The sequence below is a fragment of the Pseudomonas sp. WC2401 genome, from assembly GCF_041200115.1.
Classification (GTDB): Bacteria; Pseudomonadota; Gammaproteobacteria; order Pseudomonadales; family Pseudomonadaceae; genus Aquipseudomonas; species Aquipseudomonas fragi.
Genome location: NZ_CP165623.1, coordinates 1517320 through 1632662, shown reverse-complemented (window position 1 = coordinate 1632662; position 115343 = coordinate 1517320). Strand labels below are relative to the sequence as shown.

The 115343-nt window shown below is 59.0% G+C and carries 105 protein-coding genes, 1 tRNA gene, 1 other RNA gene and 1 pseudogene (1 of these 108 running past the window's edge); 47 read left to right on the top strand and 61 right to left on the bottom strand.

The window, feature by feature from the left end; all coding sequences use genetic code 11:
- The 4 genes from secD to queA form a co-directional block, all read right to left on the bottom strand.
- Nucleotides 1-618 carry the 5' portion of a protein translocase subunit SecD gene (gene secD, locus AB3G35_RS07475; RefSeq protein WP_369782450.1) on the bottom strand. 1251 nt of this gene lie to the left of the window's left edge, so only the first 618 of its 1869 coding nucleotides appear in the window; its start codon is at nt 616-618; its stop codon lies beyond the left edge, outside the window.
- Between the two features lie 66 nt (nt 619-684).
- Entirely contained in the window at nt 685-1023 is a 339-nt protein-coding gene (yajC, locus tag AB3G35_RS07470; RefSeq protein WP_003443398.1) for a preprotein translocase subunit YajC, read from the bottom strand.
- A 42-nt stretch (nt 1024-1065) separates the two neighbouring features.
- Entirely contained in the window at nt 1066-2181 is a 1116-nt protein-coding gene (gene tgt, locus AB3G35_RS07465; RefSeq protein WP_083369874.1) for a tRNA guanosine(34) transglycosylase Tgt, read from the bottom strand.
- Nucleotides 2182-2192: 11 nt separating this feature from the next.
- Nucleotides 2193-3254 (bottom strand): tRNA preQ1(34) S-adenosylmethionine ribosyltransferase-isomerase QueA, encoded by a 1062-nt coding sequence (queA, locus tag AB3G35_RS07460; RefSeq protein WP_086795915.1) that lies wholly within the window; start codon nt 3252-3254, stop codon nt 2193-2195.
- A gap of 106 nt (nt 3255-3360) precedes the next feature.
- Here queA and AB3G35_RS07455 point away from each other — a divergent pair.
- The 9 genes and pseudogenes from AB3G35_RS07455 to AB3G35_RS07415 all read left to right on the top strand — a co-directional run bounded on the left by AB3G35_RS07455 (nt 3361) and on the right by AB3G35_RS07415 (nt 12144).
- Nucleotides 3361-3445 (top strand) — tRNA-Leu (locus AB3G35_RS07455).
- 167 nt (nt 3446-3612) lie between these two features.
- Nucleotides 3613-4854: a tyrosine-type recombinase/integrase gene (locus tag AB3G35_RS07450; protein WP_369782449.1), complete on the top strand. Its 1242-nt coding sequence runs from the start codon at nt 3613-3615 to the stop codon at nt 4852-4854.
- A gap of 242 nt (nt 4855-5096) precedes the next feature.
- On the top strand, nt 5097-6017 hold the full coding sequence (locus tag AB3G35_RS07445; protein WP_369782447.1) for a hypothetical protein: 921 nt from the start codon (nt 5097-5099) through the stop codon (nt 6015-6017).
- A 77-nt stretch (nt 6018-6094) separates the two neighbouring features.
- The gene (locus AB3G35_RS07440) at nt 6095-6361 is read left to right on the top strand and encodes a helix-turn-helix transcriptional regulator (protein WP_369782446.1); all 267 of its coding nucleotides are present in this window, start codon (nt 6095-6097) and stop codon (nt 6359-6361) included.
- Nucleotides 6358-6693 carry a hypothetical protein gene (locus tag AB3G35_RS07435; RefSeq protein WP_369782445.1) on the top strand — a complete coding sequence of 112 codons (336 nt, stop codon included), beginning with the start codon at nt 6358-6360 and terminating at the stop codon, nt 6691-6693. Before AB3G35_RS07440 ends, AB3G35_RS07435 begins: the two co-directional genes overlap by 4 nt.
- Nucleotides 6694-7405: 712 nt before the next feature.
- Complete coding sequence (locus tag AB3G35_RS07430; RefSeq protein ID WP_369782444.1) at nt 7406-7564, top strand: hypothetical protein; 159 nt, start codon at nt 7406-7408, stop codon at nt 7562-7564.
- Entirely contained in the window at nt 7561-7845 is a 285-nt protein-coding gene (locus AB3G35_RS07425) for a DUF3077 domain-containing protein (protein WP_369782443.1), read from the top strand. The genes AB3G35_RS07430 and AB3G35_RS07425 overlap by 4 nt, the downstream gene beginning before the upstream one ends.
- A pseudogene (locus AB3G35_RS07420) lies at nt 7842-10722 on the top strand (DUF927 domain-containing protein). The gene AB3G35_RS07425 and the pseudogene AB3G35_RS07420 overlap by 4 nt, the downstream one beginning before the upstream one ends.
- 171 nt (nt 10723-10893) lie before the next feature.
- Nucleotides 10894-12144, top strand: coding sequence for an AAA family ATPase (locus tag AB3G35_RS07415; RefSeq protein ID WP_369782442.1), 1251 nt, complete (start codon nt 10894-10896; stop codon nt 12142-12144).
- Between the two features lie 390 nt (nt 12145-12534).
- On the opposite strand, the gene AB3G35_RS07410 is transcribed toward AB3G35_RS07415, so the two are convergent.
- The 7 genes from AB3G35_RS07410 to AB3G35_RS07380 form a co-directional block, all read right to left on the bottom strand.
- Entirely contained in the window at nt 12535-13209 is a 675-nt protein-coding gene (locus AB3G35_RS07410; RefSeq protein WP_369782441.1) for a uracil-DNA glycosylase, read from the bottom strand.
- 4 nt (nt 13210-13213) lie between these two features.
- Entirely contained in the window at nt 13214-14419 is a 1206-nt protein-coding gene (locus AB3G35_RS07405) for a hypothetical protein (RefSeq protein WP_369782440.1), read from the bottom strand.
- 69 nt (nt 14420-14488) lie between these two features.
- Nucleotides 14489-15097, bottom strand: coding sequence for a hypothetical protein (locus AB3G35_RS07400; protein ID WP_369782439.1), 609 nt, complete (start codon nt 15095-15097; stop codon nt 14489-14491).
- A 288-nt stretch (nt 15098-15385) separates the two neighbouring features.
- Nucleotides 15386-15547: a hypothetical protein gene (locus AB3G35_RS07395; protein ID WP_369782437.1), complete on the bottom strand. Its 162-nt coding sequence runs from the start codon at nt 15545-15547 to the stop codon at nt 15386-15388.
- A gap of 1123 nt (nt 15548-16670) precedes the next feature.
- Nucleotides 16671-17882 (bottom strand): protein NO VEIN domain-containing protein, encoded by a 1212-nt coding sequence (locus tag AB3G35_RS07390; protein ID WP_369782436.1) that lies wholly within the window; start codon nt 17880-17882, stop codon nt 16671-16673.
- 15 nt (nt 17883-17897) lie between these two features.
- Nucleotides 17898-18287 (bottom strand): nucleotide pyrophosphohydrolase, encoded by a 390-nt coding sequence (locus tag AB3G35_RS07385; protein WP_369782435.1) that lies wholly within the window; start codon nt 18285-18287, stop codon nt 17898-17900.
- A 251-nt stretch (nt 18288-18538) separates the two neighbouring features.
- Complete coding sequence (locus AB3G35_RS07380; RefSeq protein WP_106117205.1) at nt 18539-19588, bottom strand: hypothetical protein; 1050 nt, start codon at nt 19586-19588, stop codon at nt 18539-18541.
- A 600-nt stretch (nt 19589-20188) separates the two neighbouring features.
- Between AB3G35_RS07380 and AB3G35_RS07375 the strand changes: the two genes are divergently transcribed.
- Nucleotides 20189-20518, top strand: coding sequence for a hypothetical protein (locus tag AB3G35_RS07375; protein WP_016779592.1), 330 nt, complete (start codon nt 20189-20191; stop codon nt 20516-20518).
- Here AB3G35_RS07375 and AB3G35_RS07370 read toward each other — a convergent pair whose 3' ends face one another.
- The 3 genes from AB3G35_RS07370 to AB3G35_RS07360 form a co-directional block, all read right to left on the bottom strand.
- Nucleotides 20519-20902 (bottom strand): cytochrome c family protein, encoded by a 384-nt coding sequence (locus AB3G35_RS07370; RefSeq protein ID WP_016779591.1) that lies wholly within the window; start codon nt 20900-20902, stop codon nt 20519-20521. It abuts the gene before it with no gap.
- A gap of 92 nt (nt 20903-20994) precedes the next feature.
- On the bottom strand, nt 20995-21555 hold the full coding sequence (locus AB3G35_RS07365; RefSeq protein WP_315245001.1) for a DUF924 family protein: 561 nt from the start codon (nt 21553-21555) through the stop codon (nt 20995-20997).
- Nucleotides 21556-21584: 29 nt separating this feature from the next.
- Entirely contained in the window at nt 21585-22202 is a 618-nt protein-coding gene (locus AB3G35_RS07360) for a LysE family translocator (RefSeq protein ID WP_016779589.1), read from the bottom strand.
- Nucleotides 22203-22372: 170 nt separating this feature from the next.
- On the opposite strand from AB3G35_RS07360, the gene AB3G35_RS07355 reads away from it, so the two are divergent.
- A complete protein-coding gene (locus AB3G35_RS07355) occupies nt 22373-22825 on the top strand; it encodes an Lrp/AsnC family transcriptional regulator (protein WP_016779588.1) in 453 nt (150 codons plus the stop codon).
- Nucleotides 22826-22947: 122 nt separating this feature from the next.
- On the opposite strand, the gene AB3G35_RS07350 is transcribed toward AB3G35_RS07355, so the two are convergent.
- Nucleotides 22948-23865, bottom strand: a complete 918-nt coding sequence (locus AB3G35_RS07350; RefSeq protein ID WP_169905368.1) for a LysR family transcriptional regulator — start codon at nt 23863-23865, stop codon at nt 22948-22950.
- A 117-nt stretch (nt 23866-23982) separates the two neighbouring features.
- On the opposite strand from AB3G35_RS07350, the gene AB3G35_RS07345 reads away from it, so the two are divergent.
- From AB3G35_RS07345 to AB3G35_RS07325, 5 genes are all read left to right on the top strand, one after another.
- Nucleotides 23983-24870 (top strand): SDR family oxidoreductase, encoded by an 888-nt coding sequence (locus AB3G35_RS07345; RefSeq protein ID WP_016779586.1) that lies wholly within the window; start codon nt 23983-23985, stop codon nt 24868-24870.
- A gap of 247 nt (nt 24871-25117) precedes the next feature.
- Entirely contained in the window at nt 25118-25624 is a 507-nt protein-coding gene (locus AB3G35_RS07340; protein ID WP_083369788.1) for a sigma-70 family RNA polymerase sigma factor, read from the top strand.
- Entirely contained in the window at nt 25621-26589 is a 969-nt protein-coding gene (locus AB3G35_RS07335; RefSeq protein WP_369782433.1) for a FecR domain-containing protein, read from the top strand. The genes AB3G35_RS07340 and AB3G35_RS07335 overlap by 4 nt, the downstream gene beginning before the upstream one ends.
- A gap of 105 nt (nt 26590-26694) precedes the next feature.
- A complete protein-coding gene (locus tag AB3G35_RS07330) occupies nt 26695-29121 on the top strand; it encodes a TonB-dependent siderophore receptor (RefSeq protein ID WP_369782432.1) in 2427 nt (808 codons plus the stop codon).
- Between the two features lie 208 nt (nt 29122-29329).
- A complete protein-coding gene (locus AB3G35_RS07325; RefSeq protein ID WP_106117212.1) occupies nt 29330-30172 on the top strand; it encodes a hypothetical protein in 843 nt (280 codons plus the stop codon).
- On the opposite strand, the gene AB3G35_RS07320 is transcribed toward AB3G35_RS07325, so the two are convergent.
- Together AB3G35_RS07320 and AB3G35_RS07315 are read right to left on the bottom strand one after the other, a co-directional pair.
- Complete coding sequence (locus AB3G35_RS07320) at nt 30108-30866, bottom strand: SDR family oxidoreductase (protein ID WP_369782431.1); 759 nt, start codon at nt 30864-30866, stop codon at nt 30108-30110. The genes AB3G35_RS07325 and AB3G35_RS07320 overlap by 65 nt on opposite strands.
- A gap of 20 nt (nt 30867-30886) precedes the next feature.
- Nucleotides 30887-31624, bottom strand: coding sequence for a sulfite exporter TauE/SafE family protein (locus AB3G35_RS07315; protein WP_106117213.1), 738 nt, complete (start codon nt 31622-31624; stop codon nt 30887-30889).
- A gap of 191 nt (nt 31625-31815) precedes the next feature.
- Here AB3G35_RS07315 and AB3G35_RS07310 point away from each other — a divergent pair, with 191 nt between their 5' ends.
- Entirely contained in the window at nt 31816-33126 is a 1311-nt protein-coding gene (locus tag AB3G35_RS07310; RefSeq protein ID WP_106117214.1) for an aminotransferase class III-fold pyridoxal phosphate-dependent enzyme, read from the top strand.
- Between the two features lie 119 nt (nt 33127-33245).
- Here the strand turns inward: AB3G35_RS07310 and AB3G35_RS07305 are convergent, their stop codons facing one another.
- A complete protein-coding gene (locus tag AB3G35_RS07305) occupies nt 33246-34730 on the bottom strand; it encodes a PLP-dependent aminotransferase family protein (protein ID WP_106117215.1) in 1485 nt (494 codons plus the stop codon).
- Between the two features lie 184 nt (nt 34731-34914).
- Between AB3G35_RS07305 and tauA the strand changes: the two genes are divergently transcribed.
- The 3 genes from tauA (at nt 34915) to AB3G35_RS07290 (ending at nt 37804) form a co-directional block, all read left to right on the top strand.
- Nucleotides 34915-35913 (top strand): taurine ABC transporter substrate-binding protein, encoded by a 999-nt coding sequence (tauA, locus tag AB3G35_RS07300; RefSeq protein ID WP_016779574.1) that lies wholly within the window; start codon nt 34915-34917, stop codon nt 35911-35913.
- 185 nt (nt 35914-36098) lie between these two features.
- Nucleotides 36099-36935, top strand: a complete 837-nt coding sequence (locus tag AB3G35_RS07295) for a taurine ABC transporter ATP-binding protein (RefSeq protein WP_016779573.1) — start codon at nt 36099-36101, stop codon at nt 36933-36935.
- Nucleotides 36935-37804 (top strand): ABC transporter permease subunit, encoded by an 870-nt coding sequence (locus tag AB3G35_RS07290; protein WP_134049337.1) that lies wholly within the window; start codon nt 36935-36937, stop codon nt 37802-37804. Before AB3G35_RS07295 ends, AB3G35_RS07290 begins: the two co-directional genes overlap by 1 nt.
- 54 nt (nt 37805-37858) lie before the next feature.
- Here AB3G35_RS07290 and AB3G35_RS07285 read toward each other — a convergent pair whose 3' ends face one another.
- Nucleotides 37859-38587 (bottom strand): CerR family C-terminal domain-containing protein, encoded by a 729-nt coding sequence (locus AB3G35_RS07285; RefSeq protein WP_016779571.1) that lies wholly within the window; start codon nt 38585-38587, stop codon nt 37859-37861.
- 107 nt (nt 38588-38694) lie between these two features.
- Here AB3G35_RS07285 and AB3G35_RS07280 point away from each other — a divergent pair, with 107 nt between their 5' ends.
- The 8 genes from AB3G35_RS07280 to AB3G35_RS07245 all read left to right on the top strand — a co-directional run bounded on the left by AB3G35_RS07280 (nt 38695) and on the right by AB3G35_RS07245 (nt 49232).
- Entirely contained in the window at nt 38695-39777 is a 1083-nt protein-coding gene (locus AB3G35_RS07280) for an HlyD family secretion protein (protein ID WP_095039923.1), read from the top strand.
- A complete protein-coding gene (locus AB3G35_RS07275; protein ID WP_369782430.1) occupies nt 39770-41359 on the top strand; it encodes an MDR family MFS transporter in 1590 nt (529 codons plus the stop codon). The genes AB3G35_RS07280 and AB3G35_RS07275 overlap by 8 nt, the downstream gene beginning before the upstream one ends.
- 2 nt (nt 41360-41361) lie before the next feature.
- Nucleotides 41362-42756 (top strand): efflux transporter outer membrane subunit, encoded by a 1395-nt coding sequence (locus AB3G35_RS07270; RefSeq protein ID WP_369782429.1) that lies wholly within the window; start codon nt 41362-41364, stop codon nt 42754-42756.
- A gap of 14 nt (nt 42757-42770) precedes the next feature.
- Entirely contained in the window at nt 42771-44282 is a 1512-nt protein-coding gene (locus tag AB3G35_RS07265; protein ID WP_196883007.1) for a PLP-dependent aminotransferase family protein, read from the top strand.
- Between the two features lie 85 nt (nt 44283-44367).
- Nucleotides 44368-44952: a hypothetical protein gene (locus AB3G35_RS07260; RefSeq protein ID WP_203304443.1), complete on the top strand. Its 585-nt coding sequence runs from the start codon at nt 44368-44370 to the stop codon at nt 44950-44952.
- A 59-nt stretch (nt 44953-45011) separates the two neighbouring features.
- Nucleotides 45012-46310 carry a carbohydrate porin gene (locus AB3G35_RS07255; protein WP_106116739.1) on the top strand — a complete coding sequence of 433 codons (1299 nt, stop codon included), beginning with the start codon at nt 45012-45014 and terminating at the stop codon, nt 46308-46310.
- Between the two features lie 77 nt (nt 46311-46387).
- Nucleotides 46388-47848, top strand: a complete 1461-nt coding sequence (locus AB3G35_RS07250; protein WP_369782428.1) for an amidase — start codon at nt 46388-46390, stop codon at nt 47846-47848.
- A 40-nt stretch (nt 47849-47888) separates the two neighbouring features.
- On the top strand, nt 47889-49232 hold the full coding sequence (locus AB3G35_RS07245; protein ID WP_106116784.1) for an MFS transporter: 1344 nt from the start codon (nt 47889-47891) through the stop codon (nt 49230-49232).
- Nucleotides 49233-49271: 39 nt separating this feature from the next.
- Here AB3G35_RS07245 and AB3G35_RS07240 read toward each other — a convergent pair whose 3' ends face one another.
- The 12 genes from AB3G35_RS07240 to hmpA all read right to left on the bottom strand — a co-directional run bounded on the left by AB3G35_RS07240 (nt 49272) and on the right by hmpA (nt 62058).
- A complete protein-coding gene (locus AB3G35_RS07240; RefSeq protein ID WP_369782426.1) occupies nt 49272-50561 on the bottom strand; it encodes an efflux RND transporter periplasmic adaptor subunit in 1290 nt (429 codons plus the stop codon).
- Entirely contained in the window at nt 50548-52029 is a 1482-nt protein-coding gene (locus tag AB3G35_RS07235; protein WP_340078939.1) for a TolC family protein, read from the bottom strand. Before AB3G35_RS07235 ends, AB3G35_RS07240 begins: the two co-directional genes overlap by 14 nt.
- Entirely contained in the window at nt 52019-53206 is a 1188-nt protein-coding gene (locus tag AB3G35_RS07230; RefSeq protein ID WP_016779560.1) for an ABC transporter permease, read from the bottom strand. The genes AB3G35_RS07235 and AB3G35_RS07230 overlap by 11 nt, the downstream gene beginning before the upstream one ends.
- On the bottom strand, nt 53206-53982 hold the full coding sequence (locus AB3G35_RS07225) for an ABC transporter ATP-binding protein (RefSeq protein WP_086795895.1): 777 nt from the start codon (nt 53980-53982) through the stop codon (nt 53206-53208). Before AB3G35_RS07225 ends, AB3G35_RS07230 begins: the two co-directional genes overlap by 1 nt.
- 24 nt (nt 53983-54006) lie before the next feature.
- On the bottom strand, nt 54007-54231 hold the full coding sequence (locus tag AB3G35_RS07220) for a hypothetical protein (RefSeq protein WP_369782425.1): 225 nt from the start codon (nt 54229-54231) through the stop codon (nt 54007-54009).
- 263 nt (nt 54232-54494) lie between these two features.
- Nucleotides 54495-55382, bottom strand: coding sequence for a heme o synthase (gene cyoE / locus AB3G35_RS07215; protein ID WP_016779557.1), 888 nt, complete (start codon nt 55380-55382; stop codon nt 54495-54497).
- An 11-nt stretch (nt 55383-55393) separates the two neighbouring features.
- Nucleotides 55394-55720 carry a cytochrome o ubiquinol oxidase subunit IV gene (cyoD, locus tag AB3G35_RS07210; protein ID WP_016779556.1) on the bottom strand — a complete coding sequence of 109 codons (327 nt, stop codon included), beginning with the start codon at nt 55718-55720 and terminating at the stop codon, nt 55394-55396.
- On the bottom strand, nt 55720-56346 hold the full coding sequence (locus AB3G35_RS07205) for a cytochrome o ubiquinol oxidase subunit III (protein WP_029611250.1): 627 nt from the start codon (nt 56344-56346) through the stop codon (nt 55720-55722). The genes cyoD and AB3G35_RS07205 overlap by 1 nt, the downstream gene beginning before the upstream one ends.
- Nucleotides 56347-56349: 3 nt before the next feature.
- Entirely contained in the window at nt 56350-58374 is a 2025-nt protein-coding gene (gene cyoB, locus AB3G35_RS07200) for a cytochrome o ubiquinol oxidase subunit I (RefSeq protein ID WP_016779554.1), read from the bottom strand.
- A 3-nt stretch (nt 58375-58377) separates the two neighbouring features.
- Nucleotides 58378-59316 carry a ubiquinol oxidase subunit II gene (gene cyoA / locus AB3G35_RS07195; RefSeq protein WP_029611249.1) on the bottom strand — a complete coding sequence of 313 codons (939 nt, stop codon included), beginning with the start codon at nt 59314-59316 and terminating at the stop codon, nt 58378-58380.
- A gap of 808 nt (nt 59317-60124) precedes the next feature.
- Nucleotides 60125-60634, bottom strand: coding sequence for a disulfide bond formation protein B (locus tag AB3G35_RS07190; RefSeq protein ID WP_169910864.1), 510 nt, complete (start codon nt 60632-60634; stop codon nt 60125-60127).
- 251 nt (nt 60635-60885) lie between these two features.
- Nucleotides 60886-62058: an NO-inducible flavohemoprotein gene (hmpA, locus tag AB3G35_RS07185; protein ID WP_086795893.1), complete on the bottom strand. Its 1173-nt coding sequence runs from the start codon at nt 62056-62058 to the stop codon at nt 60886-60888.
- 154 nt (nt 62059-62212) lie between these two features.
- On the opposite strand from hmpA, the gene norR reads away from it, so the two are divergent.
- The 3 genes from norR (at nt 62213) to AB3G35_RS07170 (ending at nt 65383) form a co-directional block, all read left to right on the top strand.
- Nucleotides 62213-63760 carry a nitric oxide reductase transcriptional regulator NorR gene (norR, locus tag AB3G35_RS07180; RefSeq protein ID WP_169910866.1) on the top strand — a complete coding sequence of 516 codons (1548 nt, stop codon included), beginning with the start codon at nt 62213-62215 and terminating at the stop codon, nt 63758-63760.
- 244 nt (nt 63761-64004) lie between these two features.
- Nucleotides 64005-64904 (top strand): chemotaxis protein, encoded by a 900-nt coding sequence (locus AB3G35_RS07175; RefSeq protein WP_029611248.1) that lies wholly within the window; start codon nt 64005-64007, stop codon nt 64902-64904.
- A 5-nt stretch (nt 64905-64909) separates the two neighbouring features.
- A complete protein-coding gene (locus tag AB3G35_RS07170) occupies nt 64910-65383 on the top strand; it encodes a GNAT family N-acetyltransferase (RefSeq protein ID WP_134049317.1) in 474 nt (157 codons plus the stop codon).
- Here the strand turns inward: AB3G35_RS07170 and AB3G35_RS07165 are convergent.
- Both AB3G35_RS07165 and AB3G35_RS07160 read right to left on the bottom strand, forming a co-directional pair.
- A complete protein-coding gene (locus tag AB3G35_RS07165) occupies nt 65380-66966 on the bottom strand; it encodes a PAS domain-containing methyl-accepting chemotaxis protein (RefSeq protein WP_086795891.1) in 1587 nt (528 codons plus the stop codon). The genes AB3G35_RS07170 and AB3G35_RS07165 overlap by 4 nt on opposite strands.
- 152 nt (nt 66967-67118) lie before the next feature.
- Nucleotides 67119-67346, bottom strand: coding sequence for a hypothetical protein (locus AB3G35_RS07160; RefSeq protein WP_029611247.1), 228 nt, complete (start codon nt 67344-67346; stop codon nt 67119-67121).
- Nucleotides 67347-67707: 361 nt separating this feature from the next.
- On the opposite strand from AB3G35_RS07160, the gene AB3G35_RS07155 reads away from it, so the two are divergent.
- The 8 genes from AB3G35_RS07155 (at nt 67708) to AB3G35_RS07120 (ending at nt 79613) form a co-directional block, all read left to right on the top strand.
- A complete protein-coding gene (locus AB3G35_RS07155) occupies nt 67708-68853 on the top strand; it encodes an efflux RND transporter periplasmic adaptor subunit (protein WP_134049313.1) in 1146 nt (381 codons plus the stop codon).
- On the top strand, nt 68850-71954 hold the full coding sequence (locus AB3G35_RS07150; RefSeq protein ID WP_369782424.1) for a multidrug efflux RND transporter permease subunit: 3105 nt from the start codon (nt 68850-68852) through the stop codon (nt 71952-71954). The genes AB3G35_RS07155 and AB3G35_RS07150 overlap by 4 nt, the downstream gene beginning before the upstream one ends.
- Nucleotides 71935-72609 carry a heavy metal response regulator transcription factor gene (locus AB3G35_RS07145; RefSeq protein WP_016779542.1) on the top strand — a complete coding sequence of 225 codons (675 nt, stop codon included), beginning with the start codon at nt 71935-71937 and terminating at the stop codon, nt 72607-72609. The genes AB3G35_RS07150 and AB3G35_RS07145 overlap by 20 nt, the downstream gene beginning before the upstream one ends.
- Nucleotides 72584-73981, top strand: coding sequence for a heavy metal sensor histidine kinase (locus AB3G35_RS07140; protein ID WP_369782423.1), 1398 nt, complete (start codon nt 72584-72586; stop codon nt 73979-73981). The genes AB3G35_RS07145 and AB3G35_RS07140 overlap by 26 nt, the downstream gene beginning before the upstream one ends.
- 737 nt (nt 73982-74718) lie before the next feature.
- Nucleotides 74719-74943 (top strand): hypothetical protein, encoded by a 225-nt coding sequence (locus AB3G35_RS07135; RefSeq protein WP_016779540.1) that lies wholly within the window; start codon nt 74719-74721, stop codon nt 74941-74943.
- A gap of 190 nt (nt 74944-75133) precedes the next feature.
- Complete coding sequence (locus tag AB3G35_RS07130; RefSeq protein WP_169845835.1) at nt 75134-76453, top strand: OprD family porin; 1320 nt, start codon at nt 75134-75136, stop codon at nt 76451-76453.
- Between the two features lie 86 nt (nt 76454-76539).
- Complete coding sequence (locus tag AB3G35_RS07125; protein WP_169882479.1) at nt 76540-78033, top strand: sensor domain-containing diguanylate cyclase; 1494 nt, start codon at nt 76540-76542, stop codon at nt 78031-78033.
- Between the two features lie 101 nt (nt 78034-78134).
- Nucleotides 78135-79613, top strand: coding sequence for a sensor domain-containing diguanylate cyclase (locus AB3G35_RS07120; protein WP_369782730.1), 1479 nt, complete (start codon nt 78135-78137; stop codon nt 79611-79613).
- A 50-nt stretch (nt 79614-79663) separates the two neighbouring features.
- On the opposite strand, the gene lpxC is transcribed toward AB3G35_RS07120, so the two are convergent.
- The 18 genes from lpxC to rsmI form a co-directional block, all read right to left on the bottom strand.
- Complete coding sequence (gene lpxC, locus AB3G35_RS07115; protein WP_016779535.1) at nt 79664-80575, bottom strand: UDP-3-O-acyl-N-acetylglucosamine deacetylase; 912 nt, start codon at nt 80573-80575, stop codon at nt 79664-79666.
- Nucleotides 80576-80687: 112 nt separating this feature from the next.
- Nucleotides 80688-81902, bottom strand: a complete 1215-nt coding sequence (ftsZ, locus tag AB3G35_RS07110; protein ID WP_016779534.1) for a cell division protein FtsZ — start codon at nt 81900-81902, stop codon at nt 80688-80690.
- Nucleotides 81903-81975: 73 nt separating this feature from the next.
- Nucleotides 81976-83235: a cell division protein FtsA gene (gene ftsA, locus AB3G35_RS07105; RefSeq protein WP_016779533.1), complete on the bottom strand. Its 1260-nt coding sequence runs from the start codon at nt 83233-83235 to the stop codon at nt 81976-81978.
- 15 nt (nt 83236-83250) lie between these two features.
- Nucleotides 83251-84117: a cell division protein FtsQ/DivIB gene (locus AB3G35_RS07100; RefSeq protein ID WP_029611245.1), complete on the bottom strand. Its 867-nt coding sequence runs from the start codon at nt 84115-84117 to the stop codon at nt 83251-83253.
- 4 nt (nt 84118-84121) lie between these two features.
- The gene (locus AB3G35_RS07095) at nt 84122-85078 is read right to left on the bottom strand and encodes a D-alanine--D-alanine ligase (protein ID WP_088379010.1); all 957 of its coding nucleotides are present in this window, start codon (nt 85076-85078) and stop codon (nt 84122-84124) included.
- Nucleotides 85075-86535: a UDP-N-acetylmuramate--L-alanine ligase gene (murC, locus tag AB3G35_RS07090; RefSeq protein ID WP_016779530.1), complete on the bottom strand. Its 1461-nt coding sequence runs from the start codon at nt 86533-86535 to the stop codon at nt 85075-85077. Before murC ends, AB3G35_RS07095 begins: the two co-directional genes overlap by 4 nt.
- Nucleotides 86528-87598, bottom strand: coding sequence for an undecaprenyldiphospho-muramoylpentapeptide beta-N-acetylglucosaminyltransferase (gene murG / locus AB3G35_RS07085; protein ID WP_106116754.1), 1071 nt, complete (start codon nt 87596-87598; stop codon nt 86528-86530). The genes murC and murG overlap by 8 nt, the downstream gene beginning before the upstream one ends.
- On the bottom strand, nt 87588-88802 hold the full coding sequence (ftsW, locus tag AB3G35_RS07080; RefSeq protein ID WP_016779528.1) for a putative lipid II flippase FtsW: 1215 nt from the start codon (nt 88800-88802) through the stop codon (nt 87588-87590). The genes murG and ftsW overlap by 11 nt, the downstream gene beginning before the upstream one ends.
- Entirely contained in the window at nt 88799-90145 is a 1347-nt protein-coding gene (murD, locus tag AB3G35_RS07075; RefSeq protein ID WP_106116755.1) for a UDP-N-acetylmuramoyl-L-alanine--D-glutamate ligase, read from the bottom strand. The genes ftsW and murD overlap by 4 nt, the downstream gene beginning before the upstream one ends.
- A gap of 5 nt (nt 90146-90150) precedes the next feature.
- Nucleotides 90151-91233, bottom strand: coding sequence for a phospho-N-acetylmuramoyl-pentapeptide-transferase (gene mraY, locus AB3G35_RS07070; RefSeq protein WP_083369779.1), 1083 nt, complete (start codon nt 91231-91233; stop codon nt 90151-90153).
- The gene (gene murF / locus AB3G35_RS07065) at nt 91233-92600 is read right to left on the bottom strand and encodes a UDP-N-acetylmuramoyl-tripeptide--D-alanyl-D-alanine ligase (protein WP_169910877.1); all 1368 of its coding nucleotides are present in this window, start codon (nt 92598-92600) and stop codon (nt 91233-91235) included. Before murF ends, mraY begins: the two co-directional genes overlap by 1 nt.
- On the bottom strand, nt 92593-94056 hold the full coding sequence (locus tag AB3G35_RS07060; protein ID WP_315245139.1) for a UDP-N-acetylmuramoyl-L-alanyl-D-glutamate--2,6-diaminopimelate ligase: 1464 nt from the start codon (nt 94054-94056) through the stop codon (nt 92593-92595). Before AB3G35_RS07060 ends, murF begins: the two co-directional genes overlap by 8 nt.
- Nucleotides 94056-95804, bottom strand: coding sequence for a penicillin-binding protein 2 (locus tag AB3G35_RS07055; protein WP_083369777.1), 1749 nt, complete (start codon nt 95802-95804; stop codon nt 94056-94058). Before AB3G35_RS07055 ends, AB3G35_RS07060 begins: the two co-directional genes overlap by 1 nt.
- Nucleotides 95801-96094, bottom strand: coding sequence for a cell division protein FtsL (gene ftsL / locus AB3G35_RS07050; RefSeq protein ID WP_019823808.1), 294 nt, complete (start codon nt 96092-96094; stop codon nt 95801-95803). The genes AB3G35_RS07055 and ftsL overlap by 4 nt, the downstream gene beginning before the upstream one ends.
- A complete protein-coding gene (gene rsmH, locus AB3G35_RS07045; protein ID WP_016779522.1) occupies nt 96091-97038 on the bottom strand; it encodes a 16S rRNA (cytosine(1402)-N(4))-methyltransferase RsmH in 948 nt (315 codons plus the stop codon). The genes ftsL and rsmH overlap by 4 nt, the downstream gene beginning before the upstream one ends.
- Nucleotides 97035-97490, bottom strand: a complete 456-nt coding sequence (gene mraZ / locus AB3G35_RS07040) for a division/cell wall cluster transcriptional repressor MraZ (protein WP_016779521.1) — start codon at nt 97488-97490, stop codon at nt 97035-97037. Before mraZ ends, rsmH begins: the two co-directional genes overlap by 4 nt.
- A gap of 355 nt (nt 97491-97845) precedes the next feature.
- Nucleotides 97846-98199, bottom strand: an RNA gene (gene rnpB / locus AB3G35_RS07035) — RNase P RNA component class A.
- A gap of 140 nt (nt 98200-98339) precedes the next feature.
- Nucleotides 98340-99194 (bottom strand): 16S rRNA (cytidine(1402)-2'-O)-methyltransferase, encoded by an 855-nt coding sequence (gene rsmI, locus AB3G35_RS07030; RefSeq protein ID WP_037000951.1) that lies wholly within the window; start codon nt 99192-99194, stop codon nt 98340-98342.
- Nucleotides 99195-99429: 235 nt separating this feature from the next.
- Between rsmI and AB3G35_RS07025 the strand changes: the two genes are divergently transcribed.
- The 4 genes from AB3G35_RS07025 to AB3G35_RS07010 all read left to right on the top strand — a co-directional run bounded on the left by AB3G35_RS07025 (nt 99430) and on the right by AB3G35_RS07010 (nt 102873).
- Complete coding sequence (locus tag AB3G35_RS07025) at nt 99430-101202, top strand: penicillin-binding protein activator (protein WP_369782421.1); 1773 nt, start codon at nt 99430-99432, stop codon at nt 101200-101202.
- The gene (locus tag AB3G35_RS07020; RefSeq protein ID WP_088379001.1) at nt 101202-101567 is read left to right on the top strand and encodes a YraN family protein; all 366 of its coding nucleotides are present in this window, start codon (nt 101202-101204) and stop codon (nt 101565-101567) included. The genes AB3G35_RS07025 and AB3G35_RS07020 overlap by 1 nt, the downstream gene beginning before the upstream one ends.
- Before the next feature lie 134 nt (nt 101568-101701).
- The gene (locus tag AB3G35_RS07015) at nt 101702-102295 is read left to right on the top strand and encodes a phosphoheptose isomerase (RefSeq protein WP_016779517.1); all 594 of its coding nucleotides are present in this window, start codon (nt 101702-101704) and stop codon (nt 102293-102295) included.
- Nucleotides 102292-102873, top strand: a complete 582-nt coding sequence (locus AB3G35_RS07010) for a BON domain-containing protein (RefSeq protein ID WP_016779516.1) — start codon at nt 102292-102294, stop codon at nt 102871-102873. Before AB3G35_RS07015 ends, AB3G35_RS07010 begins: the two co-directional genes overlap by 4 nt.
- Before the next feature lie 54 nt (nt 102874-102927).
- Here AB3G35_RS07010 and AB3G35_RS07005 read toward each other — a convergent pair whose 3' ends face one another.
- The 7 genes from AB3G35_RS07005 to rplM form a co-directional block, all read right to left on the bottom strand.
- Nucleotides 102928-103341 (bottom strand): ClpXP protease specificity-enhancing factor, encoded by a 414-nt coding sequence (locus tag AB3G35_RS07005; RefSeq protein WP_016779515.1) that lies wholly within the window; start codon nt 103339-103341, stop codon nt 102928-102930.
- Between the two features lie 16 nt (nt 103342-103357).
- Nucleotides 103358-103975: a glutathione S-transferase N-terminal domain-containing protein gene (locus AB3G35_RS07000; protein WP_016779514.1), complete on the bottom strand. Its 618-nt coding sequence runs from the start codon at nt 103973-103975 to the stop codon at nt 103358-103360.
- A gap of 186 nt (nt 103976-104161) precedes the next feature.
- A complete protein-coding gene (locus AB3G35_RS06995; protein WP_016779513.1) occupies nt 104162-104941 on the bottom strand; it encodes a cytochrome c1 in 780 nt (259 codons plus the stop codon).
- Complete coding sequence (locus AB3G35_RS06990) at nt 104941-106152, bottom strand: cytochrome bc complex cytochrome b subunit (RefSeq protein WP_016779512.1); 1212 nt, start codon at nt 106150-106152, stop codon at nt 104941-104943. Before AB3G35_RS06990 ends, AB3G35_RS06995 begins: the two co-directional genes overlap by 1 nt.
- Nucleotides 106152-106745 carry a ubiquinol-cytochrome c reductase iron-sulfur subunit gene (petA, locus tag AB3G35_RS06985; protein WP_083369776.1) on the bottom strand — a complete coding sequence of 198 codons (594 nt, stop codon included), beginning with the start codon at nt 106743-106745 and terminating at the stop codon, nt 106152-106154. Before petA ends, AB3G35_RS06990 begins: the two co-directional genes overlap by 1 nt.
- A 254-nt stretch (nt 106746-106999) precedes the next feature.
- Nucleotides 107000-107392, bottom strand: coding sequence for a 30S ribosomal protein S9 (gene rpsI, locus AB3G35_RS06980; protein ID WP_003216038.1), 393 nt, complete (start codon nt 107390-107392; stop codon nt 107000-107002).
- Between the two features lie 14 nt (nt 107393-107406).
- Nucleotides 107407-107835, bottom strand: coding sequence for a 50S ribosomal protein L13 (rplM, locus tag AB3G35_RS06975; protein WP_369782419.1), 429 nt, complete (start codon nt 107833-107835; stop codon nt 107407-107409).
- 246 nt (nt 107836-108081) lie between these two features.
- Between rplM and AB3G35_RS06970 the strand changes: the two genes are divergently transcribed.
- From AB3G35_RS06970 to AB3G35_RS06960, 3 genes are all read left to right on the top strand, one after another.
- Nucleotides 108082-109122: an NADP(H)-dependent aldo-keto reductase gene (locus AB3G35_RS06970; RefSeq protein WP_016779510.1), complete on the top strand. Its 1041-nt coding sequence runs from the start codon at nt 108082-108084 to the stop codon at nt 109120-109122.
- 268 nt (nt 109123-109390) lie between these two features.
- A complete protein-coding gene (locus AB3G35_RS06965) occupies nt 109391-110326 on the top strand; it encodes a GlxA family transcriptional regulator (RefSeq protein WP_169844891.1) in 936 nt (311 codons plus the stop codon).
- Nucleotides 110327-110464: 138 nt separating this feature from the next.
- Nucleotides 110465-111487, top strand: a complete 1023-nt coding sequence (locus AB3G35_RS06960) for an asparaginase (RefSeq protein ID WP_095039897.1) — start codon at nt 110465-110467, stop codon at nt 111485-111487.
- Nucleotides 111488-111534: 47 nt separating this feature from the next.
- On the opposite strand, the gene zapE is transcribed toward AB3G35_RS06960, so the two are convergent.
- The 3 genes from zapE to AB3G35_RS06945 all read right to left on the bottom strand — a co-directional run bounded on the left by zapE (nt 111535) and on the right by AB3G35_RS06945 (nt 114736).
- A complete protein-coding gene (gene zapE / locus AB3G35_RS06955; RefSeq protein ID WP_029611241.1) occupies nt 111535-112629 on the bottom strand; it encodes a cell division protein ZapE in 1095 nt (364 codons plus the stop codon).
- Between the two features lie 91 nt (nt 112630-112720).
- Nucleotides 112721-114076, bottom strand: a complete 1356-nt coding sequence (locus tag AB3G35_RS06950; protein WP_086795879.1) for a tryptophan--tRNA ligase — start codon at nt 114074-114076, stop codon at nt 112721-112723.
- A 24-nt stretch (nt 114077-114100) separates the two neighbouring features.
- Nucleotides 114101-114736: an alpha/beta hydrolase gene (locus AB3G35_RS06945; RefSeq protein WP_086795878.1), complete on the bottom strand. Its 636-nt coding sequence runs from the start codon at nt 114734-114736 to the stop codon at nt 114101-114103.
- 139 nt (nt 114737-114875) lie between these two features.
- On the opposite strand from AB3G35_RS06945, the gene AB3G35_RS06940 reads away from it, so the two are divergent.
- Nucleotides 114876-115310: a YhcB family protein gene (locus AB3G35_RS06940; RefSeq protein WP_016779504.1), complete on the top strand. Its 435-nt coding sequence runs from the start codon at nt 114876-114878 to the stop codon at nt 115308-115310.
- Nucleotides 115311-115343 lie beyond the last annotated feature (33 nt).

Genomic DNA, 115343 nt, shown 5'->3' with positions numbered 1-115343 from the left:
AGCGGTAATGTCGAAGTCATTGAAGCTTTTGCGGATCAGGCTGCGCGCTTGCTCACGGGCTGCTTCATCAGTGAAGCCCAACTGAATGGCACCGTTGAGTTGCGGCAGGCTGCGATAACGCACTTTTTCTTTGCGCAGCAGGCTTTTGACGTCGCTCTCGTACACTTTCATGCGTGCATCGACAGCTTTGTCCATGTCCACTTCCAGCAGGAAGTGCACACCGCCCGACAAGTCCAGACCCAGTTTCATCGGGTGAGCACCCAGACTGCGCAACCATTGTGGCGTGGTCTGTGCCAGGTTGAGCGCTACGACATAGTCGTCGCCCAGGGCCTTGCGTACTACATCCTTGGCTGGCAACTGGTCGTCTTTCTTGACCAGGCGCAACAGGCCACCTTTGCCGTTCTGGGCCACAGAGGCGCCCTTTACCGCAATGCCTGCATCCGTCAGCGCCTTGCTTGCGCGATCCAGATCAGCTTGAGTGACCTGCAGGGCCGTGCTCGCACCCGACACTTGAATGGCCGGATCATCAGGGTACAGATTGGGAGCGGAATAAATAAAACCGATCGCCAGCACTGCCAGGATCAGTATGTATTTCCACAGAGGGTATTTGTTCAGCATCAATCACGCCGCCCGCTTAAAACGCGGGGCGCCTTGCGCGCCCCGTCGATTGTTGAAAGTTGAAACTTAGATCGCTTTCAGCGTGCCTTTAGGCAACGTGGCTGCAACCGAGCCTTTCTGAATTTTCAGCTCGACAGTGTCAGACACTTCGATCACTACAAAAGCATCGGAAACCTTGACGATTTTGCCGGCGATACCGCCAGTGGTCACGATCTCGTCGCCTTTTTGCAGGTTACCCAACAGGGCTTTCTGCTCTTTGGCGCGCTTGGCCTGTGGACGCCAGATCATCAGGTAGAAGATGACCAGGAAGCCGACCAGGAAAATCCATTCAAAACCGCCGCCCATAGGGCCAGCAGCGGCAGGTGCAGCAGCGTCCGCGAAAGCGGAAGAGATGAAAAAGCTCATTAAGCACTCCAGTTGCAATGTTGTTTCTTAAAGGTCCGAAACTCAGTCCAAGGGCGGCACAGGCAGCCCGCGCTTGGCATAGAAGGCGTCGACAAAGGTGGCCAATGTACCCTGTTGAATAGCCTCGCGCAAACCAGCCATGAGCACCTGATAGTGGCGCAAATTATGGATGGTATTGAGCATGCTACCCAGCATTTCGCCGCACTTGTCCAGGTGATGCAGATAAGCGCGGGAGAAGTTCTGGCAGGTGTAGCAATCGCAGGTCGGATCCAGCGGCGAATCATCATGGCGATGGAACGCATTGCGGATCTTGATCACACCCGTGTCGATAAACAGATGCCCATTGCGGGCATTGCGGGTTGGCATCACGCAATCGAACATGTCCACACCGCGGCGCACACCCTCAACGAGATCTTCCGGCTTGCCAACCCCCATAAGGTAACGAGGTTTGTCAGCGGGCATCATCGCCGGCAGGTAATCCAGCACCTTGATCATTTCGTGCTTGGGCTCGCCCACCGACAAACCGCCGATGGCCAGGCCATCAAAGCCGATCTTGTTCAGGCCTTCGAGGGAGCGCTCGCGCAGGTTCTGGTGCATGCCGCCCTGAACAATACCGAACAGTGCCGCCGTGTTGTCGCCGTGGGCATTCTTGGAGCGCTGCGCCCAGCGCAACGACAGCTCCATGGAGACACGAGCGGTGTCTTCATCGGCCGGATACGGGGTGCATTCGTCGAAAATCATCACCACGTCAGAGCCCAGGTCGCGCTGGACCTGCATCGACTCTTCCGGGCCCATGAACACCTTGGCGCCATCGACCGGCGAGGCGAAGGTCACGCCCTCTTCTTTAATCTTGCGCATGGCGCCCAGGCTGAACACCTGGAAACCGCCGGAATCGGTGAGGATCGGGCCTTGCCACTTCATGAAGTCGTGCAGATCGCCGTGCTTCTTGATCACTTCAGTGCCCGGGCGCAGCCACAGGTGGAAGGTGTTACCCAGAATCATCTGCGCGCCGATGGCTTCGATATCACGCGGCAGCATGCCCTTGACCGTACCGTAGGTACCGACCGGCATGAACGCAGGGGTTTCAACCACACCACGGGGGAAGGTCAGGCGACCGCGACGAGCCTTGCCATCAGTGGCCAGCAGCTCGAAGGACATACGACAGTTGCTCATGCTTGATCCTCTGGGGCCGGGGCAGGAGCCGTCGGCGCAGGATTGCGGGTGATGAACATTGCATCACCGTAACTAAAGAAGCGGTACCCATGCTCAACCGCAGCCTTGTAGGCCGCCATGGTTTCGGGATAACCGGCGAACGCCGAAACCAGCATCAGCAGCGTGGATTCCGGCAGATGGAAATTGGTCACCAGCGCGTCGACCACATGAAACGGTCGGCCGGGGAAGATAAAGATATCGGTATCGCCACTGAACGGCTTGAGCACGCCATCACGCGCGGCACTCTCCAGCGAACGCACGCTGGTGGTGCCCACGGCGATTACCCGCCCGCCTCGGGCACGGCACGCGGCCACGGCATCGACCACATCCTGGCCCACTTCCAGCCATTCGGTGTGCATATGGTGATCTTCAAGACGCTCGACCCGCACTGGCTGGAACGTACCTGCGCCCACATGCAGGGTCACGAATGCGGTCTCGACGCCTTTGGCGGCGATGGCCTGCATCAGCGGCTCATCGAAATGCAGCCCGGCGGTCGGTGCCGCCACGGCGCCAAGGCGCTGGGCGTAGACCGTCTGATAGCGCTCGCGGTCCGAACCTTCGTCCGGGCGATCAATATAAGGAGGCAGCGGCATATGCCCGACACGGTCGAGCAGCGGCAACACCTCTTCGGCAAAGCCCAGCTCGAACAACGCATCGTGACGTGCCAGCATCTGGGCTTCGCCACCGCCATCAATCAGGATCTTCGAACCCGGTTTTGGCGACTTGCTGGAGCGCACATGGGCCAGCACACGGTGACTGTCGAGCACCCGCTCAACCAGAATTTCCAGCTTGCCGCCCGAGGCCTTCTGGCCAAACAGACGGGCTGGAATCACCCGGGTATTGTTAAACACCATCAAGTCGCCTGGACGCAAATGTTCAAGCAAATCAGTAAATTGACGATGTGCCAGTACGCCGCTCTCCCCGTCCAGGGTCAGCAGGCGACTGTTGCGGCGCTCCGCCAAAGGATGGCGTGCGATGAGTGAATCAGGGAGCTCGAAAGTAAAGTCAGCAACGCGCATGATAGGTTTCGTCTAGCAGGGCCGGGGAGTTTAACGGACTTGGCAAAAATAGACCAATAAGTTGTTGACCGACCTAAACCTCATCTCTATACTTCGCCGCCATTGAGCCCTGATGGCGGAATTGGTAGACGCGGCGGATTCAAAATCCGTTTTCGAAAGAAGTGGGAGTTCGATTCTCCCTCGGGGCACCATCTAGCAGTACCTGCAAGTCTCTAACAAGACTCGCAGCACAGGAAAACCGGCCACTGAGCCGGTTTTTTTGTGCCTGTCGATCTACCCTTGTCTCCCCCTATCCGTTGTATCCCTGTATCCCTCCTTGTATCCTGCGAAAAAGCCCTAACTTTGGGATACAAGAATAATGAAACGTGCCGACATCAAGCGCCGCCCCTTGGCTGACACCACACTGGCCGGGCTGGAGGCGGAATCGAAAGAATATCGAGAGCTCGATGGAAGCGGCCTCTACTTCCGAGTGAAACCGGACGGCGGCAAATCGTGGCAATTGCGCTACAAACGTCCGGCGGGCAATTGGGCATGGATGGGGCTCGGGGGTTATCCAGAAGTCAGTGGTGCCGTTGCCCGAGAAAAAGCTGCCGAACTACGCAAAGTAGTCAGTAGCGGTGCCGACCCACTGGAACAAAAACGCTCAGCCAAAGCTGCACACTCCCTCGCCAAAGCCCGCACCTTTCGCGCAGCCGCTGACGCATGGCTCAAGGCCAAAGAAGAAAAAGGCCTGGCACCCTCCACTCTCAGCAAGATCCGCACCTACCTCGACAAAGACATACTCCCGGCACTTGGCGACAAACCTCTCGACGACATCACCCGCAACGATTGCGCCGACCTGCAGGCCAGCATTGAGGCCCGTGACGCCCACAACGTTGCAGAGAAATGCCGCACCTGGGTCAATCAAATCTTTGGCCGGGCCATTGGCTTGGGACTAACAGAGAACGATCCGGGGAGCCGCTTGAGGGATATTGCAGCGAAAGCTCCCGAGACTCAGCAACACCCTCACCTCCTCGAGCACGAGCTGGGTGAGTTTCTTCAGGCACTCAAAAACACCCCCAGCAGACTCACCGCACGCACAGCGGCATGGCTTTGCCTGTGGACAGCCTCAAGACCGGGCATGGTCCGCTTTGCTGAGTGGAAAGAAATAGACCTTGAGAAAGCCCTGTGGACCACACCGGCAGAGAAAATGAAGATGCGCAGGGATTTTGTAAGCCCCCTGCCAACGCAAGCTATAGAGGTGCTGAAGGAGCTCCGGGCGCTAACAGGTCGTAGTCGATGGCTATTCCCCGGAGTCGGCGCCAAGAACCCGACCATCAGCGAAAACACCATCAACAAAGTGTTCTCCACTATTGGTTACAAAGGTCGTCTTGTAGGTCACGGCACACGACACACAGCGAGCACCCTTCTGAGGGAGCATGACTGGCCAAAAGAGCATGTGGAAGCTCAACTGGCACACAAGGAACAAGGCATCTCCGGGATTTACAACAAGGCCCAATACCTCGATAACCGCATCAAAATGATGCAGTGGTATGCCGACCACCTGGATAAGCTGGCCGCTGACAATGTGGTGCACGCTGACTTTGGCAAGGCCGTGTGAACAAGTGCCCCTATCCTCCTGAAATTCAGTGTTACGGGTGTTACGCGTGTATCGATAAAACCTAACCACCTGAAATATAAGTAATAAATTCATGTAACACGCCAAAAGCAACTCAGGTACACAGCGTGTAACGAGACCAACCTATGTAACGACTCCCGCAACCGCCAAGCTTCCGGCGGAGAAAACCAGTAACGAAAAAGCGCTGGTTAGATACAAAAGTGTCTGGGCGAGGGGCCGAGCGAATGGACGATGAGAAGATACCCTATGGCGTCTTGGAGATTGCAGGCGTCGACGTCAGCAGCCTGCTTTGGGAACAAGACGAGATAGAGCAGGCCATAAGAGAGCTAGCTTTATACCCCCAGTTTCATGAGCACTTCAAAGAAGCTTTTGGCCTGATCAACTACGCCACCTCATTTTGGCTCGAAGAACTCAGCTACGCAGCCCATGCAGGATCAGTGATCGCAACGATGTATCGGCTTCGCGATCCCATCGACGAACATGCCAGCTATGCCAAGCCGTCCTCACTACCGAATGTAATAAGGCTGTTTATCGACGTCGATACAAAGACCAACGACTCACAACTTACAGCTACTTATGCGCTGATCAGAGCCTTTGAGGGTGTAACAGCTCTTGCCAATTGGCTGTTTGAGACCGAAGTTTCTATCTATGACCTGGACGAGGATCTCGCTCTCCATCTTTACGCTAAAGCCCCAAAGCAATATGCCGCACTCGCCCAAGAAGAACGCCTCAAAGACAGGGACGTGGAAATCAAAGCCCGTGAGTTCTTCCGTGAATGCCTGGGCGATGCACAGCAGGCGCTAATGCTGGCTGACCTGTGCAAAGATATTGAGAACCTGGACATCGCCAAGAAATCATTCAACGTCTCCAGTTTTTTGCACGAACTACTGAGTAACGCTTTTTCTGCGAAGGCCTTTCAAAGAGCCTCATCCGCAGGCAAAGCCAACAGCAAACCAAATTCCGAGAAACAGCTGAATGCGGCACAGACTTTCGGAAGAGTGACCCAATCGGCGAAACGCCACATCACACTGAACCCCACGATTTCAGGGGCCGACCTGGTGAAAGCGCTGGTTGAAAAAGATGGAATCGCTACAGCCCCCACGGTCAGAAAATACCTCCGAAAAGGCCACTTCCTCCCTCGTTAACACTCAAAAAAGCAAACCGTGTTTGCTTTCCTGTCTCTCTCTAGTCTGTGCCTGTCTTTCACTGAACAGGCACCGTCATGACCGAATCTCGTAGCTCGACCCTCAACCGTTTCCCACCTCGGGACCCTGCCACCACCTTGATCCGAATCTCAGAAGTAATGGCCATCGTCGGCCTTGCACGCCCCACCATCTACAAACTCATGCAGCAGCCAGAAAGCCGCTTTCCCTCTCCCGTAAAGCTGAGTAACAGCAACGCCCGAGGCGCACCTGTTGCCTGGGTACTGGAGGAGGTCCAGAGCTGGACACGTGACCGTATCGCCTTTCGCGACAAGGTGGCGGCATGACTCCAATCTTCCTGCCACACACCACCCTCGACGCTATCGGCCTTCTAGAAGATGCCCTGCCCACGGTCGCCAAAGGCCGAAATCGATTGCGCGCACTGCGTGACCGAGCCATAGCCAAAGGCGCCCACGTTCTGATTCTGGTTTGGCCCTCACTGGACTGGTCGCTGCTCGCCGTCGACGTTCCACCAGGAGTGGTGATCAAGGATGCACAGCAGCTTATTCCCAACTTGCTGGCCAACCCAGTCGCCCTGGAGCACATGCGCACCGAGTCCCGTAAAGGCCAGCATCTGAGCTGGTTGACCCTGACACGTCCGAGCAATACCAAGCACTAACGAAAACGCCCCCGGCTGCAACCGGAGGCGTTGAGGTGAATCTATATGCCGAAACAATGTATTTGTCATAAAGAGCATGCGCAAGAGTTGCTTACGGTTGCACGTCTAATACCACAAGGCTATTTTCTGGCATTAGCTCCAACATTTATTAACGGACCTAACCAAAAACACATCGAAGCCCTACCGCTATCTCTAACGCTCGGACATAGCGCACAGGGTGAAGAAAACGGTACGAACTCTAATGTCCACGCAGCGCACTCTCAGGCTAAAAAACAACAAAGGTCGAGCGGCTGCACATCGAGCAATGGCAATGGCCGCCCTGTACGCAAATTCTTCCTTGAGCGTCCGTACAACCCGTTACAACTACCACATGGCAATTGCTCACGCCCTAGAAGCCGAGCCTTCCAAGTAGGCAAAACAGTAGGGTGGTGTGAAGACACCATTGCAGTCTTTGTGTGTAGCCGCTATTGTTTGCGCGTCGCTGCAAATTCAGCGGACGGGTTTGGTCACCCGATAAAATCAAGGCGCAATGCGCCATCTCTGACAACAGGCGCTTTTTTTTCGTCTGTCGCTCAGTGTTATGGCGGCTGTGTGCGGGATACCTTCGGGTATGCCGGGTTCCTTGATCCCTGGTTGACCAACCCGCGCACAGCTGCCACCCATTCGCTTGGTCACGAACGTGGCAGCTCCTCAATTCAAGGAGCTATGCCAGATGTACACCCTCAATCCGTCCAAAATTCGCGCCGCCGCTCATCGAGCAATGGCTCTCGCCGCCTTACACGCCAACTCCAGCCTCACCACCCGCCTCGCCCGCTACAACCTCCACATGGCCAAATCCCGCGCCCTCGTTGCAAAAAGAGGTGCCCTATGACCTCTCCAGCCTTGATCCAGACAGTCGGCGGCGCCACCTTCGCCAAGTGCAACACCGAAAACCAACGCCTGTTTACCGTCAATCCCGGAGTCTCGGGCGAAGAAGCGCTGCAGCACGCCTCGCTCCTTATGAACTGCGTGAACACACTCTCGTTCCTGGGGGCTATGGATGATGGCAACGAAGCCATGCGATGGGCTTCGCACTATCTCAGCGAAATGGCCAAAGCACTCATTGATGACGTCACCCTGGGGCTTCAATACGCCCAAGACGGTGGCCTATGAGCCCCCAAATACCCCACTCACGTCGACCGACGTTTTCCCAAGTTAAGCGCACCGCACAGCAAAACATTAATCGTGTACTCAGCCACTGGCTGCCCAACGGCAAACGTGTGGACGGCGGCAAGGAGTACACAGCACCCAACCCCACCCGCAACGACAAGCGTGCGGGATCGCTCAAAATCAACTTGAGCAAAGGCACATGGGCTGATTTCGCTACCGGTGATAAAGGTGGCGATCTGATTGATTTGGTGCGCTACCTAGATGCCTGCACGGACGTGGAGGCCTGCAACAAACTTGCGGATCTGCTTCGGCTAAGCGCTGAGGACTCTCAATCAAAACCGACACCTGCTAAAAGCTCTGCACCTGAGTGGGTAGCGATTCAGCCGATCCCGATCGAGGCCATGAACAAGTGCCCGGCCAAGCACCGGCAACACGGCACGCCATCCAAAATCTGGATCTATCGCGATACTCAGGGCCATCCCCTAATGGCGCTTTATCGCTTTGACCTTGGCCTGGACGAAGACGGCAAACCCAAGAAAGTCTTCGCTCCACTCACGTGGTGCCAGAACTCTGGCAACCAAGTAATACAGTGGCGCTGGCAAGGTTTGCCCGAGCCTCGCCCATTGCTGCGACTGCACGAACTGAGCTTGCAAGCAGATGCCACAGTAGTCCTGTGCGAAGGTGAAAAAGCTGCAGATGCGGCCGCCGAACTCTTCCCAGGCTACGTAGCCACCTGTTGGCCAAATGGCTCAAATGCTTGGCACAAAGCCGACCTGTCCCCTCTCAAAAATCGCAAGGTCGTGTTGTGGCCTGATAACGATTCCAGCGGCACCCTTTGCATGGAAGCAGTTGCTAAAAAGCTTGAAGCAGTGGGGGGCAGAGTCCGTTCGCGTCATCGCGCTGGAAAACTTCAAACGCAAACCCACCCTCAAAAATCACCAACCCGGCTTCGCCAAGGGCGGCGTATGGGAACAAGGCGATGATGCAGCGGACGCACTCACCAAAGGCTGGAAATCGAGCCACCTTGCCGAACTGGAGCGCACTGGCGAACTGTTTAGTGCTGCGCCTGCCCCGACTACAGAGCCCAAGGCCAAAACACCGGCCAAGCGTTCGACGAAACCCAAGACCGACACACTGCCCAGTGGTTTTCGCCTGACTCACGAAGGTGTTTTTTATTCGGGTGAAGATGGCGAGTCACGCCCTGTGTGCTCACCACTGGAAATCCTCGCTCGCACCCGTGATGCAAAAGGTCATAACTGGGGCTTGCTGGTCGAGTTTGACGATCCGGACGGCGCCAAAAAACGCTGGAACATACCTGCACGCACCATGACCGGCGACTTCGGAAAGGATGTTCTTGGTCCACTGGTAGATATGGGTCTACGCCTTGCAGGGACGCGCTCTAGCCGAAATACGCGTAACGATCTGCAGAGCTACTTCCAAGGCTTCGACAGCGCACAGCGCGCACGCTTGGTCACACGACTGGGCTGGCATGACAGCGCCTTTCTACTGCCAGAGCAGCAAGTCGGTTCCCACGCTGAGCACCTGCACTTCTACGAAGCAGGCGCTCAACTGCCGCCTATCAGTGAAGCTGGGACCCTGGAGCAGTGGCAAGAGCAAATCGGCGCCTTGTGCGTTGGTAATCATCGCTTGGCATTTGTGGCCAGCGTGGCGTTTGCAGGCCCACTGCTGCACATGCTTGGTCATGAATCAGGCGGCTTTCACCTGTACGGCGATAGCTCGGGCGGTAAAACCACCCACCTGCAAGTCGCGGCCTCAATCTACGGCGGGCCGCGCTTGGTGCGGTCATGGCGCTCGACCGATAACGCACTGGAGTCCATCGCTGCCGCGCACTCGGACGGCCTCCTCGTACTCGACGAAATCGGCATGTGCGACCCCCGCATCATTGGCGAAACCGTTTACATGCTCGGCAACGGCACCGGAAAAGCCCGCGCTAATGATCGCGGCCAGGCGGGCCGACAGGTTCAAGAGTGGCGCCTGCTGTTTCTATCCACAGGCGAAAAAACCTTGGCGCAACACATGGCCGAGACCAACAAAGAGCTTAAAGCTGGCATGGAAGTACGCATGCTCGCGGTGCCTGCAGATGCCAGTAAAGGGCTCGGCATGTTCGACGTATTGAATGGTTTCGAGGACGCTGCTGCGCTTTCTGACGCACTCAAAGCCCGAGTGGCCAAGTACTACGGCACACCGCTGACAGCCTTTCTAACCGAGCTATGCGAGCCCGGAAAGATGCACGGATGGGCGATCATCCTGCGCCGCACTCTGGAAGGGTTTATTGCCAAGTCCCTGCCCGCCTCAGCGAGCGGTCAGGCCCATCGTGCTGCCCTGCGCTTTGGCCTTGCGGCTGCAGCGGGCGAGCTGGCAACCGCACTGGGCATCACAGGCTGGCCAGATGGAACCGCTACCACGGCAGCCCGTATCTGCCTCAACGCATGGCTAAACGAACGTGGCGGCGCCGGTAACTATGAAGGCGACGCCATCATGGCTCGTCTGCGCCAAGTCATCGAGCGCTTTGGTGAAAGCCGCTTCACTCGCTGGGAGTCCGCCGCAGCCAAGATCGACGAGCACGGCCCGCGCACTATCGATCGGCTGGGCTTTCGCAAAACGCTGGAGCACGGCCTGGGCGACGAACTGCATACCACCAACACCTACTACGTGCTGCCCGAGGCTTGGCGATCCGAAGTATTCAAAGGCATGAACATCAATGCCGTAAACAAGGAGCTGCTGCGTCGTGGTGTGCTCGAGCCAGGAAGCGATGGTAAGGCGTCCGGCCTCGTTCGACTTCCCGGGCTAGGGACGCAACGCTGCTACATAGTCAAGACGATTCCGGGGATGGGGGAGAGCGAGGCTCGGGCTGCCTAACGGTTACTTGGTCATCTGACACCTCTATATGGCGAGCATTGCCGCCTAAATAGGTGTCCGGTTCCATTAAGCTACTACATACATCACTTAAGGGCACCGTTCTACTTTCGCCATCTATCTGAAAGAAAGGTACTATCGCATTGCCATCACCATTCCAACAGCGGGAAAAACATGAGCAGGAAAGCTATTAACCAGGTCTTTACTCCGCGGGCAAGGGAGCTTAATCCGGCAATGTACGTTGAGCGTCCAAGACTGGAGAAAGACCTAGCACGAGCATTTGGAAGGCACAGTCATACCCTGTTATTCGGCGAGAGTGGAAACGGTAAAACGTGGTTGTTTAAGGTCGCACTTGCCAAGAACAAGCTGCCTTACGTGGTGGCTAACTGTGCAAATGCGTCTCGGAACAAGTCCATCACCGAAGAGATATGCGGTGCAATAACGGAGCCTGGCACCGCGTCAAAGCTTGGGTATAGTGAAGAGAAAGCCGCAGAAGTGAGCGCTGCGTTCTTCAAAGGCGGACTGAAGCAAACTGATAGCTATTTGGTCGCACAAGAAGATCCGCTACTCAAGGCATTTCGGCTGTTCGCCGATAGCGGCACTACCGGCAGAGCGCAGAAGAAAATCATCGTTCTCGACAACCTAGAGTCTATCTTTGATACGCCTGAACGGATGTCTGAACTAGCGGATTTGATCATTCTGCTAGACGATAGTCGTTATTCAGAGTGCAACATCAATTTCCTAATTGTTGGGGTGCCGAACGGTGTCTTACAGTATTTTCGCGAGACCAAAAACTCGGATTCCGTAGCCAATCGTATTTACGAGATTAGGAAGGTCGACGGGCTTGATTCGGGGCAAGTCCAAGAAGTAATCCGAAAGGGTTTTACTCAGCTCGACATCCTCCTCACCGGCCCGCAGTACATCGAAGTAGCAGATCATATTTGGTCGGTGACATTAGGAATCGCACAGCGTGTTCACGAATATTGTGAAGCGCTCGCCCATGAAATCGAGGACAACAATTGGACCTATGCCACCAAACTGCTTGATAGGGCAGACGAAGAGTGGCTGCTCAGCGGGCTCCGGTCTTGTTATACAGCCATCGAAGGGCACCTTAACAGCCGCGATACAACCGTTGCACGTAGAAATCAAGCGATCTACTGCATAGGCCGGATTTCGAGCCACCAATTCGATGTCAACGATATCGATAAGCGGATCAGGATCGAATTCCCTAGCACGGCGGTAAAACACATGGGAATAGGGAATATCCTTTCCGATCTTGCTGCTGGTAATAGCCCTCTATTAACTAGGAACGAGCAGTCGGGGGCTTACACCGTCCGAGACCCTATGTACCTGATGTGTATCAAACTCATGCTGAAAAAAGATACTTCTAAATCGAAAGTTATTAAGAAGAATTTTGTTAGATAAAGATCTAATAACCTGCTAAGACTTTTAGGTAAGTTTAAACATCGCTGAGTAATTTCCATCATGACGACCCCAGCAACCTCAGCCTAAAGTGCGTTGCTTGGAAACTGTGAGACCAACTTTTTTCAGGGTCGTTATGCGGGACTTCGCTGGTAGATACTGGCCAGAGGATCATATGTAATTCTTAACACACCCAAGAAATGGCAGCGCTGACAACAGCGCCAAACTATTAGCTTAACATACCATTGAATCTCGCTGAGCAGCACAACCTATTCCTATGGGTACCGCCAGCTGAAGGTTGTTTAATTACTGGTAGCACACCGTGCGATTAGAATCTCTACCGAAAATCAAAATCACCTACGAAAGTTAATTCACCATTACTTCTCAGCCAAGTTAAAACAGTGATTGCTGCTGGTGTTTATGACTAAGTATCTCAATAGGAATGTCGTAAAGAGCACTCATTCCATTACGAAAATCCTTGATACCTCCGTAACTGGGATGTCGTATTGCAACGACTTCAACTCCGAAACGGCCCGCATAGTTTAAAGCGTCCTGACCAATGGCAACTATTCGGCGAACTTTAAGCCATTTGATCAGAATCTCATTTAGCATTTCAACTTGTTGAAGCTCACGTGCGGTAAACTTGCGATTTGTAAACGGGTTGCCAGGTTCGTGAGGGTGAAGTGGGAATACGTTCCACAAGAGCGGTGGGAGCGTAACAGAACGCAATACAGACCAGATCTCCGACGCGGTTCGTTCGGCTACTGCTGGGCCTAAAGTAGCCTGTTTGAAGTTTGAACCAGGATAACGTTGCGTCATTTCTGACAGATGATATTCATCTGTCAGCGCAAGACCCGTTCGACGGCCACCTCGGTATCCTAAGTCGCGCCCCATCCAAATTGTATCCACACCGATTTCCAATGCTGCCTTTAGGTAGCCCCTAAGATTACTACGCCTTGCAGACGCTGCATTGGCTCGGTCGTGTACCGGGCAGGTGTCCGCATAAGGGTTGAATACATTGTCTAGCTTCAGTTCGGACAGTGCATTCACAAAGGCTGTAGGATTCATTAGATCAATTCTTCGTGGGGGGTACAAAACTCATACTGTGGTTTAGAGCATCTACTTTCACAGTTCCCCCTCGATGCTCCTGGAGCTGTAGGAAAACCTCAAAGCCCACTACTATAGCTTTTTCCCACTGCCACAGTTGGCATTTTTCAACCTCATAACCCTGCACCATGCTGCTGATTTGCTTGAGTATCCCGTAGTCAAGGCCCCGCTGCCGTTCATCGGTATAAAATTTTTGCTCTTTCGCATGGTTAAAAATCCACGTTGCAATACCCTCTTCAATAATCATTGCACGTGCACCATCTTCATTCTCATCCATTTTGGAATTTGACTTTCGTTTTCGTTTAAGTAATCCGCGAAGTACTGGGGACCATCCTAGAAACGCCAAATACGCAAGGTGAAATACGTCGTGAAAACGATAGTCGTCAGGCTCGTTACTGTTGTCTGTTAAACGGTCACCTATGAAGACACCATTAAGACTTTGTACTACGTAGCCGTTTTCACAAGTACCTCTTTCGGTAAATGTTATTTCGAGAGTTTGAGGAAACTGCTCGTGCTCGGCATAACCTGAGTCAAAAGGGGTAGGGTATACACCATCGTCTCCGGGCCAGCGGCTATGGATCTTCACCAGGTTCGAACGACCTACATCTTCAAGCCTAAGGTCAAAACTAGCACATGTAATCGCGAGCTCAGCTAAATGCAGCCCCATGTTTTCAGCGAGGGCAAGGGCCGTCATCGAGTTATATTCAGATAAAGTAGTTTTAGCTAGGATGCCCGCGTGGTAAGCCAAGTTCCCTAGTTGCACAGATCGGTTGACCGATCCTGGTGTTCTGCGGATCTCCATCATACTATCTATGTGACGAAAGGTGACGGGGTCTATGGGATCCTGCGGGGACTCACCATATTTTACGCGCAGCAACCTGATACATTGGTCACCGATCTGATTGGCATCCACGCCCAGAAATTCTGAAATATTGATCAGATACCATAATGCATCGCCGAGTTCTTCTCCTGCCAATTCTGTTTCAGTTGCTGCTAGCTTATCTCGGCCAGATTTTTTTAGAGCAGATAGTAGTCCGCCAATCTCACCGAAATAACCAAAAACAACTTTCTGAAACCCACCTTCATCCTGCTGAAACTGGTTGGTTGCAAATGCTTTTAGTTTGTAATCCAGAACTGAGAGTGGCTCCAGCTGGGGTATAGGTTTAGACATGAAGACTCCCTTATCTATTTTATCGTCACAGAATGAAGCACGCTCCCTTGCCGCACTTCTTTATTAACCTCACCAAGAGGTTGGACGAGCTAAATTCCCTCTCTCCGGAAGCGCAGAAAACCAAGTTACCACCTCATTTCTGAATATCTCTGAAAAAATAGATCTGAAGTTTCGGCCATTGGGAAACAGGTCGTCACCATCAATATTTCGCAGGTTAGGCGGCATCATTGGGGCATTAGAACCCCAATAGACAAAATCCTCTCCTATCAGAACATTATCCGAACCAATGTCTCTACTCAAATTATCCGCATTTACCACCCCACCTTCAAAACTGTGATGTGAGTCTTCTTGAACCCATAGCCCATTTTCGAGATGGTAGATATTATCGCCATATGCTGCTGATTTTCCAGACTGAAAATCAACTTTCTTGACGTGAAATCTTGAATCCTCCCAATACTGCTGAAATGATATTTTCTCGGACACTCGCATAACAAAGATTATTTTCCCCTGCATTTTAAGTTCTTTACTCCCACACCCAACTATGAGATCCCCGACCTGCGCCCCCTTTCTTATTTGGGGCTTACATGTTGCAAGAGTACAAATACCATGGAATGGATTTGGAGCGAACCCATAGTCTCTTGACAACTTATAGGAGTAAATCCGAGGGAGATGATTCATTGGCATCTAATCCTAGGGATTACGCGCTTTCCATCAGCAGACCCGTTCGAACTCTCCCACACTGACTTTCCTTTTAGAACGTCAGGGAGCTGCGGACTATCTACGCAGACGACCGAAGTTGCCAATTCATCGAAAACTTGAGGGAGGTAATCGACATCCTCAATGACAGCGATAATTTTCTTACCTGAGATCCCTGCGTATCCTGCAGCCGCCTGCACATGTTCAGAGTTTTGTTCAGATATTAGAAATATACATATAGACGCATTATCTATGCAGGCTTTAATATCCTCAGGAGACGTTGATACTTCCTAGCTTAGCCGCCTCCACCACTTCCCTGTCAGCAGACGCAGTGCATACATCGAAGCCTTCTTCAACAAGTTGCGCAGATATTTCCAGCACTTTACTTTCAAGACCCCGAGCAAATACAAGACAAGCTTTTGCATTAGACATGGACACTCCTTTTCACAAAAAATTATATAGATTTCATTCGACAGATATTTTTAATTTTAAAATAGACAGATATCTGCAATTTTCCAGATACTGATTAGAAATAAATCTCGAGTTGCAGGCTGCTCGATCGTTCGATGAGTCGCTACTAAATGGAGAGCTGGCATTGTCAGTCATTGATACTTCCTTGTTTATCCATTTAAGAAAATCCAACCCAATCTATCCCATGATGCCAATCTGCCACAAGTAGTATTTTATACTCAATTTTTGAGCTGAGATTTCTTCAAAAACACCTGCAGAATCGTATTGGTCAGACAGCGAATTTCGAGAAATCTTCCGCTTCATGCAACTGTAGACTTTGGGGCGATCACACCACTCAAAAGAAAATCTCATGTAACACCAGCAGGACGTGTAACACTTGCAAATAAGTACGATGCCCCGCGGTGTAAAAAAATAAAAACCTTTTAAAAACAACACTATAGGATTATCAGCAACACTCGTAACACCGTTTTTTAGAACATCCCCTTGCCCCCTAGTCGGTGACTCCTCCAGCGATGGGAATCAAGGTTTTTCTAGACGGCTAAAGAATGTTGAGAGCCCTGCCCGTTTTAAGGCACAGGGCAGAAAACCTGCCTGATTGTGTTAGAGGAAAAGTGCACAGCTTAGTGCGCAGGTGAATGGGGTGAACTGCTGGTTCACCAGTGCATTTGCACTATGGCTCAGGAGCCGCTGGGGACCCTGGGGACCCTGGGCATTTCGAGGAGACACGGGGCAGGAAACCCGCAGGAAATCGTCAGTGCCTGGGTTCCAAAGTTTGTTGACCACACTTGACCGGTTGACCCAGTTGACTCACCTTGGTGTTCACTATCAGCAACACATCCAGTGCCCTGCTAAGGGCCAAGCCCCCCCTCCACTTTTCTTCAACACCTTTCAATTTCAACAATTGAAATTTCAATAAGCTGAGGGGCCTGACGCTAACATAATCCCGCGGGTTTCCTGCCCCGTGAGGTCAACAAATCCTCAGGGGCCCCGGTAGTTTGGGGACGTCTAGGACAAGCTCTTGATTGGATTGTCGTTAACTGGCTGCACACAACAGGTGGATCAGTAAGCGAGCACTCTCACATGCTCACTCACACTGATCAGGCTCTATACCAACATCCACTCGGTAACTCACCGGAGTTCTGGGCAGACCTAACAGCTCATAACCCGACAGCCTATAATCGTAATGTTTGCTCTTCCCATTACCCAGAGAGTGAACCCGCACAAGCTCAAAACTTTGGGGGTTGGCCGCCGCAAAATTCACCTCATTTTCAGAGATAAAAAAGGCTGTATTAGCGTCCCCCGAGGTGGTTTTAACCTCTAGGTAATACGGGGTGATGCCTGAGTCGGTGTTTCGCACAGAGCGGATGTCATAACCTGCACCATCACCCTCAGTCAGGGATACATGCACAACATGACTGACGTACTCCTCACCATGCTCGGCATGCACGCGCAGCCTTTCTCGCTCAAACACTAGCAACTCACCTGCAAGGCCAAGGTTCTGATTGTCCGTAGCCTCCTGCAAATAGTCCCGTTTACGCGAGTAAGTGCCTTTGACCTCACCAGTAGTTGGGGGCTTCGCTTTACGCTTGGTCGGGCCTTGTGTGCCGCCATAGGTAGAGGTTGACGAGTCAAAGCCATTTTTGGGTGGTGGGGAAAGAATCGGTTGATCCACTACACCGTAGGCAACGTGGGTTGCCCATTGGGCTTGAATCTTGAAGAGCTCGGCAAGCTTGTCAGCGTTTTTCTTCAGGCGCCCACCAGTTCCCATTGGGGCATATGTAAAGCCAACATCCTTCATCGCATTGAGGGACAAGCGATTGCTTGCCAAGTGTGCAATGTGAGCGCCCAGGTCAAGCTTCTCTTCCGAGCATTGATCAATCATTGCCTGCACTGCTTGTGCAGGAATTTGGCCCACATCCCCCAACCAGAGCACATCAGAAAAGTGCACTAAATTCGGCCACATCATTGGGGATGAGACGTTCGAATTTTGGCTTTCAATTACTTCAGAGAGCCAGCGAGGTTCTGTTTTCTTCGAAATACGCTCAACAATCCCAGCCCCAATAAATCCAGAAGTCTTCGTTTTTGGACTGTGATTACTGACGAAATTGCTGTTCGGGGGAATCGACTGAAACACCAGGACATCCCCCTTTTTCAGCTCACTCCAGATATTTTCTTTGTCTGCATCAAATCCCCAAAACCCAGTTGCCAAAGTAGTCAGCCAATGCTCAATCGGGCCATTGGCCTTGCGAGCTTCGCCCTTTGTAATTTCCTCAATAATCCGAGAAGTGATGTCCATACCTAATTGACGTCCTTAGAGCTCATTGTATTTTTTGGCATTCCCGCGAGCTTTGTCGGCGGGGTATTTATCTGCATTGATTTTGAGCTTCCGATCAACCACATCCTGGAGGTTCAAAGATAGAACATCAGCAAGACGTAACAGATACAAGGTCACGTCTGCAACTTCCTCCTCAATCCTACGCATGCGTTCAGCATCATCCTTGACCGAGCGTCCCTGCTCATCCGTTAACCACTGAAAATTCTCGAGTAACTCGGCTGCCTCCACTGCCAGAGCAGAAGCCAGGTTCTTTGGGGTATGGAACTGCTCCCAATCCCGTTCCTTCGCGAAGTCACGTAGTTGCTGCTGAACCTTCACCACGTCCATCTTATGTCCCTCTGCCTGCCATTTAGAAATAGGCTCCATTACCTATCCGGACGGCTGCGTTGCGCAACAGCTAACCACATTAAGAGGATAAAGATTCCGTCAGCACCCACAACCATGTATCCCTGCCTGTATCCCTAACCGAAAAACATCTCTACAGGCCACGTTCTATATAGATCACACGAGTCTCCCTCGGGCACCAAACATAGATTCAAGGTGCCGCTCAATGCACCTTGAACACACAAAAAAACCGGCCCTGGCGCCGGTTTTTTTGTGCCTGTCGATTACCCCCCTCATCCACCAATCAACGCTGTCAGTGCCGCGATCACCCTATCCTGTGCCAGGCCGCAAAGCGCCCCGACAAACAGCGCACTCCTCCAACTGATAGAAAAATTCAACTCCTTGCCCAACCTGGTGTGCTCGTAGATGTTGAAGAACACCAACGCGACGATCGGGCCAACAATGATTTGCCCCGTGGTTGCCGACTTTATGATCTCCTCGAACTTGTTGACGTCCCCCTCCAGTGAACCGCGCAGCGTCGCCCCAAGTATCGCGGCCACTATGGCAACAATCGACAGGCTCAACGGCGAGGGGGTGATTTGTATATTGGTGGCCACGGAGGCCGATTTTGGCACTTTTGCTCCCGCCAACTTGTAGCGAACATCAAAACCCACCTGGTATTTCCTTGGCTCCAGCAGGGCCCTGTCAAACCGCATTACATAAGTTGCCGAAAAAGAGGTTTCAGGCTCGATAAACGTGAGGTCAGAGCCCTCCCTCACGATTTCCAATAGCCTGGCCTCGACCGCCTCCAGTTGTGCAAGCTTCGCCTTGAACAAGACTCTGATGCCTTGTTGATCATGATGCGGCCCGGCAAAAGAACTATCGCTTTCATCCAGCCAGGTTGAGTAGGCGCGACGCGCATCGTCTCCCGAGGCTATTTCATAGCGAAAACTGGTAATATTCACTCTCGCATGTCTTTCAAAAACGTCTCGCCGATTGGCAATATACAGATAGGCCTTGAGTACCCCCTTGAACTTGAAGATCGACCTGTAGCTGTCCACTTGGGCGGCAATAAAGTCTTTCCTGAATGCCTGCAGCTCCATCCATAAAAAATCATTGAGCAAGTTATTAAGTTCAACAATCAATGCTGACCGGGTAGAGTTTCCCGTCTCCGACTCGCTGTCCGACACATCCATTAGTTGCGCACCTTTAGGCACATGGGGCTGCAGCGCCATTATCAACAGGGGTTCCGCACTGGCATTGCGCACAGTTAGCTTGTAAGCAATCTGACTCGAATGTATATCGCCCAACTGCTCTTCCAGCATAATAACCGGACTGTTCATCTTACATCCGAGACGCTGATTTTAATAATATTGTTAAAACTAATTTTAGCAGCAACTTACCCACTTCCTCGACGCCTACGGACGCCAGGCAGGCGGACTTGCAATTTCCCACTGTTGAAAAACTGTCATAACTGACAGTTAAAAGCACGCATATGCATTGATAAAAATGCGCGCCCACCTTGCAACCCATGCTTTTGAATGGAATAAAAAAATAATGCCGTTTATCGCACGCTTCGCCACCCCTGTTAACCCACAACTAAGCCACCTCGGCCACTCCGTCACCAGCCGCTCTAACTGGCTGTTCAATTCCGCCTTCGCCCTTTACACAACTTCAATAAATACATCACCAAGGCGTGTACTAACCAAATATTCTTAGAACCATTTAAACGGCTTTCCCGTGGCTTATGCCGATTCGCCAACTCGCCCCCCCGCCACTTAAATATTATTGATCAAACAGTCGATTTAAAAACCCCAGCTGTTGTAAGCCCTGCAACTCAGCCATTACTCCGCAGCCTGTATCCTGCCCGCCCCAGTGCCAGTACAATCGCCGCACCCTGCACGCCGCTTATGCAGTGCCCGATATAAAAGAGGAACCTGAAGATGGAATTGCCACTGGAAACAGTCGCCCTTTATGCACTCAAGCTGGCGTATGAGCGCGAAGGCTCGAGCCCGATTTTGCGCGACGATCCGGCCATGAGCGACTATCAGCGCGATGTTTTTGCCTTCGACGTGCGCAAGGGCGATATCGCGGCCATCCAGGGTAAAATCGAGCGCTGCCTGGCGCTGGCGCTGGCAGCCCTGGGGGGCGAGCAGAGCCCGATGGGCCGCGAGCTGCAGAAGCTGTCCGGTGATGTACGCAATGCCCACACCCTGGAACAAATGCATCCAGCACTGCTGACACTCAAGGATTACCTCAAGGACGTGCAGTAATCACTGCCCCTGAACGGACTCGATATAGGCCAGCAGGTTGTCGATCTTCTCCTGGTCGCTGATGCCCCAGAAGATCATCCGCGTGCCGCTCACCACTTTTTTCGGGGCCTCAATGTAGGCGGCGAGTTTTTCCCTGGTCCACACCACGCCTGAATTTTTCATGGCGTCGGAGTACAGGTAGCCCTCGCTGGTGCCCGCCTGGCGTCCGATCACGCCATTGAGCTGCGGGCCAAAACCATTGCGCGCGTTAACCCCGATGCTGTGGCAACCGCCACAGGTTTTAGTGAACAGCTTGCCCCCCGCTTCAGCATCCCCCGCGGCTATCGCACTGTTACTCAGCAGCGCGGCACACAGGCTCAGGGTCAACAAGGCTGGGGACTTCATCGGCAACTCCATCAGGTGAGGGTGTTCAGGCTCAGGCGGCAATTATGCCTGCTCATCTGCAGTAGCACCTTGCTGATGGTCAAGACACGGCTTTAACCCGCAAATCCACCTTGATCCAGAAACATGCGCTCCTGCTCAGTGGTCTCGCGCCCCAGCACCTCATTGCGATGGGGAAAGCGCCCAAATCGCTGAATAATTTCGGCGTGCTCTTGCGCCCATACGCTGGCTTGCGGGCCAAGGCTGAGATGCAGTTGCAACGACAGCTGCTGGTCGGCAGCGTCTTCGGAATGCTCGAACGGCAAATAACAGAACAGCCGCAAGTCGGCCTCAAGCGCCTTGTCCATGCTGCCATCGATCATGTGCCGGGCATAAAAGCGCGCCAGGGAGTCGGTGGCAAACATATGTGCAGTTCCACGGAAGGCATTGCGCGGGTATTGGTCCAGCAGCAACAGCAATGCCAGGGCACCTTCCGGTTGTGCCAGCCAGCGCTCCAGCTGGCGACTGGCGGCCAGGAAATGGGCGCTGTAAAAAGTGTCGCGAAACAAGGTATCGAAGGCTTTATCCTTGGCAAACCAATGCTTGGGGCCTGCCTGTTTCCAGAACTCGATGACCGCTTGCGGTGTTACCTGCTCATCCTTCCCGGTCGCTGCCACAGTCTCATCCTCACGTTGTTGGCCAAGCCTCAACTGTAGGCCTGCTCCGCCAGCAGCACCACCGCAATCAGGATCATTATCGCCCCCGATACCCGGCTGACGTTTTTCGCCGCCCCTGGCCTGGTGCGCAATACGGCATGGGCACTGAAGCCGACCGCCAGATACACCAGCGCGCAACTCACTGCATGCAGCCCGCCCAGGGCAATGATCTGTGTCGGTATCGACCAGTTCGACAGCGGGTCGGTGAACTGCGGCAAAAGCGCCAGAAACAACAGCAGCACCTTGGGATTCAGGCCGCTGACACACAACCCCTTCCACGCCCAGCGCGACCATGAATCAGATGCCTGCCCCTGCCCGGACTGCGGCGTTGCGGGATCCCTGAGCATGCACACCCCCAGCCAGAGCAAATACAGCGCCCCCGCAACGGTCAGCACGCTGAGGATCATCGGGTTACGCGCCACCAGCCCGCCTACGCCTGCCGCCACAATCACCGTTGCCAGCAAATGCCCCGAGAGCATGCCCGCCACCGCCGGCGTCACCAGCCGGCCGCGCATGCCCGCAGAAATCGCATAGGCCCAGTCTGCGCCGGGGGTGATGATAAACAAGAACGATACCGCCCAAAACGCGGCCAGGACGCTGAGAGTCACGGGACATTTCCTTTCTACGCTGCAACTTTAAGAATGAGAGATGGGCCACAAGCCCCTCGCCGCCGCCACCTGGAAAGGCGTCAGCGGGCAAAAGAAGAATAAGCAAATGCCTCCAGGATTATCTTTCGTTTATCCTAATAAAAAGCCACTGCCGAGGAAGGTTCTTCCATATGGATCGCATTGATAGAAATATTCTTGCGCAACTGCAAGCCGATGGCCGACTTTCGCTCACTGAGCTGGCAGATCGGGTGGGCTTGAGCCTCTCCCCTTGCCATCGGCGCGTGCGGGCGCTGGAAGACTCCGGCGTGATCCTTGGCTATCGCGCCCTGCTGGCGCCGAGTGAGCTGGGGCTTAACTTTTCCGCGATGGTGTTTGTCACCCTGCGCGAAGTGACGCGCCAGGCCATTGCCGACTTTGAAGCGGCCGTGATCGAGACCTCGCAAATCGTCGACGCACAAAGGCTATTCGGCGACCCCGACTACCTGCTGCATGTGGTCGCCGCCGACCTGCCGGCCTTCCAGCAGCTCTACGATGAGCGCCTCACCTCATTGCCCAACGTGCAACGCCTGACCTCCACACTGGTGATGAAGCGGGTTATTCAGGACCGGATGCTGCCGTTGTGAGGCTGCATAAAAACGTGTGGGGGCTGGCTTGCCTGCGATGCAGGCGATGCGGTGTCACGTTAAAACCACATTGATCCAATCGCGAGCAAGCCCGCTCCCACAAGGCGGGTGCAACCCGCAAATTAATTAGCCAGCGGCATCAGCCCGGCTGTCAGGGCATCAAGCAAGGCGCTGACCTTGGGCAGGGCCTTGCGGCTTTTTGGCCACACCAGGTTGATCGCCAGGCCCTCGCTCGCCAGATGCGGCAACACCTGCACCAGTGAACCATCAGCCAGATGCTGCTTGATCAGCCAGGTGGGCAGTTGGGCGATGCCGCACCCCGCCAGCACTGTCATCACTTGCCCTTCCCCATCACCCACGATGTACCTGGCGGGCATTACCCGGCGCTCGATCTCTCCAGGGCGGCTGCCCGCGAAGTTCCAGGGGCTGACGGTGCCGTCGGCCCGCCCATAGGCCACACACTGGTGATGCTCCAGATCGCGGTCGGTCACAGGCGTGCCGTGAATGTTCAGATAAGCCGGCGCAGCACAGAACACATGCCGCTCGCGCCCCAGAAAGCGATGCTCCAGCGCCGCAGGCCAGATATCCGGCCCACCAACCCGCACGACGATATCCACGCCCTCTTCGACCGGATCGATAAAGCGGTCGGAGAAGGAAATATGCGGCAGCAGCAGCGCGTGTTTCTGCACAAACTGCAAAATCACCGGCAACGCCTGCAAACGCCCGAAGGCCGCTGGCAAATCAATGCGGAGCCTGCCCTGCGGCTCGGCATTGTCGGCCTGCATGGCCAGCTCGGCCTCTTCCAGTTCGGCCAGAACCCCAGTGCAGGTCCGGTAAAAAGCCGCACCGGCATCAGTCAATGCCAGGCGCCGCGTGGTGCGCTGGAACAGGCGCACCCCAAGCCTGTCTTCCAGCCGGGCGATACCCTTGCTGATCGCCGAGGCCGTCAGGTTCAGGCGCTCGGCAGCAGCCCTGAAGCTGCCCGAGTCGGCGACACAGACAAATACATCGATCCCTTTCAGGCGCTCGGAAGCGAACATGCACGGCCCTCATTAGTGAATTCAGTTCATCTTATTAGGTAAAAGGCATCGTAAATACGCCATCAGTTCCCCAGTAAGCTTTTACACCAAGAACTTACTCAAGCATCAGGCGTATTTATGACTTCGCACAAACCCACCGTTTTAATCACCGGCGCCACCGGCCAGATCGGCGGCGACACCCTGCGCAACCTGCAAGCCGACCAGAGCATTACGCTGGTCGCGGCCGTGCGCTCCCACGCCAAGGCGCAGCCCTTTGCAGCACAGGGCATTCGTACCGTGATCATGGACTTCGACCAAGAACACACCCTGGCCCCGGCGCTGGAGGGCATCGACCGCGCCCTGCTGGTCACCGGCTACACCGTGGACATGCTGCGCCAGAGCAAGGCATTTATCGACCAGGCGAAAAAATCCGGCGTGCAGCACATGGTGCATCTCGGTGCGTGCGGGCGGGACGACACCACCATCGGCCACTGGGCCTGGCACCAGTTTGTGGAGCGCTACATCGAGTGGTCGGGGTTCTCGTTTACCCATTTGCGCCCGGAGTGTTTTATGCAAAACCTGCTCAGCTACGATGGCACCCGGGCAGTCATCAACGGAGTGATCGAGCAGTACACCGGCGATGCGCGGTTCAGCTGGGTCGACGGTGAAGACGTTGCCCGGGTGGCTGCGCAAGCATTGCTGCACCCGGACAGGCATGCCGGCCAGACCTATCGGCTGGGCTACGATGTGCAGTCCTATGGCGATATCGCCGCGATCATGAGCCGGGTGCTGGGCCAGCCATTTCGTTATGACGCACAGTCACCTGACGTGTTTGTGGAGAATATGCGCGCGGCTGGTGCAGAAATGGCTTACATGAACTGCGTACATGACAACTTCACCCGCATGGCTGCACGGCAGATCCCCGGCGTGGAAGAGACGTTCGACAACTTCAGCCAGATCACCGGGCGCCAGCCGGTGAGCTGGGAGGACTTTGTAGAGAAGCACCGCAAGGTGTTTGCCTATTGATAAAGCTCCTCCCTGCGTAGCAACTGGCGAAGGAACGAGGCTGCGTCCGGTGGCGAAGCAGTCGTAAAACCAGACGCTGCGGTTCTTCAGGTAAATCCCGTGCTCAGGTTTTGCGGTCGCTTCGCAACCGATCGCAGCCTTCGTTCCTCGTCAGCGGCTACAGGGATTTACGCACCGGGATTGCAGTTGCCATCATCTTGCCGCTACCATTGGGAACGATTCGCACTCACATCTGGAAGCTCGACCGGTGCCCTCTCTCCCGACTCACAAGCTGGGCTTCTTTTTCAGCCACCATCACCGCTGGTTGCTGCAACATATTCAGCGTCGTCTGCGCAATCACGCAGATGCAGAGGACACCGCCGCCGATACCTTTTGCCAGATGCTGGCGGCACGGGTCGACCCGGACAGCATCGAGCAACCTCGTGCCTACCTGTCCACCATTGCCCGGCGCCTGATGTTCGACCGCCATCGCCGGCGCAAGCTGGAGACCGCCTACCTGGATCGTCTGGCCTTGTTGCCCGAGGCCGTAGCGCCGTCCCCCGAGGAACAACTGCAACTGATCGAGGCCCTGGTGGCCATCGACCGCGCCATCGACGGCTTGCCGATGATCGTCAAGGCCACCTTCCTCTACAGCCAGCTCGATGGCCTGAGCTATGTGGCCATCGCGCAAAAGCTTGGGCTGTCGGAACGCACCGTCAGCCGTTATATGAAACAGGCTTTGCGCCAGTGCTACCTGAGCGAGGCCAGCCTGTGAGCAAACAACGTCTGGACCCCTTGAGCGAGCAGACCATCGACTGGATGGTCAAGCTGCGCGCCGCTACGCCCGATGCCGCGCTGCAAGAACGGTTCAACCAGTGGCTGGCCAAGGACCCGGCCCATGCCCAGGCCTGGGAACAATTGCACAGGCGCCTGGGCGGCTCCTTCAACACACTGCGCACGCTGGAGCAACGCCTCCCGGGCCAGGCAGGGGAAGCCCGCCAACTGCTCTTGCAACCCTCGGCATCACGCCGCGACGCACTGCGTGCAATAACCGGCCTGGGCCTGCTCGGCGGCGGTTTATGGCTGGGCGCCAGCACTCCGCTGGGTGACTCGCTGCTGGCGGACCTGTCCACCGGTCGCGGCCAGCGCCAGGACTTCAACCTGGCCGATGGCAGCCGCCTGAGCCTGAACGCCAGTAGCGCCGTTGACCTGCACTTCACTGCGCGGCAACGGCTGGTGATCCTGCGCCACGGCGAACTGGTGATCAAGGTGGCACCCGACCCCGAGCGCCCGTTACGGGTGCGCAGTGCCGAAGGTGAAATCAGTGCCCTGGGCACGCGCTTTCTGGTCGCCCAACAGGAGCAGGCAACCCGGCTGGTGGTGCTGCAGCACAGCGTCCAGGCCCGGTTGTTCAGCGGCCTGACCCTCGACCTGCAAGAAGGTCAGGCGGCCATGCTCTACCCGCGCAGCATCGTGCCCATGAGCGGCGACCAGCGCTATCGTGCCGACTGGCTGCGGGCCAGGCTCAACGTGCTGGATGACCCGCTGGAAGACGTCGTCGCGGCCCTGCGCCCCTATACCCGCGGTTTTGTCCGCTTGGCCCCCGAGGTGCGCGGCCTGCGGGTACAGGGCGTATACCCGCTGGACAACCCCGAACGCGCCTTCACGGCACTGGCCGAAACGCTGCCCATTCGTGTGGATCACTACAGCCCCTGGCTTACCGTCATTCGGCCCGCATAAGCCCCCCCGGTGAAAAGTTTTTTTGATAATTGATCGCATTCGTGTCCGGTTTTCAGATCTCGGCCCACCTATCTCCTGAGACTTCCACACGATCAGGAGAATGCTGTGCTCAACCCGTGGCCCCACACCCTTAGCGTCGCCGTTGCCCTGGCAACCCTGGCCAGCCCTGCCCTGGCCCAGGACATAAGCTTCAACCTGCCCGCCGGCCCGCTGGCCAACAGCCTGAATGCCATTGCCAGCCAGAGCGGCCGGATTGTCTCGCTGGAGCCCGTGCTGGTGCAGGGCAAGCAGGCCCCGGCGGTAATTGGCCTGATGTCCGCCGAACAAGCGATGGACACGGCTTTGCGCGGCAGCGGCCTGCAATTGCGCATCACCGGGCAAGGCAATTTCAGCGTTGAGCCGGCCCCGCAAACCGGCGCTGCGCTGCAACTGGGTGCCACCCATGTGACCGAGCGCAGCCTCGACGCCACTACCGAAGGCTCGGGTTCCTACACTGCGCAAGCCGTCACCATCGGCAAGGGTGCCCACACGCTCAAAGACACCCCGCAATCGGTCACCGTCATCACCCGCAAAATGCTCGACGACCAGAACCTCAACACCATTGAACAGGTGATGGAAAAAACCCCGGGGATTACCGTCTACGACTCGCCCATGGGCGGCAAATACTTCTACTCCCGCGGCTTTCGCATGAGCGGCCAGTACCAGTACGACGGCGTGCCACTGGACATCGGCAGCAGCTATGTACAGGCCGACAGCTTCAACAGCGATATGGCGATCTATGACCGCGTCGAAGTTCTGCGCGGCGCAGCCGGGATGATGAAAGGCGCCGGCGGCACGGCAGGCGGGGTGAATTTTGTGCGCAAGCGCGGCGAAGCCACCCCGCACACACAACTGGCGCTGTCGGCCGGCACCTGGGACAACTACCGCGGGCAAGTCGATACCGGCGGCCCGCTGAACGATGCCGGCACCCTGCGTGGCCGGGCGGTCGTGACCCAACAAACCCGCCAGTATTTCTATGACGTTGCCGCCCGCAAGGATCAGGTCTACTACGGCGCACTGGACTTCGACCTCAGCCCCGACACCACCGTGGGGCTGGGCCTGGCCTATGAAGACGTCGACGCCACACCCTGCTGGGGCGGCCTGCCGCGCTATGCCGATGGCAGCGATCTGAAACTCAAGCGCTCCACCTGCCTGAACACCTCGTGGAACAACCAGCGCAGCAAGCGCACCACCTGGTTCGCGGACCTCAAGCAGCAAATCAATGATGACTGGGCACTGAAGGTGGCCGGGGTCTATTCAAAAAATACCCAGGACATGGAGTACGCCTTCCCCAGCGGCGCGGTGCCCGTGGGCGCAATCAGCAGCAACACCCTGATGCTCGGCAGCATCTATGACTACAACCAGACCGACTACGGCTTCGATGCCTATGTAGACGGTAAATTCGACGCCTTTGGCCAGCAGCACGAACTGATCGTGGGTGCCAACGCCAGCCGCTCGCACAAGGATGACTTCTACGCCGTGGCCGCGCTGGCAGATCGTCAAAATGTGTTGAACCCCAACCACAACCTGCCGCGCCCCGATGAAAGCTACTACCTGGCCAATGCCTCACGGGGCGGCCCGGTGGACATCCACGTCAAGCAGTACGGCGCCTACTCCCTGGCCCGCTTGAAACTGGCTGATCCGCTGACCTTCGTGCTGGGCAGCCGGGTCAGTTGGTACTCATCGACCAACGACGCCATCTCCTACTGGCGCGGCGAAGGCACCCCGGTGTACTCCGAGGCCAAAGAGAGCGGGCAAGTCACGCCGTTTGCCGCCTTGTTGTTCGACCTCAACGACAACCTGACCACCTATGCCAGCTACACCGATATCTTCACCCCCCAGGGCGGCTATCGAACCATCAGCGGCGCGACCCTCAAGCCGCTGATCGGGCAAAGCTACGAGCTGGGGATCAAGGGCGAGTGGTTCAACGGTCGGCTCAACAGTTCATTCAACCTGTTCCGTACTGTCCAGAAAGATGCGGCCCAGACCGACCCGCTGTGCCCGGACGGTGGCTGCTCGCTGAACTCCGGCAAGGTTCGCGCCCAGGGTTTTGAAGCCGAGGTCAGCGGTGAAGTGATCGAGCGCCTGCAATTGCTGGCCGGTTATACCTATACCCAGACCAAGGTTCTGGAAGACGCCGATGCAGCCCAGGACGGGCTGGCCTACAACTCCTATGTGCCGCGCCATCTGCTGCGCGTATGGGGTGATTACGCCCTGAGCGGTGCTCTGGAACGGGTCACGATCGGCGCCGGGGTCAATGCACAAAGCAGCAACTACCGGGTTTCACCCATCAGCGGCAACGACATTACCCAGGCGGGTTACGCCATCTGGAACGGCCGGATTGGCTACCGAATCGACGACACCTGGTCGGTGGCCCTGAACGGCAACAACCTGTTCGACAAACGCTACTACGCAACCGTTGGCACCGAAGGGTTCGGCAACTTCTACGGTGAACCGCGCAACTTTGTGATGTCGCTCAAGGCTGATTTTTGAGTAATACAAATCGCGAGCAAGCCCGCTCCCACATCCTCTCCTGTGGGAGCGGGCTTGCTCGCGAGGGTAGCTGCGCGGTCTAACGGGTGCTACGCCTCGCAAACGCGAATAAAACCCATCTGCAACAACCCCGTTAAATACGATAAACTCCCCGCCGCCAAAACGCCCTCAGGACTGCAACGGGCCTGTCTCTTGTACAAGGATTGTCATGTTCATACGCTCATTCACCTTCGCTTTATCCGCGCTGCTACTCGCCGGCTGCCAGTCTGGCGGCCATGATTCCTACCGCTCGCCCAAACTCACTGCGGCCCAGGAAAAAGACCAGGCGCTGCAACGCGATGTGTATGAAAAGCTGATCAGCAGGGTGCTGGCCCGCGAAGGCGATCTGGCCAATACCCAGGGCCGCGACGGCAGTTTCAACCTGATGCTGACCCTCGATGACAAGAACCGCATCATTGGCTGTGGCACGCTGCCCAACAAGAAAGTGGATGCCCGGATCTACCCCTACAACCGCAAGCTGGCCGAGGATCTGCGCTCGATCTGCTGGACAGCGGTGTTCCCCGAGCTGCCCTCGTCGCTGATCGACCCCGAGACCAAAACCGCAAGGGTCGTGGCGCCAGTTCTGGTTTACCCCTTGGTGGCGCTGTCCCCGGACACCCGCGCACGCCGCGAAGCCGCATTGCACGACAAGGCGCAAAACGATTTTCTATTCACCCAACTGCTCGCCCCGTTGCCCATCGACAGTATTGGCGTCGCCACTTTGATGATGATGACGGACAGCACCGGGCAGGTGCGCGAGTGTGCCGCCAGCCTGGACCCGCATTCCTTGCGCCCGTCCGAATTCAGGCAGGACGATGCCTTGCTTGCCGGCCTGGTCCAGCGCTGCAAGCAGCTGGACATGAGCACCATGCCGGGCTTTGTAGCTAATACCCAGGGCATGACCAGCGCCTTCCATCGCGTCGAGTACACGCCCTGGAAAGCCGGGCTCAAGCCCGCTCAATCGCAAAGTTGCTCCACGACTGGCTCACGGGCATCAACTCAAGGCTGTTGATATTGATGTGCGCCGGCTGGTTGAGAATCCAGAAGATCGTCTCGGCAATATCCGCCGGCTGAATCGCCTGGGCGCCGGCGTAGACCGAGTCGTATCTGGCCTTGTCCCCGGCAAAGCGCACCAGCGAAAACTCGCTCTCGCACAGGCCCGGCTCAAGGTTGGTGACGCGTACCCCGGTGCCCTGCAGGTCACAGCGCAGGTTCAATGAGAACTGCCGGACAAAGGCTTTGCTCGCGCCATACACATGGCTGCCGGGATACGGCCAGTTACCGGCAATCGAGCCCAGGTTGACGATGCCCGCCCCGGCGCCGTGGGCGATCAGCCGTGGCAATAGCAAGCGCGTGCTGTACAGCAGGCCCTTGATATTGGTATCCACCATGGTCTCCCAGTCATCCAGCGAGCATTCGGGGGCTGGCGTGGTCCCCAAGGCCAGCCCGGCATTGTTGATTAACCCGCGCAGGGTGCTGAACTCTGCAGGCAGTTGTTCAATGGCCTGCTCCATCGCACTGCGGTCACGCACGTCCACTACCAGCGGCAAGATTCTGGCCTGCGCGCACAGTTCATCGGCCAGCGCATGCAGGCGCTCGGCCCGGCGCCCGGTGAGCACCAGCGACCAGCCAGCAGCGGCAAAACGGCGGGCACAGGCTTCGCCAAAACCGGACGTGGCACCGGTGATAAAAACAGTCGGCATCATAAACAGCTCCTCGGGATCGATCAGGGCCACGCCCGGCCCAACAGGCCAACGCCTGCCAGCACCAGCAATAGCCATTGGGTAAAACGGGCGGCCTGTTCGGCCTGAATACGCACGAACAATTGTTGCCCAAGCCACAAGCCCAGCAACAATGCAGGCAGCATCAGCAAGGCTTGCCAGCCGGTGCCGGAGGGGATGGCCGAAGCCGCCGCCAGCCCGGCCAGCGCCGCAAGATCGACCGCAAAAAAGAACATGATCAGCGTCGCCCGCAACGCCCGGGCCCGCAGCCCGCAGTGGCTGAGCCATGCCACCACCAGCGGCCCGCCAATACTGAACGCGGCGATCAACGCCCCGCTGCTGCCGCCCACCAGCCAGGCACCGGCGCGGCCCTCGCCCATCGGCAGGCGAATTCGCGCCAGCCCCATAATCGCCAGCAAGCCCACCAGCAGGTACACCCCCACCGTCAGCCCGCCGCTGTCGATGCCGGTCAGCAACCAGATGCCGCACGGCACCCCGCACGCGGCCGCCAGCAACAGGCGCTTGAGCAGCGGGTAATGCGCCTCACGCCAGGCGCTGCGCAACAGCATCACGCTGGACGCCACCTCCAGAAACAGCACCAGTGGCACTGCCTGCTGCAACGACCCGAGCATCGCCAGCCCGACCACGGCAATCGCGGCAAAACCGAAGCCCGTGAGCCCGCGCACCACCGCCGCCACCAGCACACACAGCGCACTCAGGGCCCAACTTGCTTCAGGGTTCATACGCAGCTCCGGGGTGCTCAATGGCGCCACTGTAGTCAGCCGCACACCCCGGCACTTAGATCCAGCGAGGGCTTTCGATGGGGCCAGAACTGGCCCTATCGAAAACCCCATCTGGAGCTAAGGATCGGCCCCGGTCGTGACTAGTCTGCGAGCAACTGGCCGCACCGGGCCGAGCCTCAGGAGTGACACGCATGGCGACGAATCTGAACCACCAATGGATGCCTTTCACCGACAACCGCGAGTTCCAGCGCGCACCGCAGTTGTTCGTCCGCGCCGAGGGTGTGCGCTACTGGAATGCCGAAGGCCGCGAGCTGCTCGATGGCAGCTCCGGTCTGTTCTGCAGCGCCGCCGGGCATGGCCGTACCGAGATCGCCGAAGCGGTGTGCAAGCAATTGCTGACCCTGGATTTCACCCCGCACTTCCAGCGCGCCTCGCCGTTGTCCTTCGAGTTGGCCGAGCGTTTGAGCGAACTGCTGCCCGAGGGGCTGAACAAGCTGTTTTTCACCAACTCCGGCTCCGAGTCGGTGGACAGCGCGATGAAGATTGCGCTGGCCTATCACCGTGCCCGCGGTGAAGCCCAGCGCACCCGTTTTGTGTCGCGGGAGTGGGCCTATCATGGCGTCAATTTTGGCGGCGTGGCGCTGTCGGGAATGATGCGCAACCGCCAGGCCTTCGCCAGCGGCGGCCTGCCCCATGTCAGCCATATGCGCCACACCTGGCAGGAAGACCAGCGCTACCAGTTGGGCGAACCGCAGCAAGGCGCCGACCTGGCCAGCGATCTTGAACGGATCATCGCCATGCACGGCGGCGACAGCATTGCCGCCTGTTTTGTGGAGCCGATTGCCGGCTCCATCGGCGTGTATGTGCCGCCGGCGGGTTACCTGAAACGCCTGCGCGATATCTGTGACAAACACGGGATCTTGCTGGTGTTCGATGAAGTCATCACCGGTTTTGGCCGCACCGGCCAGGCCTTTGCAGCGCAGAGCTTTGATGTGAAGCCGGACCTCATCACCATGGCCAAGGCCCTGACCAACGGGGCAATCCCGATGGGTGCGGTGGCAGTGAACGAGACGGTCTACGACACGGTGATCAATGCCAGCAAGGGCGGCGGCCCGGAGCTGTTCCACGGTTATACCTACTCCGGGCACCCGGTGGCCTGTGCGGCGGCGCTGGCTTCGCTGGATATCTACCGTGACGAGGACTTGTTCGCCAAAGGCGCGCAACTGGCGCCGTATTTTCTGGAGTGCCTGAGCGGGTTGCAAGGCTTGCCGCAGGTCAGCGACTTGCGCGGTTATGGTTTGCTCAGCGGGATTCAACTGACGCCCGGGGATGCGCCGGGGGCCAAGGGCGCACGGGTGCAACGGGCGCTGTATGACGCCGGGCTGCATGTAAAAACCACCGGCGACGCGATCATCTTTGCCCCGGCGCTGGTGACCGGGCGGGCCGATCTGGACGGGATGTTTGGCATATTGAAAGACACGCTGGGGCGTGAGGTTTTGTAAGCCACACTCACTCTGTGGGAGCGGGCTTGCTCGCGAAGGCAGCAACGCGGCTTGACTGAGCAACCGCATCGCCTGCATCGCGAGCAAGCCCGCTCCCACACCATCCCCCCCTTCCCACATCATCCTGCCTGCATCTCCCGCCACGCCTCGCCCAGCGCCATGATCCCCGGTTCAATCAATTCCTCGGCAATCGCGCCGAACCCCAGCCGAAAGCAATTCAACGGCCGCTGCTCGCTCAAATAATGAATATCCCCCGGCTCAATCAACACACCACGCCTGGCCACCAGCCGCTGCAACACCCAGGCATCCACATCCACCGGGCAACTGACCCATAGCGACGAGCCCCCCGCCATGCCACTGGCATTGAGCTGCGGCAGGTGTTCGGCCATTGCCCGACTGATCACCCGCCACTTGCGCGCCAACCGATCGCGCAACCGCCGGGCATGGGCATCGTAATGCCCCATGGATAAAAACAGCGCCAGGGTGCGCTGGTTATTCGACGGCGGATGCCGGTAGATATACCGGCGCAGTGCGCGCAACTCGTGGATCAATTCGGCATCCGCGGCAATAAACCCCAGCCGCACACCCGGCAGCAGGCTTTTGGTCAGGCTGCCCAGATAGATCACCCGCCCGCTGTCATCAAAACTCTTCAATGCAGGATGGTTGCTGCCCAGGAAATTCTGCTCGTTTTCGTAGTCGTCTTCGATGATCAAGAAGTCCCGCTCGCGGGCACTGGCCATCAACTCCAGGCGTCGGTACAGCGGCATGGTCACGCCAGTGGGCGACTGATGGCTGGGTGTGCAAAACACCATCTCGCAATTCGCCAGTTGCTCATTGACCACCAACCCCTGGCGATCGATGCGCAAGGGTTTGAGCTCACAACCGCTCAGGCCGAAGATGTTGCGCGCATCCACATAACCCGGCTCTTCAAGCCCCATTACCAGCCCCGGGCGGCCCAGCAGCCGGGCGAGCATATACAGCGAGTTCTGCGTACCGATGGTGATCATCACTTCCTGCGCCGATACGCTGATCCCGCGCTTGGGCAGCACGCGCTGCACGATCTGTTCAATCAACAGCGGATCGTCGAGCATCACCTGGTCATCGACCCAACTGCGCATATGTGCGCCAGTGCTGGCGATGCGCGAACAGTCCCGCCAGCGGGCAGCAGTCTGCTCATCGGCCTCGACCTGACCGTAGATAAACGGGTAGCGGTACTCACGCCAGTTACGCGGCTTGACGATAGCCCGCAGCTGCGACGAACTGCTTTGCAGGCGTGCCTCCCAGTCCGGTGCATGGTCGGGGCGCTCGAAGATTTTTTGCGTGGCGGGCTTGAGGCTGACATTGAGCTGCTGGCGCAGGTACTTCTCGTTGATAAAGTAACCGCGCCGGTCCGACGGGATCAGGTAACCGTCCTGCACCAACTGCTCGTACACCAGCACCACAGTATTGCGCGACACCTTGAGCAGCTCGCACAGCTTGCGCGAGGACGGCATCGGCTCACTGGGCGGCATGGCCCCGTCGAGGATCGCGCTGAGCAAACTCTCGCGCAGTTGCTCCTGCAAACCCCGCCCAGCTTCGAAGGGCCGAAAATAACGCTCCAACATGGTTCAAGCTCCTCGCCCGGCGCCCCGTCATGGCGCACCCGATGCGCTACAGCCCTTGTCCCACAAGGCCTGCAACGACCCCTGGCACCACAGCTTGCAGCAACTGGATCTAAAGCAAGCGCCGAGCCAGCGCCTAAGATCGGGCTGACAAAAAACAGACCTCCCCCCAGCTCGGAGTCTCACCATGCTCAAGCCCCTGAACAAATGGATCCGCCGCGCAGTGCTGTTGCCACTGACCGCCGTGGCCCTGGTGGCCAACGCCCAGGCCCAGACCGTCACCATCGGCGTGCAAAGCATGTTTGCACCCTGGAAGGACGCCATCGCGCAAAAGCAGTTCGAGAAAGCCACCGGCTGGGATATCAAATGGCGCAACTTCGACAGCGGCGGCGACGTGATGATGGCCATGGCCTCGGGCGATGTGCAGATCGGCGTGGCGGGCAGCAGCCCGATTGCTGCCGCCGTTAGCCGCGGGGTGGACGCACAGTTGTTCTGGATTCTCGACAACATCGCCGACGCCGAGGCGCTGGTGGTACGCAATGGCAGCGGCATCGTCGCGCCGCAGGACCTGGCCGGCAAAACCCTCGCTGTGCCCTTTGTCTCCACCACCCACTTCCATGCGTTGTTTGCCCTTGAGCAGTTCGGCCTGACCGGCAAGGTCAAGGTGATCAACCTGCAACCCTCGGACATTCCGGCAGCCTGGGAGCGCGGGGATATCGATGCAGCGTTTATCTGGGACCCTGCCCTGGGCCGCCTCAAGCAAAGCGGCCATGTGTTGCTGACCTCGGGCCAATTGACTGATTGGGGCAAAGCCACTTTCGACGGCCTGGTGGTGGACAAGCAGTTCGCTGCCGCCAACGGCCCCGGCATGCAGGCGTTTACCCAGGTGCTGCAAGACAGCACGGCGAACTACGTCGCAGCCCCGAAAACCTGGACCGCAGAATCGCCGCAGGTGATCAACGTGGCCAAACAGTCCGGGGCCAAGCCTGAAGAAGTGCCGCCGGTACTGGCGCTGTACCAGTTCCCGCTGGCCAGCGAGCAGGCCGGTCCGGCGTGGCTGGGCGGTGGCGCGGCCAAGGCACTGGCCGCCACGGCCGAGTTTTTGAAAGCGCAAAAGAAAATCCCGGCATTGCTGCCTGACTACAGCGCGGCGATCAACCCGACGTTTGTGCAGAACACCCAATAACCCGCAGGTGCATACAACCCCTGTAGCAGCTGCCGCAGGCTGCGTCCGGCTGCGAAGCAGACGTAAAGTCAGGTACTTCGTTGTGTCAGGCGCACCCGGAAATTTGGTTTTGCGACTGCTGCGCAGCCGGACGCAGCCTTCGGCAGCTGCTACGGAATCCAAAACGCTGAAACGAGGAACACGCCATGCCCCTCAGCCTTAAAATCCATGATGTGTCGGTGCTCTACCCCGGGCAGCAGAAGGGTCAGCCGGTACGGGCTCTGTCCGGGGTCAATCTGGACATTGCCGCCGGAGACTTTGTTGTCGCCCTCGGGGCCTCCGGCTGCGGCAAAACCACCCTGCTCAACCTGATGGCCGGCTTTATCCAGCCCAGCAGCGGAGTGATTACCTTGGGCGATTATCACGGTCAGGTACCCGCGCGGATCGACGGCGCCGAGCTGCGCGACCAGGTCACCGGCCCCGGTGCCGAACGCGGTGTGGTGTTTCAGAAGCACGCGCTGCTGCCGTGGCTCAACGTGATCGACAACGTAGCCTTCGGCCTCAAGTTGCGCGGCATTCCCAAGGCCGAACGCGAAGAACGCGCCCTGCATTTCTTGCAGTTGACCGGGCTGGCGGAGTTTCGCAATCACGCCACCTACCAACTGTCGGGCGGTATGCAGCAACGCGTCGGGATTGCCCGCGCCCTGACCAACGACCCGAAGATGCTGCTGCTCGACGAACCGCTGGGCGCGCTGGATGCCCTGACCCGCGAACGCCTGCAGGAACTGATCCTGGAGATCTGGCAGCGTACGCAAAAGATGATGTTCTTTATCACCCATGATGTCGAAGAGGCGCTGTTCATGGCCACCCGGCTGATCATCATGTCACCGCGCCCGGGGCGCATCACCCACGAATTTGCGGTGGATTTCGGCCAGCGTTTCCTCAAGTGCCGCGACGCCCGCGCGGTCAAGTCCAGCCCCGACTTTATTGCCCTGCGCGAGCAAATCCTGAGCATCATCCACGGTGACGAGGAGGCGGCATAATGAGCCTTTTGGACGAAAAACAACGCAATGCCGTACTGCGCACCCTCAACGAAATGCGCCGCGCCGCACCGGCAAAACCTGGCGAGCAATATGGCGCACCGGGCAATGGCTCCAGCATGGGCCTGAGTGTGGGCACCCTCATCGTTGTATTTGCCCTGTGGTACATCGCCACCAATGGTGGTTGGATCAAGCCACTGTTTTTGCCCTCGCCCCAGGCGGTGTGGGCGCAGATCGTGGAGGTGAGCCGCGACGGGTTTGCCGATGCCAGCCTGTGGACGCATATCGGCTGGAGTGCCCTGCGGGTGTTTGGCGCCTTTGCCTTGGCAGTGGTAACGGCGATTCCGGTGGGCATTCTGATGGGCGTCAACCGGGTCGCCCGGGGCGTGTTCGACCCGCTGGTGGAGTTTTACCGCCCGTTGCCGCCGCTGGCCTACCTGCCGCTGGTGGTGATCTGGATGGGCATTGGCGAAGGCTCGAAAATCCTCCTGATTTACCTGGCGATGTTTGCGCCGCTGGCACTCAGCGCCCGGGCCGGGGTCAAGTCGGTGGCCATTGAACAGATCCACGCCGCCTATTCGATGGGGGCCAGCCGCGGGCAAGTGCTCAGGCAGGTGATCATGCCTGCCGCCCTGCCGGAGATACTGACCGGCATGCGCATCGCCATCGGCTTTGGCTGGACCACCCTGGTGGCCGCCGAGATGGTCGCAGCCACGGCCGGGCTGGGCTTTATGGTGCTCACGGCGTCCAAGTTCATGGCCACCGATGTGGTGATCATGGGCATCCTGGTGATCGGTGCGCTGGCCCTGCTGTTCGACCTGGGCATGCGCTGGCTGGAACGCAAACTGGTGCCGTGGAAGGGCCGGGGCTAGCCGGCTGTTGTGGGAGCGGGCTGGCTCGCGATCCGGGCGCCGCGGGTTTCCCTGCTACACCGCGTCGAGACCATCGCGAGCAAGCCCGCTCCCACCCAACCCGCGCAACAAGGTCACCGTCTGCTCACGCACAATGCCCATCAGCATGGCGTAGCGCTCGGGCGTCAGTGTGTCCCAGCCCAGTGACTTGAGCGAGCTGGTGCGGGTCAGGTGGAACGGCAGCAACTGCCCGGTCAGGGTCATGGAGCGCAGGATGCATTCTTCATCGCTGGCATCCGGGCCCATCAGCCGCGAAATAATCCCGCTGGTGACGCCGATGATGCGCTGGCCTATGCGCTGGCTGATCATTTCTTCCCCGCCACTGGGCCCCAGCCCCGCCTGCTCACGCGCATAGAACTTGCGCCAGCTGTTGGTGCGGTTGGACACCAGCATGAACTCGGCAATCTTGCTCTGGATGGCGCAGAAGGTGTCGATCAATTGTTCGGTGTCCGGCCGTGTGCCCAGCAACGCCTGGGCCGCTTCGATGGTCGGCGCCAGGTAATCCCAGATCCGCTCCACCATGTACTCGGTGCAGGCGCTGTACACCCCTTCCTTGTTCTTGAAGTAGTAATTCAGTGCTGGCGCATTCACCCCTGCCAGCTCGGCGATATCGCGGGTCGAGGCACCCTCGTAGCCGCGCTCGCCAAACAGGTTGAGGGCCGCTTCGATAATCCGCGCACTGGTTTCATCCCCACACGTATAGCCGCCTTCGCTGGCAGGTCGGCGCCGGTGAATGGTGGTCATGGGCTTCTCCTTGATCGATGAAGCCGCGAGTGTGCCTGAATTTATATCGATTGACATAATTTTACCGATCGTAATAATTGTTACAACCGCTAACAATTGAGAACACCATGACCGCACATCAGGCGCTAGACCCATCGATCAAGGCCAGGCCCAAACGCAGGCCTGGCAAAACCCTGGCGCTGGGCGTGCTTGGCCTGGGGGCGCTGCTGGGCGCGGCTGTGTGGGGGGCGCACTGGTGGAGCGTGGGGCGCTTTATCGAGAGCACCAACGATGCCTACCTGCAGGCCGACAGCCTGAGTGTCGCCGCCAAGGTCTCGGGCACGGTGAGCGAGGTGTATGTCAGCGACAACCAGACCGTCAGCGTCGGCCAGCCGCTGGTGCGCCTCGATATCCGGCCCTATCAGGCGGCCCGGGAAAAATCCGAAGCAGCCATTCGCGCCGCCGAAGCCGATATTGCCCGGGGCGAGGCGGAACTGGCCCAGCATTCGGCCTCGATTGCCCAGGTACAGGCGCAACTGGAAGGCGAAAGCGCCAACGAGCAATACGCCGCCGCACAGGTCCAGCGTTATGCGCCACTGGCCAAAAGCGGGGCCGAAACCCGGGAGCGCATGGCAGAGCTGCGTAACGCCCTGCGTCAGGCCAGCGCCCGGCGGGCTGCCCAGGCGGCAGCGCTCAACGTTGCCCAGCGCCAGTTGCAAACCCAACGCGCAGCCATTGAACAGGCCCGCGCGCAACTGGCCAGTGCCCAGGCCAGCACCCGCCAAAGCAAGCTCGATGAACAGGACACCGTGGTCTACAGCACTCTGGCCGGCCGCGTCGGCAGCCGTTCGGTGCGGGTTGGCCAATATCTGCAACCCGGCACACGGCTGATGACTATCGTGCCGCTCGATGAGGTGTACCTGACCGCCAATTTCAAGGAAACCCAGATCGAGCGTATGCACCCCGGGCAGGCCGTGGCGGTGCATATCGATGCCTGGCCCGGAGTCCAGTTTGAAGGCGTAGTCGAAAGCCTCTCCCCGGGTACCGGTTCGCAATTTGCGTTGCTGCCGTCCAACAACGCCACCGGCAACTTCACCAAGATCGTGCAGCGGGTACCGGTGCGCATTCGCCTGAACGCCTCGCCTGAAACCGGCATCGAGTGGCTGCCGGGGCTGTCGGCCACTGTCGACGTCGACACCCGTCGTGGCTAGTGCGGCCGCTGCATCCGCAGCGCTGCAGCCGCCCCGGGCCAATGCCAGCACCAGCGACTGGATCGTGGTGTTTGCCGGGGCCCTGGGGGCCTTGATGGCCACGCTGGATATCTCCATTACCAACTCGGCCCTGCCGCAGATCCAGGGCCAGATCGGCGCATCGGGCACCGAGGGCACATGGATTTCCACCGGCTACCTGATGGCCGAAATCGTCATGATCCCACTGACCGCCTGGCTGACCCGGGTGTTCGGCCTGCGCAATTTTTTGATCGGCAATGCAATCCTGTTCAGCCTGTTTTCGATCCTCTGCGGCATCAGCGAAACCCTGCCGCAAATGATTATCGGCAGGCTCGGCCAGGGTTTTGCCGGGGGCGCCATGATCCCAACAGCCCAGGTGCTGGTGGCGACCCGCTTGCCGCGCCATCAGATGCCCATCGGCATGACGATGTTCGGTTTGATTGTGCTGCTGGGGCCGCTGCTGGGACCGGTACTGGGCGGCACCCTGACCGAGAACTTCAGCTGGCGCTGGTGCTTCTTCCTGAACATCCCGGTGTGTGCGCTGCTGCTGTTGATGCTCGGCCAGGGCCTGAACAAAACCGCGGGCGACTGGCAGGCGTTTATCAAGGCCGACTGGCTGGGGATCATTGGCCTCACGGTGGGCCTGAGCGCCCTTACCGTGGTGTTGGAAGAAGGCAATCGCGAACGCTGGTTCGAGTCCTCGCACATCAGCGGGCTGAGCCTGCTGGCGGTCGCCGGCATCGCCCTGTTGCTGGTGGCACAGAAGCTGTCGAAGACGCCGATTGTGCGTCTCAAACTGCTGCTCAATCCGCGCTTTGCCAGCGTGATTGCCATCGTCTTTGTGGTGGGCTGCGGGCTGTATTGCGTGGCCTTTGTGCTGCCGCAGTTCTTGAGCAAGATTGCCGGTTTCAACGCCCAGCAATCCGGCGCGGTGATGCTGATGTCAGGTTTACCCGCGTTTTTGATGATGCCCGTTTTGCCGCGCCTGATCGGCCGCGTGGATACCCGCATCATGGTCATGCTTGGCCTCGGTTGCCTGGCCAGCAGTTGCCTGTTGGCAATGGGGCTGACCGCCGACAGCGTGGGCGACAACTTCACCCGCACCCAACTGCTGCTGGGCCTGGGTCAGGTGATGGCGATGATGCCGCTCAATCAGGCCTCCATGAGCTGCGTGCCGGCCCACGAGGCTGGTGAGGCTGCGGGTATTTACAACATGGCGCGCAACCTCGGCGGCTCGGTGGGGCTGGCGCTGCTGGGCACGTTTATCGAGCGGCGCAGTAGCTTTCATGACGCCACCCTGCGCGACGCCGTGAGCGTGCAATCGGTCGAAGCGCAAACTCATCTGGCCGCGTCCGCCCAGGGCTTTTTCGCCGACCACGGCGACCTCGCCCATGCCCAGCTCCAGGCCCTGAGCCAACTGGCCGGGCAGATTCAGGTGCAGGCGCAAGTGATGACCTACAGCGAAACCTTCTATGTGCTCGGTATCGCCTTGCTGCTGTGCCTGCCCCTCGCCCTCTTTCTGAAAAAACCGCCTGCCGGTACGCCCTTGAGCACAGGACACTGACCATGATCGCTTGCAAACCCTTGAGCCTGTTGTGCCCGTTGCTGCTGGTGGGCTGCACCCTGGGGCCGGACTACAACGCGGCGCCCGACAGCCAACTGCAAGGCAAGGCGTTTGCCCGTCAGGTAGCTGGCACACAGGCGCAAACCCCGCAGGTTGCCGACTGGTGGCGCGACCTGAATGACCCGGCCCTAGACCAACTGATCGACAGCGCGCTGGGCAACAGCCCCGACCTGCAAGCAGCGGCCGCACGCCTGCGCCAGGCCCGCGCCGGGCTGGCGGAAAAACGCAGCAACCTGCTGCCCAAAAGCTCGGCCACTGCGGCAGCGCTGTACACCGGTTCGGGAGACAGCCAGACCGATGCCACCCACCTGTACCTGAGCGGCTTTGACGCCAGTTGGGAGCTGGATATTTTCGGTGCCAGCCGCCGGGCGGTCGAGGCTGCCAATGCCGAAGCCGACGCGGTGCAGGCCGACATGGCCGATGCCCATGTGCAACTGGCCGCCGAAGTGGGCCAGGCCTATATCGGTCTGCGCGACCAGCAACAACGCCTGCGCATCGCCCGCCAGTCCGAGCAGCTTGAACGCCAGTTGCTGGACTTTACCGAGCAACGACTGGCCCAGGGTACCGCCTCGGAACTGGACCGCGAACGCATCGCCACCCAGGTCGAAACCACCCGCGCCGCGTCCATCGCCCTGGAGCTTGAAGTGGTCGAATCCCTCGACGAACTGGCCCTGCTCAGTGGCCTGGAACCCGGTGCCCTCGACACCCGGTTAGGCCGCGACACGCCGCTGCCGACACTGCCCGCAACCGTCAATATCGGCGACCCGGCGCAGTTGCTGCAACAGCGCCCCGACATCCGCGCCGCAGAGCGCCGGCTGGCCTCCAGTACGGCGCAAATTGGCGAACACAAGGCAGCCGCCTTCCCCAAGGTCAGCCTGTTCGGCTCTTTGAGTTTCAGCGCCAGCGCTCCGGGCCACCTGTTGCGCAAGGACAACTTCAGCGCACTGGGGGTGCCGTACTTGCAATGGAACTGGCTGGATTTTGGCCGTGTGCAGGCCCAGGTCAAACAGGCTGAAGCCGGCCGCGACGAAGCCCTGGCCAAATACCGCAGCAGCGTGCTCAACGCCCTGCGCGATGCCGATGTGGCGCTGGCCCGTTACGGCAATGAGCGCCAGCGCCGAGCCACCCTGGGCCGGGTCGAAACCAGCGCCGTACGCGCATCGGCCCTGACCGAACAACGCTACCGCGCCGGTACCAGCAGCGTGCTCGACTGGCTGGATGCCGAACGCACCCGCTACCGCGCCGAACAGGACCGGGTTCACAGTGACGGTCAGTTGATCAAGGACTACATAGCCCTGCAAAAGAGTCTTGGGTTAGGGTGGCGCTCCCCGACCTGACTCCCGGATAACCCATGCGCTCCAGCCAGCACGATTTGATGTGGCGCCAGCTGCTGCCCAAAGTGCGCAAGCACGATGAGCCGCTGCAGGTGCAACTGTGTACGGCGTTTGTCACGGCCATGCTCGACGGGCGTTTGCCCGGCGGTACGCGGCTGCCGTCGAGCCGTGATCTGGCAATGCTGACCGGGGTTTCGCGCAACACCGCGGTACTGGTCTACGAACGGTTGGTGGCCGAAGGGTATGTGGATTCGCGGCCCCGTGACGGCTTTTTTGTTGGCGCCGCCATCACTCCCACCCAGGACACCCGGCCGCTGCCCGAGCACCCCGCGCAGCCACCTGACTGGGCATCGCGCATGCACCTGCCGCGTAACCCGGTGGTATTTATGGACCGCCCGCCCACCTGGCGCGAAGTGCGCTATCCGTTTATTTACGGGCAGTTCGACCCACGGCAGTTCCCCCTCACGCAATGGCGCCAGTGCAGCCGCCAGGCACTGGAATTGAAAGCCGTGGATCGCTGGTGGCAGGAAGGCGAAAACGTTGGTGCCAGCCAGTTGATCGACCAACTGATTCGCCGTGTGTTGCCGCGCCGCGGAATTGCGGCCACCCACGATCAAGTGCTGCTGACCCTGGGCCGCCAGCAAAGTTTTTACTTGTTGGCGCGCCTGTTTGCCCGCCCCGGCAGCGTGGTTGGCGTTGAAGAACCGGGCTTTCGCGACCCGCGCAATGCCTTTGCCCACGACGGTGCGCAAATAGTCTCGTTGCCTGTCGACGAACACGGGTTACAGATATCACCGGCACTGGCGGCTTGCGATTACCTGTATTGCACTCCCGGTTATCAGTGCCCCACCGGAGTGACCATGAGCCTGGGGCGGCGCCAGGCATTGCTTGACCATGCGCAAGTGCACGACCAAGTGATTTTCGAGGACGATGACGACCCCGAAACCGAATACGACGGCCGCGCCCTGCCAGCGCTCAAGGCCACTGATCCGGGGGAGCGGGTGATCTACCTCAGCAGTTTGTCCAAGTTGCTGTCGCCGGGGCTGGGCATCGGCTTCATCGTCGCCCCGGCGCCGGTCATCGAACAACTGCGCCAGCTGCAACGGCTGATGATTCGCCAGATCCCGGGCAACAACCAGATCACCGCCGCGCTGTTTATCCAGCAGGGCCACTACGACCGGCTGCTGCAACAGGCCCGGGAAAAACTGCAACTGCGTGCAGCAGCAATGGCCACGGCCTTGCGTGAAGTACTGCCGGATGCCGATTTCGTCATGCCCAGCGGCGGTGCCACGCTGTGGCTACAACTGGCGGGCCAACACGACCTGCTGAGCTTGTATTACGCGGGGCTGGCCAAGGGCGTGCTGTTTGACCCCAGCAGTGCGTTTTGTGCCGAACCCGACACCCTGTCCCGGCCTTGCCTGCGCCTGGGGTTTGGCTCCATCGCCCAGGAACTGATCGCCCCCGGCATTCGCGAGCTGGGGCTGGTAATCAACGCCCACGCAAAACGACCTGCGGTTGTGCGCGGCTAAGCCATTTGCCCCACAACAGCGCCTGCATTGCCCCTGCACCACATTCCCCTGTGGGAGTGGGCTTGCTCGCGATGCAGGCAACACGGTGCATCTGGCCAACCGCAGTGACCCCATCGCGGGCAAGCCCGGCTCCCACAACCCCTGCACCACATTCCCCTGTGGGAGCGGGCTTGCTCGCGATGCAGGCAACACGGTGCATCTGGCAAACCGCAGTGACCCCATCGCGGGCAAGCCCGGCTCCCACAACCCCTGCACCACCTTCCCCTGTGGGAGCGGGCTTGCTCGCGATGCAGGCAACACGGTGCATCTGGCAAACCGCAGTGACCCCATCGCGGGCAAGCCCGGCTCCCACAACACCTGCGCCACATTCCCCTGTGGGAGCGGGCTTGCTCGCGATGCAGGCAACACGGTGCATCTGGCCAACCGCAGTGACCCCATCGCGGGCAAGCCCGGCTCCCACAACACCTGCGCCACATTCCCCTGTGGGAGCGGGCTTGCTCGCGATGCAGGCAACACGGTGCATCTGGCCAACCGCAGTGATCCCATCGCGGGCAAGCCCGGCTCCCACAAGCCCGGCTCCCACACGGTAGTCGCACGACCAGCCCCTGGCCCTATCGATAGTCCCCGCTGGCCCCATTCGCTGGTCACGGATATGCAGTACTACTGCTGACCACCAAAGCACTTGGCGTCGTCCTGAAAACAAAACGTTAAGGATGGGAAACTCTCACTATGTTTTACGCAAAGTATCCGTTAGCCGTCAGCCTTGCCGCCTTCGCTTTCACCCAGCATGCGCTGGCAGCCGACACGCCCGCTGCCCCCGAATGTGCCCAGTATGAAAAGCTGCTGACCCGCGCCGAACTGGCCTTCAAGAACGTGCCTATTTGCGCGCGGATCAAGCCCGACCTGTGGGGGCTGCGCAAGGAGCTGGCCGAGCATGGCATCGGTTTTACCGCCACCTCCTATAACGGCTACACCTATGACGTATTGGGCAACAACGCCAGAAAGCAGGTGTATAACGGCCAGAACCCCAGCTATAACACCTCGCTCAACCTGTACCTGACCTACGACCTGACCCGCATCGGTTTTGCCAATGACGCGCAACTGACACTGGCCGGCAACTGGGTGGACTCGACCTACACCCCGGCCAATCCGCGGGTCAAAACCGTGTCGGTATTCGCCATCAACCAGTCCTTTTTCAATCACCAGCTGGAACTGGAATACGGCTTTATCCCCGGCGTGCGCCTGTTCTACGGCATGGCACTGGGCGGCAGCGCCTCGACCGCCGCCCTGGGCCCGAGCAGCGTGGTGCCGTTCCAGGTCGGCATGTCGGCCACCGAACCGACGCCCACCGTCAACGTGATCGTGCGTGACCCGTCGCTGCGCTTCTACAACAGCACCGCCCTGACCCGCAGCGTCAGCCCCGAAGGCATCCAGAAGGACGTCGACCTCAACCCCAGCGGCCTGCGCCTCAAGGTGCCCGATGCCCGCGCCATGCTGATCAACGAGTTCGGCTACAAGCAGGCGCCGTCGGCCAACTCCAACGCCATGTGGCTGCGCGCAGGCGCCATGTACAACACCAGCCACTACACCGAATTCACCACCGGCGAGAAATCGGACAACAACTACGGCGTGTACCTGGCCGAAACCGTGCAGGTAACCAAGCCCTACGGCGATGCCCGCGGCTGGTACCTGGACAGCAAACTCGATTACTCGCCGGACTCGGTCAACGCCATCAACAAGGCCTTCCAGGTCAGTGCCTTCAATGTCGGCCCCTTTGCCAGCCGCCCGGCCGACATGGCCGCCGTGGGCCTGACCAAGAGTTATTACAGCAAGGATCTGCGTGACGTCACCAGGAGCTACGGCCTGGAAGCAGCGCCCTACACCCTGGCGGTCACCGCTTCATATGCCGCCCGCCTGATCCCCGGCGTGTACTTGATCAGCGGCCTGACCTACACCAAAAATCCGGTGTTCACGCCCATCCATTCCGACGCCCTGTTGCTGCAGGAATCGCTGAACTTCCTGTTTTAAAGCGCCAGCCCCCAACCGTTATAGCCGTCACCTGGCCCTTTGCAGCGCAGCCCAGGTGCTAATGCGAGGTCGTACACATGAGCGATGAACGTTATCAACTGTCCACCAATGACTACCTGGCGCTGGATGCCACGGCCATGGCCGATGCGGTCAAAACCGGCGAGCTGACCACCCGCATGCTGCTCAGCGCCGCCCAGGCGCGCTGCGATGCGGTCAACCCGCAGATCAATGCCGTGAACATGCGCCACGACGAACATGCCGACAGCGTACTGCGCGCCCGCCACCATGCTGGCAGCGAACAACTGGGAGCACTGGCCGGCGTGCCGATGCTGCTCAAGGACTTGAACACTTACCTGACCGGCACGACCACCACCAACGGCTCGCGCATGCTTGCCGACGCGCCGCCGGCAACGCGCAACAGCACCATCGTGCAGCGCTACGAGGCCGCCGGAATGCTGATTTTCGGCAAGACCACCAGCCCCGAATACGGCCTGACCACCACCACCGAGTCCTCACTGTGGGGCCAGACGCGCAACCCGTGGAACCTGGCCCACAGCGCTGGCGGCTCATCGGGTGGTGCAGCGGCAGCGGTGGCCGCCGGTATCGTGCCCGTGGCCCATGCCACCGACGGCGGCGGCTCGATCCGCATTCCGGCGTCGTATTGCGGCCTGTTTGGTCTCAAGCCCACGCGCTATCGCACCCCGCAAGGCCCGGATACCTTCGAAGGCTGGTTCGGCGCCAGCTGCGGCCATGTTGTGTCACGCAGCGTGCGCGACTCGGCTTTGCTCCTGGACGTCAGCCACGGCCATGAAAAAGGCAGCCCCTACTGGCTCGCGCCACAGGCCGGGACCTTCAGCGAGGCGGTGCGCCGCAGCCCCGGTTCATTGCGCATCGGCGTGGTCGAGCAAGCCATGACCGGCGTGGAACTGGACGCCGATATCCGCAGCGTTTTGCACACAACTGTTGATCTGCTGTTGGGCCTCGGACACCGGGTCGACCCCGTGACCCTGCCCGTCGACCCGCAGCAGGTCTACGGCGCTCACGGGGCCGTTGGCGCGGCCGCGTTGCTGGCCGCCGTGCGTGATCGCGAAACCGTCCTGGGCCGTCCGTTGCATGACGACGAACTGGAGCCCGTCAGCCGTTATCTGGTGAACAACGCCGCATCCGCGACCGCCGAAAACCTGTACCGTGCCCGACGCAGTTTCGAGTTGATCGGCAGCCGCATGGAACACCTGTTCGACGACTATGACCTGCTGCTCAGCCCGGTCACCTCGCAGGTCACCCCCGAGCTGGAAGTGGCCAGCCTGGCTCAGGATTACCCGCACTACATCCAGGGCGTCGTCGGCAGCATCGGCTACAGCGTGCTGGCCAATGTCAGCGGCCAACCGTCCATGTCGGTGCCGCTGGGCACCAGCCGCGAAGGCCTGCCCATCGGCATGATGTTCAGCGCCGGCTGGTGCCGTGAGGACCTGTTGTTCCAATTGGCCGGGCAACTCGAGCAGGCCAGCCCCTGGGCTGATCGACGCGCACCGCTGTAAGCCACGCAACCAATGAACATTGCTCGATGGGATTGAAATGATGAACACCCACATCTCTGGATTTCGCCGTCATTACACCTTGTTTGTGTTGTTCCTGATTTCGGCGGTCAGCCTGATCGACCGCCAGGTCATGGGCGTTGTGATTGAGCCGATCAAAGCCGAGTTTCACGTTTCCGACACCCAGATCGGCCTGCTGACGGGGTTGGCCTTTGCCCTGGTCTACTGCCTGTTTGCGATCCCCTTGGGGCGGTTTGCCGACCGTGGCCACCGGCGCAACCTGATCGGCTGGTGCTGCGCATTCTGGAGCGTGATGGCCATGCTCTGCGGCTTTGCCAGTAACTTCTGGACCCTGGCCCTGGCGCGTATTGGCGTGGCGGTGGGGGAATCGGGCAGCGGTGCGGCGTCGATGTCGATGATCGCCGACCTCTACCCGCCCCATCAGCGCTCCAAGGCCATCAGTGTATTTATGCTCGGAGCCCCTATCGGCGCACTGCTGGGCATGAGCCTGGGCGCCTATATCGCTTACTACCACGGCTGGCGCGAAGCCTTTATCTGGATGGCGTTGCCGGGCATCGCTGCCGCGCTGTTACTGCGGTTTACGGCTGCCGAACCCTTGCGCGGTCTATGGGAAAAAGCCCGCGAGGCGCGCCCTGCCGTACCCCATGAAAGCGTGATGCAAGTGATGCGCGTGGCCTGGGAGTCGAAGACCTTTGTGCGCATAGCCATAGCCGGCGCGCTGCTGGCGTTTGCCAGTTATGCGTTCAGTATCTGGAGCACGGCGTTCCTGGTGCGCAGCCACGGGCTAACGCTCAAGGATGCGGGCATCATCATGGGCCTGGCGGCTGGCCCGGGGGCCATTATCGGTTCACTGTCCAGCGGCTGGCTGAGTGCCCATCTGGCCCGGCGCGACAGCCGCTGGCAATTGGGCGTGCCTATTGTCGGCGCATTGCTGGCACTGCCGATGTCGATGGCCTTCGCGCTGTACCCGGCCGGTCATCCCTGGACGCTGGGTGCGCTGCAAGTACCACAGGCCACGGTATTCATGTTCGGCATGTCGGTATTCGGCATGTGGTGGATGGCACCAAGCTACACCGCCATTGCCCAACTGGTAGTACCTGAGCGCCGCGCAACCATGATCGCCCTCTATAACTTCGGGATCATGGCCATCGGTGCGGGTTTCGGGCCGCTGGCCGTGGGCGTGCTGAGCGACCACCTGACCCCGCTAATGGGCGTCAATGCCTTGCGCTGGTCACTGGTGATCTGCTCCGGCGGTTACCTGCTGGCGAGCGGGTTATTGTTCAGTGTGCTGCGCCCTTACGGGGTGGCGGCCGGGCTGGCCAATGTGTTGCCAGTGTTACCGGCGGGCAAGCTGCGCACGGCGTGATGCGCCGGTGGGAGCGGGTAACCCCGCTCCTGCAAGTGACTACCTGACACGAACAAACCCCGAAGTCACACCGAACACTTCAACGCCTTGGACGGTGGACTGGCCTGTGGTCACGGCTCGACGCACAACCGGGGCGTCAAGCCCGTCGCGGTGCTCTACAAACAGCGTGTCACCGTCCTTCACTATGGCCGCATGGGGGATGATGAAACTGCTGTCGTTGCTATAGGTCACAATCGTCATATGCACACTCATGCCCAACCTGACACTCTGGAGATCATTGTCTGACGTTGAGGTCAGCGTGACGGTGATCGGAAACCTTGCTGCAGCACCGGCATTTTCATCCTGAATGGCAAGTTGACTGATGGCGCTTATAAAACCGCCTAATGGCTGACCCGAAAAACCATCACCGGAGATGATGACTGGCTGGTTCAGGGAGAACTTGCCCACATCGACTTCCGAGACCTGGGCTACCACTTTGAGTCCTTCCATATTGGCCAGCTTGAGCACCTGCAAGCCCTGGGTAAAAGAAGCGCCCTGTTGCAGCACCCCGGCTTCTGCTCCCGTTGCCTGCGGCGTTCCCACAGAAAGAACAACACCAGAAAACGGCGCATAGAGCGTTTTCTTTTCCAGCAATTGGCTTAGTTGCTCGTGGATAACCGAAGCATTCATGTACTCCATATCTGCAATCGTGCGGGCCTCTCCAACACCGACAGCCAGCACATTTTCGAGTTCGGCCTGAGCGGCCACCAGCTCAAGTGATTGCAGGTAGCGTTGCTGCTCCAGGGTGTCGCGCTCGTTACGGGGGACGATGCCTTTTTGATACAACGCCTCAACGTTCGAATACTCCAACTCAAGATTTTGCATGCTCAACTCGGCAACCCTGAGCGCCTGCTTCGCTCGCCTCACATCAGGGCCTGTAGCCCAGCGGCGGTAAGACTCAACGTTCTGCTGCGCCTTCAACTTGTTAGCCAGTGCATCCCTGATCTTGATTTCAAGCAACGCAGGATCAAATGACAACAAGGCCTGTCCTTTCTCGACTTGCATGCCCGGAGTCAACTCGTTGGCCAGAACAGAACCTTCAAAAGGCGCATTGATAATGACGGCGTCCATTGGTTCTATTTTTCCCACCAGACCGATTTCATGCTCCAGCTTCTGGCGGGTGACAGACACCCACGAAGATTCGTCGTCAGGTGCCTTCGGCAGGCAAAACAACAACAACAACAACAACAACAGCGCGACAACCACCAGGCCAACGCCAACCAGGTATTTCCATCGCCCCGAGCGCGCGCCAAGTGTTCGCAGACATGTGCCGCCTTTAAAAGGGTTCAAGGGAAATCTCCCAGTGTTCCAACATCACCCCCAACAGCTGGTCCAGCTGCGCCCTGGCGTCCAGATATGACATCTGCGCATTCAGGTTGGAATCTTCAGCCGCCCGCAAGTCCGCTTCAAAGCTGATAATTTGAAAATTGGTGGATCGCCCGGCATTCAGCTTTTCTGTTTCAATGGCCAGCTTTCGTTTAGACAGATCAATGACGCGCTGCGAAATTTCGAGCTGGCGCCACAAAGTGTCCAAACCTCGGATCGCGTCAGTGATTCGGGTTTTCAACTCAAGCAGCGCCTGTTCCTCAAGCAACTTTTGCTGCTCAAGCAGCGTTTGAGCATGAACCTCGCCTTGCTTGCTGCTGCGATCACCAATGGGGATCTCCAGCTTCAAACCCGTGTAGCTGTCCCATGCGCGGTTGGCGCCCGTGCTGCCGCGCTGTTCATTCAACTGGTTGACACCGGCCTCCAGGGACAAGTCCCAGCGAGACTTGTCCTGGGCAAGCAACAGGTTCAGAGCGGCCTGTTCACTCTGCAACAACGTCGACAGGAACTGCGGTTGATTGGCTTGGGCCAGCCTTAACGCGGTGTCCTGATCGATTTCAAGCCTGACCACCTTCAGGCTGTCACTGGCACGGATCGGCGTAGACAGGTCAAGGGCCAGCAACTTGAGCAACAGCAATCGACTGGCCTGCTGCTGGTTTTTTGCTTCTTCTACTGCCAATTCCTGTGTCGCGATGTCAGCCTCAATCTGCACAGCATCAAATTTGGCGACGCGGCCTGACGCGATCAGCAACCCGTTGACCGCCAGCAGCGAAACGGCTCGTTTATGTGCATTCGTAGCAAGGACTACCTGGTTCTGGGACTTCATCAGGGCACGATAGGCCGAGACTATTTGGTACAGGGTTTCAGAGACGCTGGACTTCACGTTCAGTTTGTTGACTTGCTCAGTCAAATGGGCGAGCCGCAAGGGCGCCGAAGTCACCTCTTTACCTGCCCCCCTGAGTAAAGGTTGAATGACCGTCAGCCCCAGCCCCTCGCTGTTTAGCTCGCCCGTTTTTTTAGTGGTACTGAACCGCTGGTTCCAACCGAGTTCAACGTTGGTTCCATACTCGCCCAACAGATTCACCGCAGGCGCAATACGGGTCGTGCGACTACGGTCGGCACTGCCCCTGGCCAGCCGGTGTTCACCACTGAGTTTCAATTTGGGGTTGAACATGCCTTCAGTGACATACAGATCGAACTTCTCCCTTGCACGCTGGAGTTTGAGGCTTCTGATGTTGTAGTTACGCCGCAAGCCCAGCGACACAGCTTCATTCAACGACATATCCATTGAATGCTGGCTCAACGACGCCCCCTGTGACTCTGTAAAGCGGGAGGCACTGCCTTGAACCTGGCTGACAGCCGCAATAGTGAGGTCTGAAATCAACACCGCATAACATGCGCCACTGACCAGTGCTGAGCATTTAATAAACACGCAGTGCCTCGACGGGGGTCAACCGAGAGGCGGCCAGGGCGGGCTTCAATCCTGACAAAACCCCTACCAGTAACGTACTGCCAACCCCCAAGGGGATGGACACCATCGACAACTCGAATGTCCATTGCGAGATCACGGCATAAAGCCAGGCCAGCACTATTCCCAAGCACGCTCCCGACAGGGCACCCATTGCACTCAAGGCAAGTGCCTCAATAAGGAAAAGATTGCGTATATCCTGCCCGCGCGCACCAATGGCCATACGCAAGCCTATTTCGTTGCGCCGTTCGCAGACGTTCATGTACATAACATTCATGACTGCAACGCCAGCCCCAACCAGAGTAATGACGCCCAATGCCAGCAACAGATATTCAAACGTCTTGTTCTGTCGCGCCATCGCGTCGATCATTTGTTGCGGCACTGTCATTTCCACGCGGCGTGTTTTAAATGCGTGGCTCAAGCCTTCAAATACCCGGGAAGCGCCTTCGCTACTGTCAAGCGGGGGCAGAACACGCGCCAGTACCGTGCTGACATTGCTACTTTGAGCCACACGCGCCAGGGCCGCGAACGGCATAAATACCGAGTGATCGGTCAAGACGGGGCTGATCATCGACGCCTCGGCTGGCTGCAAAACACCTGCAACCCTGAATAAATAAGTGTTGATTCTCACCCACTCTCCCGGCTCAACAGCAATACCGCGATCACCCAGTGACGTGGCCACCGCGTGCCCCAACACGACAACATTTTCAGCAGTGTCCAAAGCATGCAAGAAGCGCCCACGCCTTATTGGCAACTTCAGGATTGAAGTGACCGCTGGTTCAACACCTACCGCCCGCGCATCAACCGGGTGATGATTGAAAGTCAATTTGACTGAAACTTGCGCAACCGGGGAAATCACCAGGCCGGGCAGGTTCAATGAACGTATTTTCTCGACCTCTGTCGATAACAAGGAATCGTCAACACCCCGATCGTTGTTCAGACTCGCAACAAGGGTATCGACGCCCATGTCATGAAATATCCGAGTGGCCTCTTGCCCGGCGTTAAAACCGATATTAAGGATGGCGACAATCGAGGCACTGCCAATGACAATTCCCAGCAACGCCAACACCGTGCGCTTGCCCAATGTCCGAAAAGTGTCAATCGCATCCCCCACCACTTGTCTTGACCCTGCCAGACGCATCACGCTTGCAGTTCCTCAACGAGGCCGTTATGCACTACAAACTGGCGCTGCATTCTCTGAGCAACACTCATGTCGTGGGTCACAATCAATAACGTCACGCCCTGCTCTTTCTGAATCGACAACAACAGGTCCAGGATGTCGCCTGACGACTGGCTATCCAGGCTTCCAGTCGGCTCATCCGCCAAAATCAGCGAAGGCTGCCCTACCAGAGCACGGGCAATGGCCACTCGTTGTTTTTGCCCACCAGACAGCTCGGCGGGTTTATAACTGGCGCGGTGGGCCATCCCAACACGCTGCAACTCGGACATGGCGCGTTTCAGAGAGCATGCGCGATCGAGACCACGGTAACGAAGCGGCAAGGCAACGTTTTCAATAACATTCAAGCGCGGTATCAAATTGAAATGCTGAAAGACAAAACCCATTGTCATTTTTCGAAGTGTTGCCAGTTCATCACTCCGGGCTTTCGCAACCGGGCGCCCCATAAACACATATTCCCCGGCATCGGCAAAATCCAGCAGGCCGATAATATTCAGCAGTGTGCTTTTACCTGAACCTGACTGACCGATAATGGCGCAGCTTTGCCCTGCGCCAACCTCAAAGGTCACCCCGGCGATAATGGAATGGGGCTGACCTTCATGACGGTAATATTTGCTGACTCCTTTCAGTGAGACACAGATCAAATCGTGCACGAAGCCATTAACTCCCACCTTGTTGCGACACACTCTTTCTTGCTGGCAATAGTCCAGCAAGAAAGAGCCCATCAGCAAAACCAACACTACATCATGCTCAAGACAATCTATTCAGAACCCCAACCTTTCAGTCCAGCACGTTGGGGCTGCACCCATTTTGTCCAAAACAAACTCATATGACGTTTCCGCCTTGGCGTTGCCGATGCCGATGCCGATGCCCATATTGGTGCGACTCAGCCCAAGTTCGTGCCATTGGCCGTCCTGAATCTTGTTGTTTGTGGAATACACCATGTCCTTACGGTCGAACTTGGGGGCTCTACCCGCATTCAGGTTCACCTTGGCCTTGTTTGCGCCTTGTTGACCGGGCGTTTTTTAATAAAACTTTCTGCACAACATGCTCCTGATTTTTACTTGCCCGATACTCAATAAATTGAATTCGGCGGGCATATTGGATCACCGGGAAATTTTAAATAATGCAGGGTTATCCCCTCAGACTATGTAGGAAATGACTACGCACTCCACTTGCCACACAACAAATCACAAACAAAAAAAACCCCGCGCTTCTTTCGAAGGCGGGGTTTTTTTCGGGTCTGGCTAAATCAATGCGCGTAAGTCAGCAACAACTCGGCAGGCGCTTTGAAATCCAGGGACATCATGACGCTCAGGGCGGTGATGGTGAAGATCGAGAACACGAACAGCTTGCGTGCCCAGACCTTGTCGTCGACGGCCTTGTAGCCCGTCCACGCCATGTACAGCCAGTACATGCCCATCGCAGCTGCCACGGCCATGTAGCTCATGCCGGCGTAACCGCCGAGGGTGAGCATCAGGGTCGCGATCAGGAACGCGAGGATGTAGAGCAGGATGTGCTTCTTGGCAACCTTGATCCCGCGCTTCACTGGCAACACCGGAATCGATGCGGCCAGGTAATCGTTGAAGCGGAAGATCGCGATGGCGTAGGAATGCGGCATCTGCCACAGGCTGAACATCACCAGCAGGGTCAAAGCGGCCATGTCGAAGCTGTTGCTCACAGCTACATAGCCGATGACCGGCGGCATCGCACCCGACAGACTGCCAATCAGCGTGCCGTGAACCGACTTGCGCTTGAAGTACAGGCTGTACAGACCGACGTAGATCACGAAGCCGATCGCGGCGAACAGTGCCGCCAGCGGGTTGGCCACGCGATACAGCAGGTACAGGCCGGCGCCCCCCAGCAAGGTGGCGTAAACCAGTGCCACCTTGAGGGAGATCAGGCCTTGAACCAGTACGCGGTTCTTGGTGCGGTCCATCTTGATGTCAATGTCGCGGTCGATGCAGTTGTTGAACACACAACCGGACGCTACCACCAGGGAGGTGCCGATTACCGCGGCCAGGAACAGGGCAAGATCGAAATGCCCCTTCGAGGCCAGGAAGAACCCGCCTGCCACAGAAAGCACGTTACCGAAAATGATCCCCGGTTTGGTGATTTGGATAAAGTGCTTGAAGGACATCGGGTCTTACCTCACTTCGCCATCATTTCAGTGTGGATGCTGAACATGATCCACAGGGACAAGCCCACCAGCAGCACAATTACCAGCGCAGCAAATACCAGCGCGGTGACGTTGTTGCGTTGTGCAGGCGAGCGGTCCAGGTGCAGGAAGTACACCAGGTGAACAACCACTTGCACCACGGCGAACAACAGCACGATCGCCAGGGTGGTGAATTTGGGCAGCGATGGGTACATCACCAGCCCGAACGGAATAACGGTCAGGATCACCGACAGGATGAAGCCGATCGCGTAGGACTTCACGCTGCCGTGGTTGGCGCCGTCGGAATGTGCGTTAGCCATTACAAAGTCCCCATCAGGTAAACAACGGTGAATACGCAGATCCAGACCACGTCCAGGAAGTGCCAGAACAGGCTCAGGCAGCTCAGGCGGGTCTTGTTGGTCGAGGTCAGGCCGTTTTTCTGCACCTGGTACATCATGATCGCCATCCAGATCAGACCGCTGGTCACGTGCAGACCGTGGGTACCGACCAGGGTGAAGAAGCCAGACAGGAAGCCCGAACGGCTAGGGCCGTAGCCCTCGGAGATCAACAGGTGGAACTCGTTGATTTCCATGGCGATGAAGCCTGCACCAAGCAGGAACGTCATGCCCAGCCAGAACAGCACCTGCTGTTTCTTGCCCTTGAACAACGCCAGCATGGCGAAGCCGTAGGTGATCGAGCTGAACAGCAACAGGGCGGTTTCACCCAGTACATAAGGCAGTTCGAAGATGTCGTGGCCCGACGGGCCACCTGCAACGTTGTTCACCAATACCGCGTATACCGCGAAGATCGACGCAAACAAGATGCAGTCGGTCATCAGGTAGAGCCAGAAACCGAATACGGTAGTCTCGCCCGAGTCGTGGTGATGGTCGTCGTGCCCATGGTCATGACCATGAGCGTGTCCAGCAGTGGTCGCTAAGTTCGACATGGTTTAAGCCTGTTCCAACTTGGTTTCAACACGAGTAGCCGGGATTGCTTTGGCGGCTACCAGACGCTTGTGCTGCTCGGCCTCGATGCGTTCGATAGTCTCTACCGGCACCATGTAGCCCTGGTCGTCACGTGCAGCGTGAGCCACGAAGACCACGACGGTGCCAACCAGACCAACGATGGCCAGCCACCAGATGTGCCAGATCATTGCAAAACCGAAGACGGTCAGCAGTGCACCCATGTACACACCCGTTGCCGTGTTGTTCGGCATGTGGATCGGCTCGTACTTGGCCGGAGCCTGGTACGCAGTACCGTTTTCCTTGGCTTCGGTGAACGGGTCGATACCGTCGACTTTTGGCAGTACAGCGAAGTTGTAGAACGGTGGTGGCGACGAAGTCGACCATTCCAGCGTGTGTGCATTCCAAGGATCGCCGAATTCGCAGGCGTTCTCTGGCTTGTTACGGTCACGGATACTGACGTACAGCTGGATCAGCTGGCTGGCGATACCGCAAGCGATCAGGATTGCGCCGAACAGGGCAACGTACAGGTAAGGCACCCACTCAGGGTTGGTGCTGGCGTTCAGACGACGGGTCATGCCCATGAAGCCCAGTGCATAGAGCGGCATGAAGGCGATGAAGAAGCCGACGATCCAGAACCAGAACGCTGCCTTGCCCCACTTCTCGTTCAACTTGAAGCCGAACGCTTTAGGGAAGTAGAAGCTGAAGCCTGCGATGTAACCGAATACTGCGCCGCCGATGATCACGTTATGGAAGTGAGCAATAACGAACAGGCTGTTGTGCAGTACGAAGTCAGCACCCGGGATGGCCAGCAGTACGCCAGTCATGCCGCCGATGGCGAAGGTCACCATAAAGCCCAGGGTCCACAGAACCTGGCTGGTGAAGCGCAGACGGCCCTGGTAGATGGTGAACAGCCAGTTGAACAGCTTCACACCCGTCGGGATGGAAATCAGCATCGTCGCCAGACCGAAGAAGGCGTTGACGCTTGCACCCGAACCCATGGTGAAGAAGTGGTGCAGCCAAACCATGAAGCCCAGTACCGAGATCGCGCCGGAGGCGTAGACCATCGAGTGGTGACCGAACAGACGCTTGCCGGTGAACGTGGAGATCACTTCGGAGAAGATACCGAACGCCGGCAGAATGAGGATGTAAACCTCAGGGTGACCCCACGCCCAGAACAGGTTGACGTACATCATTGGATTGCCACCAAGTTCATTGGTGAAAATGTGGAAATCCATGTAACGGTCAAGTGTCAGCAGTGCCAGGGTAGCGGTCAGGATCGGGAACGAAGCCACGATCAGGACGTTTGCCCAGGTGCAGGTCCAGGTGAAGATCGGCATGTCCATCAGTTTCATGCCAGGGGCACGCATCTTCAGAACAGTCGCCAGGAAGTTGACCCCGGTTAACGTCGTACCTAACCCCGATAGCTGTAGAGCCCAGATGTAGTAATCCATCCCCACGCCCGGACTGTACTGCAAGCCCGACAGCGGCGGATAAGCAACCCAACCGGTCTTGGCGAACTCGCCGACGCCCAGCGACAGGTTGACCAGCACAACGCCGGATACCAGCAGCCAGAAGCTCAGGGAGTTCAGGAACGGGTAGGCCACGTCACGGGCGCCGATCTGCAGCGGCACTGCAAGGTTCATCAGGCCGGTGAAGAATGGCATCGCCATGAAGATGATCATGATCACACCGTGAGCGGTGAAGATCTGGTCATAGTGTTCAGGTGGCAGGTAGCCAGGCGAACCCTCGGTGGCCATGGCCAGCTGGGTACGCATCATCACGGCGTCGGCAAAGCCGCGCAGCAGCATGATCATGGCGACGATGATGTACATCACGCCGATTTTCTTGTGGTCGACTGACGTTAGCCATTCGGTCCACAGGTAGGTCCACTTCTTGAAGTAGGTGATTGCTGCAAACAGTGCCAGACCACCCAGCGCGATCATGGCGATGGTCACCATCACGATCGGCTCGTGGAACGGGACCGCTTCCCAACTTAATTTACCAAACATCGTTTACTCCTCTGCCCCGGCAGCTGAATGCTCACTCGTGTCCGCCACGTCGTTCCCGGCCACTTCTTTCTTCTCGTGCTTCACCGGTTTGCCTGGTGTCATACCTTCGTACTTGTCGACGATTTTCTGAAACAGGTTCGGTGTGTACGAGGAGAACAGCTCAACGGGATTGTTCTGACTGGATACGGACAAGGCGGCATAAGCAGCTTCATCAAGCTGTTTAGGTGACGCTTTGACTTCACTTACCCAGGCATCAAAGTCAGCCTGAGAAGTCGCGATCGCTTTGAATTTCATGCCAGTGAAACCGGCACCGCTGTAGTTGGCAGAGATGCCTTCCATTTCAGCGTTGCGGTTGGCAATCAGGTGCAGCTTGGTCGTCATGCCGGCCATGGCGTAGATCTGACCGCCCAGGCCTGGAATGAAGAACGAGTTCATGACCGTGTCAGAGGTGATACGGAAATTGACCGGGGTGTTGGCCGGGAACACGATCTTGTTGACGGTGGCGATACCCTGTTCCGGGTAGATGAACATCCACTTCCAGTCCATTGCCACCACTTCGATGGTAATCGGCTTGACGTCAGACTCGAGCGGACGATACGGGTCCAGCGCGTGGGTCGACTTGTAGGTGATCACGCCCAGGGCGATGATGATCAGAATTGGCACAGTCCAGATCACGACTTCGATCTTGGTGGAGTGCGACCACTTTGGTGTGTAGGTAGCGCTGGTGTTCGACGCGCGATATTTCCACGCAAATACCAGGGTCATAATGATGACCGGCACCACGACCAGAAGCATCAGCAGTGTTGCAGTGATGATCAGATTCCGCTCTTCGATCCCGACCTGCCCCACCGGATCGAGCAATGTCATGTTGCAACCTCCCAGCAACAACGTGCCGAAAAGTGGCAATAAGCCAAGGAGTCTGGGGTACCTTTTTTTAGTCATCTCACGACCTCTAAAACAGCTTGCACAATGCAGTTGGTTTTTTTCGCCAACACTTCGCCCTGCCAAGGGTTGGCTCTTTTCCGGAATTGAATGAAAGCCTGCTCTATCACCATCAGGCGAACGGGCAAATTCCGGGTTAGCAGTGATTTCTTATTCGATACGTGGTCAATGGCCTTGTCACAGACCAATTCCATTTGGTGCGGAACTTAGAAGGGTTGCCAGTACCTGGGAGTCGCATGGGACGCCTGTATTGAACAACCCAGTCGGCCTTCAACTTCCCGCTTGGGCTCAGGGATGAGCAGGCTGGACGTTCAGTGCGGGCGATTGTAGTTAGGTAGCTCTCTATAAACCACGTCTCATTCGGAAATAATTCTTCTCGGCCACGGTAACAATCCCCACCTATTATTACGCCCCGCGTTGAAACGCCCCTCAAAATCAGGGCTGTAGCACGCCACAACCCCTCAATCAGAACGCCCCTTTTTAGCGCATCCCGCCTCCCCCCGAACCCGCTTAAACGCCCAAATAAAAAGGGCTTGAGCCAATTTGCATGGAGTCTCTCCAGGCACTTTTCAACCCTCCCCCCAGCGTCAAAATACCTCAGGCATGTTACACAAAGTCATACCTTTAAAAGACCGCTTGTCAGACAAAGGCACGGCCTGCGACACGCCATCCGTGACAATATGTCGCAGTGTCGCACACCCATTTTCGACGCTCGGCTCACACCCTCTTTACATTTATGTACGGACAAAAAAACGCCCCGCACATCCAGAAGAAGAACGAGGCCGCCTGAACACAATTTAGCCGTTGCTCAGCTCGATTTGCTCCGGTTGCGATAGATGCCCAGCGGCACCAGCACGGCGGTCAGCACAAAGGCCACCAGCGCCCACTGCGCCAGCGACAGGCCGAGTACCGGCGGGTAGGGCGTTGAGCAAAAGCCGTCGACCTGAAATCCCAAAGGGAAGATCGCCGCCAGCGGCAGGCCGTCGACAATCGGCTGCAAGGCATCAAGACCGCAGCTTACTGCCGGATTGGCGAGGATATACACATGACGCGCGGCAGCAATGATGCCGCCAATGGCGCTCAGCACCACCAGCACTTCACATACCGTAAGGCTGCGCCGGCTCGGCATGGCCGCACCGATAAAAGCAAAGATGGCGATCAGCAACAGGGCATAGCGTTGCAGGATACACAGTGGGCACGGTGCTTCACCGAGCACGATCTGCATATAGAGTGCACCGCCAATCAGCGCCAGGCAGATCAGCCCGAGCAGGACCAGGAAGCGCTTCTCCCGACCCAGTTGCAACATGTCATTGGTCATCCCGCGTCCCTTAGCCTGTTTATGTGTAAGGCGTACAGTTTACACCCAGACCGGATGCCTGGATGTATCTGAACGTTACAGGGAAAGTGTCGCAGGGGGATTAATGGGGGATTAAACGATGCAACAACTTCGGCCATGCACCACCTGTGGGAGCCGGGCTTGCCCGCGATGGCATCGACATGGCCTGCCTGACAGGCCGCGTGGTCTGCATCGCGAGCAAGCCCGCTCCCACCTATCCCCGCGAATAAGCCTTAGTTCAGCTCTGCCGCCGGGCCAAAGAACTCGTAGCGGCTTTGCTGCTCCGGCACACCCAGGGCTTTGAGGTGGCGCTTGACCGCGCCCATAAAGCCTTTTGGCCCCAGGAAGTAGGCATCCAGGTCACGCTCTTGCGGCAACCATTGTGCCAGCACGTCCTCTGTTAAAAGGCCTACATGATTTGCAGATTCGCCCTGCTCGTCGTAGCAGTAAAAACGCTGCAGTTGTGGGTGCTGGGCAGCCAGTTCATCGACCCAGGTGCGGAAGGCATGTACATCGGCATTACGGGCACAGTGGATAAAATGGATCGGGCGCTTTGTCGCCAGCGCCGCTTCAAGCATCGCCAGCGTCGGGGTAATACCCACGCCACCGCTGATCAGCACCAGCGGTTTGTCGCTGTCAGTCAGGGTGAACTCGCCTGCAGGCGGGAACAGCTCCAGGGTGTCGCCCACATTCAAACGGTCATGCAGGAAGTTTGACACCACCCCACCTTTCTCGCGCTTGACGCTGATCCGGTAGCGCCCGACTTGGGCCAGTGCGGACAGGGAGTAGTTGCGGCGCACTTCTTCACCATCGATCATCATTTTCAGGCCGATATACTGGCCCGGGGCGAAATCGAGAATCGGCTGCTGGTCGACCGGGCGGAAGTAAAAGGAGGTGATTTCAGCGCTTTCTTCGACCTTGGCTGCCAGTTTGAATTCACGCCCGCCACGCCAGCCACCCGGAGCCGCCGCTTTTTCGTCGTAAATGGCCGCTTCGGCACCAATCAGGATATCGGCCAGCTGGTTATAGGCTGCGCCCCAGGCACTGAGCACTTGCGGGGTGGCGATGTCGCTGCCCAGCACTTCCTCGATGGCCCGCAACAGGCAGCTGCCGACAATCGGGTAGTGTTCGGGAAGGATTTGCAGCGCAACATGCTTGTTGATGATCCTGGCTACCAAGTCGCCCAACTGGTCGAGCTGATCGATATGCCGCGCATACATCAGCACACCGGTGGCCAGTGCCCGCGGCTGGTCGCCGCTGGCCTGGTTGGCCGGGTTGAACAATGAGCGCACTTGCGGGTATTCCGAGAGCATCATGCGATAGAAGTGTGTGATCAGCCCTTCACCGCCGCTTTCCAGCAGTGGCACGGTGGATTTTACGATGGCACGATCCTGAGCAGTAAGCATAAGGGTGACTCCTGAGCACGTAGGCTTTAACAATTACCTTTTACATATCAGTTTCCGTGCCAACTATTTAAGCCTTTAAAAACAAGTACTTAAATAATATATAGTCATTATGACTCATGCTGACTTATAGTCTTAAAGACTACACGAGGTCAAAATGACTGCAAAACTGCTGCTGACCACCCTACTGCCGCTGGTGGACGATCTGTCCCGCGACCTGCCCGAGAGCGAACGCTATCGGCGCCTGCTGCATGCCTTGCGCACACTGCTGCCCTGCGACGCCGCAGCCCTGCTGCGACTGGACGGCGAATGGCTGGTGCCGCTGGCCGTCGACGGCTTGAGCCTGGATACCTTGGGGCGACGCTTCAAAGTCAGCGAGCACCCGCGCTTTCAGGCGTTGCTCGCCAGCCCCGGGCCCACGCGCTTCCCCAGCAACTGCGAGCTGCCTGACCCCTATGATGGCCTGGTCGACGGGCTGGCCGAGCACCTGGAGGTCCACGACTGCATGGGCTGCCCGCTGTTTGTCGAAGAGCGCCCCTGGGGCCTGCTGACCCTCGACGCACTGGACTCCAAACGCTTCGAACCGGTCTCGCTGGACGACCTGCAGGCCTTTGCCAGCCTGGCCGCGGCCACGGTCAATGTGGCCCAGCGGATCGAGCGCCTGGCGTTGCGGGTTGAGGATGAACGACAAAAAGCCGAACTCTATCGACAGGCCAACGATTCGCCCAACAAGGAGCTGATTGGCCAGAGCAAGGTGCATAAACGCCTGCTTGAAGAAATCGCCCTGGTGGGTGGCAGTGACCTGACGGTCTTGATTACCGGCGAAACCGGGGTCGGCAAGGAGCTGGTGGCCCAGGCCATTCATGCCGCCTCGCCACGCGCGGACAAACCGCTGATCAGCCTCAACTGCGCGGCCCTGCCCGACACCTTGGTGGAGAGCGAGCTGTTCGGCCATGTGCGCGGCGCCTTTACCGGCGCCACCCAGGATCGACGCGGCAAGTTCGAGCTGGCCAATGGCGGTACGCTGTTTCTCGACGAGGTGGGCGAGCTGTCGCTGACCGTGCAGGCCAAGTTGCTGCGGGTGCTGCAAAGCGGGCAGTTACAGCGCTTGGGCTCGGACCAGGAACACCGGGTTGATGTGCGCCTGATCGCGGCCACCAACCGCGATCTGGCCGAAGAAGTGCGCAGCGGCCGTTACCGGGCCGACTTCTACCATCGCTTGAGCGTATACCCGCTCAGGGTGCCGGCCTTGCGTGAACGCGGCCGCGATGTGCTGTTGTTGAGCGGTTTTTTCCTGGAGCAGAACCGCTCGCGCATGGGCCTGGGCAGCTTGCGCCTGAGCCCAGACGCGCAAGCGGCGCTGGTGCAGTATTCGTGGCCGGGCAATGTTCGCGAGCTGGAGCACCTGATTGGCCGCAGCGCCCTTAAAGCGCTGGGCAATTGCAGCACGCGGCCACGTATTTTGACCCTGACGGCGGCGGATCTGGACTTGCCGACCTCCAGCGCCAGCGCTGCGGTGATCGAGCCCCAGAGCGTGCCGGACGCCATGGGCGACTTGCGCCAGGCCACCGAAAACTACCAGCGCCAATTGATCAGCGCCTGCCTCGAACGCCATCAGCACAACTGGGCCAGTGCGGCACGGGAGCTGGGGCTGGATCGGGCGAATCTGGGGCGCATGGCCAAGCGCCTGGGCCTGAAACCCTGATCCCGTAGCAGCTGCCGAGGAACGCAGGCTGCGTCCGGCGGCGCAGCCGTCGTGAAATCAGACTCTGTGGTGTGCCAGTCAAAACCGACTCTCAGGGTTTACGACGGCTACGTCGGGGTGCCGCATCACGCCGAACGCAGCCTCGCAGGCTCGGCAGCTGCTACAAGGGGATTTATGCCGGCCGGTTAAAGCCCCTCCTATTCACGCCGATAACCCTGTATCGCTCCCACCACAGAAGATTTTTATGTCATCGAACAATGCCCGCGCAGATTCACTCTCCCTCCTGCTCTTCACTCTGCGCAGCGGCAAGTTGTTGGCGATCAACCTGCTCAAGGTCAGCGAAATCATTCCCTGCCCGCCACTGACCAAAATGCCCGAATCCCACCCCAACGTGAAAGGCATCGCGGTGTTGCGCGGCGCATCACTGTCGGTGATCGACCTGAGCCGTGCCATTGGCGAGCAACCGCTGCTCGATCCCGATGGCGGCTGCCTGATCGTCACCGATGTCAGCCGTTCCAAGCAGGGGCTGCATGTGCAGGCCGTCAGCAAAATCGTGCACTGCCTGAGCACCGATATCCGTCCACCACCCTACGGCTCCGGCAAGCGCTCCTACATCACCGGCGTAACCCAGGTCGACGGCGTACTGGTACAGGTGCTGGATATCGAGAAAGTCATCCACGGCATCGCCCCGGCGAAAGTTGAAAGCACTGGCGAAACCCTCAGCAAGGAAGAGTCAAAGTTGCTGGCCAATGCCCGCATTCTGGTGGTCGATGACAGCCAGGTAGCGCTGCAGCAGTCGGTAATTACCCTGCGCAACCTGGGCCTGCACTGCCACACCGCGCGCAGCGCCAAGGAAGCCATCGAACGCTTGCTGGAGCTGCAAGGCACACCGGATCAGATCAACGTGCTGGTGTCGGATATCGAAATGTCAGAGATGGACGGCTACGCCTTTACCCGCACCGTGCGTGACACTCCGGACTTTGCCCACCTGTATGTACTGCTGCACACCTCGTTGAACAGCGCGATGAACAGCGAAAAAGCGCGTCTGGCCGGGGCCAATGCGGTGTTGACCAAGTTCTCTTCGCCGGAGCTGACCCAGTGCCTGATCCTCGCCGCGCGCACGGTGGCCGAGCAAGGTTTCTGAGCACGATGAGCGAATATTGCCTGTTACTGCGCAAGGACCTGCGCAAGCCATTGCCCGCCGCGCAGTGGCCGGAAGGCTTTAGCCTGGTGACACTTAGCGAGGCGTTAATGCAACCCGTGCATGCCCTGCTGTGCCTGGGTTACGCCGACGGCCGGGGCAGCGTCGAACCTTTGCACAGCTGGCAACACGACCTGCTGCATGACGCCGAGTACGACCCGCAGCTGTGTTTTGTCATCCTCCATGAAGGCCAGGTGATCGCGGTGGCTCAAGCCTGGACCAGCGCTTACCTCAAGGACCTGGTGGTGCACCCGCATCATCAGGGTCAGGGCCTGGGCAGCGCGCTGCTGAGCCATGTGTTCGAAGTGTTCCGCCAGCGCCATGAGGCCTGCGTCGACCTCAAGGTCATGGAACACAATCACAGGGCCCGGCGCCTTTATGAACAGCACGGCATGGCCCTGATCCGGCGCGAGGCGCTTTAGCGCCGGGTCTGCCAGAACTCCTGCGCCAGTGAGCGCAGGCTTGCAGCCAGGTCGGCCACATCCCCCGAATGGCGATGGCTTTGCTGGCCGGCATCCACCGTCACCTCGCAGGCACTGCGGATCCCGGCGATATTGCGGTTGATGTCTTCGCTAACCACACTTTGCTCCTCGACCGCGGCGGCGATCTGAACGCTCATCTCGGTAATTTTCTGCACTTGCAGGCTGATCCCGTCCAGCGCACAACTGGCCATCTGCGTTTGGTTAACGCTGTTTTGCGCATACTCACTGCTTTGCTGCATCACCTGCACCGCCGCCTGCGCGCCTTCTTGCAGGGCACTGATCATGGCCTGGATTTCACAGGTCGATTGCTGCGTACGCTGGGCCAGGCCGCGCACTTCATCGGCCACAACGGCAAAGCCACGGCCCTGGTCGCCCGCCCGTGCCGCCTCGATGGCAGCGTTGAGCGCCAGCAGGTTGGTTTGCTCGGCAATACTGCGGATCACCTCCAGCACCGAGGAAATATCGCTGCTGTGGCTTTGCAGGTGATGCACCACCTCGGTGGCCCGTTCCAGCTCCGACGCCAGGTGCTGCACCGTGCTGCGGCTTTGCATCACCAGTTGGTGGCCTTCACGGGTTTCGATCTGCACCTGGTCGGCGGTTTGCGAGGCCTGCTGGGCATGGGTTGCAACCTGCGCCACGCTGGCCGCCATTTCGTTGATGGCAGTGGCCACCTGGTCGGTCTCAAGCTGTTGATTCAAGGTGCTGGCATGGCTGCTTTGCAGGTGCTGAACCAGCTCGCCGGCATGCCCGGCCAGACGCTGCGAGGCATCGCCGATTCGCCCCACCACCGCGCCGACCTGCGCCTCCAGCATATGCAGGGCAAACTCGATCTGGCCGAATTCATCACGGCGCCCGGTATAAATCTGCTGGCTCAAAGGGTTGTCGCCCACGTCTTTGGCGCGACGGGTCAAGGCATGCAAAGGCCGCAGCATCCAGGCGATGGCTGCCGAACTCAACAGACTGCCCAGCAGCCAGATCACCAGCCCGGCCCGGGCATCGACGCTGGCCAGCAACAGCGTGCCCACGGCGCTGACGGCACCAAAGACAGCACTCACAAACAACGCCAGCTTGCCACCCAGCCCCAGGCGCAACCCCACCGGCAGCCACGGCTTGCGCCCGGCACGCAGGGCGGCGTAATGCGCCTCGGCAACCGCGACCCGCTCGGGTGCAGGCTGGGTGCGCACGGATTGGTACTCGACGGTTTCGCCGTTCTGCGTGACCGGCGTGACATAGGCGCTGACCCAATAATGGTCGCCGTTTTTACAGCGGTTTTTCACCATACCCATCCACGAACGCCCGGCCTTGAGGGTCTGCCACATATGGCTGAAGGCGGCGGCGGGCATGTCGGGGTGGCGTAGCAGATTGTGCGGGGAGCCCAGCAACTCGCTCAGTTCGTAGCCGCTGACCTGGATAAAGTCAGGGTTGGCGTAGGTGATGGTACTGTCGAGATCGGTGGTGGAGAGGATATTGGCGTCGGGGGCAAAATCAACGGATCGGCCGGTAATCGGTAGATTGATTTTCATGTCAGGCGCGCTCGGAGTGTTAGGGAAGAGTCGGCAGGGTCGTCGACTCTAAGCGCACCTATTAAGCAAATACTGATCTGGCGCATGACTAAAGGAGTTAATCAGGCCTGAACAAACACTAATGGCATATTGCCACTTTTTGGGGCGTAAAATCAGCGTTTGCCCATGGTTTTACGAGTGCCATGAGGCGGAGCGTTCGGGGTTTTATCGTGACCGCCGAGGCCGCTTTTCTGGTAGTACGCCTTGCCCTGGGACTTGGCCTTGGCAAACTCGGAAGGCTTGAACGGGAAGGTGAACGCAGGGATTACCGGTTTTTCCGGGGTATCGAGGTTCTCGGCGCTCACGTCATCAGGAGCGGTCGTTGGTGTAGGAGAAGTCATGAAAGCTCCGAAATACGGGAAATAAACAGGCCAAGTGGCGCAATGCCGCGCAGTATACCTGCGCACCCAGTATGCGTTGCACTCGCTGGTCGTAAAAAATCAATGATGTAGCAGCTGCCGAAGGAACGAGGCTGCGTTCGGCGACGGAGTCGTCGTAAAGTCATAGACCGTGGAGTTACAGATAAAACGCACACTCAGGTTTTACGACGGCTGCGCCGCCGAACGCAGCCTCGTTCCTTCGGCAGCTGCTACGAATCTCAAAACTGTCAGTAATGTCAGTTAGCCGTCACTGTACTGACCGGGTCCGCACGCTATAACCCTTATACAAGCCCTTACTCCACGCACACGGCGCTTATCCCGCATGCCCAATAAAACCAAAAAAATCTTGCTGGGCACACTGGTGCTTGCTCTTATCGGCGGCGGTATCTGGTGGTTGAACCGCCCTGCTCCCGGAAAATCAGTGGCTGGTGCACCCATACCGGTGCGGGTTGCCCATGTGCAGCAACAGGATGTACCGCGCTATATCAACGGGATTGGCGCCGTGCTGTCGCTGCACAGCGTGATTATTCGCCCGCAGATTGACGGCATCCTCACTGACATACGGGTCAAGGAAGGCCAGACGGTCAACGCGGGCGATCTGCTGGCGACACTCGATGACCGCTCAATCAAGGCCAGCCTCGATCAGGCCAGGGCCCAACTGGGGCAGAATCAGGCACAGCTGCAAGTGGCACTGGTCGACCTCAAGCGCTACCAGTTGTTAAGCGTGGACAATGGCGTGTCCAGGCAAACCCTCGACCAGCAACAAGCCCTGGTCAATCAGCTCAAGGCTTCGGCACAGGGTGACCAGGCAACCATTGCGGCAGCGCAGGTGCAGTTGTCCTATACGCAAATACAGTCTCCGGTCAGCGGGCGCGTGGGCATTCGCGCAGTGGATGCAGGCAACTTCCTGCGGGTCAGCGATGCCCAGGGGCTGTTTTCCGTGACCCAGATCGACCCCATTGCCGTGGAGTTCTCCCTGCCCCAGCAGCAATTGCCCCTGCTCCACGAACTGCTTATGGCCGAACAACCCGCCCGGGTCAAAGCCTTTATCGGCAATGCCGACAACAGCGCCACGCCACTGGGCGAGGGCCGTCTGAGCCTGATCGACAATCAGGTCTCGGCCACCACCGGTACGATCAAGGCCAAGGCCCAGTTCGATAACCCCACGCAAAGCCTGTGGCCCGGCCAGTTGGTCAATGTCGAGATCCAGACCGGCCTGCAGCGCGACGCGCTGGTAGTGCCACCGCAGGTGGTGCAGCGCGGGCTGGATAATTACTTCGTCTACCGGGTCAGCGGCGACAAGGTCGAAACCGTCCCGGTGCAACTGACATTTCAGGACACCGAGCTGAGCATCATCACCGGGGTAAACCCCGGCGATGCGCTGGTCAGCGATGGCCAGTCGCGGCTCAAGCCCGGCTCGCGGGTTGAAATCCTGAGCGAGCCAACGGCCGCCCGGGTGCAGCCATGACCCGCAGCCGCTCGCTGTCCGCCTGGTGTGTCGATCACCCGGTGGCCACCGTGCTGCTGACCTTCGCCCTGGTTCTGGTGGGGCTGATTGCCTTCCCGCGACTGCCCGTGGCGCCCTTGCCTGAAGCGGAGTTCCCGACCATCCAGGTGTCGGCGCAATTGCCCGGCGCCAGCCCGGACACCATGGCCTCATCGGTGGCCACCCCGCTGGAGGTGCAATTCAGCGCCATCCCCGGCATGACCCAGATGACCTCCAGCAGCGCCCTGGGCTCGACCACCCTGACCCTGCAATTCACCCTCAATAAAAGCATCGATACCGCCGCCCAGGAAGTACAGGCGGCGATCAACACCGCGTCCGGCAAACTGCCCAAGGACATGCCCACGCTACCGACCTGGAAGAAGGTCAACCCGGCCGACAGCCCGGTGCTGATCCTCAGCATCAGCTCGCTGCAAATGCCCGGCACCGAGCTGAGCGATTACGTTGAAACCCTGCTGGCCCGGCAAATCAGCCAGATCGACGGCGTGGGCCTGATCAATATCACCGGCCAGCAGCGCCCGGCGATCCGCGTGCAGGCCTCGGCCGACAAACTGGCCGCCATCGGCCTGACCCTCGCCGATATCCGCCTGGCCATTCAGCAAACCAGCCTCAACCTGGCCAAGGGCGCGCTGTATGGCCCGTCGAGCATCTCCACGCTGTCGACCAACGACCAGTTGTTCGACGCGGATGAATACGGCCAGTTGATCGTCTCGTACAAGGACGGCGCCCCCGTGCAGTTGCGCGACGTGGCGCGAGTCATCAACGGCTCCGAGAACGACTATGTACAGGCCTGGTCGGGCCATCAGCCAGGGCTCAACCTGGTGATTTCGCGCCAGCCGGGGGCCAATATCGTCGACACCGTGGACCGTATCCAGGCCGCCCTGCCAGGCCTGCAGGCGATGCTCCCGGCCTCGGTCGAGGTCACGGTGCTGAGCGACCGCACCAAAACCATCCGCGCCTCCCTGCATGAAGTGGAAATCACCCTGCTGATCGCCGTGCTGCTGGTGATTGCGGTGATGGCGCTGTTCTTGCGCCAGTGGTCAGCCACCCTGATCGTGTCGGCAGTGCTTGGTGTATCGCTGATCGCCAGCTTCGCACTGATGTATGTGCTGGGCTTCAGCCTCAATAACCTGACGCTGGTGGCGATTGTGGTGGCCGTTGGGTTTGTGGTCGACGATGCCATCGTGGTGGTGGAGAACATCCACCGCCACCTGGAGGCTGGCGAAAGCATGCGCGACGCGGCGATAAAGGGCGCCAGCGAGATCGGCTTTACCGTGGTGTCCATCAGCTTCTCGCTGGTGGCGGCATTTATCCCGCTGCTGTTTATGGGAGGGGTGGTCGGGCGGCTGTTCAAGGAGTTCGCCCTGACGGCAACCTCGACCATCATGATTTCGGTTGTGGTATCACTGACCCTGGCGCCGACCCTGGCCGCGCTGTTTATGCGCGCACCGGTACACCAGCCTGATGCCAAACCGGGCTTTGGCGAGCGTCTGCTGGCCCTGTATGACAAGGGCCTGAAGCGGGCCCTGGCGCACCAGCGGCTGATGCTGGGGATTTTCGCCGTGACCCTGGGCATGGCCATCGCCGGTTATGTGCTGATCCCCAAGGGGTTCTTTCCGGTGCAGGACACCGGCTTTGTGCTCGGCACCACCGAGGCGGCTTCGGATATCTCGTTCCCGGACATGACGCAAAAGCATCTGGCGCTGGCCGGGATCATCGGCAACGACCCGGCCGTGCAGGCGTTCTCCCATGCCGTGGGCGTGACCGGCAGCAACCAGACCATCGCCAACGGCCGCTTCTGGATTGCCCTCAAGGACCGTGGCGAGCGCGATGTGTCGGCCAGCGAGTTTATCGATCGCATCCGCCCGCAACTGGCCAGGGTCCCCGGCATCGTTCTGTACCTGCGCGCGGGCCAGGACATCAACCTCAGCTCCGGCCCCAGCCGCAGCCAGTATCAATATGTGCTCAAGAGCAACGACGGGCCGACGCTCACCACCTGGACCCAGCGCCTGACCGAAAAACTGCGCGCCAACCCGGCCTTTCGCGACCTTTCCAACGACCTGCAACTGGGCGGCAGCATCACCCATATCAGCATCGACCGTAATGCAGCGGCCCGCTTCGGCCTGACGGCCACCGATGTCGACGAGGCGCTGTACGACGCCTTCGGCCAGCGTCAGGTCAATGAGTTCCAGACCGAGACCAACCAGTACAACGTGATCCTGGAAGTCGACGCGCAGCAGCGCGGCAAGGCCGAGAGCCTCAATTACTTCTACCTGCGCTCGCCGCTGACCGGGGATATGGTGCCGTTGTCAGCCGTGGCCAAGGTCGATGCGCCCGTCAGCGGGCCGTTGTCGATCAGCCATGACGGCATGTTCCCGGCCGCCAACCTGTCGTTCAACCTCGCGCCCGGCGTGGCCCTGGGCGATGCGGTGCTGATGCTCGATCAGGCGAAAAACGATATCGGCATGCCGAGCACCATCAGCGGCAATTTCCAGGGCGCGGCCCAGGCATTTCAAAGTTCGCTGGCCAGCCAGCCGTGGCTGATCCTCGCGGCGCTGGTGGCGGTGTACATCATTCTGGGGGTGCTGTACGAGAGTTTCGTGCACCCGCTGACGATCATCTCCACCCTGCCTTCGGCCGGGCTTGGCGCGCTGCTGATGCTGTGGATATGTGGCCAGGACTTTTCGATCATGGCGCTGATCGGGCTGGTATTGCTGATCGGTATCGTCAAGAAAAACGGCATCCTGATGATCGACTTTGCCCTCGATGCCCAGCGCACCCGTGGCCTGAGTCCCGAAGAGGCCATCTATCAGGCGTGCCTTACACGGTTTCGGCCGATCATCATGACCACCCTGGCTGCCCTGCTCGGCGCCTTGCCGCTGATGCTCGGCTACGGCACCGGCGCCGAACTGCGCCAGCCCCTGGGGATTGCCGTGGTCGGCGGGCTGCTGGTGAGCCAGGCGCTGACGCTGTTTACCACGCCGGTCATATACTTGTGGCTTGAGCGACTGTTCCATCGCTCCAAACCGATCACTGAGGCGGGTCATGCGCGTTCTGATTATTGAAGATGAAGAAAAAACCGCCGATTACCTGCACCGCGGGCTGACCGAGCAAGGCTATACGGTGGATGTGGCCCGCGATGGCATCGAGGGGCTGCACCTGGCGATGGAGAGTGATTACGCGGTGATCGTGCTCGATGTCATGCTCCCGGGGCTCGACGGCTTTGGCGTGCTGCGGGCCTTGCGGGCGCGCAAGCAAACCCCGGTGATCATGCTCACCGCCCGTGAGCGGGTCGAAGACCGTATTCGCGGGCTGCGTGAAGGTGCCGACGATTACCTGGGCAAACCGTTTTCGTTTCTCGAACTGGTCGCCCGCCTGCAAGCCCTGACCCGCCGCAGCGGCGGCCACGAGCCGGTGCAAGTGAGCGTCGACGACCTGTGGATAGATTTGATCAGCCGCAAGGCCACCCGCGCTGGCGCCCGCCTGGACCTGACCGCCAAGGAGTTCTCGCTGCTAAGTGTGCTGGCGCGGCGCCAGGGTGAAATCCTGTCCAAGACCGCCATTGCCGAGATGGTCTGGGATATCAACTTCGACAGCGACGCCAACGTGGTCGAAGTGGCGATCAAGCGCTTGCGCGCCAAACTCGACGGGCCATTCGAGCACAAGCTGCTGCACACCATTCGCGGCATGGGCTATGTGCTGGAGCGGCGCAGTGTTTAAGCGATTCACGGCCTTGAACTCCATCGCCCTGCGTTTGAGTGCGATGTTCGCCCTGGTGGCGTTGCTGGTGTTTGTATTGATCGGCGGGGCGCTGTACCAGCAGGTCGACAAAAGCATCGGCCGCCTGCCTGAAGCGGAGCTGGATGCCCGCTACAGCGTGCTTGAGTCATCTATCAACCGCTACGGCAACCCCGAGCACTGGGCCAAGATGAGCGCCAAGCTCAAACTGCTCAGCGAGGAAGACAAACGCATCCGCTTTTGGGCGATCAGTTCAGACCCGGCTTATGAGTACGGTAACCCCGAGGCCGCCGTGCGCAAATTTGCCCAAGGGCCAGTGGGCGTGCGCGACTTGCGCCTGCCCGGCGAGGCTTATCCGTTCAAGGTACTGAGCAGCGAAATACCCGCCAGGGAACAGCGCCCGGCCCTGCGCTTTCTGATTGCCATCGATACCCAGACCTTTCGCCAGACCCAGCATCACCTGCTGATTGCGCTGGTCAGCCTGGCGAGCATCGGCGTGCTGCTGGCCTCATTGCTCGGCTACTGGGTGGCGCGCATCGGTCTCAAGCCACTGGTCAAGCTGTCTGAGGCCGCACAAAAACTGGCACCGCCGCACTTGTCCGGGCGCTTGCACCTGGCGCCCCTGGCGCCGGAGCTGGACCAACTGGTCAGCGCCTTCAACTCGACCCTGGACCGCGTGGAGCAGGCCTGGACCCGGCTGGAGTCGTTCAATGCCGACGTGGCCCATGAACTGCGCTCACCACTGACCAACCTCATCGGCCAGACCCAGGTGGCGCTGACCCGAGGGCGTTCGGCCGAGCATTACTTTGAGGTGCTGCAATCCAACCTTGAAGAGCTGGAACGGCTACGCAACATCATCAACGACATGCTGTTCCTGGCGAGCGCCGACCAGGGCAGCAAGGCCAGCAAACTGACCAGCGCGTCCCTGGCTGACGAAGTGGCGACGACCCTGGAATACCTGGAGTTCATTCTTGAGGACGCCCGGGTTGTGGTGCAGGTCAGCGGCGATGCGCGGGTCAATATCGAAAAAGCCCACCTGCGCCGGGCGTTGATCAACCTGCTGAACAATGCCGTGCAGCACACCGAGGCCGGTGAAACGATCGAAGTCCTGATCGAGCAAACCGCCGGGCAGGCCGCGATCAGCGTCAGTAACCCGGGGCAGCCGATTGCCGGGGAGCACTTGCCGCGCTTGTTCGAGCGTTTCTACCGGGTCGACGCCGCCCGCCGCAACAGCGGCGCCAACCACGGGCTGGGGCTGGCCATCGTCAAGGCGATTGCACAGATGCATGGCGGCGAGGTGTTTGTACGCAGCGCCGGCGGGCGCAATACGTTCGGGTTGTATTTGCCGACGTGACCTGTAGCCCTGTAGCCCTGTAGCAGCTGCCGAGGAACGCAGGCTGCGTCCGGCGGCGAAGCCGTCGTAAGGTCAGACTCCACGTTTTTCCTGAAAAAACGTGCATTCAGGATTTACGAGCGCTTCGCACTCGAACGCAGCCTCGTTCCTTCGGCAGCTGCTACAACGCTCTAGCTCGCGCCCTTCGCATTTAATACGTTCGGGTTGTATTTGCCGACGTGACCTGTAGCCCTGTAGCCCTGTAGCAGCTGCCGAGGAACGCAGGCTGCGATCGGCGGCGAAGCCGTCGTAAGGTCAGACTCCACGTTTTTCCTGAAAAAACGTGCATTCAGGATTTACGAGCGCTTCGCACTCGAACGCAGCCTCGTTCCTTCGGCAGCTGTTACAACGCTCTAGCTCGCGCCCTTCGCATTTAATACGTTCGGGTTGTATTTGCCGACGTGACCTGTAGCCCTGTAGCAGCTGCCGAGGAACGAAGGCTGCGTCCGGCGGCGAAGCCGTCGTAAGGTCAGACTCCACGTTTTTCCTGAAAAAACGTGCATTCAGGATTTACGAGCGCTTCGCACTCGAACGCAGCCTCGTTCCTTCGGCAGCTGCTACAACGCTCTAGCTCGCGCCCTTCGCATTTGTTACCCAAAACGCAAAAGTCCTTGTCGAAAACATGGCTTTTTCGCCCCCGCCCGGGGCTATAGATTTAACCCATCACACAGCACTTGCTAAGCAAGAAGGTCTTTGAAATGTCCAGCAGTATGGGTATGGCTAGCGTTTTCGTTTTGTCGTCTTTGTTGTTGTCGCCCCTGGCCATGGCGGAAGAATCCCCTGCCTTTGTCGCACAAAATGCGGCCCGCGCAGCCACATTTGAACAGCATCAGGCAGAGCTGACAGCACGTCATCAAAACGACGCAAAACCGCAGCCTGAACAGGCCAAAGCCAGCGTCAGCGATGATGTCCAGGACAGCTGATCGCACTCCCGCAGACTTCCCGACCCAGTCAGTCACGGCCTACACATGTGACTGATTGTTTCAAAAGCCGCTATCATAGCGGCTTTTTTTTGTTTTAAAAAAACATGCCCGGCACTGGCATGCCTTCAAACAAGAACAGAATTTACAAAGAAAATAAAAACTGCCGCCACTCTCAAGGAGCAACAAACTGGTGAAGACATCACTCAAATTCAGTCCGTTATTCATTGCCCTGGCTGCAACGATCCCAACCTTCGCCCACGCCGATGACGACGCTACCCAAGACGGTTTTGTCGAAGGTTCCAGCCTCAAGATTCACGCCCGCAACTACTATATGAACCACGATATCCGCAGCCCCCATGCCGATGACAGCAAGGAATGGGGCCAGGGCTTTATCGGCAAGTTCGAGTCGGGCTTCACCCAGGGCACCGTTGGCTTCGGCCTGGATGCCTATGGCCTGCTCGGGCTCAAGCTCGATGGCGGCGGCGGCACCGATGGCAGCAGCATCCTGCCGGTCAGCGATGGCAACGGCAAAGCGCCCACTGCCTTCTCGTCTGCCGGTGCCGCACTGAAAATGCGCGCCTTCGATACCGTGCTTAAAGCCGGTGACATGTTCCTCACCAACCCCGTGATCGCCGGCGGTGAAACCCGCATGCTGCCGCAGACCTTTCGCGGTGTCAGCCTGACCAACACCAGCTTCGAGGGCTGGATGTTCGAAGGCGGCCAGGTCAGTTTCGACAAGCCCTACAACCAGAGCGGCATGCGTCGCCTGACCACCACCTACGGTGACCTGGGCGACCAGAGCAGCAAGCACATCACCTGGGCTGGCGCGTCCTGGAGCGGCGTACCGGAAATCACCAGCAACCTGTACGCAGCCCAGTTGCAGGACATCTGGAACCAGTACTACTACGACTTCGACTACACCCATACGCTGAGCGAGGGCGTCACCCTCAACCCCGGCCTGCACTTCTATCACACCCAGGACACCGGCAAGGCGCTGCTGGGCGATATCGACAACAACACCTTCAGCCTGCACCTGGCCCTGGGCATCGACGGCCACAAGGTGACGGCGGTGTACCAGCGGGTCAACGGCAATACGCCCTTTGACTATATCTATCAGGGCGACAGCGTTTACCTGGACAACTCGCAGCAGTACTCGGACTTCAACGGCCCCAACGAGCGTTCCTGGAAGCTGCAATACGAGTATGACTTTGCCGGCCTCGGCATCGCCGGCCTCACAGCCAGTGCGTCGTACTCACGCGGTGAGCTGGACCTGACCAAGGCTGATCCCAACAGCATCGGCTACAGCAACTGGTACAACCCCGAAGGCAAGAACGCCCATCACTGGGAACGTGACCTGGGGCTCAAATACGTGATTCAGGAAGGCAAGGCCAAGGACCTGGCTGTGACCCTGCGCTGGGCCACCAACCGCGGCAACACCGCGTACCAGAGCGTGGATAACGATGTTGATGAGTACCGGGTAATCGTCGACTATCCTATTGATGTGTTCTAATCCATGACCAAAGGGCCAGCTTTTAAGCTGGCCTTTTTATATGATTGCATTCATTTTATGGGGCCGCACCCAGGGCGACAGCGAGCATGGCCATCAAGCATATCTTGCGCAATAACGTGCTCACCCTACGCCTGCTGATCGGCGCTACAACCGTTTCAATCATTGCCATTCTGAGCATCGTCAGCTTCCTGCTGGTGCGCGAACACCGCACCGCCGAACTGGCCGCCATCCGCACCTCACTCAATATCGTGCAACTGGTCGGGCGTGATGTCCAAAACACCGTCGATCTCTACGACTCGGCGCTGAACACACTGATCGACGTATCAAAACGCAGTGACCTGAGCAGTGTCTCCCAGCCGCTGCAACACATGCTGTTGTTCGACAAAGCCGAACAGACCCCGGCCAATGGCGGTTTTTACCTGCTCAATGACCAGGGCGACCTGGTGGCCGACTCCCGCACACTAGCCCCCCCCAAAGTCAACTACAGCCACTGGCCAAGTTTTGTGGAACACCGTGACTCCACCAGCGACAACCTGTTTATCTCCCACCCTTTTGACTCGGCCGAAAACCAGGGCATGTGCTGCATCAGCTTCAGCCGGCGGATCTCCGGCCCCGATGGCAGGTTTCTCGGCGTGGCGGTGGCCCAGATGAAGCTGGACTATTTCAAGACCCTGTTCCAGCGACTGGTCCTGGAACCCCACGGCTTTATCCGGTTGATCAGCACCGATGGCACACCACTGACCCAGCACCCCGAACCGGACGCCGCCGACGCGCACACCAACCTGAGCAACAACCCCGTGTTTATCCGCTTCCTGCAGGAACACAGGGGCAGTTTTATCGCCCTCTCCAGCATTGATGACGAAGAGCGGCTGTACAACTTCTCCGAGGTCGGTGACCTGCCTTTGATTGTGGTGGTCTCACTGGCCACTGACGATGTATTCAGCGCATGGAGGCGCAACGCAATTTTGGTCGGTATCGGTACGCTGTTGTTATGTGGCGCCCTGCTGATGCTCACCTGGTTGCTGGGCCGTGAATTGCATTTGCGCCAACGTGCCGAACGCCAGCTCGAGGCGCTGGCAACCACCGACCCGCTGACCGGGCTGGCCAACCGACGCAAGCTGGACCAGACCCTGGAACAGGAATGGCGACGGGCACAGCGCTCAGGCAAACCGCTGTCGCTGATCATGTTCGACATTGACCACTTCAAGAACTTCAACGACACCTATGGTCATCAGGACGGGGACGAGGCCCTGAAGCGTGTGGCGCAGACAATCCGGCACTGTATGCACCGCTCCACCGATCTGGCGGCCCGTTATGGTGGCGAAGAGTTTGCGGTCGTGCTGAGCGATACCGATGCCAGTGGCGCGTATAACCTGGCGCAGAGTATTCGCCAGGCAGTCGAGCAACTGGAACCATTGACGCCCACCCATCGCCGGCTCACCACCAGCATGGGAGTCAGTACCCGCCAGGTGAAACCTGGCGACCAGCTTGCAGGCTTGATCAACAGCGCCGATCAGGCCCTGTATCAAGCCAAGAAGGCCGGGCGCAATTGCGTCATCAGTGCCCCGGAGTTGTCTTGAGTGAGTATCCGCCTTGAATGAAAGGCCCGTTGTGCATGGTTTTTTCTTCAGAGGGTCAAGCCATTAAATATCATCTGCGCACACCGGTTATCACCCGCCGCATGCTGGTCTGGGCCAGCGCCTTGTCGGTGGTCACGATCCTGAGCATCGTCGGCTACCTGCTGGTCAGGGAGTATCGCAATACCGAAGATGATGCGGCGCGCTCTGCGTTGAATATCGTGCAACTGATCAGCCGTGATATCCGCAATACCCTGTCCACCTATGATTCAGCGCTCAACAGCCTGGTCAGCCTGGTGCAAAGCCAGGCGCTGGCCTCGCTTTCGCCGCAGACGCAACAGCCCTTGCTGTTCGACAGAGCCGCCGAGGCGCCGCCCAATGCCGGCTTTTTTGTGCTGGATGCCGAAGGCAAGGTGATTGCCGGCTCACGCCCGGTCGTGCCCCTGCTCGACAACGCTCGCCAGCAGCCCTGGTTCAAGGTTCACCTCAAGGCGCAAAGCGAAGGCATCTTTATCAGCCGCCCCCTGCCTGCCAGCGACACCCCCAATGACTGGACCCTGGTGCTCAGCCGCAGGATCACCGCCCCCGACGGCAAGTTTGGCGGCGTCGCCGTGGCCCTGATGAAGCTGAGTTACTTTCACAACCTGTTTCGCGGCCTGGACCTGGGACCTACCGGCAATATCAGCCTGGTCAGCACCGAAGGCATCATGCTGGTCCAGTACCCGGCCACCACCATGTTCTATACCGGCCAGGACCTGGGGCACACGCCGATCTTCCTGCGCTTTTTAACCGAGCGCTACGGCAGCTTTACCGCCGTATCCGGCATCTATCACCTGCAGCGCCTGTACAACTTTGCCCAGGTCAGCGAGCTGCCGCTGCTGGTGGTGGTGGCCTTGTCCACCGAGCATATTTTCAGCAACTGGCGGCACACCGCCCTGTTGATCGGCAGCGCAACCCTGCTGCTGTGCCTGGGCTTGCTGTGGCTGACCTGGCTGCTGGTGCGCGAACTGCGCCTGCGCCTGCGCGCCGAAGGCGAACTCGCCGCCCTGGCCGCCACCGACCCGCTGACCGGGCTGGCCAACCGACGCATGCTGGACAAGACCCTGGATCTGGAATGGCGCCGCGCACAGCGCTCGGGGGCGCCGCTGTCACTGATCATGATCGATATCGACCACTTCAAGGCCTTCAATGACAACTACGGCCACCAGGCCGGGGATGAAGCCCTGCGCCAGGTTGCACAGACCATCAAGGCCAATGTGCGCCGCCCGGCAGACCTGGCGGCGCGCTATGGCGGTGAAGAGTTTGCAGTGGTGCTGACCGAAACCGACGCGGCGGGCACGCGCCTGCTCGCCGAGAAAATTCGCGTCGCGGTCGAGCAGATGGAGCCCGCCAACCCCGACACCCCGAAACTGACCATCAGCCTGGGTGCCTGCACCCGCTACGCCAAACCCGGTGACGATCAGGAGCAACTGCTCAGAACCGCCGACAAGGCGCTCTACCAGGCGAAAAAACGCGGGCGCAACCGGGTCATGGACATCAATGAAACCGGGGTCAATGCCCTGATACCCAAACCCGCGCCATAAAAAAAGGCCACCCGAGGGTGGCCTTCAAAAACTAGAGAAAGAAGTTTTACTTAAACTGCCGCAACCGGACGCATGTACGAAATCGGTGCAGTGCTGGCATCTTCAAAGGTCACGACTTCCCATGCATCAGTCTCTTCAAGCAGCTTGCGAATCAGCTGGTTGTTCAGAGCATGGCCAGACTTGAAGCCCTTGAATTCACCGATCAGGCTATTGCCCAACAGGTAAAGGTCGCCAATTGCGTCGAGGATCTTGTGCTTCACGAATTCGTCTTCATAGCGAAGGCCGTCTTCGTTCAGTACACCATCCGCGTCGACCACGATGGCGTTTTCCACGCTACCGCCGAGTGCGAGGTTGTGCTTGCGCAGGTACTCGATATCACTCATAAAACCAAAGGTGCGTGCGCGGCTGACTTCTTTTACAAACGAAGTGCTGGAAAAATCCACGGTTGCACTTTGGGTGCGGTTACGGAAAACCGGGTGATCGAAATCGATCTCGAAGCTCACTTTGAACCCTTCGAAAGGGACGAAAGTGGCGCGCTTGTCGCCATCTTCCACTGTCACTTCACGCAGGATGCGGATGAACTTCTTCGGCGCGTCCTGTTCTTCCAGGCCGGCAGATTGAATCAAGAACACGAAAGGTCCGGCGCTACCGTCCATAATCGGGACTTCAGACGCGGAGAGTTCGACGTAGGCGTTATCGATCCCCAGGCCAGCCATGGCCGAGAGCAGGTGCTCTACCGTGTCTACTTTTACGTCGCCGTTGACCAACGTGGTCGACATCGTTGTCTCGCCGACGTTTTCCGCGCGCGCAGGGATCTGCACAACAGGGTCAAGGTCTGCACGACAAAACACGATGCCGGTGTCCACAGGCGCAGGCTTGAGGGTCAGGTAGACCTTCTCACCGGAGTGCAGGCCGACACCTGTGGCACGGATAATATTTTTCAGGGTGCGTTGTTTAATCATGGCATTGGCCGCTTCAGCGCAAATTGCGAACTGGTATCAACAAAGGCTGGCGATAATAGCAGACCGAGCCTTTGCTGAATACCAATCACCTTAATCCCCCTGATTGATTTCATTAATCAGCCTGACGACGCAGGAAAGCCGGGATGTCCAGGTAATCCAGATCGTCTTGCGGGTTGAGCTTGGCAGCGGTCGTCGCGCCTTGCTGGGCCTGATTACGCATCACAGTCGGGCGGTCCAGATCACGGTAGTTGACCACCGGTTGTTCCTGACGCTCGGTACGCGCTTCCTGACGAACAGGGGCGCTGTGTGCCGAAGAAGCTGCGTAGGAAGCTTGCAGGGTGTTGTCGACAACCTTGACCGGCTTCTCGATTTTTGCACCCAGACCAGTAGCAACCACGGTGACATGCAGCTCGTCGCGCATGTCCGGGTCGATAACAGTACCGACTTTAACCATCGCGTGCTCCGAAGCGAAGGCTTCGATGATGCTACCCACGTCGGAGTACTCACCCAGGGACAGGTCAGGGCCGGCGGTGATGTTCACCAGGATGCCGCGAGCGCCTTCCAGGTTCACGTCTTCGAGCAACGGGTTGCGGATGGCCGCTTCGGTCGCTTCGCGAGCACGGTTCGGACCGCTGGCGCAGCCAGTGCCCATCATCGCCATGCCCATTTCGCTCATCACGGTGCGCACGTCGGCAAAGTCGACGTTGATCATGCCCGGACGCTTGATGATGTCGGAGATACCGCGAACGGCACCGGCCAGTACGTCATCGGCCTTGGCGAACGCAGACAGCAGGCTCGCGTCTTTACCCAGGATGGTGAGCAGTTTTTCGTTCGGAATCGTGATCAACGAATCGACGCTTTCGGACAGCAGACGAATACCTTCGTCAGCGATCTGCATGCGCTTGCGACCTTCGAACGGGAACGGACGGGTCACCACCGCAACGGTGAGGATGCCCATTTCCTTGGCCACTTCAGCAATGATCGGCGCAGCACCGGTACCGGTACCACCGCCCATGCCCGTGGTGATGAACACCATGTTGGTGCCCTGCAACACTTCAGCGATGCGCTCGCGGTCTTCCAGGGCAGCCTGACGACCGACCTCAGGGTTCGCGCCGGCACCCAGGCCCTTGGTCACGCCAGTGCCCAGTTGCAGGATGGTCCGCGCACCAATGCTTTTGAGCGCTTGTGCGTCAGTGTTGGCGCAGATGAATTCCACGCCTTCGATGTTGCTCTTAACCATGTGGTTAACAGCATTGCCACCGCCACCACCAACACCGATAACTTTAATTACCGGGCTTTGCGGGATGTTGTCTACGAGTTCGAACATGGTCCCTCTCCTTTCAGTTCTCTAGTTTTTTTCGCCTACTTCTACTGCTTTGAATCTGTTTACAGCTCAAGCTTTAAAAGTTGCCCTGCACCCAGCGCTTGAGGCGCTCAAGCACAGGGGCTTTTTGTTCGTCACTGCTGTAGTTGTCGCGGTTGCTGATACCCGATATGGAGATACCGTCTGACTGCTTTTGCAGCCCGTACAGCAACAAGCCCACAGCGGTGGAGTAAATCGGATTGCGCACAACGTCGGTCAAGCCCTTGAAGCTGTGCGGCACGCCCAGACGCACCGGCATGTGGAAGATCTCTTCGGCCAGTTCGACCGCGCCTTCCATCTTTGAAGTACCACCGGTCAACACGATGCCCGCCGGGATCAGGTCTTCGTAACCGCTGCGACGCAGCTCGGCCTGAATCAGGGTGAACAGCTCGTCGTAACGCGGCTCGACCACTTCGGCCAGGGCCTGACGGGACAGTTCACGTGGTGGACGATCGCCCACGCTTGGCACCTTGATGGTTTCGCCGGCGCCAGCCAGCTTGGCCAGTGCACAGGCGTAACGAATCTTGATTTCTTCGGCATATTGGGTCGGTGTACGCAGCGCCATCGCGATGTCGTTGGTCACCTGGTCACCCGCAATCGGGATCACCGCCGTGTGGCGAATCGCGCCTTCGGTGAAGATCGCGATGTCGGTGGTACCGCCGCCGATATCCACCAGGCACACGCCCAGTTCTTTTTCGTCATCGGTCAGCACCGAGTAGGCCGACGCCAGTTGCTCGAGGATGATGTCGTCCACCTCAAGGCCACAGCGGCGCACGCACTTCTCGATGTTCTGGGCAGCATTCACGGCGCAGGTCACAACGTGGACCTTGGCTTCCAGACGCACGCCCGACATGCCCAGTGGCTCACGCACGCCTTCCTGGTTGTCGATTACATAGTCCTGGGCCAGGGTGTGCAGCACACGCTGGTCAGCCGGGATCGCAACAGCCTGAGCCGCGTCGAGCACGCGCTCAAGGTCGGCGGTGCTGACTTCACGATCACGAATCGCCACGATGCCGTGGGAATTCAGGCTGCGGATGTGGTTGCCGGCCACGCCGACAAACGCCGAGTGAATCCGGCAACCGGCCATCAGCTGCGCTTCTTCGATAGCGCGCTGGATCGATTGCACGGTGGACTCGATGTTCACCACCACGCCTTTCTTCAGGCCCCGGGACGGATGCGTGCCAATACCGACGATTTCGATCGTACCGTCTTCACCGACCTCGCCCACCAGCGCCACCACCTTGGAGGTGCCGATATCGAGACCGACGATCATTTTTCCGCTTTGCACGTTTGCCATGGGTCCTGCCTCTTCTTAATTCTTCGCGACAGCGGGTTGGGCTATCGTGGGTGCCACAGGTTCCCGCCAGCCGACGGCCAATCCGTTGGCATAACGCAAATCGATGCGCGCTATGTTTGTAATCTGTTCTTTCAGCGTTTTTTCATAGATGGCTATGAAGCGACGCATTTTTTCTACCAGGTGATCGCGCCCCAACAGCAGCTCGATCCCAGGCCCTGCACTGCCGGCTCCGGTGGTCAGGAACCAGCTGCCGCGCTCACGCAATTCCAGCCGGACTATGGAAAAGCCCATCGGACGCAGCATCTGGCTCAACACCTGATACTGCTGCATCACCTGCTGCTGGGCCCGTTGTGGACCAAACAGCTGCGGCAAGTGTTCGTAGTTGGCCAGCTCACGCGGGGTGAACGCCTGGCCCTGGTTGTTGAGCAGGGCTTCATCACCCCAGCGCGCCACCGGCAGTTGCTCCTCAAGACGGATCACCACCTGATCGGGCCACACACGGCGTACTTCGGCGTGGGCGATCCAGGGCATCTGCTCAAGCTCGGTGCGCATGCCAGCCAGGTCCACCGTGAAGAAGCTCGCTCCCACATAAGGAGCAATACGCTGTTGCACGGCTTGCTGGCTGATATAGGTCAAGTCACCCTGCACATTGACATTGGTGATCGGCCGATCCGCATACGGCATCAAACGCTGCGCACCTTCGTAGGTGCCATACCCCAGTGCCACCAACAGCACCGGCCAGAACAGAGCTTTCAAAAAGCCGAAATTGGCTTTTGGCAAACGCACCGACATCGGTTCTTTCGCCACCATCCGGCTGGCGCCACGCGGCACCGGCTTGCGGCCGGGAGCAGGTGGTTGATGACGAAGCGATGCACCTTGCATGGACTTAACCCCGCGCCTCTAAACTGGCCGCCAGAATCGACAGCACCAGCTGTTGGAAATCCAGACCCGCCGCCTTGGCCGCCATCGGCACCAGGCTGTGATCGGTCATGCCCGGCGCGGTGTTGACTTCCAGCAGCCAGAACTGGCCTGCGGTGTCCTGCATCACGTCCAGACGGCCCCAACCGGCAATGCCGATCGCCTCGCAGGCTTTCGCCGTGAGGTCCATGAGCTCCTGTTCCTTGGCACTGTCGAGGCCGCACGGGATCCGATACTGGGTATCGTTGGCCACGTACTTGGCGTCGTAGTCGTAAAAGCTGTGGGGCGTACCCAGGGCAATCGGCGGCAATACCTGGTCACGCAGGGTGGCGATGGTGAACTCGGGACCGGTGATCCATTGCTCAACCAACACTTGCGAGTCGTACTTGCTGGCATCGGCCCACGCGACGATCAACTCGTCCACGTTACTCACTTTGGCCATACCGATACTTGAACCTTCATGAGCCGGTTTGACGATCAAAGGGAAGCTCAGTTCCTTGGCCGCAGAAATACAATCGGCTTCGCTGCTCAGCACCGCGTGACGTGGCGTTGGAATACCCAGGCTGTGCCACACCTGTTTGGTGCGCAACTTGTCCATGGCCAGCGCCGAAGCGAGGATGCCGCTGCCGGTGTAGGGGATGCCCAGGCATTCCAGCAGGCCTTGCATGCTGCCGTCTTCGCCGCCACGGCCGTGCAGGATGATAAATGCACGGTCGATTTTTTCGCTGGTGATGCGGGTGATGAAGTCATCACCCACGTCAATGCCGAACGCATCCACACCTGCGCTTTGCAACGCGCCCAGCACGGCGTTGCCTGACTTCAGCGAGACTTCACGCTCAGCGCTTTTGCCGCCGAACAGCACGGCCACGCGGCCAAAATCGGCAGGGGCAATGGTCGAGAACAGATTGGCGTAGGCAGCAGTCATTTCAACGTTCCTTCACTGGTAGCGGCAACAGCGCCGGCGAACAGCGGGCTCTTGATAAGTTGTGGTGCCAGACGGCCGATATCGCCCGCCCCTTGGCACAACAGAATGTCGCCAGCACGCAGCAGCGGCTTGACGATCGGCGCCAGCTCAACGCCGCGCTCGATGTAGATCGGGTCCAGCTGACCGCGCTGGCGGATGCTGTGGCACAGCTGGCGGCTGTCGGCACCCGGGATTGGCTCTTCGCCAGCCGGGTAGACTTCCATCAACAGCAGGACGTTGGCGTCGGCCAGTACCTGCACGAAATCGTCGTACAGGTCACGGGTACGGCTGAAACGGTGCGGCTGGTACACCATCACCAGGCGGCGCTCCGGCCAGCCACCGCGCACGGCCTTGATCACGGCCGCGACTTCGGTCGGGTGGTGACCGTAGTCGTCGACCAGCATCACGCTGCCGCCCTCAACTGGCAGCTCGCCATAAACCTGGAAGCGTCGGCCCACACCTTCAAAGCCCGACAAGCCCTGAACGATGGCTTCATCGCTGATGCCTTCATCGGAAGCAATGCAGATGGTGGCCAGGGCATTGAGGACGTTGTGGTTGCCCGGCATGTTGACCGACACATCCAGCGGCTCGCGCTCCGGGCGCAACACGGTGAAGAAGGTTTGCATGCCCTGCTGGCGCACATTGATTGCACGCACGTCAGCGTTTTCGCTGAAGCCGTAGGTCACGGTCGGGCGCTTGACCAGCGGCAGGATTTCACGCACCACCGGATCATCCAGGCACAGCACGGCCAGACCGTAGAACGGCAGGTTGTGCAGGAACTCGACAAAGGTCTTCTTCAGTTTGTTGAAGTCGCCTTCGTAGGTCGCCATATGGTCGGCGTCAATGTTGGTGACCACCGCAACCATCGGCTGCAGGTGCAGGAAGCTGGCATCGCTCTCATCTGCTTCGGCAATCAGGTAACGGCTGGTGCCCAGCTGTGCATTGGTACCGGCTGCATTCAGGCGGCCACCGATCACGAACGTCGGGTCCAGGCCACCGGCCGCGAACACCGAAGCCAAGAGGCTGGTGGTGGTGGTTTTGCCGTGGGTACCAGCAACGGCGATACCGTGGCGGTAGCGCATCAGCTCGGCCAACATCTCGGCGCGTGGCACCACTGGAATACGACGTTCCAGGGCATTGGCCACTTCGGGGTTAGAGGTGTTCACGGCACTCGACACCACCAGCACATCGGCGTTGGCGGCGTTCTCGGCACGGTGGCCGATAAAGATGTGCGCACCGAACGATTCAAGGCGCTCGGTCACCGGCGATGCATTCAGGTCCGAACCCGAGACTTCATAGCCCAGGTTGAGCAACACTTCGGCGATACCGCACATGCCCACGCCGCCGATACCGACGAAGTGGATGCGACGGATGCGGCGCATTTCCGGTTGTGGCATAGCTTTTTGATTCTCAACCATTGGCCACCTCCAGGCAGATATCTACAACGTTGCGGGTCGCATCGGGTTTGGCCAGGCGGCGGGCATTGGCCGCCATGCTGTTGAGTCGTTCCGGTTGCATCAAAACCTCTGTCAGGCGTGCAGCCAGTTCGGCTGCGCCAGTTGTCGCTTGTGGCATCAGGAAGGCGGCGCCCTCGCGTGCCAAAAAGTCGGCGTTACGGCTCTGATGGTCATCAATCGCGTGGGGCAATGGCACCAGCAGCGATGGCAGACCGGCCGCAGCCAGTTCACTGACGGTCAGCGCGCCTGCGCGACAAACCACCAGGTCGGCCCAGCCATAGGCATGGGCCATATCCTTGATAAAAGGCTGTACGTCAGCCTCGACGCCGACCGCGACATAGCGCTCGGCGGTGATCTGGTCATGTTGCTTGCCGGCCTGATGGAACACTTCAGGGCGAATGTCCGCCGGCACCAGGGCCAGGGCTTCAGGCAACAACTTGTTCAGCGGCTCGGCGCCCAGGCTGCCGCCCAGCACCAGCAGGCGCGCCTTGCGCCCTTCGAGCGGCGCGCGTGGTGCCAGGGTAAACAGCTCGGGGCGTACCGGGTTACCGGTGCTGCGCAGCGTGTCCGAGGCCGTAAAAGTACCCGGGAAGGCTTCGCACACGCGGCTGGTCATCGGCACCAGCAAACGGTTGGCCGTACCGGCGACCGCGTTCTGCTCGTGAATGATCACCGGCACGCCACAGGTTTTCGCCGCCAGGCCGCCAGGCCCAGTCACGTAGCCACCAAACCCGAGCACGCAGACCGGCTTGAGCTGGCGAATGATCTTGCGCGCCTGAAACAGCGCCTTGAGCAGCACGAACGGCGCTTTGAGCAACGACAGCTTGCTCTTGCCACGCAGGCCCGCCACGTTGATCAGGTGCAGCTTGAAACCGGCCGGCTCGACCAGTTCGTTCTCGATGCCTCGGGGCGTACCGAGCCAGTGCACGGTGTAGCCGCGAGCCTGGAATTCGCGTGCGCAGGCCAGCGCCGGGAACACGTGGCCACCGGTGCCGCCCGCCATGATCAGCACATTAGCGCCCATGGGTCGGCTCCTCTGCGAAGTCGCTTTCTTTAAAGTCGGTCTCTTCACTGCCCAGGTGGGTACGGCTCTCCCACTCGATGCGCAGCAACAAGCCCATACACACACAGCAAATCACCAGCGAGCTGCCGCCATAACTGAGGAACGGCAGGGTCAGACCCTTGGTGGGCAGCAGGCCGACGTTCACCCCGATATTGATCAGGAACTGGCCGATCCACAGGAACGACAGGCCATAGGCCATATAAGCCGAGAAATATTGTTTGGCGCGCTCGGCCCACATGCCGATATACATGCCGCGCACACATACGAACACGAACAGCGCCACGGTGAGCAGCGAGCCGACCACACCCAGCTCTTCGGCCAGTACCGAGAACACGAAGTCGGTGTGCGCTTCAGGCAGGTAGAACTGCTTCTGCACGCTGTTGCCCAGACCGACACCAAACCACTCGCCGCGACCAAAGGCGATCAGGGCCTGGGTCAACTGGTAGCCGGAGCCGAACTGGTCAGACCAGGGGTCGGTAAAGGTGATCAAACGCGCCATCCGGTACGGTTGTGCCTGTACCAGCACAAACACCGCGCCCACTGCCAGCGCCACCATCAGGGCGAAGCGGAACAGGCCCACACCGCCGAGGAACAACATGGCAGCCGCAGCGCCCATCATTACCACGGTGGCACCGAAGTCAGGCTCCATCAGCAGCAGGCCGGCCATCGGCAGCAGCACGATAAATGGCTTGAAAAAGCCCATCCAGCTTTCGCGCACTTCCTTTTGCTGGCGTACCAGATACCCCGCGAGGTAGATCACCACAAAGACCTTGGCGATTTCTGAAGGCTGCACGTTGAAGAAGCTGAAACCGATCCAGCGCATCGAGCCGTTTACCTCACGGCCAATGCCCGGGATCAGTACCGCCACCAGCAAGCCGAATGCACCGATCAGCAACATGAAGCCCATGCGTTGCCATGTCGCGATCGGCACCATCATGGTCATGATGCACGCGCCCAGGCCGAGGACGATGTAAAACAGGTGGCGGATCATGTGGTACAGGGTGTTGCCCGACTGCAGCGCGGCCACTTCGGACGATGCTGAGGTGATCATCACCAGACCCAGGCCGAGCAAGGCCAGGCAACCGGCCAGCAACGGGAAGTCGAGGTCGATGCCACGACCCGTGACCAGCGGCGAAGGATAAGGCTTGAGGATGCCGAATATCATGCCAGCACCTCCACGGCGCGGGCGAACAACTGGCCGCGCTCTTCGTAGTTCTTGAACATGTCGAAACTGGCGCAGGCCGGCGACAGCAACACCGCATCACCTGGTTGGGCCAGGGCGCGGCTTTGTGCGATGGCTTCGTCCAGCGATGCGACGCGCACTTGCGGCACGGCGTCGCCCAGGGCGTCGGCGATCAGGCCAGCATCACGGCCCATCAGCACCACGGCGCGGCAGTACTTGGCCACGGAATCATGCAGGCCGCTGAAATCGGCACCCTTGCCGTCACCGCCGGCGATGAGGATCAGCTTGCCGTCCATGTCCATGCCCAGGCCTTCAATGGCAGCCAGCGCGGCACCGACATTGGTGGCTTTTGAATCGTTGTAGTAGCTCACGCCGTCAAGCTCGCGCACCCACTGACAGCGGTGCTCAAGGCCGGTGAAGTTGCGCAGGCTACTGAGCATGGCGTCGAACGGCAGACCCACCGCATGCCCCAGCGCCAGCGCCGCCAGGGCATTGGCCTGGTTGTGGGCGCCACGCACCTTCAGCTCGCGCACAGGCATCAGGTTCTGGAATTCAAAGGCGAGGTATTTTTCGCCGTTTTCTTCACGCAGGCCGAAGGCCTTGAAGTCCGGCGCGCCCAGGCCGAAGGTCCAGCACGGCTGACCTTCGCTCATCAGCGGACGGGTCAGGGCATCCTGGCGGTTGACCACCACCTGGCGGGCGCCACGGAAAATCCGGTGCTTGGCCAGGTGGTACGCAGGCAGGCCGCTGTAGCGGTCCATGTGGTCTTCGCTGACATTGAGCACAGTGGCCACTTCAGCACCCAGCTGGTTGGTGGTCTCCAGCTGGAAGCTCGACAGCTCCATGACGTACAGCTCGATATCATCGCTGAGCAGGTCCAGCGCCGGCGTGCCGAGGTTGCCACCGACGGCCACGCGCTTGCCGGCTGCAGCAGCCATTTCGCCGACCAGGGTGGTCACGGTGCTTTTGGCATTGGAACCGCTGATTGCCACGATGGGTGCTTTCGCGTTACGCGCGAACAGGTCGATATCGCCCGACAGCTTCACGCCACGCGCCGCTGCGGCTTGCAGGGCCGGTGTCGCCAGGGCCAGGCCGGGGCTCACGTAAAGCTCGTCGGCGCGGCACAGGAAGTCGACATCCAGCTCGCCACAACGCACTTCCACTTGCGGGTAGTCACGGCGCAGCGTGGCCAGCTCCGGCGGGTTTTCCCGCGTGTCTGCCACGGCAAACGACACGCCCCGCTGCGCCAGGAAGCGCACCAGGGACATGCCGCTCTTACCGAGGCCGACAACGATGCGGAAGTGGTCAGAAGCGATCAGAGACACAGGTTCTACCTCAGCTTCAGTGTGGCAAGGCCAACCAGCACGAGGATCACGGTGATAATCCAGAAACGGACAATCACGCGCGGCTCAGGCCAGCCCTTGAGTTCAAAGTGGTGATGAATCGGCGCCATGCGGAACACCCGCTTGCCGGTCAACTTGAAGGACGCTACCTGGATCACCACCGAGAGGGTTTCCATCACGAACACACCGCCCATGATGAACAGCACGATTTCCTGACGCACGATTACGGCGATGGTGCCCAGGGCTGCACCTAGCGCCAGTGCGCCGACGTCACCCATAAACACTTGCGCGGGGTAGGTGTTGAACCACAAAAAGCCCAGGCCGGCGCCAATCAATGCGCCGCAGAACACGATCAACTCACCCGCGCCCGGGACATACGGGATCAGCAGGTAATCGGCAAATTTCACGTTGCCCGACAGGTAGCAGAAGATACCCAGCGCGCCGCCTACCATCACGGTCGGCATGATCGCCAGGCCATCGAGGCCGTCAGTCAGGTTGACCGCGTTGCTCGAACCTACGATCACAAAGTAGGTGAGTACCACAAAGCCGATACCCAGCGGGATGCTGGCATCCTTGAGGATGGGCAGGATCAGGGTGGTTTCCACTGCGCTTGGCGCCGTGACGTACAAGAAGATCGCTGCACCCAGGCCGAAGACCGACTGCCAGAAATACTTCCAGCGGCTCGGCAGGCCACGGGAGTTTTTCTCGATGACCTTGCGGTAGTCGTCAACCCAGCCGATGGCGCCGAACAGCAGGGTCACGATCAGCACGACCCACACATAACGGTTGCTCAGGTCAGCCCACAACAGCGTGCTGATGGCGATGGCCGACAGAATCAGCGCGCCGCCCATGGTCGGGGTGCCGGATTTGGACAGGTGCGATTGCGGGCCGTCATTACGCACCGACTGGCCGATCTGACGGTTTTGCAGGGTGCGGATCATCCACGGCCCCAGGCACAGCGACAAGGTCAACGCGGTCAGCACCCCGAGAATCCCGCGCAGGGACAGGTACTGGAAGACCGCGAAGCCTTTGTAGAACTGTTGCAGATACTCCGCTAGCAGCAGCAGCATTAATGTTTCTCCCCGCTGGAACCGCACAGAGCCGCAACGACGTTTTCCATCGCAGCGCTACGCGAGCCCTTGATCAAAATAGTGGTGTTTGTTTCGTGCTCAGCGCGAAGCGCCTTGATCAGGTCAGCCTGATTGGCGAAGTGACGAGCCTGGTGTCCAAAAGCAGTGACGGCATGAGCCATCATGGGTCCCACCGCATAGAGCGCTGAAACTTTGTCGGCGGCATAAGCGCCTACTTCACGATGTCCTTGCTCCGCCCACTCACCCAGTTCGCCAATATCTCCGAGCACCAGGACGGTGCGGCCGGAAAAGGCGGCGAGTATATCAACGGCAGCGCACATTGAGGTGGGGTTTGCGTTGTAAGTGTCATCAATAATTCGCAGGCCGCTTGCGGTCACTTGCGCAACGGCACGGCCCTTGACCGGCAACACCGCCTCAAGGCCGGTTTTGATGCCAAACAGCGACACGCCCAGGGCATGAGCAGCGGCCGCTGCGGCCAGTGCATTGGCCACGTTATGGGTGCCCAGCAGGTTAAGTTGTACCCGCTCGCTACCCAACGGGCTGTGCAAGGTGAAGCCCGGGCAGCCGCGAGCGTCACGGCTCAGGTCGCTGGCATAAAAGTCGGCTTGAGGGTTGTTCAGGGCAAAGCTCAACACCTTGCGCCCTGCAGCCCGGTTCTTCCAGATGGCGAATGCCTTGTCATCCAGATTCAGGACAGCGATGCCGTCGGCCTTCAGCCCTTCGATGATTTCGCCTTTGGCCTCGACGATTTTATCCGGGCCGCCGAACTCGCCCACATGGGCAGTGCCGGCATTGTTGAGCACGGCCACATGGGGCTGGGTCATGGCCACGGTATAGGCAATTTCGCCGACCCGCGAAGCACCCAGCTCAATGACCGCAGCCGTGTGCTCGGCGGTCAGTTCGAGCAGCGTCAACGGCACGCCCAGATCGTTGTTCAGGTTGCCTTTGGTCGCCAGCACCGGGCCACGGGTGCGCAGGATGCAGGCGAGCATTTCTTTAACCGTGGTCTTGCCGCTGGAGCCAGTGATCGCTGCGACCGGTTTGTCATAGCCGGCACGATTGAGCGCACCCAACCGGCCCAGTGCTTCACGAGTGTCCGCAACCACCAGCTGTGGGAGTGCCGATTCCGGCACTTCGCGCTCGACCAGGGCGGCAACGGCGCCCTTGGCGGCCACTTCATTCAGATAATCGTGACCGTCGAAGCGCGGCCCGGTCAGTGCGATAAACAGCTGACCCTTGGTGATCGCCCGGCTGTCGATGCTGACGCCATTGAACCGGCAGTCGGCCTCGACCACACGCCCTTGCAGGGCAGCGGCCACTTCACTTAGCAACAGAGGCTTAAGCATGGGCGGCCTCCCAGGCGTTCAGGGCTTTTTCGGCTTCGACCAGATCAGAGAAATCATGGCGCTCGCCATTGATTTCCTGATAGTCCTCATGACCTTTACCGGCCAGCACAATCACGTCATCGGCGCTGGCACCAGCGATCAGTTGCGCAATGGCATCGCCACGGCCCGCAACAAACGTGACGTCCTGCGGCGCGATAAAACCTTCACGGATGTCATCGAAAATTTGCCCCGGTGCTTCGCTGCGCGGGTTGTCATCAGTGACCAGTACACCGTCAGCCAAACGTTCAACCACTTGCGCCATCAACGGGCGCTTGCCGCGATCGCGGTCGCCGCCACAGCCGAACAGGCACAGCAGCTGACCTTTGGCATGCGGGCGCAGGGCCAGCAGGACTTTTTCCAGGGCATCCGGGGTGTGGGCGTAGTCGACCACCACCAGCGGCTTGTCGCCGCCACCCAAACGCTGCATACGCCCGACCGGGCCTTCCAGTTTGGGCAGCACTTTGAGAATTTCATCCAGCGGGTAGTCCAGCCCCAGCAAGGCGCCAACGGCAGCCAATACGTTGCTCAGGTTGAAACGCCCCAGCAGGGAGCTGCGCAACAGATGCTCGCCTTGCGCCGTGACCACGGTGGCGCGCACGCCGTCGTCGTCAAAGGTCGCATCACGGCAATACAGGGTGGCGCTGGCGTCTTCAAGGCTGTAGCTGATCAGGCGCGAATCGTGTTTTTCGCCGGCCAGTTGACGACCGAATTCATCATCAAGGTTGAGCACGCGGCAACGCAGGTCCGGCCAGGCAAACAGCTTGGCCTTGGCGGCAGCGTAAGCCTCCATCGTGCCGTGGTAGTCCAGATGATCGCGGGACAGGTTGGTCAGCACGGCAACGTCGAATGCCAGGGCACTGACACGGCCCTGATGCAAACCGTGGGAGGAAACCTCCATCGCCACCGCTTTGGCCCCGGCCTTTTTCAGGTCGGCCAGCATGGCTTGTACGGCAATCGGGTCCGGTGTGGTGTGACGGCCGCTTTGCAGCGCGCCATAGAACCCGGTGCCCAGGGTGCCGACGATGCCGCAGTGCTGACCCAGCAGGTCGAGCGCCTGGGCCACCAGTTGGGTAACGCTGGTTTTGCCGTTGGTGCCAGTGACCCCGACCAGATTCAAATGACGGCTGGGCTCACCATAAAAGCGCCCGGCGATATCTGACAGCTGCGCCGCCAGGCCCTTGACCGGAATCAGCGGCACCGCAGAGATGGGCAGCACATCAGCGCCGTCCACTTCATACGCCACGGCAGCCGCACCGCGCTTGAGCGCATCGGCAATATGTTCACGCCCATCGAGCTTGCCGCCAGGAACCGCAAGGAACAAATCACCTGCGCGTACAGTGCGGCTGTCGAGGCTCAGTTCACGAATCAGCAGATCGTGGCCGGCGTGAGGAAAAATCTTGTTCAGGCTCAGGGACATTAGCCGCGCCCTCCTTTGGCTGCTGCAGCGGCTGCCGCTGCTTGTTGCTCCGCTGCCGTTGGCAGGTTATCCGGGATCACGTTCATCAAACGCAGGGTGCCGGACATGACTTTGCTAAATACCGGAGCCGATACCAGACCACCGAAGTAGCCCGCCTTGCTCGGCTCATCAATCACTACAACGATCGCGTAGCGCGGGTCGCTCATGGGGCCAAAGCCGGCAAACAGCGAACGGTAGGAGTTGACTGCGTAGCCCTTGACGCCACCGGAAGAGGTTTTACGCGCCGTACCCGACTTGCCGCCGACGTGATACGCCGGAACCTTGGCACGCCATACACCACGCGGGTTTTCAATTACTTCCTGGAGCATGCCCTGCACCGTTTTGGCGACTTGCTCGGGCATCACTTGAGCGGCCTGAACCGGCTTGTCCTTGTCCGTCTTGAGCAGGGTCAGCGGCGCCAGCTTGCCGTTGTTGGCCAGGGCCGAGAAGGCATGAACCAGTTGGATGGCAGTCACGGAAACGCCGTAGCCGTAAGACAGGGTCGCGGTTTCCGCCTTGCGCCATTCACGGTAGTTGGGCAGGTTGCCCACGCGCTCACCCGGGAAGCCCAGGCCGGTGTCCTGGCCCAGGCCCATCTTGGCCATCTGGCGGAAAATCGCTTCGCCACCGATATCGAAGGCCACCTTGCTCATGCCCACGTTACTGGAGTTGATCAGGATGCCGGTCAGGTCGAGGACCGGACCTTCGGTGCGCGATACGTCACGAATGGTGTACTTGCCCAGCTGCAAGGTGCCCGGGTAGACCTCGACCTTGTCGGTAGGCTTCCAGCGCCCGGTTTCCAGGGCCGCACTCATGGAGATCGGCTTGACCGTGGAACCCGGCTCGAACACGTCGATCATGGCGCGGTTGCGCATCATCGCCGGTTGCAGGTTGCGACGGTTGTTGGGGTTATAGGTGGGCTGGTTGACCATGGCCAGAATCTCGCCGGTCTTCACATCCATGATCACCAGGCTGCCGGCCTTGGCGCCGTTCTCGACCAGCGCATTGCGCAGCTCGCGGTTGGCCAGGTATTGCAGGCGCAGGTCAATCGACAACGCCAAGGTCTTGCCGGCCTTGGCGTTTTTGGTCACTTGCACGTCCTTGATCAGACGCCCGCGCCGGTCCTTGATGACCTGTCGCTTGCCAGGTACACCGGCCAGCCACTCGTCATAGGCCAGTTCGACGCCTTCCCGACCCTTGTCGTCGATATCGGTGAAGCCGACCATGTGCGCGGTCACTTCGCCCGCCGGGTAGAAGCGACGGAACTCTTCAATGCCATAAACGCCCGGCACCTTGAGGTCGAGCACGACCTGGCCCTGCTCGGGGGTCAGGCCCCGGACCAGGTAGATAAACTCTTTATTGGCTTGCTGCTCCAGGCGCGCAGTGAGCACCTTGGGATCTTGCCCAAGCGCGTGCGCCAATGCAGGCCAACGGTCTTTGGCAACCTGCATTTCCTTGGCATTGGCCCACAGGGTGGTCACCGGCGTACTCACGGCCAATGGCTCGCCATTACGGTCGGTAATCAGGCCTCGGTGAGCAGGGATAGGGATATGCCGCAAGCTGCGCGCATCGCCCTGGCCCTTGAGGAAGTCATGGTCGATCACTTGCAGATAAACGATCTGGCACGCGATTGCGCCTACCAGCAGTGCCAGCAAGGCCAGCACCACACGAAAACGCCACGGATAGAGCGCGCCTTCGAGTTTGATCATGGCGCCACCATTCGAACTTCTGCTGCGCCCGGAATGCGCATTTTCAGTTGTTCGCTCGCCAGGGTTTCGATACGGCTATGGGCAGTCCAGGTGCTCTGTTCGAGAATCAACCGGCCCCATTCTGCCTGCGCCTTGTCACGCACACTCAGCTCCCCGTACAGGGTGTTGAGCAACTGGCGGTTCCAGTGGGCGCTATAAGAAACGCCCACAGCCGAAACCAGCACGCCAATAAACAACAGCAGCATGAAAAAACTTCCGCCGGGAAGTGGTTTGGCGAAGAGCTTGTTCAACGAAGCTTCTCCGCGACGCGCATGACAGCGCTGCGCGAGCGCGGATTGGCTTTGAGTTCGGCTTCAGACGCGGTCTGTGCCTTGCCATGAATCTTGATTTTCGGAACAAAGGCAACGTGCTGCACGGGCAAGCCGCGTGGCAGGTTGTCAGGTTCGCCCTTGACCAGTTTGCGCATGAACAGTTTGACGATGCGGTCTTCCAGCGAGTGGAAGCTGATCACGACCAGGCGGCCGCCGATCGCCAGGGACTCAAGAGCAGCTTCAAGGCCCGCCTCAAGATCACCCAGTTCGTTGTTCACATGAATGCGCAGGCCCTGGAAAGTACGGGTTGCCGGGTGCTTGCCCTTTTCCCAGGCCGGGTTGGCCACTTTCAGGACTTCTGCCAGATCACCAGTGCGCTCGAACGGCTTGATGTCGCGACGCTCGACAACCGCACGCGCCATGCGCCCGGAGAAACGCTCTTCGCCGTATTCCTTGAACACGCGGGCGATCTCTTCCTGGGACGCCGTGTTGACGAACTCGGCCGCACTGATGCCGCGGTCCGGGTCCATGCGCATGTCCAGAGGACCGTCGTTCATAAAGCTGAAGCCACGCTCCGGGTCGTCCAGCTGCGGCGAAGACACGCCCAGGTCGAGCAGCACGCCATCGACCTTGCCAGCCAGGCCGCGCTCGGCAATTTCGGATCCCATCTCGGCAAAACTGCGCTGCACAATGACAAAGCGGCCGTCTTCGGCCGCCAGCGCTTGCCCGGTGGCAATCGCTTGTGGATCTTTATCAAACCCGAGCAGACGCCCCTCAGGGCCGAGCTTCTGGAGTATCAGGCGGCTATGTCCGCCGCGACCGAAGGTGCCATCCAGATAGCATCCATCAGGGCGTACGGCGAGAGCCTCTACGGCTTCGTCGAGCAGTACGGTGATGTGGTTGAAGCCGCTATCTATAGTCACAGAATTAAATCACGCAGTTCGTCAGGCATCGCGCCCGGTTGTTGAATGGCTGCAAGGTCGGCGGCAGAAACCGCTTCCCAGGCATCCTCGTCCCACAGTTGAAACTTGTTCAGCTGGCCCACCAGCATTGCGCGCTTGTCCAGTCGGGCATATTCGCGCAAGCGGGGCGGCACCAGAAAACGACCACTGCCATCGAGCTCAAGGTCGACGGCGTTACCAATCAACAGACGTTGCAAACGGCGGTTTTCTTCACGCAATGAAGGCAGCGCCCGAAGTTTGGTTTCAATCAGTTCCCACTCATCCAGCGGGTACACACACAAGCAGGGATCGACCGCATCAATGGTCACGATCAGTTGCCCGGCGCTCCTCGAAATCAGCTCGTCACGGTACCGGCTCGGCATTGCGAGTCGGCCCTTGGCATCGAGACTGATTGCGTTGGCTCCGCGAAACACTGGTCGCATCTCCAAATATTAGCGTTTTACGTCTAAAAAACCCACTTCATGCCACTTTTCGCCACTTATGCACACTATAGGAATGCGCCCACACCACCGTCAAGGAGCGGCCTACAGGAAAACCCTTACATAACGGAGATTTAGGAGGGGAAACAGACGTGGAGCAGTAAGCGGAGGGATTTTTTGACCAGCGACGTGCTGCCAATTCAAAGCTCTAGACTTCAAACTTAAAGTAGTTTGTTAAGAGTAAGAACTTTTCGGCATTACGTCGGGAAATATTCTGACATTGAATAGCGGGGGATAAAGCGACTTCGAGTAAAGCAATCTGCCTGCAGGGCAAGCAGAAGAGAAAAAGGTGGAGAGTCGATCTGTAAGCCGGGTTCTGTCGTGAACAGTCATTCGTCTACGATGGCCATCACTGGACATCTTTAGCAACCTACCCGGTCCCAGCGCGGGCCACGCCTTGGGACCCTATTTGGTCTTGCTCCAAGTGGGGTTTACCTAGCCACGAACTGTTGCCAGTCGTGCGGTGCGCTCTTACCGCACCTTTTCACCCTTACCGGCGCCGAAGCGCTTAGGCGGTTATTTTCTGTGGCACTTTCCGTAGGCTCACGCCTCCCAGGCATTACCTGGCACTTCGCCCTATGGAGCCCGGACTTTCCTCCCCCCCCTAATTTTCATAGAGGGCAGCGACTGTCCAATCGACTCTCCGGCGCGAAGATTAACTGTACAGAGCGTATAGAACAAGCGTTAAACGCCGCAAGGCAGGTTGATTTGCCTGAGTTGCGGCCTTTAGTCACGGGGTCAGCCCTGCAAAGATATCAAAAAGCCATCACTTGATATCAATCGTTACTCTGCTTTCTGCTTTTCAAGTGCAACTTGGTACAAGACGTTTTTGCGCTCACCGGTTATTTCAGCAGCAAGTGCAGCCGCACGCTTGAGTGGCATCTCTTTAAGCAACAAGTCGAGAATACGCATCGCTTCACTGCTGACCGCCTCTTCTGTTTCAGGCGCAGTCCAGCCGGCAACCAGAACCACGCACTCGCCGCGCTGCTGGTTACTGTCATTTTCAACAAAAGCGCGCAACTCGGACAAGGGCAAGCCCTTGAGCGTCTCGAAGGTTTTGGTCAGCTCTCGCGCCAGCAATGCCGGACGCTCAGGCCCAAATACCAATTCAAGATCTTGCAGGCACTCAAGAATACGGTGCGGCGCCTCGTAAAAAATCAGCGTGCGCGGCTCTTCTTTAAGTAACTGCAGGCGCGAACGACGCCCGACGGCCTTGGCCGGCAGGAACCCCTCAAAGATAAAGCGATCAGAGGGCAGGCCTGCAGCCGACAAGGCGGCGATCAAGGCACAGGCACCCGGCACGGGCACAACCTTGACCCCGGCCGCCCGCGCCTGGCGCACAAGGTGATAACCCGGATCGGAAATCAGCGGCGTACCGGCATCAGAGATCAACGCCACATCTTCACCCGCCAGCAAACGCTGAATAAAACGGCTGCCCTCATCCCGCTCGTTGTGTTCGTGACAGGCGCCCAGCGGCGTGGAAATACCAAAGTGCTGCATCAAACGCAGGGAGTGGCGCGTGTCTTCGGCCGCAATCAGCGACACGTCACGCAATACCTTGAGCGCACGCGCACTGATGTCGTCCAGGTTACCGATGGGCGTGGCCACCACATAAAGTGAGCCAAGAACGGAATTCAAATCACCTGGAGCAGTCAAAACGCACACCTCATAAGAGTTAAAGGCGCCATTGTAGCGCGTAGAGCCCTCATGAACGCACCCACCCTGCAGGCCGCAAAACGCCAAGCGGGTAAACTTTTACTGCCACAACGTACAGAACGCATCTAAATTCAGGCTTTATTGCCGCTAACATCGCGCCCCGGCCAGTGCTTGGGTACACTTCCCAACTCATTTGATCGAGTATCAGGAACACTACATGATCGCTTGCCTGCGGCTGTTCACTGCCCTCTGCCTTGCTGCCCTGTTGGCGGCTTGCGCCAGCTCGCCCTCGTCCAGCCTTGGCGAACTTCCACGGACCCCGGATGCCAGCCTCGAGCAATTGCTCCAGCAGGCCGCCGAGAGCACCAATCCGGAAAAAGCCGCCCTGCTCCGCCTGTCGGCAGCCGATCTTGCCCAGCGCCAGCAAAACAATGCTCGCGCCGCGCAGATCCTGGCCATGGTCCCGCTGGACTCACTCAAGCCCGCCCAACAGGTCTTTGCCAACACCCTGGCAGCCGAGCTGGCGATGAGCCGCAATGACCCCAAGGCCGCAGTCGCTGCCCTGAACCATCCAAGCACGGCGATCCTGGCCGAGCTGCCAGTGGACCTGCAAGTGCGCACCCGCACTGTCCATGCCCGCGCCCTGGAGGCTGACGGCCAGGCCCTGGCCGCCGCCCGCGAACGCGCAGCGCTGAGCCCGAACCTGACCGGCGAAGCCGCCAACAGCAACAACGACGCTATCTGGGCGCTGGTGGCCAGCTTGCCGGTCGAGCAACTGCACAGCCAGAGCAATGATGTGCTGGGCGGCTGGATGTCCCTGGCCCTGGCCGTGAAGAGCGCCGGCACCCTGCAAGACCAACAGAACGCCATTGACCAATGGCGCGCACAGAATCCGGCCCACCCGGCCGCCATCCAGCTGCCGACACCGCTGATCAAGCTCAAGGAACTGGCCAGCCAGCCCCTGACCAAAATCGCCCTGCTGCTGCCACAGGAGGGCCAGTTGGCCTCGGTGAGCAAGGCACTGCGTGATGGCTTCATGGCCGCGCATTATCAGGCCCAGCAAGCAGGTCAAAACCCGCCGAGCATTCAGTTCTATGACAGCTCGCGCCTGACCTCGCTGGACGACTTCTACCGTCAGGCCCAGGCCGACGGCGTGCAGCTGGTGGTGGGCCCGCTGGAGAAATCCCTGGTCAAGCAACTCAGCACCCGCCAGCAATTACCAATCACCACCCTGGCCCTGAACTACAGCGAAGGCACACAAGGCCCGGCGCAACTGTTCCAGTTCGGTCTGGCGGCTGAAGACGAAGCCCGTGAAGTGGCGCGCCGCGCCCGGGCCGACGGCCTGACCCGCGCCGGCGCGATGGTGCCGGTCGGCGAATGGGGCGACCGCGTACTCAAGGCCTTCCGCCAGGAATGGGAAGCCCACGGCGGCACCCTCGTCGGCGTGGAGCATATCGACAAGCCTGTGGCCCTGGCCCAGCAAGTCGCCGATCTGGTGCAACTGCGCAAAAACGGCGGTTCGGCCGAACCGACACGGCGCCAGGACATGCAGTTCCTGTTCCTCGCCGCCACCCCGCAGCAGGCTCAGCAGATCAAACCGACCCTGAACTACCAGTACGCTGGCGACCTGCCGGTTTACGCGACGTCCCATGTGTTCAGCGCCAGCGGCGACCAGAACCAGTACAACGACATGAACGGCATCCGCTTCTGTGAAACCCCCTGGCTGCTCGACCCGAGCAACCCGCTGCGCCAGCAAGTGACCGCACAATGGCCACAAGCCGGTGGCAGCCTGGGGCGCCTGTACGCGATGGGCATTGACGCCTACCGCCTGGCACCGAGCCTGGGCCAGCTCAAGGCCCTGCCCGACAGCCGGATTGACGGCATGTCCGGCAGCCTGAGCATGAGCCCGACACAGCGCGTGGAACGCCAGCTACCGTGGGCCGAATTCACCAATGGCCAGCCCCAACGCTTGCCGGCTACGATCAACTGATGCCCGAACGCTCAAGCCAGCAAGCTGGCAAGGATGCCGAGCGTCTGGCGCTGCGGCATCTTGAGCAACAGGGTTTGCGCCTGCTGGCGCAGAACTGGTCATGCAAGCGTGGCGAGCTGGATCTGGTCATGCTTGACGGCGATACAGTAGTATTCGTCGAAGTTCGTTACCGCCAACATGCGCAATGGGGTGGCGCACTGGCCAGTATTGATGCACGCAAGCGTCAAAAGCTGGTACTGGCCGCCCAGCACTTTTTGCAGCAACAAGCGCGCTGGGCCAATCACCCGTGCCGCTTTGACGTAGTGACAATGGACAGCACAACACCCCGATTGAACTGGCTACGGAATGCCTTTGACAGCCAGTAGCGCTGCCAGGCCGATTCCAGCACCCTTTTTTAACGATTTTGCTTTGCTTTGCGGGCTGCACATTCTTGTGCCGGGAAGTCACCCAGCAACACCTGGATCACGCCCGACCAGCCGCCCTACTTAAGGTCACATAGATGGACATGCAATCCCGGATCCGCCAGCTTTTTCAGGCCAGCATCGACACCAAGCAGCAGGCAATGGAAGTGCTCGCCCCCCATATCGAGCAAGCCAGCCAGGTGATGGTTAACGCCCTGCTCAACGAAGGCAAGATGCTCTCGTGCGGCAATGGCGGGTCGGCAGGCGACGCCCAGCACTTTTCATCCGAGCTGCTCAACCGCTTCGAACGCGAGCGCCCGAGCCTGCCTGCCATCGCACTGACCACCGACACGTCGACCATCACCTCGATCGCCAACGATTACAGCTTCAACGAGATCTTCTCCAAGCAGATCCGCGCCCTCGGCCAGCCCGGCGACGTGTTGCTGGCCATTTCCACCAGCGGTAACTCGGCCAACATCATCCAGGCGATCCAGGCGGCCCATGACCGCGAAATGATCGTGGTCGCAATGACCGGCCGCGACGGCGGCGGCATGGCCTCGCTGCTGCTGCCCGAGGATGTGGAAATCCGCGTTCCGTCCAATGTCACTGCACGTATTCAAGAAGTCCACCTGCTGGCGATCCACTGCTTGTGCGATCTGATCGACAGCCAACTGTTCGGGAGTGAAGAATGACTTTTAATCGCCTAGGCCTGGTAGCCCTGACCCTGTGTCTTGGTCTGACCGCCGGCTGCAGTTCGGTACTGACCGCCACCCGTGACAAGCCCATTGAGGATGATCGCGGCACCCGCACCTTCGGCAGCAAAATCGATGACTCCCTGATCGAAACCAAAGTTGCCGTGAACGTGGCCAAGGCCAACCCTGACCTGGACACCGGCTCGCACATTGTTGTCACCAGTTACAACGGCATCGTGCTGCTGGCCGGCCAGACTCCGCGCGCCGACCTCAAGGCTCAGGCCGAACAGGCCGCTGCTGCAGTGCAGCGGGTGAAGAAGGTCAACAACGAGCTGCAGGTCATGGCACCCTCGTCGATCCTGGCACGCAACAACGATGCCTGGCTGACCACCAAGATCAAGACCCAGATGCTGACCGACAGCGCCATTCCCGGCTCGCGCATCAAGGTGGTCACCGAGAACGGCATCGTCTACATGCTCGGCCTGGTCACCAAGCAGGAAGCCGCCCGTGCCACCAGCCTTGTACAGAGCGTTTCCGGGGTACAGAAAATCGTCAAACTGTTCGAGTACATCGACTGACAGCCCCCAACTGCCAGGCACAAAAAAGGCGACCTCTTCAGGTCGCCTTTTTTATTACTTCACCACTTTCAGGCTTGGTCGGCCTGTAGGGCGCGGCGGCTCTGAGCCTGGCGGCGGACCGTCGTCATCCGGCTCAACCTCGTCATCAGCCTCCAGAGGCTCTTCCAGGTCGAACACCATGCCCTGGCCATTCTCACGAGCGTAAACGCCCAGGATTGCGGCAATAGGCACGTACAACGTGTGTGGCACACCACCAAAACGCCCTTCAAAGCTTACTGCTTCGTTGTCCATGTGCAATTGACGCACGGCGGTTGGCGAAACATTCAGGACAATCTGCCCGTCACTGGCAAAACCCGCAGGCACTTGCACCTTGGGGTAGTCAGAGTTAACCAGCATGTGCGGAGTGCAGTCGTTATCAACGATCCACTCATAGAGCGCACGCACCAGATAAGGTCGACTTGAATTCATCGAGGGCTCCTAAGCCTTAGCGCATGTCGCGTTCGACACCAGACAGACTCGCCTGGAAAGCCTCACGCGCAAATTGGCGCTCCATATAGTCGAGCAACGGCTTGGCTGGCCGCGGCAATTCAATACCCAAAACAGGCAAGCGCCAGAGTATCGGCAATAGGCAGCAGTCGACCAGACTTTGCTCATCACTGAGGAAAAAAGGTTTGTCGGCAAATAATGCAGAAACACCCGTCAGGCTTTCGCGCAGCTCCTTGCGGGCCTGCACACGCGCCGGCTCCTTGGTCCGCGAATCAAGGATCAGGTCAACCAGCGCACACCAGTCGCGCTGGATGCGATGGATCAGCAGGCGGCTATTGGCCCGCGCGACCGGGTAAACCGGCAACAACGGCGGATGCGGGTAGCGCTCATCCAGATATTCCATCACCACGGTCGACTCCCACAACGCCAGGTCACGATCGACCAGGGTTGGCAGGCTGCCGTAGGGGTTCACTTCGATCAGCTTCGGCGGCTGACGGCCCGCCTCCACACTGATGATCTCGGCGCTGACACCTTTCTCTGCGAGCACAATGCGTACCCGGTGGGAATAGTGGTCGGCGGGGTCGGAGTAACAGGCCAACCGATTGGTCACGCCCATGGCGGTCCTCCTCGCTTGTTGAAATTATCGGGAGCAGAAAAACGAACGCGCCCAAGGAACGCCTCTGATAACCGCAACCCGGGTGGCAGGCAAGGTCATTGACCCCACCTGCCACCCGACCTGCACTGTTACCTTTTCAGAGACACCCTTGGGCGCGCACGATTAACAGCATTGCGTGTAACTATATCAGTGCACATCTTTCCAGTATTCGCGCTTGAGCAGATAAGCGAATACAAAGAGGAAGGCCAGGTAGATCAGCACGTAAGTACCGATGCGCTGATGCTCCAGCTTCACCGGGTTGGCCGAGTAGGCCAGGAAGGTCACAAGATTCTTGATCTTCTCATCGAACTGCTCTTCTGTCAGGGCGCCGGTTTTTGGCAGCACTGTCAGCTGGTCGCACGCTTCATGGGTCAAAGGCGTGCCGGTGAGCGGATCATACTGCTTCTTGCCGTCTTCGACGATCTGAACTTGCTTGCAACCGATGACCTGACGACCTTGCAACGGTGCCAGCACGTTAGGCATGCCTACGTTCGGGAAGACCTTGTTGTTCACACCCCAGGGGCGCGACGGGTCTTCGTAGAAGGCACGCAGGTAGCTGTACAGCCAGTCGGTGCCGCGCACACGGGCTACCAGGGTCAGGTCCGGCGGTGCTGCACCGAACCAGGCCTTGGCATCGTTGGGCTGCATGCCGATCTTCATGTGATCGCCAATCTTGGCACCGGTGAACACCAGGTTATCAAGCATGACTTCATGGGGGATGCCCAGGTCGTCGGCTACGCGCTCGTAACGCTGGAACTTGGCGCTGTGACAGCCCATGCAGTAGTTGGCGAATGTACGCGCGCCGTCCTGCAGGGCCGCCTTGTCAGAAACATCGATGTCGACCTTGTCGAGCTGCACACCCTGTTCTGCCGCAAAGGAGAACACAGGCATTACCGCGAGCATCAATACAGCAAATAGCTTTTTCATCAGCCAGTCACCCTTTCCGGAACCGGTTTGGTCTTCTCAAGCCTGGTGTAGAACGGCATCAGAATGAAGTAGGCGAAGTACAGGAACGTACACACCTGCGACAGCAGCGTGCGGCCCGGGGTCGGTGCCAATACACCCAACACGCCCAGGATCACGAAGGAGATGCAGAACACCCACAGCCATACCTTGCTCATCCAGCCCTTGTAGCGCATGGATTTGACCGGACTGCGGTCAAGCCACGGCAACACGAACAGCACGGCAATCGCGGCGCCCATGGCAATGACGCCAAGCAGCTTGTCCGGGATGGCCCGCAGGATCGCGTAGAACGGCGTGAAGTACCAGACAGGGGCAATGTGCTCCGGCGTCTTGAAGGCGTTAGCCTGTTCAAAGTTCGGTTTTTCCAGGAAGTAACCACCCATTTCCGGGAAGAAGAACACAATCGAGCAGAAGATAAACAGGAACACCACCACGCCGACAATGTCTTTGACGGTGTAGTACGGGTGGAACGGAATGCCGTCCAGCGGTATGCCGTTTTCGTCCTTGTGCTTCTTGATGTCCACGCCGTCGGGGTTGTTGGAGCCGACTTCGTGCAGGGCCAGGATGTGCAGCACCACCAGGCCCAGGATCACGATAGGCAAGGCCACCACGTGCAGGGCGAAGAAGCGGTTCAGGGTAATCCCGGAGATCAGGTAGTCACCGCGAATCCACTGGGTCAGGTCGTTACCGATCACCGGGATCGCACCGAACAGCGAAATGATCACCTGGGCGCCCCAGTAGGACATTTGCCCCCAAGGCAGCAGGTAACCCATAAAGGCTTCAGCCATCAGGGCCAGGTAGATCATCATGCCGAACAGCCAGACCAGCTCGCGGGGCTTCTGGTACGAGCCATAGAGCAGGCCACGGAACATGTGCAGGTAAACGACGATAAAGAACGCCGATGCACCGGTAGAGTGCAGCAAGCGCAGAATTGAGCCGTATTCGACGTCACGCATGATGTATTCGACAGAAGCAAAGGCTTCTTCAGCCGACGGCGTGTAGCTCATGGTCAGCCACACACCGGTCACGATCTGGTTGACCAGAACGAGCAATGCGAGAGAACCAAAGAAATAGAAGAAGTTGAAGTTCTTCGGGGCGTAGTACTTGCTGAGGTGGTCTTCCCACATCTTGGTGGCGGGGAAGCGGGCATCTACCCAATCCATGAACTTGCTCATTACGCGTTCTCCCCATCGAGGCCAACGACAACAATGTTGTCCGTCTCATAGTAGTAGGGCGGTACTGGCAGGTTCAGCGGGGCTGGCTGGGCCTTGTAGACGCGGCCGGCCAGATCATAGTGCGAACCATGACAAGGGCAGAAATAGCCACCGACCCAGTCCTTGCCAAGATCTACAGGCGCGACCTCGGGACGGAATGTAGGCGAGCAACCCAAGTGGGTGCAAATACCGATCAACAACAGAATCTCTGGCTTGATCGACCGCAACTCGGGGTTCACATAAGCAGGCTGATCAGATTGCTTGGAGTCCGGGTCAGCGAGCTGCCCTTCAATCTTCTTCAGGTTTGCCAGGATCTCCTCGGTGCGACGTACGATGAATACCGGCTGACCACGCCACTCAGCAATCATTTGCTGACCTGGCTCAACCTTTGCAATATTCACTTTCACCGGTGCGCCAGCGGCTTTCGCCTTGGCACTGGGAAACCACGACCCCACGAACGGGACCGCCGCCCCCACCGCTCCTGCAGCACCCACCACGGATGTGGCTGCTACGAGGAAGCGACGCCGGCCGACATTTACGCCGTCATTGCTCATTCAGTCCTCTCCCATCAGCTTTGTGGCCTGTTAAATCAGGCATCTACTAAATATGCATCTATTACTTATAAAAATTTTGCAGAATGGTAATGAAAAGCCCCTAGTCTTACAAGGTAATTACCGCTCTGGGGCGGCTACAGGCCTTGTAGTATAGGCGTTTGCTGGATGTGGCAAGTTGTCACACCGTTAAATCATCGCCCATAAAAAAAGCCCAGCTCCGAAGGAGACTGGGCTTTTTTGAACGAAGCTGCGAATTAACGCTTCGAGTACTGCGGACGCTTACGCGCTTTACGCAGACCGACTTTCTTACGTTCAACTTCACGAGCATCGCGAGTAACGAAGCCAGCTTTGCGCAGAGCGCCACGCAGGGTTTCGTCATACTGCATCAGTGCGCGAGTGATACCGTGGCGGATTGCGCCAGCTTGACCACTTACACCACCACCGATCACGGTGACGTAGATGTCGAATTTCTCGACAGTCTCAGTCAGTTCCAACGGCTGACGAACTACCATGCGGGCAGTTTCGCGACCGAAGAAATTCTCCAGAGTGCGGTTGTTGATGGAGATGTTACCGGTACCCGGACGCAGGAAAACGCGAGCGGTTGCGGTTTTACGACGGCCAGTGCCGTAGTTTTGAGTCGCCGACATAATGAACTATTCCGTTAAAACTTCAGTTCTTGGGGCTGCTGAGCAGTATGAGGGTGAGCAGCGCCCGCATAGACTTTCAGCTTACGGTACATGTCGCGACCCAGTGGGTTTTTAGGCAGCATGCCTTTAACCGCGGTCTCGATCACGCGCTCAGGAGCTTTGACGATCAGCTTTTCGAAGTTGATCGACTTAATCCCGCCCGGGAAACCGGAGTGAGAGTAGTACATCTTGTCAGTGGTTTTAGCACCAGTAACACGGATTTGCTCAGCGTTGATAACAACGATGTAGTCACCGGTGTCAACGTGCGGAGTGTATTCCGGCTTGTGCTTGCCACGCAGACGGCTCGCGATCTCGGTGGCCAGACGACCCAGGGTCTGACCAGCAGCGTCGACGACAAACCAGTCGCGCTTTACTGTTTCTGGTTTAGCAGTAAAAGTTTTCATTCTTTATAGCCTCAGGGGCCGCCCTGTAAATTAGACGGCGGATCTTACTGAATAGTGCGTACTTTGACAAGTCAAAGGCAGCCGGATACAGACGCTATCGGGGGCTCGGGTCAGCGCGTCCGTTCAACGGCAAGATTCTTCGGCAGGCGGCGCATCACTTCCACTGCAGAAAGAGGTGGGCAATTATCCAGATTGCGCAAAAAATTACAACCTGCTTTTATGTTTGTTTACCCGAAGGAGCACCCGATGGACTACCGAAAGCTTGGCCGCACCGACCTGAACGTAAGCGCAATCGCCCTCGGGACCATGACCTGGGGCGAGCAGAACACCCAGGCTGAAGCCTTCGAGCAGATCGCTTACGCCAAAGATGCCGGCATCAATTTTATCGATACTGCCGAAATGTACCCGGTACCGCCCAAGGCCGAAACCTACGCCACTACCGAGCGCTATATCGGCAACTGGTTCAAGGAGCGCGGTGATCGCGCCGACTGGATCCTGGCCAGCAAGATCGCCGGCCCCGGCAACGGTATCGACTACATCCGTGACGGCAACCTCAAGCACAACCGCACCCATATCGTGCAAGCCCTGGACGCCAGCCTCAAGCGCCTGCAAACCGACTGGATCGACCTCTACCAGTTGCACTGGCCGGAGCGCAGCACCAACTTCTTCGGCCAATTGGGCTACAGCCACAACGCCGACGAAGCCTTTACCCCGCTGGAAGACACCCTCGAAGCGCTCGACGAGCAGGTCAGGGCCGGCAAGATCCGCCATATCGGCCTGTCCAACGAAACGCCGTGGGCCACCATGAAGTTCCTGCAACTGGCCGAAAGCCGCGGCTGGCCACGCGCCGTATCGATCCAGAACCCCTACAGCCTGCTCAACCGCAGCTTTGAAGTGGGCCTGGCGGAGATCGCCATTCGCGAACAGTGCGGCCTGCTCGCCTACTCGCCCCTGGCGTTCGGCATGCTCACTGGCAAGTACAGTGGCGGCGCCCAGCCGCCAAAAGGCCGCCTGAGCCTCTACAGCCGCTTCTCGCGCTATTCAAACCCGCAGGCCGTGGCTGCCAGCGAGCGCTATGTGGCCCTGGCCCGCGAACATGGCCTGGATCCGGCGCAAATGGCCCTGGCTTTCGTTACCCGCCAACCGTTCGTTACCAGCAATATCATTGGCGCCACGACGATGGAGCAACTCAAAAGCAATATTGCCAGCCACGACCTGAAGCTGTCGGATGACGTGCTGGCGGGCATTGAAGCGATCCACAAGGACCAGCCAAACCCGGCGCCTTGACCCACCGCCCCCTTGTGGGAGCGGGCTTGCTCGCGATGCAGACGCTGCGGTGTTTCAGGCAAACCCCCTGGATGCCATCGCGAGCAAGCCCGCTCCCACAAAAGCAGCAACCTCTGGACACACAGGAAAAAACATAAGACGATCCAGCCGCAAGTTGACCAATTTCACCTATAAGAATAATCAAAATATGTCTATGTCTAATCAACTCTCCACGCCCCTGCGGCGTGTCAGTATTTTGGCCATCGATCGGGTGTTCGCCTCGACCCTGATGCATGCCAAGGACTTCTTTCACCTCGCCAGCCTGCGTCACGGCAAGCAACTGGGCCAAGGCCTGACCCCCACCTTCGAAACCCGCCTGGTGAGCCCCGACGGCAAGCCGGCCACCAGCTTCAGCGACGTGGTGCTCCCCGTGGACGGCGCCCTGGAGGACACTGACATCATCATCCTCCCGGCCTTCGGTGATGACTTCGACACCCTCTGCCAGCGCTACCCCCAAGTAGTGCCCTGGCTGCGCGAACAACATGCCCGCGGTGCCGTGCTGTGCGCCGAGGCCACCGGGGTATTCTGGCTCGCCGAAGCCGGGCTGCTCGACGGCAAGGAAGCCACTACCTACTGGCGTTTTTTCGATACCTTCGCCCGTCGCTACCCCCAGGTACACCTCAACCAGGACAAGCACCTCACCGACGCCGACAACCTCTACTGCGCCGGCGGGCCGACCTCGGCCTGCGACCTCTATATCTACATGATCGAGCGTTTTTGCGGCGCCAACATCGCCCAGGCCGTGGCCCGCGACATCCTTTACGAGGTGCAGCGCAACTACACCCCGGGGCGCATCGGCTTTGGCGGCCAGAAGCTGCACCAGGACGTGATCATCCTGCAAATCCAGCACTGGCTCGAAGAGCACTTCGCCGACAAGTTCCGCTTCGAAGACGTCGCCCGCGATCACGGCATGAGCATCCGCAACTTTATGCGCCGTTTTCAGCTGGCCACCGGCGACAAACCCCTGCACTACCTGCAGCGCCTGCGCATAGAAACCGCCAAAGGCCTGCTCTCGGCCACCCGCAAAAGCATCAAGACCATCAGCTACGACGTAGGCTATGACGACGCCAGCTTCTTCGCGCGACTGTTTCGCCAACATACCGAGCTGTCGCCAAACCAGTATCGTCAACAGTTCCTGCACGCAGGTGTAAATCAGGTCGCTTAAAAACTAAGCGATGGACTACACACCAAGCAGAACAGTCTGATTTCTCCGCTCGCCCGAAAAGCCTCTGATAAAAAACGCCCTCAACAGGGGGCCCCCACAAGAAGAGGCTTTACCGGCCCTGCGGCGGAGGTACACAGCATGGCGCACAAACTCAACCACCACACCCTGCCCATACTCTCCATCGGCGCCCTGGGGGGCACCGTGAGTATGCGTGCAACACAATCCGGCACAGGTGCCACCCCTGCACTCACTGGCGAAGCGTTGCTTGAGGGCATTTCGCAACTGCATGAAGGGCTGGACGTGCGCGTCGACACCCTGTGCCTGATACCGAGCGCATCCCTGGACTTCAACCTGATGCTTGAAGTGCTGATCTGGGCCCAGGAGCAAGTGAAGCTGGGGGTGCAAGGCGTCGTCATTACCCAAGGCACCGATACCCTGGAGGAAACCGCGTTTTTCCTTGATCTGCTGTGGAATGTCGATGTGCCACTGGTGTTGACCGGGGCCATGCGCCCCAGCGATCGACCCAGTGCTGACGGCCCCGCCAATCTGCTCGATGCCGCCAGGGTGGCCCTGGATACACAAAGCCGCAAGCGCGGCGTTCTGGTGGTCATGAACGAGCAGATTCACCAGGCCCTGCATGTGCGCAAAACCTCATCGATGGCTCTGGAAGCCTTCAGCTCACCCCTGTTCGGCCCCGTGGGGCTGATGATCGAAAACCGGGTCTGCTATCTGCGTAAAACTGGCGCACGCACCGTTCTGCCCATGCCCCGTTCCATTCATCACCGGGTGGCCCTGCTGCCCACCACCCTGGCAGCCGACACGGTGTTGCTGGAGCACATACTGGCCTTGGGATATGACGCACTGGTGGTCAGCGCTTTCGGCGGTGGCCATGTCAGTGTCGACTGGGTGGACCTGATCGACCAGATCACCACCGAAATTCCGGTACTGGTGGCAAGCCGCACAGGCTCAGGCCCAACCGCCGAAGCGTGCTACGGGTTTATCGGCAGCGAGATGGACCTGATCGACCGCGGCGCGGTGATGTGCGGGTTTCTGTGCCCGTACAAGGCGCGCATCCTGATATGGCTGTTGATCGGCGCAGGCATGGGCCGCGAAGTTGCCAAACATGTGCAGCGCCTGGGGTTCAAGGCTGCCGAAGCCTAGAAGCGAGCGCGCAAAAAAAAGGCCTGCAGTGCAGGCCTTTTTCTCGACTAGGGCTTGTGCGCCCGCGTCAGGTATTCGTGAGACTGCATTTCCAGCAAACGGCTGAGGGTACGCTGGAACTCGAAGTTCAGGCGCCCGCCCTTGTACAGGTCTTTAAGCTCAACTTCGGCCGAGATGATCAGCTTGACGTTGCGGTCGTAAAACTCATCGACCATGTTGATAAAGCGCCGGGCGATATCGTCCGTTTTTACTTCCATCTGCTCGACACCGCTAAGGATCACGGCGTTGAAGATCTTGCCAAGCTCAATGTAGTCATTCTGGCTGCGCGGGCCGTCGCACAACTCGCGGAACTCGAACCAGGCCACATCATCACAGGTGCGCAAGGCGCGGATGGTGCGGTTTTCGATGATCAGATCATCGTTTTCGATCGCCCTGTTGGAGTTATGCGTCAGCGCCTTGAAGCTCTCACGCAGGCTCTTCTCGGACTCTTCGTTGAGCGGGAAGTGAAACAGTTCGGCCTGCTCGAGGTGACGCAAGCGATAGTCGACGCCGCTGTCGACGTTGACGATTTCGGTGTTCTGCTTGATCAGGGCAATGGCGGGCAAGAAGCGCGCACGCTGCAGGCCGTCCTTGTACAGACCGTCCGGCACGATGTTCGACGTGGCCACCAGGGTGACGCCATTTTTGAACAGCTCTTCCATCAGGGTGCCGAGAATCATGGCGTCAGTAATGTCCGACACAAAGAACTCGTCAAAGCAGATCACCCGCGCCTCATCGGAGAAGCGCTTGGCGATGATGGTCAGCGGGTTCTTTTCGCCATTGAGGGTGCGCATTTCTTCGTGCACGCGCTTCATGAAGCGGTGGAAGTGGGTACGCACCTTTTCCTTGAACGGCAGGGCGTCAAAGAACGTATCGACCAGATAAGTCTTGCCACGGCCTACGCCGCCCCAGAAGTAAAGGCCCTTGACCGGGGTCAGCTCCTTTTTGCCGAACAGCTTGCCAAACAGGCCGGGCTTGCTCTGCGAGGAAGCGACCAGGTCGTCGTACAGACGCTGCAAATGGCGCACAGCGTTTTCCTGCGCGGCATCGTGAAAGAAGTCCGGGCGTTTCAGATCTGCTTGATATCGTTCTAGAGGCGTCATAATTCGTTAGCAAGGCAACAAAAACGGGCCGACACTGTAGCGACGACCCTTGGGAATGGCAATCAAACCTGAGACGAAACGTCGCAGTTTCTCAGTCTTGCGCTGGCACCAGGGCCAGGCGCAAGGCTTCGATCGCCGCATCACGCGCCGCACTGTCGGCAAAAGCCGGGCTGTCGGCCACACAGGCGTCGCCCAGCCAGACGCTGAAGCTCAGCGCGTCGCTGCGCACATCCAGCGGCTCACCGGCTTGCAGCTGCTTGGTCACCTGCCCCGCCGTCTTGCCATCGGCAAAACTGCGCGACAACAGCAATTGCTCACCATCGGCCGCCAGCAGGCGGAAGCGGAAACTGCCGTCTTCGTCACGGAAGCTGACAAAACGCGGGCCCTTCACGGCTTTTTTCTTGCTGGTGGCGGCGGTTTGCGCGGCGCTGACAAACGAACGCAGGCCAACCGCTTCGCGCAACTGGGTAAGGAAAGGTGCCGCGATCTTGCGGGCTTTTTGCGCGCCTGCCAGCAGGATGTCTTCCATATCGTCAGGACGCGACATCAAGTCATGGTAACGCTCGCGGGACTCGCCCAGTTCGGCGTCCAGCAACTTGAACAGACGCTCCTTGGCCTCACCCCAGCCCAGGCCCTGCAGCAGTTCGCTGCGGAACTCGGCCGCCTGCACGGGCGTCGAGAACGCCTGATAGAGGGTGAACAGGTGCGAGTTGTCCGGGTCTTTGGCTTCGCCCGGCGCACGGGAGTCGGTGACGATGCGCGAAATCGCGCTTTTCATGTCCTTGGCGCTGCTGAACAACGGGATGGTGTTGTCATAGCTCTTGGACATCTTGCGACCGTCGAGGCCCGGCAAGGTGGCCACGCTTTCTTCGATCAGCGCTTCGGGCATGGCGAAAAATTCTTTGCCATTGCCGAACAGGTGGTTGAAGCGCTGGCCAATGTCGCGGGCCATTTCAACGTGCTGGATCTGGTCACGACCCACCGGCACCTTGTTGGCGTTGAACATCAGGATGTCCGCAGCCATCAGCACCGGGTAGCTGTACAGGCCCATGGTGATGCCTGCATCCGGGTCTTCGCCGTTTTCCAGGTTCTTGTCCACCGAAGCCTTGTAGGCATGGGCGCGGTTAAGCAGGCCCTTGGCCGCCACGCAGGTCAGCAGCCAGGTCAGTTCGGGGATTTCCGGGATATCAGACTGGCGGTAGAAGGTCACACGCTCCACATCCAGGCCGGCGGCCAGCCAGGTCGCGGCGATTTCCTGACGCGAGCGCTGAATGCGCAGCGGGTCATCGCACTTGATCAGGGCATGGTAGTCAGCCAGGAAGTAAAACGAATCGGCATTGGGGTCGCGGCTGGCCACGATCGCAGGGCGGATGGCCCCGGCGTAGTTGCCCAGGTGCGGCGTACCGGTGGTGGTGATGCCGGTGAGGATACGAGTACGAGAGGTCATGGGTAATCGCTTATCAGGCTGCAATCAATTCGAAAGGCGTGGCGCTACCAACTCTTTGAGCTCGGGCAGCTTGCCGTGAAAAAAGTGTCCGCATTCTGCCACTTTCAGCAGCTCATGGGGGCGCGACAGCTCGTTTGACCAGTTATAGACCAGCTGCGGGTCGATCACTTCGTCGGTTTCGGGCTGGATAACCGTGATCGGGCAGTTGTGGGGCAAAGGGTCTTCGTCACGCAAGCGCATCACTGCCGGCGCCACCATAAACAGCCGCGACAGCTGCTCGCCTTCAGCTTCGAGCCGGCCACCCAGGCTGGCAGCAACAAAACCGCCGAACGAAAAACCGAGCAGGGTGATCGGCAAGTCCGGGTGTTTGGCCCGCAACCAGCGAGCTGCGGCCAACGCATCGTCCACTTCACCGCTGCCCATGTCGTGGCTGCCTTCACTGGCGCCGGTGCCACGGTAATTAAATCGCAAGGTAACCAGGCCAGCATCACGGGCAGTGCGCTGCAGGGTCGAAACCACTTTATTCATCATGGTGCCGCCCTGTACCGGATTGGGGTGGCACAGCAGCGCAAGGCCCTTTGGCTCAGCAGAATCAAGGTAGAGGGCTTCGAGCTGGCCGACCGGGCCAGCAATTACTACGGGGGTTTCGCGGGTAAGCAAGAGGGAACTCCGTGACCTCAGATTGGGTCGACTCGTCTAGCTGATAGATTCTGTCTGACATATTTGCGAGTGCATCGCGGTATACAGCGCAGGTCCGAGCCGTTAACGTAAAGCAAAGCCGTTTATAGAGGAAGGACTCGTGGAACACTCGCTCTTGATTTGGTTGTTGCCGACTCTCGCCCTGGTTGCCGGTGTCGCCATTGGTTTTCTGGTTGCTCGTCTGCTGCCCAATGCCGTGCCTAACCGCACGCAGCGTCAGCTGGACGACATCCAGGAACGTTTTGACAGTTACCAAAGTGAAGTGGTTACCCACTTCAATACCACCGCCAACCTGGTGAAGAAACTCACTCAGAGCTATCAGGACGTGCAAGAACACCTCGCCGAGGGCGCCAACCGTTTGGCCCTGGACGAGCAGACTCGCCAACGCCTGCTGGCAGCCCTGCACCCGGATGTGCCACAACCGCATCGCGAGCGCATCACCCCGCCGCACAGCACCGAGCCGCCTTTGGACTACGCGCCAAAGAGCCCCAACGGCCCGGGCATGCTCGATGAGCATTACGGCCTGAAGAAGTAAAAACTGCGCACAACAAAAAGCCCCGCGATCTGC

Bases quoted from the DNA above. Each gene is read 5' to 3' on its own strand.
- yajC (WP_003443398.1), bottom strand. From the start codon at position 1,023: ATGAGCTTTTTCATCTCTTCCGCTTTCGCGGACGCTGCTGCACCTGCC.
- tgt (WP_083369874.1), bottom strand. From the start codon at position 2,181: ATGTCCTTCGAGCTGCTGGCCACTGATGGCAAGGCTCGTCGCGGTCGC.
- queA (WP_086795915.1), bottom strand. From the start codon at position 3,254: ATGCGCGTTGCTGACTTTACTTTCGAGCTCCCTGATTCACTCATCGCA.
- AB3G35_RS07450 (WP_369782449.1), top strand. From the start codon at position 3,613: ATGAAACGTGCCGACATCAAGCGCCGCCCCTTGGCTGACACCACACTG.
- AB3G35_RS07445 (WP_369782447.1), top strand. From the start codon at position 5,097: ATGGACGATGAGAAGATACCCTATGGCGTCTTGGAGATTGCAGGCGTC.
- AB3G35_RS07440 (WP_369782446.1), top strand. From the start codon at position 6,095: ATGACCGAATCTCGTAGCTCGACCCTCAACCGTTTCCCACCTCGGGAC.
- AB3G35_RS07435 (WP_369782445.1), top strand. From the start codon at position 6,358: ATGACTCCAATCTTCCTGCCACACACCACCCTCGACGCTATCGGCCTT.
- AB3G35_RS07430 (WP_369782444.1), top strand. From the start codon at position 7,406: ATGTACACCCTCAATCCGTCCAAAATTCGCGCCGCCGCTCATCGAGCA.
- AB3G35_RS07425 (WP_369782443.1), top strand. From the start codon at position 7,561: ATGACCTCTCCAGCCTTGATCCAGACAGTCGGCGGCGCCACCTTCGCC.
- AB3G35_RS07415 (WP_369782442.1), top strand. From the start codon at position 10,894: ATGAGCAGGAAAGCTATTAACCAGGTCTTTACTCCGCGGGCAAGGGAG.
- AB3G35_RS07410 (WP_369782441.1), bottom strand. From the start codon at position 13,209: ATGAATCCTACAGCCTTTGTGAATGCACTGTCCGAACTGAAGCTAGAC.
- AB3G35_RS07405 (WP_369782440.1), bottom strand. From the start codon at position 14,419: ATGTCTAAACCTATACCCCAGCTGGAGCCACTCTCAGTTCTGGATTAC.
- AB3G35_RS07400 (WP_369782439.1), bottom strand. From the start codon at position 15,097: ATGAATCATCTCCCTCGGATTTACTCCTATAAGTTGTCAAGAGACTAT.
- AB3G35_RS07395 (WP_369782437.1), bottom strand. From the start codon at position 15,547: ATGTCTAATGCAAAAGCTTGTCTTGTATTTGCTCGGGGTCTTGAAAGT.
- AB3G35_RS07390 (WP_369782436.1), bottom strand. From the start codon at position 17,882: ATGGACATCACTTCTCGGATTATTGAGGAAATTACAAAGGGCGAAGCT.
- AB3G35_RS07385 (WP_369782435.1), bottom strand. From the start codon at position 18,287: ATGGAGCCTATTTCTAAATGGCAGGCAGAGGGACATAAGATGGACGTG.
- AB3G35_RS07380 (WP_106117205.1), bottom strand. From the start codon at position 19,588: ATGAACAGTCCGGTTATTATGCTGGAAGAGCAGTTGGGCGATATACAT.
- AB3G35_RS07375 (WP_016779592.1), top strand. From the start codon at position 20,189: ATGGAATTGCCACTGGAAACAGTCGCCCTTTATGCACTCAAGCTGGCG.
- AB3G35_RS07370 (WP_016779591.1), bottom strand. From the start codon at position 20,902: ATGAAGTCCCCAGCCTTGTTGACCCTGAGCCTGTGTGCCGCGCTGCTG.
- AB3G35_RS07355 (WP_016779588.1), top strand. From the start codon at position 22,373: ATGGATCGCATTGATAGAAATATTCTTGCGCAACTGCAAGCCGATGGC.
- AB3G35_RS07350 (WP_169905368.1), bottom strand. From the start codon at position 23,865: ATGTTCGCTTCCGAGCGCCTGAAAGGGATCGATGTATTTGTCTGTGTC.
- AB3G35_RS07345 (WP_016779586.1), top strand. From the start codon at position 23,983: ATGACTTCGCACAAACCCACCGTTTTAATCACCGGCGCCACCGGCCAG.
- AB3G35_RS07325 (WP_106117212.1), top strand. From the start codon at position 29,330: ATGTTCATACGCTCATTCACCTTCGCTTTATCCGCGCTGCTACTCGCC.
- AB3G35_RS07320 (WP_369782431.1), bottom strand. From the start codon at position 30,866: ATGATGCCGACTGTTTTTATCACCGGTGCCACGTCCGGTTTTGGCGAA.
- AB3G35_RS07315 (WP_106117213.1), bottom strand. From the start codon at position 31,624: ATGAACCCTGAAGCAAGTTGGGCCCTGAGTGCGCTGTGTGTGCTGGTG.
- AB3G35_RS07310 (WP_106117214.1), top strand. From the start codon at position 31,816: ATGGCGACGAATCTGAACCACCAATGGATGCCTTTCACCGACAACCGC.
- AB3G35_RS07305 (WP_106117215.1), bottom strand. From the start codon at position 34,730: ATGTTGGAGCGTTATTTTCGGCCCTTCGAAGCTGGGCGGGGTTTGCAG.
- tauA (WP_016779574.1), top strand. From the start codon at position 34,915: ATGCTCAAGCCCCTGAACAAATGGATCCGCCGCGCAGTGCTGTTGCCA.
- AB3G35_RS07295 (WP_016779573.1), top strand. From the start codon at position 36,099: ATGCCCCTCAGCCTTAAAATCCATGATGTGTCGGTGCTCTACCCCGGG.
- AB3G35_RS07290 (WP_134049337.1), top strand. From the start codon at position 36,935: ATGAGCCTTTTGGACGAAAAACAACGCAATGCCGTACTGCGCACCCTC.
- AB3G35_RS07285 (WP_016779571.1), bottom strand. From the start codon at position 38,587: ATGACCACCATTCACCGGCGCCGACCTGCCAGCGAAGGCGGCTATACG.
- AB3G35_RS07280 (WP_095039923.1), top strand. From the start codon at position 38,695: ATGACCGCACATCAGGCGCTAGACCCATCGATCAAGGCCAGGCCCAAA.
- AB3G35_RS07270 (WP_369782429.1), top strand. From the start codon at position 41,362: ATGATCGCTTGCAAACCCTTGAGCCTGTTGTGCCCGTTGCTGCTGGTG.
- AB3G35_RS07265 (WP_196883007.1), top strand. From the start codon at position 42,771: ATGCGCTCCAGCCAGCACGATTTGATGTGGCGCCAGCTGCTGCCCAAA.
- AB3G35_RS07255 (WP_106116739.1), top strand. From the start codon at position 45,012: ATGTTTTACGCAAAGTATCCGTTAGCCGTCAGCCTTGCCGCCTTCGCT.
- AB3G35_RS07250 (WP_369782428.1), top strand. From the start codon at position 46,388: ATGAGCGATGAACGTTATCAACTGTCCACCAATGACTACCTGGCGCTG.
- AB3G35_RS07245 (WP_106116784.1), top strand. From the start codon at position 47,889: ATGAACACCCACATCTCTGGATTTCGCCGTCATTACACCTTGTTTGTG.
- AB3G35_RS07230 (WP_016779560.1), bottom strand. From the start codon at position 53,206: ATGCGTCTGGCAGGGTCAAGACAAGTGGTGGGGGATGCGATTGACACT.
- cyoE (WP_016779557.1), bottom strand. From the start codon at position 55,382: ATGTCCTTCAAGCACTTTATCCAAATCACCAAACCGGGGATCATTTTC.
- cyoD (WP_016779556.1), bottom strand. From the start codon at position 55,720: ATGGCTAACGCACATTCCGACGGCGCCAACCACGGCAGCGTGAAGTCC.
- AB3G35_RS07205 (WP_029611250.1), bottom strand. From the start codon at position 56,346: ATGTCGAACTTAGCGACCACTGCTGGACACGCTCATGGTCATGACCAT.
- cyoB (WP_016779554.1), bottom strand. From the start codon at position 58,374: ATGTTTGGTAAATTAAGTTGGGAAGCGGTCCCGTTCCACGAGCCGATC.
- cyoA (WP_029611249.1), bottom strand. From the start codon at position 59,316: ATGACTAAAAAAAGGTACCCCAGACTCCTTGGCTTATTGCCACTTTTC.
- AB3G35_RS07190 (WP_169910864.1), bottom strand. From the start codon at position 60,634: ATGACCAATGACATGTTGCAACTGGGTCGGGAGAAGCGCTTCCTGGTC.
- hmpA (WP_086795893.1), bottom strand. From the start codon at position 62,058: ATGCTTACTGCTCAGGATCGTGCCATCGTAAAATCCACCGTGCCACTG.
- norR (WP_169910866.1), top strand. From the start codon at position 62,213: ATGACTGCAAAACTGCTGCTGACCACCCTACTGCCGCTGGTGGACGAT.
- AB3G35_RS07175 (WP_029611248.1), top strand. From the start codon at position 64,005: ATGTCATCGAACAATGCCCGCGCAGATTCACTCTCCCTCCTGCTCTTC.
- AB3G35_RS07170 (WP_134049317.1), top strand. From the start codon at position 64,910: ATGAGCGAATATTGCCTGTTACTGCGCAAGGACCTGCGCAAGCCATTG.
- AB3G35_RS07165 (WP_086795891.1), bottom strand. From the start codon at position 66,966: ATGAAAATCAATCTACCGATTACCGGCCGATCCGTTGATTTTGCCCCC.
- AB3G35_RS07160 (WP_029611247.1), bottom strand. From the start codon at position 67,346: ATGACTTCTCCTACACCAACGACCGCTCCTGATGACGTGAGCGCCGAG.
- AB3G35_RS07155 (WP_134049313.1), top strand. From the start codon at position 67,708: ATGCCCAATAAAACCAAAAAAATCTTGCTGGGCACACTGGTGCTTGCT.
- AB3G35_RS07150 (WP_369782424.1), top strand. From the start codon at position 68,850: ATGACCCGCAGCCGCTCGCTGTCCGCCTGGTGTGTCGATCACCCGGTG.
- AB3G35_RS07145 (WP_016779542.1), top strand. From the start codon at position 71,935: ATGCGCGTTCTGATTATTGAAGATGAAGAAAAAACCGCCGATTACCTG.
- AB3G35_RS07140 (WP_369782423.1), top strand. From the start codon at position 72,584: ATGTGCTGGAGCGGCGCAGTGTTTAAGCGATTCACGGCCTTGAACTCC.
- AB3G35_RS07135 (WP_016779540.1), top strand. From the start codon at position 74,719: ATGTCCAGCAGTATGGGTATGGCTAGCGTTTTCGTTTTGTCGTCTTTG.
- AB3G35_RS07125 (WP_169882479.1), top strand. From the start codon at position 76,540: ATGGCCATCAAGCATATCTTGCGCAATAACGTGCTCACCCTACGCCTG.
- AB3G35_RS07120 (WP_369782730.1), top strand. From the start codon at position 78,135: ATGCTGGTCTGGGCCAGCGCCTTGTCGGTGGTCACGATCCTGAGCATC.
- lpxC (WP_016779535.1), bottom strand. From the start codon at position 80,575: ATGATTAAACAACGCACCCTGAAAAATATTATCCGTGCCACAGGTGTC.
- ftsZ (WP_016779534.1), bottom strand. From the start codon at position 81,902: ATGTTCGAACTCGTAGACAACATCCCGCAAAGCCCGGTAATTAAAGTT.
- ftsA (WP_016779533.1), bottom strand. From the start codon at position 83,235: ATGGCAAACGTGCAAAGCGGAAAAATGATCGTCGGTCTCGATATCGGC.
- AB3G35_RS07100 (WP_029611245.1), bottom strand. From the start codon at position 84,117: ATGCAAGGTGCATCGCTTCGTCATCAACCACCTGCTCCCGGCCGCAAG.
- AB3G35_RS07095 (WP_088379010.1), bottom strand. From the start codon at position 85,078: ATGACTGCTGCCTACGCCAATCTGTTCTCGACCATTGCCCCTGCCGAT.
- murC (WP_016779530.1), bottom strand. From the start codon at position 86,535: ATGGTTGAGAATCAAAAAGCTATGCCACAACCGGAAATGCGCCGCATC.
- murG (WP_106116754.1), bottom strand. From the start codon at position 87,598: ATGGGCGCTAATGTGCTGATCATGGCGGGCGGCACCGGTGGCCACGTG.
- ftsW (WP_016779528.1), bottom strand. From the start codon at position 88,802: ATGATATTCGGCATCCTCAAGCCTTATCCTTCGCCGCTGGTCACGGGT.
- mraY (WP_083369779.1), bottom strand. From the start codon at position 91,233: ATGCTGCTGCTGCTAGCGGAGTATCTGCAACAGTTCTACAAAGGCTTC.
- murF (WP_169910877.1), bottom strand. From the start codon at position 92,600: ATGCTTAAGCCTCTGTTGCTAAGTGAAGTGGCCGCTGCCCTGCAAGGG.
- AB3G35_RS07060 (WP_315245139.1), bottom strand. From the start codon at position 94,056: ATGTCCCTGAGCCTGAACAAGATTTTTCCTCACGCCGGCCACGATCTG.
- AB3G35_RS07055 (WP_083369777.1), bottom strand. From the start codon at position 95,804: ATGATCAAACTCGAAGGCGCGCTCTATCCGTGGCGTTTTCGTGTGGTG.
- AB3G35_RS07025 (WP_369782421.1), top strand. From the start codon at position 99,430: ATGATCGCTTGCCTGCGGCTGTTCACTGCCCTCTGCCTTGCTGCCCTG.
- AB3G35_RS07020 (WP_088379001.1), top strand. From the start codon at position 101,202: ATGCCCGAACGCTCAAGCCAGCAAGCTGGCAAGGATGCCGAGCGTCTG.
- AB3G35_RS07015 (WP_016779517.1), top strand. From the start codon at position 101,702: ATGGACATGCAATCCCGGATCCGCCAGCTTTTTCAGGCCAGCATCGAC.
- AB3G35_RS07010 (WP_016779516.1), top strand. From the start codon at position 102,292: ATGACTTTTAATCGCCTAGGCCTGGTAGCCCTGACCCTGTGTCTTGGT.
- AB3G35_RS07005 (WP_016779515.1), bottom strand. From the start codon at position 103,341: ATGAATTCAAGTCGACCTTATCTGGTGCGTGCGCTCTATGAGTGGATC.
- AB3G35_RS07000 (WP_016779514.1), bottom strand. From the start codon at position 103,975: ATGGGCGTGACCAATCGGTTGGCCTGTTACTCCGACCCCGCCGACCAC.
- AB3G35_RS06995 (WP_016779513.1), bottom strand. From the start codon at position 104,941: ATGAAAAAGCTATTTGCTGTATTGATGCTCGCGGTAATGCCTGTGTTC.
- AB3G35_RS06990 (WP_016779512.1), bottom strand. From the start codon at position 106,152: ATGAGCAAGTTCATGGATTGGGTAGATGCCCGCTTCCCCGCCACCAAG.
- petA (WP_083369776.1), bottom strand. From the start codon at position 106,745: ATGAGCAATGACGGCGTAAATGTCGGCCGGCGTCGCTTCCTCGTAGCA.
- rpsI (WP_003216038.1), bottom strand. From the start codon at position 107,392: ATGTCGGCGACTCAAAACTACGGCACTGGCCGTCGTAAAACCGCAACC.
- rplM (WP_369782419.1), bottom strand. From the start codon at position 107,835: ATGAAAACTTTTACTGCTAAACCAGAAACAGTAAAGCGCGACTGGTTT.
- AB3G35_RS06970 (WP_016779510.1), top strand. From the start codon at position 108,082: ATGGACTACCGAAAGCTTGGCCGCACCGACCTGAACGTAAGCGCAATC.
- AB3G35_RS06965 (WP_169844891.1), top strand. From the start codon at position 109,391: ATGCATGCCAAGGACTTCTTTCACCTCGCCAGCCTGCGTCACGGCAAG.
- AB3G35_RS06960 (WP_095039897.1), top strand. From the start codon at position 110,465: ATGGCGCACAAACTCAACCACCACACCCTGCCCATACTCTCCATCGGC.
- zapE (WP_029611241.1), bottom strand. From the start codon at position 112,629: ATGACGCCTCTAGAACGATATCAAGCAGATCTGAAACGCCCGGACTTC.
- AB3G35_RS06950 (WP_086795879.1), bottom strand. From the start codon at position 114,076: ATGACCTCTCGTACTCGTATCCTCACCGGCATCACCACCACCGGTACG.